The organism is Bradyrhizobium sp. CCGB01, assembly GCF_024199795.1.
In the GTDB taxonomy this organism is placed as follows: Bacteria; Pseudomonadota; Alphaproteobacteria; order Rhizobiales; family Xanthobacteraceae; genus Bradyrhizobium.
In genome coordinates this window covers 1,764,693-1,880,035 of sequence record NZ_JANADK010000001.1, presented here as the reverse complement: position 1 = coordinate 1,880,035, position 115,343 = coordinate 1,764,693, and the positions used below count along the sequence as shown (strand labels likewise).

The 115,343-nt window shown below is 59.3% G+C and carries 88 protein-coding genes, 24 pseudogenes and 2 riboswitches (2 of these 114 cut by a window edge); of the genes and pseudogenes, 37 read left to right on the top strand and 75 right to left on the bottom strand.

Annotated features, from left to right (window positions below):
- Both NLM25_RS08490 and NLM25_RS08485 read right to left on the bottom strand, forming a co-directional pair.
- On the bottom strand, positions 1-1,593 hold the 5' portion of the coding sequence (locus tag NLM25_RS08490; RefSeq protein WP_254116441.1) for a multidrug efflux RND transporter permease subunit. Its footprint begins 1,515 nt before the window's first position; only the first 1,593 of its 3,108 coding nucleotides appear in the window; it begins with the start codon at positions 1,591-1,593; the stop codon falls past the left edge of the window.
- 4 nt (positions 1,594-1,597) lie between these two features.
- Complete coding sequence (locus NLM25_RS08485) at positions 1,598-2,794, bottom strand: efflux RND transporter periplasmic adaptor subunit (RefSeq protein WP_254116440.1); 1,197 nt, start codon at positions 2,792-2,794, stop codon at positions 1,598-1,600.
- A gap of 1,360 nt (positions 2,795-4,154) precedes the next feature.
- On the opposite strand from NLM25_RS08485, the gene NLM25_RS08480 reads away from it, so the two are divergent.
- Complete coding sequence (locus tag NLM25_RS08480) at positions 4,155-4,907, top strand: IS5 family transposase (RefSeq protein ID WP_254136635.1); 753 nt, start codon at positions 4,155-4,157, stop codon at positions 4,905-4,907.
- Positions 4,908-6,240: 1,333 nt separating this feature from the next.
- Here the strand turns inward: NLM25_RS08480 and NLM25_RS08475 are convergent.
- Both NLM25_RS08475 and NLM25_RS08470 read right to left on the bottom strand, forming a co-directional pair.
- Positions 6,241-7,482 (bottom strand): annotated as a pseudogene (locus tag NLM25_RS08475) (IS256 family transposase).
- Between the two features lie 258 nt (positions 7,483-7,740).
- A complete protein-coding gene (locus tag NLM25_RS08470) occupies positions 7,741-8,199 on the bottom strand; it encodes a GNAT family N-acetyltransferase (RefSeq protein WP_254116438.1) in 459 nt (152 codons plus the stop codon).
- Between the two features lie 2,574 nt (positions 8,200-10,773).
- Here NLM25_RS08470 and NLM25_RS08465 point away from each other — a divergent pair.
- The 4 genes from NLM25_RS08465 (at position 10,774) to NLM25_RS08450 (ending at position 13,621) form a co-directional block, all read left to right on the top strand.
- Positions 10,774-11,436 (top strand): ParA family protein, encoded by a 663-nt coding sequence (locus tag NLM25_RS08465; RefSeq protein ID WP_254116437.1) that lies wholly within the window; start codon positions 10,774-10,776, stop codon positions 11,434-11,436.
- A gap of 28 nt (positions 11,437-11,464) precedes the next feature.
- Positions 11,465-12,355: a hypothetical protein gene (locus NLM25_RS08460; protein WP_254136634.1), complete on the top strand. Its 891-nt coding sequence runs from the start codon at positions 11,465-11,467 to the stop codon at positions 12,353-12,355.
- Positions 12,356-12,491: 136 nt separating this feature from the next.
- On the top strand, positions 12,492-12,755 hold the full coding sequence (locus tag NLM25_RS08455; RefSeq protein WP_254136633.1) for a hypothetical protein: 264 nt from the start codon (positions 12,492-12,494) through the stop codon (positions 12,753-12,755).
- Between the two features lie 713 nt (positions 12,756-13,468).
- A complete protein-coding gene (locus NLM25_RS08450) occupies positions 13,469-13,621 on the top strand; it encodes a hypothetical protein (RefSeq protein WP_254116434.1) in 153 nt (50 codons plus the stop codon).
- A 141-nt stretch (positions 13,622-13,762) separates the two neighbouring features.
- Here NLM25_RS08450 and NLM25_RS44045 read toward each other — a convergent pair whose 3' ends face one another.
- Positions 13,763-14,065, bottom strand: coding sequence for a pantoate--beta-alanine ligase (locus NLM25_RS44045; RefSeq protein ID WP_305887431.1), 303 nt, complete (start codon positions 14,063-14,065; stop codon positions 13,763-13,765).
- A 1,397-nt stretch (positions 14,066-15,462) separates the two neighbouring features.
- Here NLM25_RS44045 and NLM25_RS08445 point away from each other — a divergent pair.
- Both NLM25_RS08445 and NLM25_RS08440 read left to right on the top strand, forming a co-directional pair.
- Entirely contained in the window at positions 15,463-15,747 is a 285-nt protein-coding gene (locus NLM25_RS08445; protein ID WP_254116432.1) for a DUF3892 domain-containing protein, read from the top strand.
- A gap of 215 nt (positions 15,748-15,962) precedes the next feature.
- Positions 15,963-16,391: a hypothetical protein gene (locus NLM25_RS08440; RefSeq protein ID WP_254136632.1), complete on the top strand. Its 429-nt coding sequence runs from the start codon at positions 15,963-15,965 to the stop codon at positions 16,389-16,391.
- A gap of 366 nt (positions 16,392-16,757) precedes the next feature.
- Here NLM25_RS08440 and NLM25_RS44360 read toward each other — a convergent pair whose 3' ends face one another.
- The 4 genes and pseudogenes from NLM25_RS44360 to NLM25_RS08425 all read right to left on the bottom strand — a co-directional run.
- Positions 16,758-17,264, bottom strand: coding sequence for an MBL fold metallo-hydrolase (locus NLM25_RS44360; RefSeq protein WP_375167819.1), 507 nt, complete (start codon positions 17,262-17,264; stop codon positions 16,758-16,760).
- A gap of 24 nt (positions 17,265-17,288) precedes the next feature.
- Positions 17,289-17,489: pseudogene (locus tag NLM25_RS08435) on the bottom strand ((2Fe-2S)-binding protein); the annotation flags it as partial.
- On the bottom strand, positions 17,450-17,929 hold the full coding sequence (locus NLM25_RS08430) for a xanthine dehydrogenase family protein subunit M (protein ID WP_254124177.1): 480 nt from the start codon (positions 17,927-17,929) through the stop codon (positions 17,450-17,452). The gene NLM25_RS08430 and the pseudogene NLM25_RS08435, both read right to left, overlap by 40 nt.
- 55 nt (positions 17,930-17,984) lie before the next feature.
- Positions 17,985-18,655 (bottom strand): annotated as a pseudogene (locus NLM25_RS08425) (IS3 family transposase); the annotation flags it as partial.
- A gap of 80 nt (positions 18,656-18,735) precedes the next feature.
- Here NLM25_RS08425 and NLM25_RS08420 point away from each other — a divergent pair.
- Positions 18,736-18,993: pseudogene (locus NLM25_RS08420) on the top strand (integrase core domain-containing protein); the annotation flags it as partial.
- Between the two features lie 509 nt (positions 18,994-19,502).
- Here NLM25_RS08420 and NLM25_RS08415 read toward each other — a convergent pair.
- Both NLM25_RS08415 and NLM25_RS08410 read right to left on the bottom strand, forming a co-directional pair.
- Positions 19,503-19,755 (bottom strand): annotated as a pseudogene (locus NLM25_RS08415) (hypothetical protein); the annotation flags it as partial.
- A gap of 38 nt (positions 19,756-19,793) precedes the next feature.
- Positions 19,794-20,455: pseudogene (locus tag NLM25_RS08410) on the bottom strand (IS3 family transposase); the annotation flags it as partial.
- A 145-nt stretch (positions 20,456-20,600) separates the two neighbouring features.
- On the opposite strand from NLM25_RS08410, the gene NLM25_RS08405 reads away from it, so the two are divergent.
- A complete protein-coding gene (locus NLM25_RS08405) occupies positions 20,601-21,341 on the top strand; it encodes a glycosyl hydrolase (protein WP_254116429.1) in 741 nt (246 codons plus the stop codon).
- A 334-nt stretch (positions 21,342-21,675) separates the two neighbouring features.
- On the opposite strand, the gene NLM25_RS08400 is transcribed toward NLM25_RS08405, so the two are convergent.
- From NLM25_RS08400 to NLM25_RS08390, 3 genes are read right to left on the bottom strand one after another with little or no spacing between them, the layout of a single operon-like run.
- Positions 21,676-22,761 carry a cache domain-containing protein gene (locus NLM25_RS08400; RefSeq protein ID WP_254116428.1) on the bottom strand — a complete coding sequence of 362 codons (1,086 nt, stop codon included), beginning with the start codon at positions 22,759-22,761 and terminating at the stop codon, positions 21,676-21,678.
- 9 nt (positions 22,762-22,770) lie between these two features.
- Positions 22,771-24,735 carry a glycosyltransferase gene (locus NLM25_RS08395; RefSeq protein ID WP_254136631.1) on the bottom strand — a complete coding sequence of 655 codons (1,965 nt, stop codon included), beginning with the start codon at positions 24,733-24,735 and terminating at the stop codon, positions 22,771-22,773.
- Between the two features lie 5 nt (positions 24,736-24,740).
- Positions 24,741-25,946, bottom strand: coding sequence for an HlyD family secretion protein (locus tag NLM25_RS08390; RefSeq protein WP_254116426.1), 1,206 nt, complete (start codon positions 25,944-25,946; stop codon positions 24,741-24,743).
- Positions 25,947-26,612: 666 nt separating this feature from the next.
- On the opposite strand from NLM25_RS08390, the gene NLM25_RS08385 reads away from it, so the two are divergent.
- The 5 genes and pseudogenes from NLM25_RS08385 (at position 26,613) to NLM25_RS08370 (ending at position 31,910) form a co-directional block, all read left to right on the top strand.
- A complete protein-coding gene (locus tag NLM25_RS08385; RefSeq protein ID WP_254116425.1) occupies positions 26,613-26,765 on the top strand; it encodes a hypothetical protein in 153 nt (50 codons plus the stop codon).
- Positions 26,766-28,950: 2,185 nt separating this feature from the next.
- Positions 28,951-29,178 carry an acetoacetate decarboxylase family protein gene (locus tag NLM25_RS08380; RefSeq protein ID WP_309143647.1) on the top strand — a complete coding sequence of 76 codons (228 nt, stop codon included), beginning with the start codon at positions 28,951-28,953 and terminating at the stop codon, positions 29,176-29,178.
- 495 nt (positions 29,179-29,673) lie between these two features.
- A pseudogene (locus tag NLM25_RS08375) lies at positions 29,674-30,188 on the top strand (transposase); the annotation flags it as partial.
- A 572-nt stretch (positions 30,189-30,760) separates the two neighbouring features.
- Positions 30,761-31,453, top strand: coding sequence for an FAD-dependent oxidoreductase (locus NLM25_RS44355; protein WP_375167818.1), 693 nt, complete (start codon positions 30,761-30,763; stop codon positions 31,451-31,453).
- Complete coding sequence (locus NLM25_RS08370; protein ID WP_254136629.1) at positions 31,353-31,910, top strand: FAD-dependent oxidoreductase; 558 nt, start codon at positions 31,353-31,355, stop codon at positions 31,908-31,910. The genes NLM25_RS44355 and NLM25_RS08370 overlap by 101 nt, the downstream gene beginning before the upstream one ends.
- Before the next feature lie 311 nt (positions 31,911-32,221).
- Here NLM25_RS08370 and NLM25_RS08365 read toward each other — a convergent pair whose 3' ends face one another.
- Positions 32,222-32,809, bottom strand: a complete 588-nt coding sequence (locus NLM25_RS08365; protein WP_254116424.1) for an N-acetyltransferase — start codon at positions 32,807-32,809, stop codon at positions 32,222-32,224.
- A gap of 1,191 nt (positions 32,810-34,000) precedes the next feature.
- On the opposite strand from NLM25_RS08365, the pseudogene NLM25_RS08355 reads away from it, so the two are divergent.
- Positions 34,001-35,023: pseudogene (locus NLM25_RS08355) on the top strand (IS110 family transposase).
- Positions 35,024-35,264: 241 nt separating this feature from the next.
- Here NLM25_RS08355 and NLM25_RS08350 read toward each other — a convergent pair.
- Both NLM25_RS08350 and NLM25_RS08345 read right to left on the bottom strand, forming a co-directional pair.
- Positions 35,265-35,611: pseudogene (locus tag NLM25_RS08350) on the bottom strand (transposase); the annotation flags it as partial.
- A gap of 3 nt (positions 35,612-35,614) precedes the next feature.
- Positions 35,615-36,478: pseudogene (locus NLM25_RS08345) on the bottom strand (transposase); the annotation flags it as partial.
- Between the two features lie 37 nt (positions 36,479-36,515).
- Here NLM25_RS08345 and NLM25_RS08340 point away from each other — a divergent pair.
- From NLM25_RS08340 to NLM25_RS08330, 3 genes and pseudogenes are all read left to right on the top strand, one after another.
- A pseudogene (locus NLM25_RS08340) lies at positions 36,516-36,752 on the top strand (transposase domain-containing protein); the annotation flags it as partial.
- A 139-nt stretch (positions 36,753-36,891) separates the two neighbouring features.
- The gene (locus NLM25_RS44350) at positions 36,892-37,185 is read left to right on the top strand and encodes a transposase (protein ID WP_375166824.1); all 294 of its coding nucleotides are present in this window, start codon (positions 36,892-36,894) and stop codon (positions 37,183-37,185) included.
- A 661-nt stretch (positions 37,186-37,846) separates the two neighbouring features.
- Positions 37,847-37,990 carry a hypothetical protein gene (locus NLM25_RS08330; RefSeq protein ID WP_254124744.1) on the top strand — a complete coding sequence of 48 codons (144 nt, stop codon included), beginning with the start codon at positions 37,847-37,849 and terminating at the stop codon, positions 37,988-37,990.
- Between the two features lie 90 nt (positions 37,991-38,080).
- Here the strand turns inward: NLM25_RS08330 and NLM25_RS08325 are convergent.
- The 17 genes and pseudogenes from NLM25_RS08325 to NLM25_RS08245 all read right to left on the bottom strand — a co-directional run.
- A pseudogene (locus tag NLM25_RS08325) lies at positions 38,081-38,476 on the bottom strand (type 2 isopentenyl-diphosphate Delta-isomerase); the annotation flags it as partial.
- Positions 38,477-38,528: 52 nt separating this feature from the next.
- The gene (locus tag NLM25_RS08320; protein WP_254116423.1) at positions 38,529-39,431 is read right to left on the bottom strand and encodes a hypothetical protein; all 903 of its coding nucleotides are present in this window, start codon (positions 39,429-39,431) and stop codon (positions 38,529-38,531) included.
- Entirely contained in the window at positions 39,428-40,978 is a 1,551-nt protein-coding gene (locus tag NLM25_RS08315) for a hypothetical protein (protein ID WP_254136628.1), read from the bottom strand. The genes NLM25_RS08320 and NLM25_RS08315 overlap by 4 nt, the downstream gene beginning before the upstream one ends.
- Positions 40,975-41,124 carry a hypothetical protein gene (locus NLM25_RS08310; RefSeq protein ID WP_254116421.1) on the bottom strand — a complete coding sequence of 50 codons (150 nt, stop codon included), beginning with the start codon at positions 41,122-41,124 and terminating at the stop codon, positions 40,975-40,977. Before NLM25_RS08310 ends, NLM25_RS08315 begins: the two co-directional genes overlap by 4 nt.
- A gap of 131 nt (positions 41,125-41,255) precedes the next feature.
- The gene (locus tag NLM25_RS08305; RefSeq protein ID WP_254124176.1) at positions 41,256-42,254 is read right to left on the bottom strand and encodes a polyprenyl synthetase family protein; all 999 of its coding nucleotides are present in this window, start codon (positions 42,252-42,254) and stop codon (positions 41,256-41,258) included.
- 128 nt (positions 42,255-42,382) lie between these two features.
- Complete coding sequence (locus NLM25_RS08300; RefSeq protein WP_254136627.1) at positions 42,383-43,726, bottom strand: cytochrome P450; 1,344 nt, start codon at positions 43,724-43,726, stop codon at positions 42,383-42,385.
- A complete protein-coding gene (locus NLM25_RS08295) occupies positions 43,726-44,181 on the bottom strand; it encodes an SDR family oxidoreductase (protein ID WP_254116419.1) in 456 nt (151 codons plus the stop codon). The genes NLM25_RS08300 and NLM25_RS08295 overlap by 1 nt, the downstream gene beginning before the upstream one ends.
- Positions 44,168-44,476 carry a ferredoxin gene (locus NLM25_RS08290; RefSeq protein ID WP_254136626.1) on the bottom strand — a complete coding sequence of 103 codons (309 nt, stop codon included), beginning with the start codon at positions 44,474-44,476 and terminating at the stop codon, positions 44,168-44,170. Before NLM25_RS08290 ends, NLM25_RS08295 begins: the two co-directional genes overlap by 14 nt.
- Before the next feature lies 1 nt (position 44,477).
- Positions 44,478-45,767 carry a cytochrome P450 gene (locus tag NLM25_RS08285; protein ID WP_254116417.1) on the bottom strand — a complete coding sequence of 430 codons (1,290 nt, stop codon included), beginning with the start codon at positions 45,765-45,767 and terminating at the stop codon, positions 44,478-44,480.
- Positions 45,768-45,859: 92 nt separating this feature from the next.
- On the bottom strand, positions 45,860-47,062 hold the full coding sequence (locus NLM25_RS08280; RefSeq protein WP_254136625.1) for a cytochrome P450: 1,203 nt from the start codon (positions 47,060-47,062) through the stop codon (positions 45,860-45,862).
- Positions 47,063-47,071: 9 nt separating this feature from the next.
- Positions 47,072-47,224, bottom strand: coding sequence for a cytochrome P450 (locus tag NLM25_RS08275; protein ID WP_254116415.1), 153 nt, complete (start codon positions 47,222-47,224; stop codon positions 47,072-47,074).
- Between the two features lie 919 nt (positions 47,225-48,143).
- Positions 48,144-48,942: pseudogene (locus tag NLM25_RS08270) on the bottom strand (transposase); the annotation flags it as partial.
- Between the two features lie 68 nt (positions 48,943-49,010).
- Positions 49,011-50,057: an ATP-grasp domain-containing protein gene (locus NLM25_RS08265; RefSeq protein ID WP_254116414.1), complete on the bottom strand. Its 1,047-nt coding sequence runs from the start codon at positions 50,055-50,057 to the stop codon at positions 49,011-49,013.
- 28 nt (positions 50,058-50,085) lie between these two features.
- Positions 50,086-50,898, bottom strand: a complete 813-nt coding sequence (locus NLM25_RS08260) for a 7TM domain-containing protein (RefSeq protein ID WP_254116413.1) — start codon at positions 50,896-50,898, stop codon at positions 50,086-50,088.
- Positions 50,895-52,496, bottom strand: a complete 1,602-nt coding sequence (locus tag NLM25_RS08255) for a gamma-glutamyltransferase (protein ID WP_254136624.1) — start codon at positions 52,494-52,496, stop codon at positions 50,895-50,897. The genes NLM25_RS08260 and NLM25_RS08255 overlap by 4 nt, the downstream gene beginning before the upstream one ends.
- Positions 52,497-52,511: 15 nt before the next feature.
- Complete coding sequence (locus NLM25_RS08250) at positions 52,512-53,564, bottom strand: KamA family radical SAM protein (RefSeq protein WP_254136623.1); 1,053 nt, start codon at positions 53,562-53,564, stop codon at positions 52,512-52,514.
- A gap of 509 nt (positions 53,565-54,073) precedes the next feature.
- Positions 54,074-54,349, bottom strand: a pseudogene (locus NLM25_RS08245) (IS256 family transposase); the annotation flags it as partial.
- Positions 54,350-55,100: 751 nt separating this feature from the next.
- Here NLM25_RS08245 and NLM25_RS08240 point away from each other — a divergent pair.
- Positions 55,101-55,696: pseudogene (locus tag NLM25_RS08240) on the top strand (transposase); the annotation flags it as partial.
- Between the two features lie 808 nt (positions 55,697-56,504).
- Here the strand turns inward: NLM25_RS08240 and NLM25_RS08235 are convergent.
- The 3 genes from NLM25_RS08235 to NLM25_RS44345 all read right to left on the bottom strand — a co-directional run bounded on the left by NLM25_RS08235 (position 56,505) and on the right by NLM25_RS44345 (position 61,895).
- Complete coding sequence (locus NLM25_RS08235) at positions 56,505-57,968, bottom strand: bifunctional diguanylate cyclase/phosphodiesterase (protein ID WP_254136622.1); 1,464 nt, start codon at positions 57,966-57,968, stop codon at positions 56,505-56,507.
- Positions 57,969-58,821: 853 nt separating this feature from the next.
- Complete coding sequence (locus NLM25_RS44040) at positions 58,822-60,225, bottom strand: GGDEF domain-containing protein (protein WP_305887580.1); 1,404 nt, start codon at positions 60,223-60,225, stop codon at positions 58,822-58,824.
- 1,418 nt (positions 60,226-61,643) lie between these two features.
- On the bottom strand, positions 61,644-61,895 hold the full coding sequence (locus NLM25_RS44345; RefSeq protein WP_375166823.1) for a CopG family ribbon-helix-helix protein: 252 nt from the start codon (positions 61,893-61,895) through the stop codon (positions 61,644-61,646).
- A gap of 635 nt (positions 61,896-62,530) precedes the next feature.
- Here NLM25_RS44345 and NLM25_RS08225 point away from each other — a divergent pair.
- Positions 62,531-62,707: a hypothetical protein gene (locus NLM25_RS08225; protein WP_254136621.1), complete on the top strand. Its 177-nt coding sequence runs from the start codon at positions 62,531-62,533 to the stop codon at positions 62,705-62,707.
- A 739-nt stretch (positions 62,708-63,446) separates the two neighbouring features.
- A pseudogene (locus tag NLM25_RS08220) lies at positions 63,447-63,563 on the top strand (IS66 family insertion sequence element accessory protein TnpB); the annotation flags it as partial.
- A 100-nt stretch (positions 63,564-63,663) separates the two neighbouring features.
- Here NLM25_RS08220 and NLM25_RS08215 read toward each other — a convergent pair.
- On the bottom strand, positions 63,664-64,008 hold the full coding sequence (locus tag NLM25_RS08215) for a hypothetical protein (RefSeq protein WP_254124745.1): 345 nt from the start codon (positions 64,006-64,008) through the stop codon (positions 63,664-63,666).
- Here NLM25_RS08215 and NLM25_RS08210 point away from each other — a divergent pair.
- The 4 genes and pseudogenes from NLM25_RS08210 to NLM25_RS08195 form a co-directional block, all read left to right on the top strand.
- Entirely contained in the window at positions 63,934-64,101 is a 168-nt protein-coding gene (locus tag NLM25_RS08210) for a hypothetical protein (protein ID WP_254124180.1), read from the top strand. The genes NLM25_RS08215 and NLM25_RS08210 overlap by 75 nt on opposite strands.
- Positions 64,043-64,201 carry an IS66 family insertion sequence element accessory protein TnpB gene (tnpB, locus tag NLM25_RS08205; RefSeq protein WP_208068039.1) on the top strand — a complete coding sequence of 53 codons (159 nt, stop codon included), beginning with the start codon at positions 64,043-64,045 and terminating at the stop codon, positions 64,199-64,201. Before NLM25_RS08210 ends, tnpB begins: the two co-directional genes overlap by 59 nt.
- 121 nt (positions 64,202-64,322) lie before the next feature.
- Positions 64,323-64,899, top strand: a pseudogene (locus tag NLM25_RS08200) (IS66 family transposase zinc-finger binding domain-containing protein); the annotation flags it as partial.
- Positions 64,900-64,982: 83 nt separating this feature from the next.
- Positions 64,983-65,171: pseudogene (locus NLM25_RS08195) on the top strand (transposase); the annotation flags it as partial.
- A gap of 1,317 nt (positions 65,172-66,488) precedes the next feature.
- Here NLM25_RS08195 and NLM25_RS44340 read toward each other — a convergent pair.
- From NLM25_RS44340 to NLM25_RS08185, 3 genes are all read right to left on the bottom strand, one after another.
- A complete protein-coding gene (locus tag NLM25_RS44340; protein WP_375167880.1) occupies positions 66,489-66,659 on the bottom strand; it encodes a hypothetical protein in 171 nt (56 codons plus the stop codon).
- Between the two features lie 155 nt (positions 66,660-66,814).
- A complete protein-coding gene (locus tag NLM25_RS08190; protein WP_254136620.1) occupies positions 66,815-67,351 on the bottom strand; it encodes a hypothetical protein in 537 nt (178 codons plus the stop codon).
- A 273-nt stretch (positions 67,352-67,624) separates the two neighbouring features.
- Positions 67,625-67,846 (bottom strand): hypothetical protein, encoded by a 222-nt coding sequence (locus NLM25_RS08185; protein WP_254116407.1) that lies wholly within the window; start codon positions 67,844-67,846, stop codon positions 67,625-67,627.
- Between the two features lie 1,274 nt (positions 67,847-69,120).
- On the opposite strand from NLM25_RS08185, the pseudogene NLM25_RS08180 reads away from it, so the two are divergent.
- From NLM25_RS08180 to NLM25_RS08165, 4 genes and pseudogenes are all read left to right on the top strand, one after another.
- Positions 69,121-69,568: pseudogene (locus tag NLM25_RS08180) on the top strand (integrase core domain-containing protein); the annotation flags it as partial.
- Between the two features lie 172 nt (positions 69,569-69,740).
- Positions 69,741-69,923 carry a hypothetical protein gene (locus NLM25_RS08175; protein ID WP_254136619.1) on the top strand — a complete coding sequence of 61 codons (183 nt, stop codon included), beginning with the start codon at positions 69,741-69,743 and terminating at the stop codon, positions 69,921-69,923.
- A gap of 423 nt (positions 69,924-70,346) precedes the next feature.
- Positions 70,347-70,563: riboswitch (cobalamin riboswitch) on the top strand.
- A 117-nt stretch (positions 70,564-70,680) separates the two neighbouring features.
- Positions 70,681-73,584, top strand: coding sequence for a ribonucleoside-diphosphate reductase subunit alpha (locus NLM25_RS08170; RefSeq protein WP_254116405.1), 2,904 nt, complete (start codon positions 70,681-70,683; stop codon positions 73,582-73,584).
- A gap of 10 nt (positions 73,585-73,594) precedes the next feature.
- The gene (locus NLM25_RS08165) at positions 73,595-74,749 is read left to right on the top strand and encodes a ribonucleotide-diphosphate reductase subunit beta (protein WP_254116404.1); all 1,155 of its coding nucleotides are present in this window, start codon (positions 73,595-73,597) and stop codon (positions 74,747-74,749) included.
- A gap of 25 nt (positions 74,750-74,774) precedes the next feature.
- Here the strand turns inward: NLM25_RS08165 and NLM25_RS08160 are convergent, their stop codons facing one another.
- The 6 genes and pseudogenes from NLM25_RS08160 to NLM25_RS08145 form a co-directional block, all read right to left on the bottom strand.
- Positions 74,775-75,029, bottom strand: a complete 255-nt coding sequence (locus NLM25_RS08160; protein ID WP_254136618.1) for a hypothetical protein — start codon at positions 75,027-75,029, stop codon at positions 74,775-74,777.
- Positions 75,030-75,172: 143 nt separating this feature from the next.
- A pseudogene (locus tag NLM25_RS44335) lies at positions 75,173-75,698 on the bottom strand (lyase family protein).
- Positions 75,699-75,807: 109 nt separating this feature from the next.
- A pseudogene (locus NLM25_RS44330) lies at positions 75,808-75,996 on the bottom strand (aspartate ammonia-lyase); the annotation flags it as partial.
- Entirely contained in the window at positions 75,953-76,162 is a 210-nt protein-coding gene (locus tag NLM25_RS08155) for a hypothetical protein (protein ID WP_254136617.1), read from the bottom strand. The pseudogene NLM25_RS44330 and the gene NLM25_RS08155, both read right to left, overlap by 44 nt.
- 598 nt (positions 76,163-76,760) lie before the next feature.
- Positions 76,761-77,491, bottom strand: a pseudogene (locus NLM25_RS44325) (carbohydrate porin).
- Between the two features lie 1,693 nt (positions 77,492-79,184).
- On the bottom strand, positions 79,185-80,114 hold the full coding sequence (locus NLM25_RS08145) for a TauD/TfdA dioxygenase family protein (RefSeq protein WP_375167817.1): 930 nt from the start codon (positions 80,112-80,114) through the stop codon (positions 79,185-79,187).
- A 710-nt stretch (positions 80,115-80,824) separates the two neighbouring features.
- A riboswitch (cobalamin riboswitch) is annotated at positions 80,825-81,050 on the top strand.
- A gap of 99 nt (positions 81,051-81,149) precedes the next feature.
- On the opposite strand from NLM25_RS08145, the gene metE reads away from it, so the two are divergent.
- Complete coding sequence (gene metE / locus NLM25_RS08140; protein ID WP_254136615.1) at positions 81,150-83,477, top strand: 5-methyltetrahydropteroyltriglutamate--homocysteine S-methyltransferase; 2,328 nt, start codon at positions 81,150-81,152, stop codon at positions 83,475-83,477.
- A 568-nt stretch (positions 83,478-84,045) separates the two neighbouring features.
- A complete protein-coding gene (locus NLM25_RS08135) occupies positions 84,046-84,552 on the top strand; it encodes an avidin/streptavidin family protein (RefSeq protein ID WP_254136614.1) in 507 nt (168 codons plus the stop codon).
- A 552-nt stretch (positions 84,553-85,104) separates the two neighbouring features.
- Here the strand turns inward: NLM25_RS08135 and NLM25_RS08130 are convergent.
- From NLM25_RS08130 to NLM25_RS08115, 5 genes and pseudogenes are all read right to left on the bottom strand, one after another.
- Positions 85,105-85,881 (bottom strand): MFS transporter, encoded by a 777-nt coding sequence (locus tag NLM25_RS08130; protein ID WP_309143586.1) that lies wholly within the window; start codon positions 85,879-85,881, stop codon positions 85,105-85,107.
- A 155-nt stretch (positions 85,882-86,036) separates the two neighbouring features.
- Positions 86,037-86,436: pseudogene (locus tag NLM25_RS44320) on the bottom strand (3-keto-5-aminohexanoate cleavage protein).
- A 36-nt stretch (positions 86,437-86,472) separates the two neighbouring features.
- Positions 86,473-86,679 carry a hypothetical protein gene (locus NLM25_RS44315; RefSeq protein WP_375167816.1) on the bottom strand — a complete coding sequence of 69 codons (207 nt, stop codon included), beginning with the start codon at positions 86,677-86,679 and terminating at the stop codon, positions 86,473-86,475.
- A 7-nt stretch (positions 86,680-86,686) separates the two neighbouring features.
- Positions 86,687-86,845, bottom strand: a complete 159-nt coding sequence (locus NLM25_RS44310) for a 3-keto-5-aminohexanoate cleavage protein (RefSeq protein ID WP_375166820.1) — start codon at positions 86,843-86,845, stop codon at positions 86,687-86,689.
- 601 nt (positions 86,846-87,446) lie between these two features.
- The gene (locus NLM25_RS08115; protein WP_254116397.1) at positions 87,447-87,752 is read right to left on the bottom strand and encodes a hypothetical protein; all 306 of its coding nucleotides are present in this window, start codon (positions 87,750-87,752) and stop codon (positions 87,447-87,449) included.
- 1,213 nt (positions 87,753-88,965) lie between these two features.
- On the opposite strand from NLM25_RS08115, the gene NLM25_RS08110 reads away from it, so the two are divergent.
- Together NLM25_RS08110 and NLM25_RS08105 are read left to right on the top strand one after the other, a co-directional pair.
- A complete protein-coding gene (locus tag NLM25_RS08110) occupies positions 88,966-89,103 on the top strand; it encodes a hypothetical protein (RefSeq protein WP_254116396.1) in 138 nt (45 codons plus the stop codon).
- Between the two features lie 601 nt (positions 89,104-89,704).
- The gene (locus tag NLM25_RS08105) at positions 89,705-90,202 is read left to right on the top strand and encodes a hypothetical protein (protein ID WP_254136612.1); all 498 of its coding nucleotides are present in this window, start codon (positions 89,705-89,707) and stop codon (positions 90,200-90,202) included.
- 1,501 nt (positions 90,203-91,703) lie between these two features.
- Here NLM25_RS08105 and NLM25_RS44305 read toward each other — a convergent pair.
- A complete protein-coding gene (locus NLM25_RS44305) occupies positions 91,704-91,913 on the bottom strand; it encodes a CoA transferase (protein ID WP_309144919.1) in 210 nt (69 codons plus the stop codon).
- A 10-nt stretch (positions 91,914-91,923) separates the two neighbouring features.
- Between NLM25_RS44305 and NLM25_RS08090 the strand changes: the two genes are divergently transcribed.
- Entirely contained in the window at positions 91,924-92,088 is a 165-nt protein-coding gene (locus NLM25_RS08090) for a hypothetical protein (protein WP_375167815.1), read from the top strand.
- Positions 92,089-92,220: 132 nt separating this feature from the next.
- On the opposite strand, the gene NLM25_RS08085 is transcribed toward NLM25_RS08090, so the two are convergent.
- Positions 92,221-93,546 carry a DUF3422 family protein gene (locus tag NLM25_RS08085; protein ID WP_254136611.1) on the bottom strand — a complete coding sequence of 442 codons (1,326 nt, stop codon included), beginning with the start codon at positions 93,544-93,546 and terminating at the stop codon, positions 92,221-92,223.
- Between the two features lie 1,008 nt (positions 93,547-94,554).
- On the bottom strand, positions 94,555-95,124 hold the full coding sequence (locus NLM25_RS08080; protein WP_254136610.1) for a hypothetical protein: 570 nt from the start codon (positions 95,122-95,124) through the stop codon (positions 94,555-94,557).
- A 322-nt stretch (positions 95,125-95,446) separates the two neighbouring features.
- Here NLM25_RS08080 and NLM25_RS08075 point away from each other — a divergent pair, with 322 nt between their 5' ends.
- Positions 95,447-95,842 (top strand): hypothetical protein, encoded by a 396-nt coding sequence (locus tag NLM25_RS08075; RefSeq protein WP_254136609.1) that lies wholly within the window; start codon positions 95,447-95,449, stop codon positions 95,840-95,842.
- A 1,560-nt stretch (positions 95,843-97,402) separates the two neighbouring features.
- On the opposite strand, the gene NLM25_RS08070 is transcribed toward NLM25_RS08075, so the two are convergent.
- From NLM25_RS08070 to NLM25_RS07970, 20 genes and pseudogenes are all read right to left on the bottom strand, one after another.
- Complete coding sequence (locus NLM25_RS08070) at positions 97,403-97,699, bottom strand: ferredoxin family protein (protein ID WP_254116389.1); 297 nt, start codon at positions 97,697-97,699, stop codon at positions 97,403-97,405.
- A gap of 38 nt (positions 97,700-97,737) precedes the next feature.
- Entirely contained in the window at positions 97,738-99,045 is a 1,308-nt protein-coding gene (locus NLM25_RS08065; RefSeq protein WP_254116388.1) for an FAD-dependent oxidoreductase, read from the bottom strand.
- The gene (locus NLM25_RS08060) at positions 99,042-100,169 is read right to left on the bottom strand and encodes an electron transfer flavoprotein subunit alpha/FixB family protein (protein WP_254136608.1); all 1,128 of its coding nucleotides are present in this window, start codon (positions 100,167-100,169) and stop codon (positions 99,042-99,044) included. The genes NLM25_RS08065 and NLM25_RS08060 overlap by 4 nt, the downstream gene beginning before the upstream one ends.
- A 558-nt stretch (positions 100,170-100,727) precedes the next feature.
- The gene (gene nifW / locus NLM25_RS08055) at positions 100,728-101,057 is read right to left on the bottom strand and encodes a nitrogenase stabilizing/protective protein NifW (protein ID WP_254136607.1); all 330 of its coding nucleotides are present in this window, start codon (positions 101,055-101,057) and stop codon (positions 100,728-100,730) included.
- Positions 101,058-101,199: 142 nt separating this feature from the next.
- A complete protein-coding gene (nifV, locus tag NLM25_RS08050; RefSeq protein WP_254116385.1) occupies positions 101,200-102,378 on the bottom strand; it encodes a homocitrate synthase in 1,179 nt (392 codons plus the stop codon).
- Between the two features lie 77 nt (positions 102,379-102,455).
- Complete coding sequence (locus NLM25_RS44100; RefSeq protein WP_309143585.1) at positions 102,456-102,932, bottom strand: transcriptional repressor; 477 nt, start codon at positions 102,930-102,932, stop codon at positions 102,456-102,458.
- A gap of 282 nt (positions 102,933-103,214) precedes the next feature.
- Positions 103,215-103,940, bottom strand: coding sequence for a nitrogen fixation protein NifQ (locus tag NLM25_RS08040; RefSeq protein ID WP_254136606.1), 726 nt, complete (start codon positions 103,938-103,940; stop codon positions 103,215-103,217).
- Between the two features lie 62 nt (positions 103,941-104,002).
- Positions 104,003-104,893, bottom strand: a complete 891-nt coding sequence (gene nifH, locus NLM25_RS08035; RefSeq protein ID WP_254116363.1) for a nitrogenase iron protein — start codon at positions 104,891-104,893, stop codon at positions 104,003-104,005.
- Between the two features lie 314 nt (positions 104,894-105,207).
- Positions 105,208-105,546 carry a ferredoxin gene (locus tag NLM25_RS08030; RefSeq protein WP_375166818.1) on the bottom strand — a complete coding sequence of 113 codons (339 nt, stop codon included), beginning with the start codon at positions 105,544-105,546 and terminating at the stop codon, positions 105,208-105,210.
- Positions 105,547-105,762: 216 nt separating this feature from the next.
- Positions 105,763-106,026, bottom strand: a complete 264-nt coding sequence (locus tag NLM25_RS08025) for a BolA/IbaG family iron-sulfur metabolism protein (protein ID WP_254116381.1) — start codon at positions 106,024-106,026, stop codon at positions 105,763-105,765.
- Positions 106,027-106,697: 671 nt separating this feature from the next.
- Positions 106,698-107,012, bottom strand: a pseudogene (locus NLM25_RS08015) (hypothetical protein); the annotation flags it as partial.
- A 270-nt stretch (positions 107,013-107,282) separates the two neighbouring features.
- On the bottom strand, positions 107,283-107,600 hold the full coding sequence (locus tag NLM25_RS08010) for a nitrogen fixation protein NifZ (RefSeq protein WP_254116380.1): 318 nt from the start codon (positions 107,598-107,600) through the stop codon (positions 107,283-107,285).
- Positions 107,601-108,166: 566 nt separating this feature from the next.
- Entirely contained in the window at positions 108,167-108,694 is a 528-nt protein-coding gene (locus NLM25_RS08005; RefSeq protein ID WP_254136605.1) for a hypothetical protein, read from the bottom strand.
- Positions 108,695-109,018: 324 nt separating this feature from the next.
- Positions 109,019-109,243, bottom strand: a complete 225-nt coding sequence (locus NLM25_RS08000) for a 4Fe-4S binding protein (RefSeq protein WP_254116378.1) — start codon at positions 109,241-109,243, stop codon at positions 109,019-109,021.
- Positions 109,244-109,257: 14 nt separating this feature from the next.
- Positions 109,258-110,814 (bottom strand): nitrogenase cofactor biosynthesis protein NifB, encoded by a 1,557-nt coding sequence (gene nifB / locus NLM25_RS07995; protein ID WP_254136604.1) that lies wholly within the window; start codon positions 110,812-110,814, stop codon positions 109,258-109,260.
- Between the two features lie 224 nt (positions 110,815-111,038).
- The gene (locus tag NLM25_RS07990; protein ID WP_375167814.1) at positions 111,039-111,905 is read right to left on the bottom strand and encodes an SIR2 family protein; all 867 of its coding nucleotides are present in this window, start codon (positions 111,903-111,905) and stop codon (positions 111,039-111,041) included.
- A complete protein-coding gene (gene nifT, locus NLM25_RS07985) occupies positions 111,902-112,126 on the bottom strand; it encodes a putative nitrogen fixation protein NifT (protein ID WP_254136603.1) in 225 nt (74 codons plus the stop codon). Before nifT ends, NLM25_RS07990 begins: the two co-directional genes overlap by 4 nt.
- Positions 112,127-112,175: 49 nt before the next feature.
- Positions 112,176-113,321 (bottom strand): cysteine desulfurase NifS, encoded by a 1,146-nt coding sequence (nifS, locus tag NLM25_RS07980; protein WP_254116375.1) that lies wholly within the window; start codon positions 113,319-113,321, stop codon positions 112,176-112,178.
- A gap of 1 nt (position 113,322) precedes the next feature.
- Positions 113,323-113,631, bottom strand: a complete 309-nt coding sequence (locus NLM25_RS07975; RefSeq protein WP_254116374.1) for a NifU family protein — start codon at positions 113,629-113,631, stop codon at positions 113,323-113,325.
- A 41-nt stretch (positions 113,632-113,672) separates the two neighbouring features.
- Entirely contained in the window at positions 113,673-113,993 is a 321-nt protein-coding gene (locus NLM25_RS07970) for an iron-sulfur cluster assembly accessory protein (RefSeq protein ID WP_254116373.1), read from the bottom strand.
- A 317-nt stretch (positions 113,994-114,310) separates the two neighbouring features.
- Between NLM25_RS07970 and NLM25_RS07965 the strand changes: the two genes are divergently transcribed.
- Both NLM25_RS07965 and NLM25_RS07960 read left to right on the top strand, forming a co-directional pair.
- Entirely contained in the window at positions 114,311-114,901 is a 591-nt protein-coding gene (locus tag NLM25_RS07965) for a hypothetical protein (protein WP_254116372.1), read from the top strand.
- Positions 114,902-115,175: 274 nt separating this feature from the next.
- A protein-coding gene (locus tag NLM25_RS07960; RefSeq protein ID WP_254116371.1) for a hypothetical protein crosses the window boundary here: on the top strand, positions 115,176-115,343 show its 5' portion. It continues 147 nt past the right edge of the window; the window shows 168 of its 315 coding nt (coding positions 1-168); its start codon is at positions 115,176-115,178; the stop codon falls past the right edge of the window.

Below are 115,343 nucleotides of genomic sequence, written 5' to 3'. Positions count from 1 at the left end.
ACCGCTTGCAGCGCCGGTGTAGCGGTCGGTCAATGCTTCGAAGTTGCGGTTGAACCAGCGCCCAATTCCTCCCTTCTCATGATAACCATGCTTGATCGGTTTGAGGAAGCTCGCGCAAAGTGCCGGCGTTAGCGACAGCGCCAGAAATGCCGAGAACAGGATCGAAACGACCATGGTCAGGCTGAACTGGCGATAGATGATGCCCGTCGAGCCAGGGAAGAACGCCATCGGAACGAAGACGGAGGAAAGAACGAGCGTGATCCCGAGGATGGCCCCCGTGATTTGGTTCATAGCCTTTTTGGTGGCGGCCTTCGGTGACAGGCCCTCCTCGGCCATAATACGCTCGACGTTCTCGATGACGACGATGGTGTCATCGACAAGGATTCCGATCGCGAGCACCATCGCGAACATGGTCAGGACGTTGATGGAGAACCCCGCCGCCAGCATGACCGCGCCGGTGCCGAGCAACGCGATCGGCACGACGAGCGTCGGGATCAGCGTATAGCGGAAGTTCTGCAGGAAGACGAACATTACCACGAACACGAGCGCCACCGCTTCGAGCAACGTCTCCAGCACTTTCTCGATCGAGGCGGCGACGAAGGGACTGGTGTCGTAGGGCACTGAGTATTTCACACCGGGCGGGAAGAACCGCGACAATTCCTCCATTTTCGCGTGGACGGCACGCGACGTCGCAACCGCATTGCCGCTACCGGAAAGCTGGATGCCGACGGCTGCGCTCGGCTGGCCGTTCAGGCGGCTGGAAAAGTTGTAGTTCTCGGCGCCGAGTTCGAGACGCGCAACATCCTTGAGCCGGACCGTGCTGCCGTCCGGATTTGCCCGCAGAACGATATTGCCGAATTCTTCGACGTTGGCGAGCTGCCCCTTGATGAGAACGGTCGCCGTCAGGTCGGTCGTGACTGGATTCGGTGATGCGCCGATCTGCCCGGCCGCAACCTGGGCATTTTGTGCCAGGACCGCATTGTTGATGTCGGCGGCAGTCAGCCTGACGCCGACCATCTTGTCTGGATCGATCCAGACGCGCATCGCGCGTTGAGCGGCGAACAGCTGCGCGCGCCCTACTCCGCCAAGACGGCGCAGTTCGCCAAGGACGTTGCGACTGAAGTAGTCGCCGAGCCCGACTTCATCAACCTTGCCGTCGGTGGACGTCAGCGACACGATCATGAGGAACCCGGCTGAAGCCTCTTCCACTGTCACGCCCTGCGCGGTCACCGCCGCCGGCAGTCGGGATTGAATTCGCCGGAGCCTATTCTGCACGTCGACCGAAGCCTGCTCGACGCTTGTGCCGGCCTCAAAAGATACGTTGATGCTGATCGAGCCTGACGCGTCCGAAGTCGATTCGAAATACATCAATCTGGCGGCGCCATTCAGTTCCTCCTCGATCAGGCGCGTGACCCCCTGATAGAGTTCCTGCGGCGAGGCCCCCGGATACGAAGTCGAAATCGTCAGTTGCGGCGGCGCGACCTTGGGGTACTGCGCGACCGGCAGCAGCGGAATCGCAATGACGCCGGCAATGGAGATGAACAGGGCAAAAACCCAGGCCAGGACCGGCCGCCTGATGAAGAAGTGCGGCATCAACTTACCTTGTTCGGTTGTTCGGTTGCTCGGCAGAGATTCCTGCTTCCCGGTCGGCAGGCTTCCTTGACTCCGGCACAACCTTGCCGCCCGAGTGGACCTTCTGCAGGCCTTCGACGACGACCCGCTCTCCCTCCTTTAGGCCGGCCTCGACGACCCATTCCGAGTCGAGCGCCCGTCCAAGTTCGATGTCACGCGCCTCTGCAATCCCGCCTTCCGATACGAGATAGACCTGCGCCCTGCCGTCGCGTGCCCGGGTTACGGCACGCTGAGGGATGGTGATCGCGCCCTCGCGAACTGCCTGCGCGGTTCGCACCCGAACAAACATGCCGGGCAGCAGGTCGTGCTTCGGGTTGGAGAACTGGGCGCGCAGAGTGACCTGCCCGGTGGTGGGATCGACGCTGGCGCTCGCGAACAGCAACCGCCCCGCTTCCGGATAGAGGCTGCCGTCGTCGAAAACGAGCTCGACCCGAGCCTCTCCCGGCGCCGGGCTGGCGAGCTTGCCTTCCTCAACCGCGCGCTTCAGTGCGAGCAACTCCTGCGCCGATTGCGTGAAGTCGATATAGACCGAATCCACCTGCTGGATCAGCGCCAGATTCTGCGTTCCGTCGGCGGTGACAAGCGCGCCCTCAGTGACGAGAGCGCCGCCGATGAGGCCACTGATTGGCGCGCGAACCTCGGTGTGGTCGAGATTGATCTTCGTCTCGGCGAGCGCAGCTTCGGCCAATGCAACGTCGGCATCGGCCTGGGCAAGTGTCGCGGTTGCCGCATCCAGGTTCACACCGCTGGTGGCGTCGCGCTCGTGAAGAATCTTCTGGCGCTCGAACTGCTGACTCGCATTTTGCTGAACGGCCCTGGCTCGGCGCAGCGAGGCTTCGGCGCTCGCCACGCGCACCCGGAAGAGCTTCGGATCGATGCGGTAAAGGAGGTCGCCTTCCTTGACCGGAGTACCCTGCGTGAACACACGCGCCTGAAGGATTCCGGAAACACGCGCGCGAACCTCGGAGATACGCGTCGCAGCGACGCGTCCCGGAAGCTCGTTCACGACCGGAACGGGATGCGCATTGACTTCGATCACGCTGACCGTTGGCGGAGGCAGTTCCGCGCCTCGCTGCGCGGCAACGCCATCAAGCGTTAGCGAGAGGAATGCGGCCGCTGCCAGATATGCCCTCGCGCGCGGCAGACGTCTGGTGCTGTGCATTTTATTTCCTTGAGTGCCAGCCGATCGCGGACTGCATCAACTTCGTTGGGATGGGACGGTTAGACCGTCCCACACGTGCTGGGATCTCGGGTCGATCGGCTACGTCCTACTCATGGTAATCAATGCTAGTTCATCCTTCTTTGAGATCGACAGACCGGACGGCTGCCGTCGCCGCCTCGATTGCTTCCTGATCTTCTGGTTCCGTATGATCAAACAAAATCTTGGGCATAGTCATGATACGCTGAGCCAGGAGCGATTGAGACTTCTAATCTTACCCATCGCGCTTTTCGAGAATGATGACGTTGCGGGTAGAATGCCTAGCAGTCCCCTGAAAATCGCAGTCGACTGAAAGCTGAACGCGCCACAAGTCGCCCTTTGCCGTTTGTTGCTCCACCGTCGGTAAGTAGTGCCCCCTAACAAGATCGCCAAAAATGCAACGACCGCGCCGCAGAAGATCGCTCAGTTGCCTCGCGTTGTCGTCATGAAGATAAAGTCAGCGAGGTCATGTAGAAAGCGATGGTTCACGGCCTTTTCGTTGTTTATCAACTCGTGAGCAACAAGGGAAAGTGCGAACGCCTGCAAGTCTCGTTCCGTTGGTTTCGTATATATGGAGCCACAGTTTCATTGTGCCATCGGGTGCTACCTCCTAGGTGACCGTATATTCGTCCTTGGCAGACCGGCGTTTGGCCCATGATAAAGACAACGGGCTCGCCAATGTCCGTCTCGGCCAACCGCCCATCCCCTGGGAACGAAGTGGGCTACCGTCGAGACCGCCGTCGCACCATCCTGCGCTCGCCAAGTTGATCTAAACTGGTCAATAAGGGCGTTGTCATTCGCCCGAACGTCAACGCCCTGACCGGCCGGCTACCCCGCAAACTCTGTAGGCCAAGACTGAAACCGAGGCAGAGACAGAGCCGAAACCAAAGCATGCGGTCATTTCTCTACCCGTGCAGCCGGTCCGGATTTTATCCCGGATGAGATCCGCAAGGCGCCTACCCGAATTGGTTAGTCGCGATGCCGGCCGCCTAGACAACTCTCGTTCCGGATTGGCCTGGATACTTAATTGAAGTGTCAAAAAAAGCGGTACGGCGCGCGGGTTCTGATCCCGACCGCCGAAATCGGGCGCTCTTTGGCAGAGCTGGCCGATATCGCGATCGAACACAAGCCGCGCCCGGTATGATCCGCGCTGAGGCTCGAATGCCATCACCGTCGGAGTCGTGCGTCATAAATGCACCTCATCCGCTCCGCCCAACCGACATGAATCCGTTAAGCGTAGATACTAGGGTCAAAACCCAATCAGCGGGTTGAGCAGGTTCGGTTTTCCTGATTCTCAGAGGGTGTGGATCTCGGGAGGCGACGTATGGCGTTGTTCTGGTTGTCGGATGCGGCGTGGGCGGCGATCGAGCCGCATCTGCCGAAGAACCAGCCCGGCGCGCGGCGCGTCGATGACCGACGCGTGATCTCCGGCATCCTGCACGTGCTCAAGGTCGGTTGCCGCTGGTGCAATTGCCCGGCCCGACTACGGACCTTCGACAACGATTTACAATCGGTTCAACCGCTGGTCGCGCCGAGGCTTCTGGCTCAAGCTGCTCGACGCGCTGGTGGAGGCAGGGGCGGTCACGAAGAGCACCGCCATCGACAGCACCTACATCAAGGCGCAACGCGCGGCGTTCGGAGCAAAGGGGGGCGTGCGGCCCAGGCGATCGGTCGCTCGCGCGGCGGCTGGACGACCAAGGTCCACGCGCTCACTGACGTCATTGGCCGTCCCTATGCCCTGATGCTGACACCCGGCAATGTCAGCGACATGAAGGCCGCTGCCGCGCTTCTCGAACGGGCCGGGCCGATGCGATACCTGCTGGGTGACAAAGGCTATGACGCCGACCGGTTACGCCGCCTCGCCCGCCAAGCGGGCGCCACGCCCGTCAGACCCGGCCGCCGCAACCGCCGGCGCACCATCCGATATGACAAGCAGCGCTACCGGGGCCGCCACTTGATCGAGAACGCCTTCTGCCGCCTCAAGGACTTCCGGCGCGTCCATACCCGCTATGACAAGCTCGCCGCCAATTTCCTGTCCGCCGTGGCGCTCGCAACCGCCGTCGCCTTCTGGCTCTGATCGAGTCTCAGCCCTTAATTAGATACGGACCCTAGGACGCACTCCGGGTCGGTTAAGCAAGAAAAAACTCGGCAGAGCCATTCCGTCGACGGGCTGGAGCTGCAAAAACCTGAGGGATCGTCGAGCTGTGCATTGGTGTCGGCCCGTCCTGCGGCCTCAGCGACGAAAGCCGGCCCCGTCGCTGCAAGCGCGATGGCGGTCGCAGTCACAAACAAGCATTTTTTCATTCGAGCGTCACTTCCTTAGCTTAACCCCAGCCGTCCTTCTGCTTAACAGAGCGAATGCAAAACGCAAATCTAACGCTACGTCAGGTTACATCTTGTCCCTGTCCGCCGTGGCGCTCGCAACCGCCGTCGCCTTCTAGCTCTGATCGAGTCTCAGCCCTAGATGCCGTAATGGGCCCTGCTCCGAGCAAGGGCTGATATTGCTAGCCCCAAGGTGTAGCCAATGTTGATGTACTAACCGGCCACGCCTGTATTCGTGTCAACAGACAGGAAGATTCCAATGCGGCCCGTACTTCGGCCTGCAAGAATCCGTGGGAGATATCCTCGCTTCAACATCAGCTTTTGTTTTACAAGCAAGATTACCTGCTTTACGGCGACTCACATCACGCGAACATATGCTCCGATCGGCCTAGAGAGTATCGGGTAAAGAACCACTCTCCTAGCGGCCGCCGACTAATTCTGGTCGGTGACTTACAGGCCTTCTCTGCGATACAACTTGAAGGCCACCCCGTAGGTTGCCCTCCGGGGAGCACGCTGTCAGCCTTGCGATGCAGGCGGCAGCATGGCCGCCGCCACTTTAGCCTCCTGTGGTGGGACATCGTTGTCAGTATGCCGGCGCCGAGCCACAACGCTGCAAACTTCACTGGCAGCGCGAATGCCTCGTTCGGGATAGCGAATGACGGCATGTGGCACTGACCTGGCTCGTCGTCGGTACGCGCTTCAACTTGAGCCGAGATGTGGATCACACCGATGACGCCGCTGCAAAGAATTTGCAAGTGGTTAAAAAAAACGCAGAAATACAAGGCGAATCACTGCTGGCATGCCGGCTCTCTTGGATTTTGACGATTCTGACTCAATTGAGCTCGACAGCGAAGAACAATAGAGCTCTTTTGCGGCGGTGGCTGAGCGAGGTGGATTGCTACCCCATGCGATCGTTGGCCGCGCTCTGACGTTCCGCGCCTGTTTTGAGTATATCGCGGAGAGCCGATGCTAGTTGGAAGCATTCCGAAGAACTCCTTCGAGATGCTCTTAACCCCGGTTCTGATGCCGCGGAGGAGATGTCCCGGTCCGTGTTGAATTGCGTCGGGCCGGCGTTGCCGGAATGAATGTTACGCGGCCCTCTTGACGTGGGCGATGGGGTTGATCGTCATGCGATTGTGGCGAGCCTGAAGGGCGGCACACAGAACTGACAATTGCTTATGCGCCTTCAATCGTTGGAAGCCCTTGTTGGCCTCGATCATGCCGGCCGCGGCCCATCGCAAGGCCATACCGGCGTCCCGCCGGCATTTGACGTTGCGCGTGACGCGGCGAATGGTGCCCATCATGTTCTCGGCGATGTTGGTACAGGCGAGCGATCGACGAAGCTCCTTCGGCAACTTCAGTCAGGATTTCGTCGAGGCCTTCGAGGACGCTGGCCGCTACGCCGGGCCATTGCTGGTCGAGTCGACGCGCGAGATTGCGGATCAATTTTTCAGCCTTGTCGGCTTCATCGAGCTCCCAGGCCTGACGCAGCACCCGACGGGTGGCGCATGATGCTCTTTCGACAGGCGTTCCACGATGCTGCGCGCTCTGTGGATCTGCAGCGCTGGATCACAGCGGCCGAACGGAGGGTGCGGCGGACGCCTTCGACAAACGCCTTCGCGCCGTCGGCGATGAACAGTCTTGGCACCGTCGGTGGGCAAGCCGGCGCGATACCGATTGTCCAGCAGAGCCTGGACCATTGCGGCATTCTCGGTCGCCCCTTCCGCCAGCGCCAGCGGATGCTTGTTGCCTTCGCCGTCAACCCCAATCGCGGCGACCAGCACGAGATCGTCGCCGAGATGCAGACCGTCGATTTGGACCACCAGAAGGTCGAGCGCGGACAGGTCGGTAGCCATGAAGTCCGTCAGCCGCGCCGCCGACAGCGCTACGAACCTCCGCGAGGCCGCCGACTTCGAATCCCCGATCCGGGCGGTGCCGGCACGTCACCCTCGGACAGCCGGACAGCGCGGCCGAACCGGCGCGTCGACACATTGATCAGCAGATTCATCGCCTAGCGACCGAGCCAATCCTCCTCCGCCGTTTCTCAGCTCGGGATCGTCACCTCGCGGCCGTCCACCCCCGAACCCGCGGGCGCTGGACCTCGATCTTGCCGCCGCGGAAACCGATCCGTCCCAACGATGCGCCCGCCGCGCCGCATCGCGACCGTGGCGCGGCCCTCCGGCCGCCGTCTCATCCGCCTCCATCATCGTGCCGAGCGCCTCGATCCCCGCCGCAAGGCAGAACCGATCGAAGCTCGCCCGCACTTCTGCAAACGCTTCGTCCACAGCCCCGGTCGCCGGCCAAACAGCCGGTGTGATATCTCTCGTCACGGCTTGCTCTACTTGTGGAATCAGCACCCTGCGCCTACCGGCTAAAGGTGGGCAACCCCGACCTCTTCAGAAACTGAACAGAACCCGGGACATCCCCGTGCGAGACGCTTCGCGGACTTCGTCGAGGAGCGCCGCAAAGCGCGGCGGTTGCCGTGTCGAACATGAGGTGCCTCCATAAATCCTATTGTCGCTCGGTTTTTGCCGCCGTCGGGATTCATGTTAAGCTGAGCGCGCGATGAGATAGGCGGCACCAACCGGTCAGCCAAGTTTCAAGCCTAAGCGCGGCCCGATTTCGGTGAACCCGTTGCGCTTGTAGAACTTAAGAGATCGTTGCCACGCTGGTTGCCTGGGCGCGCCCACCTCGAGCCTATTCCAGCCGCGCATCTTGCCATGTGCGATCGCAGCGCCAAGCAGCCGCTCGGCGACGCCGTTCGAGCGATACGCCGGCAAAACGTACAATTCGGTGATCGTCCCAGCTATACCGAGCGTGTAGACGGCGGCGAATTCGATAATCATCATGAGCCCGAGCGGCCCGGCACTCTTTTCTGCAAGAAACCCAAGATAATTACTGCTGTCCGCCAAAAGTGCTCGCGCGCTGTTGATCCTGCGACTTGCATCGGACGGTTCGCCCCTTAGTTCGACCAAAAGTGAATCGACAAAGCGGCCGACGGTTTCTGCATCTGCAGCGGTCACTCTCCTGGTAACGATCTCGTCCATCTTGGGACCCTACCTTTCAGTCGGCAAGTGCGCTCTGCGATGGCGAGCTGTTCGAGCGACATCAGCGACGACCTGATTACGGGCCTGCTCAACCGGCCGGCTACAAGACGGGTAACGGCAACCGCTGGACCCTTGCGCGGGCTGTGGTGCGAGCACCGGTTGATTCCACCATAGCCTCACGCGCGGCACCGGGCATTCGCTTGGACCTACGCTATCGGCATGGAGCCCAAATAACAATGGCTACACCAAGGGCCAAGCTTGCCGCTGCGAAAGCAAGGAAGCCATGCTGGAGCGAGCGCGCGTGCGTGCCACGCGCTTTATGCAAGAGCACTCGGTGAGAAAGTAGCCACTACGTCTCAACTGACGCGGTAAATTTCTGCGCATTCTTCGCGGCCACGGCCATGGCACGAGAGAGCTTGCGCGACTATCTGCCGTTAGCTGCAAATAAACGCCCACAACGCCGGCGACTGCGACAGTGATCTCGCCATCGAGCTGCTCAACTATGATCTCGGCACTCGTTGATTTCGACCTCTGCCATACGCCCGAGATCGTCAAGGTTCTTCACCATCTATGAGCCAACCAAGATTCTACTGACCACCCACCTTGTAACCGAGTTTGTGTCGCCACCCGGTAGGGCGAAAAACATAGGGGGCGCAGTGAGCTATCCTCGCCACGGAAGCAGCGCGTCGAGCGCGACTCGGCGTCGATAGGTCGCGTAGCCGACGCTGTCCCTACCGCGCTCGCGCTGCCGGTGAAGTTAGCAACAACGTGACTCGGCGCTTTGGGGCGTCGCAAGCACGCAAGCGCTGTCCCTATCACGCGCCGCTAACTTCAGTGGCCGGCCTGGCCACCTTGAATGGCAAAGCTGACCACCGGCTCCCGGCGGTGACGGCAGGGCCCCGGGAGCCGCGAAGTTGTATCACGGAAAAGCACTGCAGCGTACCTACCTAGATTGGTGGCCGCCTAATCCAACCGGCTGGTCCTCAACCTTTTGCCAGATTCAGGAGACGTGAATGACCAAACGCGCACGCATTCGCTACGTCAACAAGACGGACAGAAAGAACCCTCACGAAAGATTCTCACATGATGGCGGAGCAAACCCCGACGGAACGCAGTGGAAGCGATCCCTCGATCAGGCTATCCGAGAAGAGCAACGAGTGGGAGTTCTATGTCGAAGAAAACGGCCGCGGAGTTTATGTCGTGGACCACGCACGAGCGGTACAAGTTCATCAAGACGGCGGCGGACGATATTCATCCAAACATTCCTCTATTGCCTGAGTGTCCGCGATATTCAGCAACATCTACTCTTAGCGCGAATGCGGTTTGCTCAAAAGCCGGACGAAACGATATATACAGTTCGTTGCTTTCTCGCCACGCGTCGCGCGGCCCTCGACTTGACGGCGGACTTCTGGTTCTGCAGACGACGAAGAAAGGAGTGCTCTGTATTTCAAATCGGACACGCATGTCCAATTTTCTCCGTATCCGTTGGTTATCATCATGTATCGATCGGCCGTCTTAATTCCCCAGCCGAACTAAGCCTCAACCAATGGCAAGAAAATTGCCATGACCAAGTGCCTTCTCTTCAACCAACTTGCGGCCAACCTTAATGATAGACTCGGCCGCGAGCTGCGTGCGACCCCGAATGCGCTCCGCTGCGGCGCGAGCCGATGCATCTCTTTCGGGCGGCCTTCTCGTCCGAGCGCAACACAACGAGGCTTGACGATTTGATCGTCTCGTGAGGTAAATGAACGTTTTGAGGTCCAAATGATCCGCGAGATTGCTACTGTCATCCCGGCTGTCAGGCTACTGATCGCAAACTACCTGGTACGACGAGGAAACTCCTTGCATGCGACCGGCGGCGCTAAGTTTCCACCATGCCTCCGCCAAACAGACGCAGCCTGGCAAAGCCACTGGACCTCACACTCGTCAAAAATGAGATGGTGAAAGGGCAACGGATTATCGTGAACGCAGCAGCGGGTCCCAGAATGGTCGGCCGACATGGTTTTGTTCTCGGATCTGGCGGAACGCGCTACCGCCTTCGTGTTCTGCTTGACGGATCAAAGCATGAGATAACGCTACACGCGCGTTTTGTGGATGTGCTGAACGAGAACGAGCCCTCCGCTGGCCGCTACAGTCTCGCGTCCGACGCGCCCCTCACCGCCCGCCGCCCAACCGCTGGCCGGCTCCCCCTCTCCAGCCGCGCCTGCGCGGGTTGACAAATGATCTCGCCCTCCATTGGAGTCGTCAGTTTCTCGTCAGGTGAATGCGGCATACGGGAAAACTGAAGCTCGTAAAAAGGACAACCTCTCATCCGGCGGTGGGGGTTACTGGACGAGGATTGCCACGTGATCATCTTCCCATCCATTCCCAATGGTTGGTAGTTGACTGAGGGCCAAAGCAATCGTTGGGCAACATATAGCGCGGTATATCGTTCGTGGCGGGGACTCGATTTGGTTGTGAGTTCCACGTTCGCTCTTGATGCGATTCACGCTGGGGAGTGGTAGGTCACCGATTGGTAGGCTCAGCTTTTTCAACGACTCATGCGATCTCGTTGTCATTCGGGAAGCGCAGGATATGTATGTCCTTGCTCTGATCACCCAAAAAGGCGGAAGCGGCAAGAGCACGCTGGCGGTTGGAATTGCAGTCGCAGCGATGGAGAACGGGGAGCGCGTCGCAATTGTTGAGGCGGATCCACAAGGCACGATTTCAAAATGGAAAGAGCGACGCGGCCACCTCTATCCGCGGGTCGTTCGGATCTCCGATCCCGCCGAAATTGAAGTGGCTCTCGACAGCCTTGAAGCTGAGGGAACCTGGCTTACTGTCATCGATACCGCCGCCACGAACAATGCACTGGCCGTGCTCGCCATCGCGAGGGCCAATCTTTGCCTGATCCCTGTGCGTCCGAGCCTGGCCGACATCGAAGCTGCGATACCGACGCTGATTGCTATTCGTAGGCTCAACCGCCGATTCGCTTTCGTCCTTAATCAGGCGCCGCCGCGGGGTTGCCGCTTGAGTGAAGCTGCAACATCGCTCAATTCGCTCGGGGTGCTTGCGCTTCCCTATGTCGGACAGCGCAATGACCACCAGGACGCGCTTGGGTCAGGATTAGGCGTGACCGAGTTTGCACAAGAGGGAAGAGCCTCGGAGGAAGTTCGTGAGTTGTGGCGCTGGGTCTTGAAGAAGCTTGTCGAGGGGTCGTTAGATCATGAGCCACACACAGAAAAGGCGCCGTGCTAGTCACGCGCGTTGCGCGCGACGCTCGCTAGTGGAGCTTACCGCGGCGGCGAGCCGAGCCGTTGACGATGGCCTGTTTGTGTTGTCCAGCGGGATTGCTGCTTCCAATCCGCGATCGGAGCGCACAGGAGAGAAGACGTGTGATGAAACAACGCTGGCGAGGCAAGCGACGGCTCCGAGTCCCGTTGCTGTGCTTGAATCTCGGAATGCGGCAGCGCTGAAGGACGAACTCCTAAATTCCGACACTACCACTGAGATGATGGTGAAGATTGCCGATCTCGTAGAGGAACGGGCGGGGGGCGAAGCGGCGTCGAAAGACATCGGCTCCGCTCTTGAAAGCAATTTTTTGACCGTTCTCAAAGAAACCGCGACGGAGCTCCGCGCGGATGCGGCCGAGTTGATCGTGCAGAAGGAACTTGCCGATAGCGCGGCGCAGCCGCAATACATGCGGCGGCTTACTGACGAGGCTCTCAGATTGCTGAATGATCTTCAGAACGGCAAGGTGGAGAATCAGGCGAACTTTATCCTGAGCGAATGCTTCAGAGAAGCCGCCATCGCGTTCTCTATAATCAATCAGCAGCTCAAGCGCGACGGTTATGCAGCGAGCATTGATCCATCAATCTTCATCTGGCTTGCCAATATCACGGAACCGGCGACGCGCGACACCGGGACCGTGCGGCTTGAGATCGTAGCCAACCTCCGAGGGTATCCTAGTACGTACGCGCGCCAGGTCGCTCATTTCATCTGGCACCTTGTCGAGGGGCAAGGCTGCCCGCTACAGGCCGCATATCGAGCGGCGCTCACGAAGTTCGCCATAAGCGCGAGTTTCGCCGAGTCGGCCTATGCCTTTTGGCAGCCGGTCTTCAAACGGGCGGGGCCGCACGTGAAGATGCTGACCCGCATTTCAGATTCAGAAATGTAAACCTAAGCAGCGCGAGGTTTTGGCGTCCGAAACTTTCGTCCGAGCCTTGAGCGAAGAAGACGCTTACGTTGGGGCCGCTCCTGCATGGCCCATGATTGCGCTGATAAGGGCCGGAGCGAAGCCGGCTGATTAGCCGGTGCAAACACCGACCAAGTACGAGCTGGTAGTCAATCTGAAAGCCGCCAAGGCGTTCGGCCGCGATCTGCCGGCAACCGAGGCGAGCACGACATCCGCGTCGTCGGCGGCCCGCCGAGATCGTTTCCGGTGGAGCGCCCAAATCGAGGCCTTCGTTTCACAACCCGCGGTTCGCCCGCATGACGTCGTCGATGCCATGACCGACCTGCCGCGGCGTCGGAAACGCCGGCGCGCTCGAAAAGTAGCGCTCATGGATGTCGAGTAGGCACGCTGCGTACATGTGCTTGTAATCGCGCGAAAAAGGCCAGAAAAGCGTCGTCATGCAAATGGGGGAACAAGGACAATGCACGCTGCTCCTTTGACCGACTTCATCCCGAAGGAACGGGCTTACGAGAAAGCACATTGGAGACGCTCGAATGCGCTCTTTCAGCTGAAAAGTCCAACCGAACATACACCTCACCGACAATGAAGATGTTGCTCTTCCTATAAAGCCATTTGCTACGCAACAGCGGGCTTGACGGAATCTAGCGTTGGACTGACATTTTTTGATAGTTTTCACCGCAGTCGATGTGCAAAACTGTCGAAGGGGTTGTCAGCAACGTCGCACGATGCTTCACAACGGCCCCATACGTTGAGCAGAGGAGGCGGCGCCACGATCGGAGTTCGCCGTAAACAGAAATGCAACGATTGTGGATGTCCGACCATTTTTCCTATTATGAGATTTCGCTTAAGCGCCGCGGGCGGAGCTGGTCAGGTCGCTTTTTAGGCACGAAGGCCCGCTGGTGATGTCGGGTTCTAAACGCAGTCGAGCAGCCGCCGGTTATGAAGCGAACAGGATTCTTTTTCTGCTGCTGACCGCACCGGTCTGCTCGCCACAACCAGCTTTGGCCCGAGCCCGTGAGCGGCCGTGCTTGAGGCGCTAGTTGCGATCGCAAGCATGCTCCAGCTCGTATTGATGAATCTATTTGGAGGATGGCGATGACGCAGACCAAGCAGGAGCAACGATCAAGCATCGGCAGTCTTGCATCCAAAACACCCGGTCGATCCAAAGCAAAAAAGCTGACCGCGACGATGAAGCGTCGCGCGCTTAAAGTGCTAAGATCGGAGCGACCAGCTCCATCATCTCAATGAGTCGCCCCTGCGACGGAAACGCGCGCGCGACCGCTGATCGGCGGTCTGCGCTTCACACCAAGATCGCGACTCGCTCGGAGCTCGGCATCAGCCGGCAAAGCCATCGGGATCGAGCACGATATTGTCGTCAGCCCGGTCAAGCTAGCGACATGACGCGATACGGCTTGTGACTGGCTCGAGCGTTTCGACATCTACGGTTTCCAGGTTTGCAGCCCATCGACCTTCTCGATGGATCGCCTGGCGAGTGATAACAGCCGGACGGGATCGTGCTCCCCTGCCCGAAGCTCGGCCTCTGCCTCGAACAGCCTTCGACTGACCGAAAGGGGCTCGATTGCGTTCAGTCGCGCTGACACGCCGGTTCCGGCTGGTCATTGCGAGCTGATCCGGATCGCGAACCGTTTGCGCGGCGACGATGTCGATCGGAAGGTTGAGATCGGTTGCCATTCGCCGCACCACCGCCTATTGCTGAAAATCCTTCTATTCAAAGAACGCGACATCCCGCAGCACCATGTTGAACAACTCGCAGACCACGGTTGAACGCCGCGGAAATGGCCACCTTGAAGAGCTCGCACAAGGGCTGTGCCGCGCACACCCATTCAAAAAAGATATCAACCGAGCTGGACAGAGATTTCTGTCACTTTTGGTGCTCGCCCAGTTCTTCTTCTTTCTGAGGCCATGGCGCAGGGGCTTCCTGCTCCGTCGTACTGGAAGAATCAACGGGGTTCGGCACTGTTGGTTTTCGCCTGCCAATGGCGGGGCAATACAAGGGACTTGCACGAACCATGCTCAAGGCTTTGCGTGCCAAGGCAATCCTTATCCTGCATCGGAAGCCGTTAGTCCAACCGGACTTGTACTTTGTTGTAACTTTTACCCAGTGCTTGCCCCGGTGCATTGAATTATGTTCAGAAGGATGGCTCTGGCTAGGGCCTGGCAACGTTTTAGAGCATCGACTCGCAGCACGGCGCCGTGGCCAACCTCCGCCGCTTGCGCTCAGCGTCGTTCACCGCCTTGAGCCGGTCCCTGATGTATTCGGAGACTTCGCCGATCTCAGCCCGCAAGTCGGGCTCCGAAATACCCCGCTCCCCAGCGGCCTCGACAAGATATCGGCTGAGTTCCGCCACATCCTGCGACGCGCCGGGAGTCCTGTACTGCTCGACGGCTTGAATGCTGTTCTCGGTTCAGAAGTCGATAAACTCGCGAGCCGCGCTCACGTATTCCCCCAACGCCCCCTAGAACCAGCGTTAACGCCAGTCGGCAAAAAGAACAGGGAAAGCCCGCCCCAGCGTACGCTGGAGCGGGCTTGATGGGCGGGCTATGACTGGCGGCCGAGAACTCCTGCCCAGCGCAGCTTATACGCCGAGCGGAATAGCCCGTTCGCTCGCTGGCCGACCTGCTAGGCGAGCTCAACCCAAGGTGGCGCGTTGGCCATGTGGGATTTCATAAATGCGCTTAGTGCCGCGCTTTGCTCGCTCAACTCCGGGCCGATTTCCAAGACAAAGCGGCTCGCGACAGAAGCAGCGTGACTCGGAGTCGGAGGATCGCGTAGCCCGACGCTGTCCGTACCGCGCTCGCGCTGTCAGTGAAGTTAGTGACGACATGACTCGGCGCTTTGTCCTTCCCTATAACGCGCTGTCCCTATCACGGTTCGCTAACTTTGGTTGCCGCCCTGCCGCCTGCCTAGCAAAGCTGACCAGCGCGGCGCGCGCGGATGGCAGTCCATGAGCGACTCCTCCAAGCTGTATAGTGAAAGGTCCCCCGCACCTACCAGGATTGGTGGCCGCCTAATCCAACCATTGATCTATGCTGGGCCTTCGGGACTTTCAGATTTAGGAGAGACTAGAATGGTTAAACGCGCACGCATTCGCTGCGTCAGCAAGACGGACAAAAAGAACCCTCACGAAAGAATCACACATGTTGGAGGAGCAAACCCCGACGGGACGCCGTGGAAGCGATCCATCGATCAGGCTATCAAAGATATCGAGAGCGACGAATGGGAGTTTTACGTCGAAGAAAACGGCCGCAGGGTCGAGGTGGTGTGGGCCACGCACGAGGGGCACAAGTACATCAAGACGATGGCGGACGACATTCAACCTGACAATCTTCTTTTACTCGCTGAGTGTTTGTGATTCTCAATAACATCTACCCTTGGCGCGAATGAGGTCTGCACAAGACGCCGCGAATGCGTCGGCCTTGGGGCGTTACCTTCTCTCCCTTGGCAGCGCGGTCTTCGATTTGCTCGTGGACTTCGGGCGGCGTTGACGGCGCAGCAAGAGCGTAGAGAGCGGTTGGGGCCAAATTTCCAATGGTTGGAAGTTTGGTGCCATAAACATTTGCAACATTGATGAAGTTGCCGGCCGCGCTCTTTGCCATCCCAAAATCTGCATCGATCCAAGGCAGGAAAATTGCCGTGTCCGAGCGGCTTCTTCTGCTCAATCAATTCACGGCCGACTTCAATGATAGCTCGGCAGCCAGCCGCATCGCCGCGTCTGCGGGATTGACAAATGATCTCGCCATCCATTGGAGTCGTCAGCCTGTCGTCAGGTCGATGCGGCATACGGGGACAACTGAAGCTCGTAAAAAAAGGTACGAAATCCGGGGATCTGAAAGCGGAGATCGCCGTTATTCGTCTTCTCCCCCGTCATCCTCAGGCCTTGGGTCCAATTCCACGATTTCCGCTTCATCGACAAAGGTGCTGGTGATGCCGGCGGTCGCAAGAACAGCCGTTGTGGCGGCAGTAAAAATTGGCATTGACCTCTCCGTTGGAAGTTAATCGCTAGCCGGCCGGTTCGCCGACTTCATCAGCTGCGCCCGCAGCCCGAGCGCAACGTCGCCGGTTCGCGGCCAGAGCCGATCAAGGCCGAGGCCTGCCATCGCAGCGGGCGCGCTGCAAATTTGCTGCGTGCAAGCGCCACGGCCAATCGGATGCGGATGTCCTGACTGTGAGGGTCGCACATCCCTGGCCTGAATAGTTCGACCGCCTCAGGCGCCACGTGCACGCTGTGGCTCCGCTTGTTTCTTTTCAATCGCTCTGGCATCAGCGAGGCTCGCCGAAATTCGCGCAGGGCCATGGCATGAAGTGTGCACCATTCGGGTACCTCGCAGTAAAGTCCTCTAGAAATGTGGTGCAGTACAAATCCTAACGAGCGCGCCCATCGTCCCGAGCGTGTGGCCCGGAAGCGGAACCAGCACCAAGGTGGCGTCTCCGAACAGATCTTTCTCGCCGTTTACGAGTTCTATGGGCTGTCCGTAATCCCAAGTCGACTTTGAGATATCCTGCGGTGTCGGCGCCAGGCGCCCTCGCCGCTTCAATCTCCTTGGCATGAGCGAAAATCGTCGCCTTGCGAAAGAACTGATTGCAGCCGCAATGGTCCGGATGAAAGTGTGAGTTGATGACGATGTCGACGTCGTCCGACCCGAGGCCCGTGCAAGCCAGGCTCGGCACCAGTGTCTGGTTCGCGCCCATCATCGGCCTCATGACCTTTGCGAGCTGACCCCAACGCCCCTGCGCATCGGTGACGACGGACGGATGACATCCAGTGTGGAACAACACGTTACCCTGCTTGTGCCGGATCAACGCGCTGCTAACTGGAAGATCGATCGTCTCGTTCCGCTCTGCGTCGGCGACAAAGATGCTCTTTTTCATCCAGACGTCCGGCGGCGAGAAAATTCAGCTTGATAGCTTTCTCTCCAAGCGCTTCGTAGCGGCGCCGCGGATCGCCGCCAGTATGTTCTGGTAGCCAGTGCAGCGGCAAAGATTTCCGGAAAGACCCTCCCGGATGTCCTCGTCGGTCGCGAGAGGATACTTTCCAAGCAAGTCCTAGCCGGTCATCAACATGCCGGGCGTGCAGTGGCCGCACTGGAGCCCGTGAGCTCCGGAGCCTGTTCGTCAAGCGTCAGGGCGACGCGCTCTCGCTCAGCTTCCTTCAAGCGCAGCGGAGTGTCCGCGACGCACATTACCGCGATACGCGCGTCTCGAGGCTTTGAGCCCGAGCGACGAACGGAAAGAGCGATGCTTGCTAGCGCGAAATCGCCGAAGCGCCGCGCGACCTCCTCGAAGGCCCAACCATCGTGATCGAGGATCGGGAATTTAACTTCCACGACGATTTCGTTTGGCTCCAAACAACTCGTCAGAGCATCGATGAAGAACTCTTCCGCGGCGACGGTCCGGGACCCATTTGGTCCTCGAATGGAGATCCTTGCATCGTAGAATGCCGATAGCATCGGCAGTTCGGCGGCCCGATCAGCATGGGACAAGCTGCCGCCGATCGCACCGCGATTGCGTATAGCCAGATGAGCCACGTGCCGCATCGCGGCCGCCATGACGGGAAGCCTTTAACAACGAGCGGTGAACGTTCAAGATCGCAATGTAGGTGATGTCCATCGCCGAGACCTGGTTGGGACGCGTGATCTCCATGCCGCGCAGTAGATAGGGATAGATCTTGTGGCCGGGCTCAGGTGGGGTGGTGTGCGGACAGCGGTAGAGCGCCTCTATCATCCCCATCCGCCGCATGAGCGTTTTGACATGCCGGCGGCCGATCTTGCACCCCTCGGCAGCCAGCAGGCCTCGCAGCATTCGCGAGCCGGCGAAGGGAAACTCCAGATGCAGCCGGTCGAGCCTTTGCATCAGCGCGTGGTCTTTGGGCGGCACTGGGCGCGGCAGATAGTAGACGCTGCCGCGGCTGATGTTCAGAGCTTCCGCCTGCTTGCTGATCGGCAGATCGTGTTCACGGTCGATCATCATTTTGCTCTCAGCAATCCCGCCTTGGGTGAGCGCTCCTTCTAAAAAATCGTTCTCCAGCGTCAACTCGCCGATCTTGGCGTGCAGCGACTTCACGTCGATCATGGGCTCGGCGAGCCGGCTCCCGCTGCCTGGACCGAACATATCGGCAGCGCCGCCTTCCATGATGTGATCTGATTGGAGTGGACGTCGAACTGCTCCGCCAGTTGCGCCAGCGTCCGGTCACCCTTGACAGCGGCAAGCGCCACCTTCGCCTTGAAGACGGGAGTGTGGTTCCGCCGTGCTCGTCTGCTCATCGTCTCTCCTGATTCGCCGGCCAATCTTGCCCGCCGTCAGGCAGAAACTCCACTTATCGTGCTGTTCAGATTTCCCGAGCAGCGACAATAATTCGAATTACGTCGCGGACGATCTGGCCAAGTGGCTCGATCAGAAGGGCATGCAGCACGTTCGTGGTGCTCTGTACCACCCCAGACCCAGGGAATGATTGAGCGCTGGCATCAGACCCTGAAGAACAGCATTCTGCTCGACAATTACTACCTGCCTGGCGATCTCGTGGCAAGTACGCGCCTTCGTCGAGCACTACAATCATGTCTGCTATTGTGAGAGCACCGACAACCTAATACCTGCAGATGTCTGCTGCTGCGATTTTTTCTCCGTTTGCTCGCCACCAGGAATTAACAGGAAGTTATTCGGCATTGGTAGTATACCCATGAAACGCATTTCCTATAATGCTCCGCCAACTTTGTGGACAGCATTGTCCTGGGTACTACGCCGAGCGGCGAGCCCGGAACAACGACAGCCGGAACAATACAGCCGGAACACCGACAGCTCGGGGCGACATTGTGTCGCCCAGACGCACTACCAGTATTGGTCGGTCCCTTATTTCAATAAGTCGGTATACTCACTACCTTCAACGGGGGCTGCCTGTGACCTACACTATTACCTGTCATCGAACGGAGTACGGCCGGAAGTATTTCTCCATACAAAGGTCCACCGCGAGAGAAGCCCTATCCAAAGCAGAGATTCTTGAGATGTCGGACGTACAAATCGACTACATTGATACTCCCGCGGACGGACGTGTTGACATGCGAACGCTCCGGACGTTGGCTGAGAGGGAGCGCGACTAGCAGGCTGATGAAGAACTCAGCCACGTTCGCAAACGAGGCTTGAATCGTCGCCATTGTAGATGTAGAAGTGGCCGACGAATCTGCCCGCGGTGCCGATCATAACCCATCCGCGACCGCAGACGGGGTCATTTTCGTCGTGCCCTTCCCATGAGAACTCGACGCAGGCCGATCTGTCGCGAATGCCGTAGCGCACGTCCAGGAAGCCCTTGAGGGCCGAAGGCGATTTCGCCATCGGACTTGCCCCGGAAGGTGAGATGCGCCTCTTCGACAGATTGAGGAAGTCGCTGTCCTCGCGCCTCGGGATCTAGGTGATGTCCATCGCCGAGACCTGGTTGGGACGCGTGATCTCCATGCCGCGCAGTAGATAGGGATAGATCTTGTGGCCGGGCTCAGGTGGGGTGGTGTGCGGACAGCGGTAGAGCGCCTCTATCCCCATCCGCCGCATGAGCGTTTTGACATGCCGGCGGCCGATCTTGCACCCCTCGGCAGCCAGCAGGCCTCGCAGCATTCGCGAGCCGGCGAAGGGAAACTCCAGATGCAGCCGGTCGAGCCTTTGCATCAGCGCGTGGTCTTTGGGCGGCACTGGGCGCGGCAGATAGTAGACGCTGCCGCGGCTGATGTTCAGAGCTTCCGCCTGCTTGCTGATCGGCAGATCGTGTTCACGGTCGATCATCATTTTGCTCTCAGCAATCCCGCCTTGGGTGAGCGCTCCTTCTAAAAAATCGTTCTCCAGCGTCAACTCGCCGATCTTGGCGTGCAGCGACTTCACGTCGATCATGGGCTCGGCGAGCCGGCTCCCGCTGCCTGGACCGAACATATCGGCAGCGCCGCCTTCCATGATGTGATCTGATTGGAGTGGACGTCGAACTGCTCCGCCAGTTGCGCCAGCGTCCGGTCACCCTTGACAGCGGCAAGCGCCACCTTCGCCTTGAAGACGGGAGTATGGTTCCGCCGTGCTCGTCTGCTCATCGTCTCTCCTGATTCGCCGGCCAATCTTGCCCGCCGTCAGGCAGAAACTCCACTTATCGTGCTGTTCAGATTTCCCGAGCCGACTCTGGCCCCACTTTTGCTTACTTTTGGTTCGCTGACGGGCAGGTCTCAGGTGGAGATTAGAATGTTTGAGTTGTCGAAGGTAAAAGTACTTGCGCTGCCTTTTGCGGTAATGATTGCGTTATTCCCAGCATCTGCGAAAGCGCCGATCTGGAGTTCGAGCGATCAATACGGCAATTTTTCCCTTAATGGCTATTCCTGGAACAACGACGTGTATGGTCAAGGTGCTGGGCCTCAAACGATCTCGGTCCATTCGGTCAATCAATGGAGCGTGTGGTCGAACCAACCTGATACCGGCGGCATCAAGAGCTATCCCCACGAGGCTTTCAATGTTGGGAAACCGCTGAGCGCGATCAACAACCTGAGTTCAAGCTTCAATCAGAGCGTCCCGAGTAGCGGCCGCTGGAACTTCGCCTACGATATCTGGGACAGCTCAAATGCCTACGAAATAATGCTTTGGACCAATTACACCGGGAATCCCGATGGAAGCGGCGATGTTAAGCCCATTTCTTACAAGTATAATTCGTCAGGGACTGCCGCGATCCCAGTCCACACAAGCGTCAATGTGGGCGGAGCGACTTGGAACGTGTTTGAAGGCTGGAACAAACATAAGGTTATCTCGTTCCTGCGCACTTCCAAGTCCAACAGCGAGACCGTGGATATCAAGAGTATCCTGCAATGGATAAAGTCGGCGGGATATTTTGGGGACATAACCGTCGGCAGCGTCCAATACGGCGTTGAGATCACCTCGTCCGCCGGCGGCCGAAGGTTTGACGTCAACCATTGGGCCGTGATCTCAAAGTGACTACTTGGGATCGTCGATGAGGTGATCGTCGGCCCGAACGGTAGGCCTTTTTGGGTCGTTTGCAGCAAGACGGCCCCTTAATTACCTCCGGCTCGGCGTTGGCATACGGAGTTCAGATCGTCCTCAAGCGTGGCGGCTCCATCTGGGCTGACAGTTGGGCTCGCACTGGTATTCATGGTCGGCTCCTTGAGAGTTGAACAATCGACCTCGACCACGGCGCCCACCGCCGTCAGGGATTCGACGCTTGCGCTTGTCCACGCTCTATCCGTTGAATAGTGCGCACGTTCAAGCCGCTCGGTGGGCCAATTGCGCTTCTCCACTCTCCCTCTGGCGCTTACGTCTGGAAACGGCCCAAAAGCTTCGACTGCAGGTGGGCGAGCGCGTCACTCAGCCTTGCCGCTTCTTCGAATCGGGTTTCCTGGTGCGGAGGGCGCGAGCCAGGATCGACCATGATGGCCTCGGCAGCTTCCGAGAGTCGGCGTAGCGGCGTCCTGAGCCATTGAGCGGCGCACAGGAGCAGCACCAGAGCGACGACGGCGCCCGCACCGAGAATGAACCAGAACGCATGGATCAATTCTCGGGTTGACGCCATCGCGTCGTCGGCGTTCTGTCGGACCAGAAGAGACCAGCCGAAGCTTGGAAGATCTGCAAAACCAACACTCGGAACGATCACGGTGAAATAGTCTTTTCCGTCGGGCCATCGCTCGCTCGGGAACGCGCTGGTGACGCGGCTGGCCGCGAACGCTGAGCCGACGCTTAGCCGCTTGTTGACGACATCGGTCGGGCCAAACAGGACAGTTCGGTCCCGCGATAGCAGCAGCACATCGATTCCAGGCGCCTGCAACGCGGCCATGCCCTCCTCCACCCATTTCCAGTTGAGGTGCGCTCCGATCACGCCGGCGACGGACCCATCATGCCGCAAGGGTGCGGCCAGATCGACGAAGCGATAGGGTTCAGCGGATACAGGCAAGAGGCTTGCCAGGAGTTGGGCCTCGTGCACATCGACTGCAGTTGGCGCATCAAGACCACGCCTGAACCATGGCCTCTGCGCAACACTTGCGCCCTCGAGCATCCCGTCCCTGGCCGCCAGTACCTTGCCCTCAAGATCGGCTATGCCGAGCCAGGCGTATCGGCCATCCAAACGGCTCAGGAATTTGATGTGCTCACGGGCATTTGCCAGATCGGTGGGGTCGATCAGGTCGGCCATACGTGCCACGTCCATCCAAACGCCATAGAGGCGTCGCGCCAGCAGGTTCGCGCTCAGTTCGCCGCGGGTCGCCAACTTCTCCACCTGCAATTCCTCGCCGCGCCGCTCCAACGACGCGGTGTACAGTGTCGCGGTCACCATGGCCGGCGCCAGCATCAACGTTGCGCCGCCAAAGAACACAAGCGTGCGCAAGCTCAGTCGTCTTTTCGCCATCACGCCTCCTCAACGAGTTAGAGCCCGAGCCAATTCGCGGATAATGCGAACGATGTCCCCGCGATCGGTTCCCGGAAGAGCTCGGGCGGTGTGGAGCTTTTCGATGATTTGGGGTCGCTGCTCAATGCTCGGCGAAAACTTTAACCGGTAGCCGTCACGAGTTGGCGCAAGAACACGCACATCGAGGTCGCCAATACCTGGGATCGTCAAATTGCCTGTCGCCCCGACGGAAAGGCCGAATGGTCCGCTGATGCGAGCGCCTTCCGGCCCGAGATTCACGAGCCAGCCACGGTGCCGATCGTCTCCGATCTTCAGCGTGATCGGTTCAAGCACCTGGCGCTGTGGTCGATTATATCGGGGGCGCTCAATGCACGCTGCGATCGCCACCACCAAGACGAGGACATTGTAGACTGTCCAGAACAGAACGATGGCGACGCCGTCGCCGGCTGTCGACGAGGTATTGAAGACGAAATCGGAATTCAGCGGCACGATCAAGCCGCCAACGGTCAATCCAAACAGGATCAGAAACGGTCGCATCAATGACCATTGGACAACTACCCTCGTTCTATCGCCGCCCTTGGCCGTCACCGAAAATCTATGCGGTCCTCTCGTCAAGAGGCCGAGCGCCGCGGCCCGACAGATTGGCCAAGCGGCAATCAGCTGGGCTGTTTCGTTGACGATGGGGATAAACAGCCCCTTAGAGAGCCAGTTCAAGGCCACCAGGACCATGACGTAGTACGGGACATAGTACCTGATGATATCGACGAGCGAGGCATTTACGATCGTAATACCGAGCCACCAGTACAGGAGTGGACAAATCAAACTTGCCAACCGGAAGGGAAAGGTGGTCAACCAATAGAGCAGGGAATCGATGAGACTCATCCGGTGCATCAAACCCAGTCGATTGGAGCCGAATGGATTGTAGGAATTGCGCGCAATCTGCATCAGGCCGAGGCACCAGCGGCCGCGCTGGACGATGTATTCCTTGAGGCCCTCAGGAGCCAACCCCTCGGTCAGCGGCTCGTTTAGATAGACGGTTTGCCATCCGTTTTCCGCGAGCTTGAGCGTGAGCAGGAAGTCCTCGGTCACGCTTTGCGTTGGAAGCAGGCCGATTTGTTGGATTGCTCGTACCCTCAGCACGGATGAGGTACCGCAGCAGATCGCGATTCCCCAGGCATCCCGCGCCGGCTCCACGTTATCAAAGAAGTGTCGTTGCTCATCCGGGTACCCGGCGGTAATGCCGAGGTTGTGCTGGATCGGGTCCGGGTTGAAGAAATGTTGAGGCGTTTGGACCAGGCCGACGCGCGAATCGTGAAACAGCGCCACTGTGCGGTCGATGAAATCGACATGTGGAACGAAATCCGCATCAAGGATGGCGACAAAATCCGGTCGATCCGGGTCCTGGGCACGCGCAGCGAGCGCGTGGTTGATGTTTCCCGCCTTGGCATGTGCGTTGTCGGACCGCACGATGTATCCGACAGAGTGCCGCTCGCAGGCCTGTCGCAGCCAGTCCCTGCGGCCATCGTCAAGCACAAAGACGCGAAGCTTCGGAAAGCGCACCGCCTTGGCGCCGATAATCGTTCGTTCGAGGATTTCGAGCGACTCATTGTAAGTCGCGATGAAGATGTCCACGCTTGGTGCCTCTCCAGGCAGCCACCATCCGGCGTGCTGGTCAGCCTCCGCGGTGCGTTCCTTAACGCGTGAAAGGATTACAAAGGCGACGGACGAGGACAGGACCGTCATACTCTCGAGCGCGGCGAAGAGCCAACTGACCAATGCGTCCGCAGTCCAGTCAAGTGGCACCAGTGTCTCGGTGAACCGCCATATCACGTAACGCCAAGAGAGAGTTGCCGCCAGGCCGAGCAGAAGGGCACGCCAGTACCATCGGCTCGGGTCAAGCAGCGGGAGGACGGTCAGGCGAAGTCCGATGATGATGGCGGCTCCCGCCAAGGAGGCCAGCAGAGGCGACAGCATAAGCATTAGAAGCCATAACGCGTGAGAAAACGGCGGAATTGGGCGATCGGGCCGCTCGAGAATACAACACGTCCGGTGCGACCGACGGCGCAGCCAAGATCCGGCTGCTGCGCGAGGCCCGGGACCGTTACCGTTACGTCAAAGCGCTGCAGATGCTGCGGACTCGGACCCACGGCAAGGTTTGCGTAGAGCGGTGACGCGGCGGATCCGCCGAGCCGGGTGATGGTTCCATCGAAAATTCGTTCGTCGCCGAACAGCCGAAACTGAACCGTCGCGCCGACAGAGAGGCTGTCATAAAGCGATTCGGATACGCCCGAGGTGACCACAAGGCTATTGCAGTCGACGAGCTTGACCAGGTCTTGCCCACGCCGTGCGTACGCGCCATCATCCACCAGGATATCCCAGACGAGGCCCGGGACCCGGGCATTAAGCGCCGCGGACGTCAGGCGATTGACGCGCAGACGCTCGGCGTCGATTTGCCGATCGAATTGAGCGATGCGCCCTCTAATCTGCTGCTCGTCGACATTCAGTTCCGCCAGGCGCTGATCGAGTTCCCGAATGCGCTGCATCGAGAAAGGGGCATCGTTATAGGACTCGCCGATGAAGACCCCGGTGCGGGCTGAGGTGAGTTCCGTCTCGAAATAGTTGACGCGCTGTTGCGCACTCTCCACGTCTTGCTGCGCGACATCGAACTTCGCGCGCGCCCGATCGAGGCTTGCAGCCGTCTGAACGCCGCGATTGTTCAGTTCATTGGCGCGCTTGAATTCCGCATCTGCCTCGCGCAGGCGCGCGACTGCCGCATCCTGGGTCGCCCTCGTCTCGGCGATCCGCGCCTCGATCTGCCGAATTCTGCCGCGCTGGTAGTCGGTTGACTGCGCGTCAAATCCGGCTCTCGCTTGCGATAGTGCGTCACGCTGACCAGCAATGCGCTTGAGTTCGCTCCGTTGATTGTCCCGGTCGCGCTCAAGATCAAGAAGCCGAGCGGTATCGAAGCGCTCGTCGGCCACTTCAGCCGCAAGTTCCCCGGCGTTAATGCGTCCCCCAATGCTCTTGACGGCTAGGGTGACCCGGCCTTCGATGGGCGCACGCACGACGTAAAGTCGAGCATTTACTGTGGCATCTGCCGAAGTTCCAGCGAAGTGCTCGCCGATGATGACGTACAATCCGCCGACGAGGAGAACCAAGCCGATGGCCACACGCGCGAGCTTCATGAGAAAATTCCCACCGCATTCCAAGCCTTTTATGGAGCAACTTAGAGGCGAATTTACGGAAGCGAGAGAGCAAGAAACCTCACCCTGAAGTTGCTCACTATTGAGTGGTCACGATTTGACAAGAGACAGTCCAGTATGCCCTCGAAGCAGTAGGTTTTTCACAACATCGTCCGGGCGCCGTTTCTCGCGAGCTACCCGGAGGGAGTAGAGCGTGGTGGTCCTTTGTTCATACTCGGCCGATTGTTTAGCGCGTTGTAAACTATGGCTGCGTTTTGAGCTGGTCCAATATTGTCGAGCCGTGGCTGGACGACTTCGGAGCAGAATTTCTCCGGGAACTGCCACTTCAATAACTCCGAAGAAGTCCTTGGAGCCGGCAGCAGGAGAGTGGCTTGATATTCCAGAAACCCAATTGAATTGCGCGGTGCAGGCTCCGCCGATTCTGCAACGCCATATGCTGCGGAAGCGAAGGGCGGCCAGCTCGGGCACTGAGCGTGCCGCCGTTCGCGTTTCTCATCCCTCGGCTGCAATCGTGGGCATTCGATATCTCCCAACCTGAGTAAAGATTCACAACGTGCGACGTGGTTCTCTGCTCAGTTCCGATCATCAACTCTTCGGAAGGTAGCACAACCTCCAACATCTCCACGCCTACCTTCTTTGGTAGCGCTTGTGAAATCGCTGGGCATCGATCTCGACCGGTTCACAGCGGCATTCGACCGTAACTTCTACGCATCCAGGAATGTGAGCCGTGGTGTCTTCGACAAGGAAAACTCGAGCGAAGACAAGCCCGTCACGGGCGATCCGTTCTGGATGGGGGGGTGACGAGCAGCTGCGCAATCTACTGAACGCCCGCCCGCTAAAAGCCTTCATCGCTCCATTCGCGGAAGCGGACAAGCGGCTCTTGTTGCCTTCCATGAGGCGCCTATCGATTGTCTCAAGCGGATCGCTTTGGATGCCAAGGAGAGCGCTCGCGCCAGGACCAGCTACCGAGAATACCTCATCATGCACGCCAGCCTGCGCGAGAGGGCTGCGCAGGTATTTCCAAAGACGTTTCAACGATCTCTTCGCGTCAAATTCCGACACGGTGTCGGCGCTGACTGCAATGAACACCGGTTTCCGGGCTTCGATGGCTCTAGAGCACCTTCGGTCCCGGCTGTACGACTCAAATGACGGAGCCACGGTGCGTCGCGGTCCGAAGACCATTCAACAAGCGATCCGCGCGATCACCCCGCACCGCTGCTTTCCCTTCATCTGCGCACCCGTCGAACAGTCGGCGGCGCCAATAGGAGCGGCCTTGTCGTCCAGAAGCGGCCCACGTCCCGCGGCTGGGATCAGCAGGCCGTAAGCTGCATTCAGGTGTTCGAGCCCATCACGTTCAGCCTACCCGCTCCGCTGACGGTCGGCGTGTCGTGTGCGTTTCAGCAGATGGTCCCAGCTGCTGCGAGTTGTTACGGTCTGTGGGGCGCTCGAAAACGCACTATCGGAAGACGAGCAAATCATGAGCCCGTTGAGGGAAGGATTCTGCGTATTACCGATTCATCCGTTTGCCTGCCGCCCTCCGGTAGCGCCGCCGCAACAATAGCCCGTTACTGGTTCGGCTCCGAACCAACACGCGTGATGAGCAACACGCGTAAGCGTCAGCACACTTTGATGGACGAGGTTCCTGTAGACCATTTGAGGCCTCCTTCGTGTGGAACTGCACCAGCACACCTAACCAGTTAGCCGCCTGCCAAACCTTGTAGGTTCCTGGAGCAACGAGGTCGGTCGGCAAGCGCTTCAATTGCGATGCTGGCATGCAACTTGCTGCGCTATGATGACATCACCGAATTCCGTTCACCCGCCCCGGTGATGTAGGGTGGGGCTCGCCTCAGGCGGCTCCGCTAAAAATGCATGTTGGTGTGTTGCGTGATGAAACCACATGTTCGAGCTGCTGCGGCAGCAACCGCATTTGCGCACGGCCTTCGTCGCGATGTTGTGAGCGTCTACGAGCATGAAACGCGCCGCTACAGCAGGACTAGCGTCTCTGTACGCGAGAATAACGCGAACGGATTCGACTACGATCACAACTGTCGCTTCAGCGGCTCGTTACCTAGCTTGCAGCACTGTGGAACGGGGGCGCGCTTGCAGCTCGCTCCGAAGCGCCTCGGAGTGTACATCGGCTTCGATCACGATACCGCATCCTACTTTACGGTGAAGATCAGCTGCAATCGTACCTGCATGTTCGATTGCCGGGAAGGAATCCACTTTACGTTCACTTTGTGGTCTTGATTAACGGAGAGCAGGAATGAAGACGGGCCAAGTCACCTACTGGATAGGATTCGCGAGCGCGATTACGGTTCATTCGATGTGACGACGGTAGCGCGGATCAGTGTGTTCACGGTAGTGCGTCAAGGGGTACTGATACGCTCTACGTCGGTGATACTGTTCTGTTTGAAGTCGCTCGCGATAGGCAACGCCATCGCTAACGCGCGGTCAGCGTCATCGTACAGACAAGCCCAGTTTCCGGCCCGCCCCAGTCGGGGTCACCAGAGTTAGTGCTTTCGTCGCATCGCTCGCCCCAAAGGACATAGACCTTTGGTTTCTGGGTAATCCATAGTTCGGTTTCTCGCAGCAAGACGGGCCCAACCTTGATGTGGGAGTCGGGTCTGTAGTTGCGAACCACTATGCGCGTGATCAGTAACCTGCCCGCGAATTTCACCAAGCGCCCTCAGGATGCTTAACCGGAGGGTAAATTATGACGGAAATCACAGGTATTCCGTTCGATGCGCCCCTTTATCACGGGGGTGAAGGGCATGACAGCGCGTTTCTTAATTGCCAAGCCGTTTAAGCCATCTTTACAATTGCAAGCGACGTGGGACGCCTATTACCAAAGCAGCTAATTCCTGCCGCAAATCCCCCAATCGGGGTAGTAGGTATCGCAAGCTACGGCTCAAGCATCGTCGGACCATATCTGGAGCAACATTCTGGAATCGAAGTTCGTGATCCTGGCGGGTAGACCGGCTTCTATATTCCTGACATCTATGTGACCGCGAACGATGCTGCCCTCGCATCGGGACGCGAGGGGCTCGGAGCTACCAAAAAGTTTGCACACTTCGCATTGACCCGGGAGGGCGGCTTAGTTCAAGGGACACTTGAACGTCCGGCAAGCAAGCGTCTGTTGACCATCACTGCTCAACCGGATTCGCGCCTGAGACCGGCTGCACGGCAGATGTGCTCCACACGCACCAACTTCTAGTCGATTCGGCATTTGCCTCCGATAACCCAGTCCGGGAAAGGAGCTGCGACACAGGGCGTAAGTGGTGCGCGCTAAGTCGCGGCCGCACGAAGAGCTACATATCAGTGCTGCCAAACCGCTTCGATCCGTCAAATTCATTACGATGCTTCATCGGCCTGGAACATCAACGAAGTCGGCTACCTCGCCCCAGCGGCCTCACCGCGCGTTTCAAACGGATGACCTGGATCTTCATTTGAGAATTGAAGCATTTTACTCCTCGATGAATGCCTCTGAGGCCATTTGCAACTTCCTGTGATCGTACAACCTGACGCTACGTGCGCTTCAAGCCGCTTGTGCTCATGCTCAGGGTGATCCTGGACCGGAACACTGGCGGGACGATTAGGTTCAACGGGCCCGATCGGACGCTGCAAAGATGATCTGAGGCCGGCAAACTGGACCATTTTTGGCTAGCGTTTTTCGCACCGAGTCCCAGACTGGGAGGAGCGAAGACCGACGCGGGCCTCGAAGTTTTCAGACGTCCAGAAGGCGTCATTCTCAAGCAGGGCGCCGACGGCATGCCGGTTGCGGAGATTTGCCGCAAGGCCGGGATCACCCAGGCGACCTATTTCAATTGGAAGACCAAGTATGACGGGCTGCTGCCGACCGAGATGCGGCCGCTGAAGCAGCCCGAGGACGAGAACATCAAGCTGAAGAAACCCGTGGCGAATTTGTCGCTCGACAAGGAGATGCTGCAGGACGTGATCCGCTGAAAGCTATGAAGCCTGGGCGGAAGCGCAAGCTGTTCGACGAAGTCCGCAACGAGTGGCAGGTCTCGATCCGCCGGACCTGTGCGGCGCTCGAGTTCGACGGATCGGCCTACCCTTTCAAATCGCGCCGCTCCGGCCAGGCTGCCCTCGAACATCGGATCAAGGAGATCTGACATGCACGCGTTCACTACGGCTATCGCACGTGTCCACGTCCTCCTCCGCCGCGAGGGATGGCGCCACGGCCAGAACAAGACGTCGCGTGTTTGTGCTCACACAAAATCTCGTCAGCTTTGATCTAACATCAACAAGCGTCGTGATGCCCAATAGAACTGTGTGCTTGCAGAAGCGACTTTCAGTTCGGCACGTCGCTTGCTTTGCTCAAACCAACCTCACATCGCGACGACAGGACGATGCCGAGAATGCTGTGCTGCGATAGTGCGCGCCTGCCGACTACTGCTTCCGGTCTCCGCACCGTTCTCTGCCGCAGCCCTACTCGCAGCGCTCGCGACCTTTCTGCAGTCATTCGCGGCGTGGTCTTCGCGGACGCGCTGTTGGCCCTCAATAGCACTGGATGGCAGCGGTACTCGCCTGCGAATGCCGGACGAGACCGCATTTCGCCGTTTGGCCCAGGCGGGTCGAGCGCCGCTCACTCTCGGACTATAGTAACTTCCGTGGTCAATAGCGCGGCGTTTCCTTTTTGTGGCTGCGGTACGGCGGGTGATTCTTATGCTTTGCTGCGGCTGTAGCTCGTCCTCAAGAGGGCGCAGCCCTCAAAAGTACGGTAGCGCGGCGGAGATCAATAGCCGCGCGTTGGACAGCGGAAGAGGGAGTTGAGGATGCGGGTTTGCGAAGTCGCCGTCGTCGGCCTGGGACTGATAGGAAGCTCTGCGTTCCATTCGCTGGTGCGACGTAGGGCCGACGTGCTCGGATTCGACCCTCTTGTCTTGGGCGAGGCTCGCGGCTCGTCCCATGGCTCGTGCCGAGTGTACCGTCGCTTCAATTTCGAGAGCGCGGCTTACACGGACCTTAGTGAGGCTGCCTTCAAGGGATGGCGGATGTTGGAGTCCGCCAGCGGACGGACAATTCTCATGCCGACTAGGGTACTCGAAGCAGGACCTCCCGGATCAAAGATGGTAGCCGACTCCCGCGCTGCCGCGCTGAAGGACGGCGTCCCCGGCCTCACAACGGGAGCGGAAGTAAACGCCGCATTTCCCGCGTTCCGACTTCCCGAACACTGGGATGTGGCTGTCCAGGAAAGCGGCGGGATTCTGTTGGCCGAAGCTGCGATCCGCGCATTTCGCGAAGGAGCCGAGCACCGCATCATTCAGTCTTCCGCTCAAATCCGGCCGGTGGCCGCCGGCATCCGTATTTCAACGCCTAAAGAGGTAATCTTGGCCGAGAGGGCCATCATCGCTGCTGGACCGTGGATTGCCGGGGCTGGTCCCGGGAATCGCACGACACTTAAAGATCACCCGGCAAACAGTTGGGTGGTTCAAGCCGGCCAAACCCGAACTGGTGCGTTACGGTGAGTTCCCGGCGTTCATTGTCGAAGGGAAGAAAGGAGCGGTATACGGCTTTCCCGATTTCGAGCGACGAGGTGTGAAAGCTGCACAGCACGACCATGGACCAGTCGTGGGGGCGGACGTTTGGCCCCCGCCGCCAACCGACGCAGAACTGGAGACTGTTGCATTGACACTCGCCGAATTGGTCCCCGGTGCGGCTGGCCCAATCGTCGAACGCGATACCTGCCTCTACACGAACACGCTCCGAGCAGACCTGCGACCGGACGAGGGCAACGAATTCATCATCGATCGACTTCCGGCCGATCCCCGCATCATCGTCGCCTCGCCTTGCTCCGGTCACGGTGCCAAGTTCGCCAGCGCGATCGGTACGATGCTCGCGGATTTGGCGCTCGATACGAAGCTGATAGCGCCGAAGGCATTCCAAATCGACCGGTTCAGCGGCGTCGAGCCGCCAAGCTCCTGAGATGTCAATTGATGACCAATTCTGGTATTTGTTCGCCGTCAGCGCCTGCGAGACAAATTGAGGTATTCAGCGGAGGGAGGATTTCTGGTTAATCGTAGCCTCCAGGAGCGAAGATGAAACAGAGATCCGGACCGGGCAAAGCGCCGGCAGAACAATTTCTGTAGGATATTCGACGGCGACCCGCCGGCATTATTCGGCGGAAAAGATCCGCATTGACACACACTGGAGCGAGGAACGCTCCGGAAACCTGATCATTAGGCCGCCCTCACCAACAAAATTGAGCAGGAGCGTGCCAAGAACCCCGAATCTGCTCAATAAGCCGCTCGCAACATTGGCATGAGCGGCGGCGAAGAACCGTGTTGTATCTCACCAACGACTTTGAAACCATGACGCTCGTAAAAGGGAATGCTCGCCGGATTCGAGCTTTCTAAATAAGCAGCGATGCCCTCCTCGTCACATCGTTGAAGAGCGTATTTCATCAGCAATGTGCCAAGCCCTCGTCCGATCCAGGTCGGATCGACCGCAATAAGAGGCAGATACCAATGTGGCCCGGTAGGATGATGTTCCGCCATTCCCTGCCGTAGCTGTGTCATATCCTCAGTGATCTCCGGATGTAGGGACCGCGCCATGATTGCGTCCAGCGCCTGCTCGTCTTGCTGCACGTCAGGAGGCAGCCACAGGGCCGCGGCGCGAATCCCTCCGGTGACGTATGCTGTGCCATGCTCGAACGCTCTTCCGCCACAGGCATTAATGAACTGAGGCATGGTCCTAAGATATTGCCGCGGGTCGGGCCAACTCCATCGCATCAACGGGTCGGCGGCAAACCCGAGCACAATCGTCCAAACAGTGTTTGCCCGAATATTTCCATTCGCAGATTTGATCCCCGATTCCGCTATCATGATTCGTTTTTGAGTCTCTGTTTGAGCGTTAGAATTGCAAAGGTAGAGCATAGGACAAATGCCTCTCAACGAAAGCAATAATGGAAGCGCCCTGAGGTTTCGTGAATGCTTTGGTATCTAGTCCGGGCTCTCCTTCTACCTCGAAGGCACCACGGTGGTTTGGATCTGGAGCTTCGCGTTTCTGTGCCTCCGGGCCTGGAAGCCTCATCCGAGCCGGCTCATCTTCAGCAGAGGTTCGACTTTCTTTTGACGTCGAACGCCGTTTGGCGGCCTGCAACCGCCCTCGAAAGAACGACGCAAACGTCGTTCTTGAGTTGCAGGTGAGAAAAGTCACGGCACGCATGATGCGAACATCGCGCGATGACGTGCACTTCTCAGCGTGAGCGTGCCGGATAGCAGGCGTGGCGCGTCGAGGTCCAGATTAGGCAATGATCTTATGAGGCACCACCTCGTCTGTTACTGAGCTACTCTCCTAGGCTCTCTTATTCAAAACACGTGCCAACACGAAACCCATCTGGTGATGGCGCCTTCACCGATCCACGAACCGTAGCAGGCGAAAATGTTTCCGTTCGTACGTTTCCGGTGCACCTCGGCGGTGGTCACGAGGTGATGGTGAAAAAGCCCGCCCTTGGCAATATCTAGCGTATACAGAACTTGACAAAAAGAAGGGGAAGGGTGGCGCGGGCGCAAACTATGGGCAGGCATCCCCATGCAAAAGTGCCGTTTCCCATTGCCCGCCTCCCCCTCATTGGCGGATTAGTTTAGTGACTATCAGGTGAATATGGAGCGCCGAGACTTGATCGAAACGAGTATCGGCTGTCCTCCGGTACGCTGCGACGGACACCCGAAGAGCAAGAGGCGGTAGTGTACTGTTCGAGACGCATCGTGGGCCCCTCCGCAAAACCATTTAATTTGTCTCACAGGCCCTGACGGCGACCAACCAGCGATAAAACGTGGCTCGCGGGATGCCGCGCTCGTCCAGCGTGCGCTTGGCCGGCAGGTGGATTGCTCGACGAGCCGGATGATCTCGGCCTTCTCGGACGCAGGGTATCTCATGCCTCGTCCTCCCCATCTCTTACCCGATAGGTGAATGCAAGGGCATTCCCCGAAAAGGCCCGTTCATGCTTTATGGAATGGCCGCCCTTGCACCGGCGTCGTAGGATCGCCGACGGTCCAGAACGAGGAACGGAAATGGATATTGCAGTGCTTGGTGTCGATCTTGGCAAGAATGTCTGCAGCATCGTCGGGCTCGACGCGTCTGGCGCGGTCGTGATGCGGCGTAAGCTTAGGCGCGAGACGCTGATAGCTCTTGTGGCGAAGCATCCTCCGTGCGTCGTCGGGATGGAGGCGTGCTGCGGGGCTCATCATCTGGGCAGGTTGTTCGCCGCCCATGGTCATGAGGTTCGGCTGACGTCGCCCGAATATGTCCGCCCGTACGTCAAGGCGCAGAAGAACGATGATCGCGATCTGAGGGGATCGCGGAGGCTGCGACGCGGCCGACGATGCACTTTGTGGGACTGAAGAGCCAAGACCAACTCGACATGCAGACGCTTCACCGATCCAGGGACCGACTGATCGGTGAGCGGACGGCGCTATCAACCAGCTGCGCGCGATCCGGCTTGAAAGCGGCCTGGTCGCGCCGCAGGGCAAACGGAAGCATGAACAATTCCTGGGCGTGCTGATGGACGAACAGGGCGGCGCGGGATTGAGCCCGCGGATGATCGCGTTGGTCGCCGACGCGCGCACCCAATGGGTCAGGCTTGACCGTCGGATCGCAGCTTTTGATGCGGAATTTGTCCGCTGGGCGAACGAGAACGAAGACACACGCCGGCCGACCACAATCCCCGGCATCGGCACGATCGTGGCAACGGCGCTCGTCGCCGCGATTGGACGGGCGGAGTCCTTTGATCGGAGCCGCGATCTCTCGGCCTGGCTTGGCGTGGTTCCACGTCAGTTCACCACCGGAGGCAAACCGAAGCTGCTCGGAATCAGCAAGCGCGGCAATACACATCTCCGCAAGCAGCTGATCAATGGAGCGCGCGCGGCGTTGCCCCATGTGGCAGAGCGTGACACGCCGCTGGACGGTGGGCGAAAGTGCTCATGGAACGCGCTCATCACAATGTCGCCGTTGTCGCAAACAAGCTTGCCAGGATCGCCTGGGCTGTGCTGCGAAGCGGAGAGCGATTTGCGGTCACCAGGACCACGGCGGCGTAGAAGGCTTGGGACCCGGCCGGGCGCCTGGCTGCCACGGATGTTTGCGAGAGGGTGACGACGAGATGCTCTAACAGTCGAACGGCGCTTCGGAAGCCTGGTCAAAAAGACCGCGGCTCGACGCCGGACGCTTTATGAGGACCGGGGCGCGCGTATCTCCATCATGGCCGGAGGCTGCGCTTCGGGGCCGGATACGTTGAAGTAGACTGGTTAGCTGTCAATCTCAGATCCCCTTGCAGACGGGGCGGGCCATACGTCCTTTGAGCAGCCGGTTCTCCAGGGTGAGGTCGGCCACGACTTCCTTCAACGGGGCCGTCTCACGACGCAGACCTCACCGGAGGTTGCTGCACGCGCGGTATCGCCCGCCAGGCGGCGCTTGCCAGCTTCGAGGAGCTCTTTGGACCAGCCATAATACATCGAGGCAGGGATGCCTTCTCGGCGACAGAGCTCGGAGATATTCTCCTCGCCCGCAGTCCTTCCAGCACGATGCGGATCTTCTCTTCCGCCGAATATTGCCGGCGGGTCTGCGCGGCGAATGTCCTTTAGTACTTGTCCTGCCGGCACTTTGCCCGGTCCGGCTTTCTGCTTCATCTTCGCTGCGATCCGGGCAAGGATATCCGTAAGCCACGCCTGCGGGTCGATGCCATTCATTTTCGCCGTGACGATGAGGCTGTACATAGCTGCGGCGCGCCGCCCTCCGCGGTCAGATCCGCAGAATAGCCAGGACTTCCGTCCAAGAGCGATGCCTCGCAAGCCCCGTTCGGCGGCATTGCTGGAGAGACACACGCGTTCATCTTCTAGGAACAGCGTGAAACTCGCCCATCGCTTCAGCGATGTAGTTGAACGCCTTGGCCAGGTCGTGACCGCAAGACAGTTTGGCGAGCTGTTCGCGCACGTAGACCTGAAGGTCCTAGACCAGAGGCCAGCTCAGCGTCTGCCGCACCTGAAGACGCTCCTGGGGTCTCCTTCCATTGATAGAGCGCTCGATCTCGAACAGCGCATCAGTCCGCCTTACGACCTCGATCGCGATCGGCGAGAGCGGGATCTCCTTCTTGCCGGCGGCTCGGGCCAGCCCATCCCCGAGCGACCGCATGGAACGGTGCCGGCGCCTGGCTGATCTTCTCACAGTCGCGGCAGGAGAACTTTTCCCGGACCGTCTCGATCACCTTCTACTGGCGCCGCACCACTTCCAGCGTACGTGTCACGCCCTCGCCGAGCTTGTGAAGACGATTGCTGCCACAGCACTCGCAAGCCGTCGGCGGATTGATCACCACTCCTTCGCGCGGCAAGATGCTTCAGCTTGGCGATCTGCAGCTTCTGCTGCGCGGTCAGCGCCTCGTCTTATGCTTTCGCGCGGGCGACCGCAAGCTCGGCGGCAATTTCCAAACCTTTCGCGCGCTCAGCTGCCAGCGCCTCTTTCAGGGCGGCAACGTCATCCGGAAAGCGTCGCAGTCGCATTCATGCAACGCAGTGAATCACAGATTGGACGCATTGGGACTCCAGCATCGTCGAACGCGCCATCAGGCCACAAACAAGTACGAGAAAGAACAGTCTCTTCGCGGGCCGTGACGGCAGCGGGCGAACCTAGGCGACCATCGCGACGCTGCTGCAGACAGCGAAGATGAACAACGTCGATCCGTTCGCCTGGCTTACCCTCACGCTGCAGCGTATCGCGAACGGCTGGCCAAGCAGCCAAATCGACGCGCTTAAGCCGTGGAACTACGCCGCGTGAATGGCCTCAGCTTGCCGCTTACCCACGTGCCGTCGACCCGGATCCGCGAGGTGAGCCACATGCTCAAGGCCATTCATGCCCAGCGCCGCGGCCGACGAGAAAGCCAGGACCGTCATCGCGGATCTGCGGGCAAAGCGGTATGGCCAAAGCTGCTGATCTCGTCGAGCAGGCGGTTCACGAGACGCTCACTTACTACGTCGTTCCGGACATTCATTGGTGGAAGATTCGAACGAACAATTCGCTCGAGCGCATCATGAAGGAGATCCGGCGACGAACCCGTATCGTCGGCGCCTTCCCCGATGGTCGATTCTGTCGTAACTTGGCGGCGGCCCGGCTGCGGCACATTGCCGGAACGGCGTGGCCGACCAAATGCTACATGAACATGCGACCGCTCTATCAACCACAACTCTCTGAAGCCGGAGCCGTCGCCTGATCAAAGTGCGAAAAATTCGGGACAGTTGCCGGAAGTCGACTGGATGGCTGGCGAGGAACACCTTCACACCCGAGGGGATCATACCGAACGCACCGCCCGGATCACCCGCTGCAAGTGCGCCTCGTCGAAGTCCACGCCGGCACGCACGACGACCTCGCCAGTGGCAATCTCGATCACTGCGCCTGCCAAGCCCCCACCACACCCTCGCAACGCGAGTGCCGCAAGCGATAATGCCGCTCGGCCCGAGCATCACGGCGCCAGGCAAACAGATGCGACGGGTGAATGCCGATCGGCGGGCGATCGCCGAGACGCTCGTGCCAGGCTCCAGCGCCTCTGTCACGACTTGCGCTTTGAACTCGCCCGACGAGCGTCGGCGAAGCTGCCGCGGCCCTCCCTCAAGACGGCCGGCGACCGCTTTGATCATATGGAAGGTTTGAGTTCCAGAACTAGGCGCAGACATAGAAGCTCACATCGGCTCACAAGCTCAGCAGCCGATACCCGATCGATCCCCACTCCGTCAGCGGAGTCTCTTTGCCGCTTACGCTACGATGAATCAGAAATCCTCCCCCCGAAAAACCCTTCAACTTGTCTCACAGGCCCTGACGGCGAATAGAAACACCTAAGCCTGCAGGCTGCGCGGGCACCTGAGTTGATCGCGCGCATGATCGAGGCGCTCGTGGAGGCAGTCGGCTCCAGTCATGGGCTGATCGCCGGACACGTGACGCACGTCCCGATCGACCGCTATCACCATTACAAGACCGGCTCCCATTTGTCTTTGTGGCGGCGGGCACGTGCGGTGCCCTGACAGGTGGTGCTGACCCGCCCGATGGGCGAAGTTGGGGAACTGCTCGGGCATGCTTACCAAGGTCGCCGACGACATCGCAGACACGGTCGGCCGCGCCGAGGCGGCGCCGATATTGGCCAACAAGAGAATGTCTGAGGCCAGGCGGCGCAGCGGCGCGTCCGCCCCTGGGAGTTGCGGGATTGCGCTACGAACCGACGCACATGGCGATGCCCAAGGCGAGCGCTGCCTCACTCAGACGCCGGTTGATGGCCTCGGCGCGTGGCATGCCGCCGGTCAATGGAGCTGATCAGCAGCGGCGCCCGCATAGTCTTGCCCAGCAGCGAGGCGTCAGGTCCAACTCGGGCAATGCGCAGTGTTCGAACCGGATGTACTCAGCCGGCGGCGAACGTGGCCGGCGCCGTTCGCCGATCTAGCACGAGGTCCAGATTGCGCGGCTCAGGCGGTGTCGCTGATGCTCGCTCCATCCGTCCCATCGGGCGACGGCATTGCGTCGGATCGGACCGACGGCAGCGCGCGTACGCCGCCGGCTCCCGCGCGTTCAGGCCGGCGCACGGTAGCCTCCCCCGGCAGCGTCGCTGCGGTAGCGGCTGGTCGAGGTCTGATAGTACTGCGCGCGGATGGCCGCCATAGCCTCGATCAGCGGTCCCCACGGCGCGGGAAAGCGTTCTTCCGCCATCACCCGGTGCAGGATCCGCGTATGGCCGGCCAGCTCGTCGTTGAGGAACTCCACCACAGGCATAGCGGGATAGCGCTGCAGCAGCAGGATCGCCGCGTTGTCGGCCTCGCCGGCCGACCTGTCCTTGTCGCGTCCATGCAGATCGTTCTGCAGGCGCCCTACCGCGGAGATGAGCCGTAGGACCTGACGAAACGCCGGACGCGCGCGCAAGGTCGCCATGTCCAGTCCCCACAGCAACGACAGGCAACAGAACACGTTCGCGTAGGCGATCGAATCGATGCCGTTGTGCAGGTACTCGGCGTAGGACCAGCGTTCCGGGCCTGCCGCTTGCGCGTGTCCGGCGCGCAGCGCCGCGCAGTAGCACCGGGTATCGTCGAGAAGCTGAGCATAGTCGCGACGATCGTAGGCGAGCGCGGCCAGCGAAGCGCGCGCCACAGCGCAGCCCTCGAATCCGGGGAGCGCGCACGGCACGCCCTGCCCCAGCGCCTGCTCCACCGCGGCGAGCTGCTCCGGCGCGATCAGGCCAAGGTCGTTGCAATCGTCGAGCCAGAACAGCAGCGCCAGTTCGCGATAGAACGCTACGATCAGCGTTTCGTCCTGCGGATCGCGGCCGGTGCGGGCGCTGGTGTCGCGCAGGCTCGGGTGGATGCGCTGCAGGATGTACTGGCCGCCCTTGACCGCTTCGACGGCATGCTCGTCAGCGAACCCGGTCAGGGAGCGCCCCCACTCCAGCACCTGCTGCAGCGCGCGTTCGGTCTGGATCATTGCGCCGCTCCTGCTCCCTCGGCCAAGACGCGCCGCCCCCAACGAAGCGCCAGCCACAACCCCGCGAGTTCGGCCACACGCACGACCCGGGTGGGACAATACAGTTCCTTGCCGATCCACAGCGGCGTCTGCGGTATTGCATGCGTCGCATAGCGGGCAAGCATCCACTCCAGCGCGCGCGCCACCGCCTGCGCGATGCGCCGGCGCGCGGTCTGCTCTTCGCTCCCGTCCATCACGTGCAACGCGAACAGCGCATAGGCGGTTTCCTCGAATGTGGACGCGCGACCGGCGCCCCAGCCGCCGTCGTCGCGCTGCGCCTGCAGCAGCGTCGCAAGCGCGCGCTCGTCGCGCCACTGGGGCTTGCCTTGCGCCAGCGCAGCGACCGCATGCGCGGTGGGATACAGCCACGAAACGTGCCATTTCTCGTTGTCCCATAGACCGTGCGGGTTGCGATTGGCCTCGACGTAGGCGCTGGCGCCAGCGGCGGGCTTTCCCAACAGTCGCAACGCATGCAGGGCATGGATGTTGGTCGACACCGAGGCATTGCGTTCGCCGGGGAAGGTGACGAACAGCTCGCCGATTTCGAAATGGCGCAGCGCGTCGACCGTCGGGACGCGGCCTGCGAGGCGCAGGACGCACAACGCAACGGCGGTGTCGTCCGCATCGGCCGCGAAGTGCAAGGCGGGGCCGAGACCGCGCACGCCCAGGCGGGCGTCGAGCTGCGCGACGATCACGCGCACCGTCTCGGCGAGCGCGGCATGCGCGAACAGCCCGGCCAGATGCAGGGTGTACAGCGACCAGCATGGTTCGAACACATTGATCGGCCAGACGTTGGGTACGACACCATCGATGCCGCTGCGCGTCGCCCGCGATGCCGCCTGCAGATACGCCTCGGCGCGCCCGACCTGCGGCGTGCTCCCCTGTGTCACGGCGTGCGCACGCCACGCGGCGGTGGCCGCCGGACTGATGCCGATGCTGCCGTCCTCATCCGGGCATGCAGTGGTCGGCGATGTCCCCCAGGCTTCCCAGGAGTGCAGCAACGGATGGCCCCTCGGCAACATCGCCACCGCCCCTAGCTTGACCAGGCGCGCTTGCCGCAACGGCAGCAGCGCCGGGTAGCTTGGAAACGCGACGTCGCCCGGCAAGGATGCGGCTTCGCCGCAAAACTGCGGCAGGATCAGCTCCGCGCCGATCGGGGCATCTTCCGGCACCGCATGCGCGTAGGGATCGGGCTGGCGCTGAAGGAACCGGGTTGCAGCCTGGACTGCGTCGGTAGCGCCGGGGAGAGGACCGGCACGCTGCAATGCCAGCAACGCCGCCCACGTGGGCGCATGGCGGAACAGCGGGAAGTCCGCGCTTCCCCATCCGCCATCGGCCTGTTGCTGCGCGATGAGCCACGCGTATACGTCCTGCCGATTGTTGACGTTGGCGTGGAACTGCAGAGCTCGCGCCGTGTCGTAGACGGACGGACCGACGCTGCCGCCATCGCTCATCTCACTCAGCAGGTGGCGCAATTCGGATAGGATCCGTTCGGACAGCGCGTTCACGCGAGATGTTCCTTCTGCAGACACTTGACGAGAACCAGGATCGGGCAAACGCCGCGCACGTCGCCGCCCGCCGGATGGGCAGCGCCGGACGGCCGCCCTGCTCCGGCGCGGCGACGCGCCTCGATGCTGGCGCCGGTCTGCCGCATAGGCCGCTTGTGCGCATCCGTGCTGGGCAACCGCTGCGATTGCAGCCGCGGACTCGAACACAGTGCAGCATGCACCGCTGCCGTCCGCCGATAGCAGCGGCACAGGGGCGACTCCATGCGGACGGGCTCGCTCAGGCGCATGGCGCGTGCTTGAACAGATACGTGTTGGCCCGCTGCAGGATCTGCGCCAACCGTTCCGCACGCGGCCCCAGCGGGGCGATGGCCTCCCCGGCGTCGCGCAACAGATCGAGCGCGAACTGGCGCGCTGCCTGCAGCCCCATGATCGACGCGCAGGTCGGCTTCTGCGCCGCCGCGTCCTTGCCGGGGGTCTTGCCCAGCGTCGCGGTATCCGCGGTCGCATCGAGAATGTCGTCGATCACCTGCAATGCCAGGCCGAAACAGGCGCTGTAGCGATCGAGAGCACAGTACAGCGCAGCGTTTGCGGCATCTTCCGCGATGGCGCATAGCGCGCCCATGCGAACGGACGCGCACACTAGCGCGCCGCTCTTCATCCGGTGCATGGCCAAAATCCTGTCCAAGTCGACGTGCTTTCCAACCAGCGACAGATCCATGGCCTGTCCCCCTGCAGCGCCCTTGGCGGACACCGCCTGTGCCAGTTCGCGCACGAGCGCGATACGCTTGTCGCCCGGCGCATCCAGGTTCGCCAGGGTCAGGAAGGCGTGCGCCTGCAGCGCATCGCCGACCAAGATCGCAGTCGCTTCGCCGAACTTGACGTGCACGGTCGGAAACCCGCGGCGAAGCACGTCGTCGTCCATCGCGGGCAGGTCGTCGTGAACCAGGGTACAGGCGTGCATCATCTCGATGGCGGCGCCAACGTCGTCGAGCATGTGCGCCGGAGTGTCGGCCAGTGCACCGGCAGCCAGACAAAGCAAGGCGCGGGTGCGCTTCCCGCCATGCAAGGTGGCGTAGCGCATCGCCGCCAACAGCTCGGTCTCACCGTCGTCTTCGGCGCAGAGAAGACGAGCCAGCGCCTGTTCGACCCACTTTGCGCCCTCCTGCATCCAGATCTCCGGCAGCAGCCTGCCAGATGTGCCGCGCGCCTGCGCGCCCAATCCGCCGAGCGCGGAAATGTCAGTCCGGTCGTCGTATAGTGAGGAACCGGTCTGCATCTTCTTCATATCCTAGTGCCTGACAGGAAACGGCCACGGCGAGTGGCAAGTTGCCGAAATGTTGCAGGCGTCGCATCGGGTACAGCAAGGCCTGCCTCGCGACACGGGACATGTGATGCGATGCCAGCTCATGAGAAGCCGATGCGAACTTTCATGGACGGATGTGCGATCGGGTAATAGCGCCGGCCTTTTTCAACGCCGTTCAGCAACCGCGGCCGTACCCCGGCCTTGTGCATGGTCAGCGCCAAGGCGATGCAGAACTGCACCAGTTCCAGCCATACCAGGTGGTAGCCGATGCAGACGTGCGGACCGGCACCGAACTGCAGCATGTCCACCGGTCGGATCGGCTCCGTGCGTTGCATCCACCGTGCCAGGCGAAACTGATCGGGAGCCTCGTGCAGCAGCGCGGAGGTGGAGAAATGCAGCAGCGGGATGCACATATCGGTGCCCGCGGGAATGCGCCGTTGGCCAACTTGCAATTCCTGTAGCGCGCGACGCGGCAGGAGCGTGGTCGCCGGATGCACGCGCAAGGTCTCGCGGAACAGCGCCTCGGCGACCGGAAACTGCGCCAGGTCCGCGTGCCGGGTCGGCACCGCGCCCAAACGTTGCGCCTCCTCGACCAGGGCGTCCCATAGCTCAGGCTGCCGCGCCAGCTCGATCACCATCCAGGCCATCGTCGAGGCGGCGGTGTCGTGGCCGCCAAGCAGCAGCAAGCGGATATTGGCGACCAGTACGTCATCGGAGAGCGCATCGTCGCTGCGATCGAAGGCGCTCACCATGTCGTTGATCAAGCCGGTGCGCGCGGCATGCGCCCGTGCGTCGCGGACGAACTGGCGCAACTGCGCGTCGATCCAGTCGCGGGCGACGCGGCCACGCCGCAAGGGCAGTCCGGGCAGGTCGACCGGGGGCGCCACGATCAACTGCAGTAGTTGCTGGTAGTTGCGATGCCACTCAGGCAGGTCCTGCGCGGGGATTCCCACCAGGCCGAAGATGAGCTTGAGCATCAGGTCGCCGGTTTCGCGCAGGATGGTTACCTTGCCGCGGTCACGCCACGCCTGCACCCGCGCCCAGATGACGGGCGCGAACAGCTCGCCGATGCCGGCCTGGGTCAACCCCTTAGGCAGTAACGCCGCCTTGATTGGATCGCGCGCCTGCCGATGAGCGCCGCTGTCCTGGACAACCAACGTTCCGCCGAACAATTCGGGCGCGATCTCTTCGATCAGCGCCGAGGACACTTCCTTCTGCCGGAGCAGTGCGAACGCATCCGGATCCACGCAGGTCATCAGGTGTCCGGCAGGGCCGAAATCCAGCCAGAAGTGGCTGCCCAGCGTCCGTTCGGCGCGCCTTAGCAGGCGCGGCAGGTCGCAGACAATCGCGGGAAGATGCCCGACCAGGGGGAAAGCGCCGGGCACCACCGGGATGTCGTAGCGCAGCCGGTGTCGGCGGTCCAGCGGGTTGAGCAGCATGTGCATCAGCAGTGCGGCGCCGCAGCCGCTTCGGCGCGGCCGAGGCGAGGCAGAAGCTGGTGCCGGCGCAGATGCCATTGCATGCACCCGTCCAGCTTGGTGAGGAAACGCCAGGTCATGATGAGATCCGGCTCAACCGCCTTGCAGCGGATCTGCGCGTGACCGTACTGGCTGGCGAGCGAGGCCGCCAGCAAGTTCATCGCCGCCTTCGACGCGGCCGTAGGACGTCTGCCCGATGTCACCCCCTGAGCCCCTGGCACGACGACATGTTGACGATCGCGCCACCGCCGCGGGCGATCATCCGTGGGATGGCGGTGGCGGCAGCAGAGCAGGGTGCCGCGCAGATTGGTCGCCATGGTCTGATCCCAGACCTTGCCGCCCTCGCGCGCGATAAGGAGGACGCATGCCTTACCAGTGCCGGCGCCGGTCACCACGGCCACCTTTCTTTCAAACCATCTCATCGTGTCCTCCTGGACTGCGATGGTCTTTCGCGGCATGCTGGTCGGCCTGCGCCGGAGAAGGCGCAGGGTCGGCGCTGGCGCGCTTGTCATCCCGAGCGTCGCTTTCGATGAGCCGAATGGCGGCGACTGGGCACTGGCTGGCCGCGAGTCGCACGGCGGCGTGCAGCGCCTGCGGCACTGTCGCCACGCACACTTCGGCAATGCCGTCCGGTTCGCGCTGGCGAAAGGTGGTCGGCAGAGTCAGCGCGCACTGGCCGAAGGTTCCGCACAAATGCTGGTCGACCACGACGCGCATCTCAGCCCCCCTGCGCATGCAGCCGCACCGGCAGCGCGCGAAACGTCCTAAGGAACCCCGAGGGCTCCCGAGTCGGCTGCTCGGCCAATGCCAGCCTGGGGAAGCGTGCCTGGATCCGCGTCAGGCTCTCGGCCAACTCCACCCGGGCCAGTTGCGCACCGAGGCAGAAGTGGATGCCGTGGCCGAAGGTCAGCATGATCTTCCCGTCAGCCGACATGCCAGGACTGGTGCCGTAGAACCGCGCGGGATCGAAGTGGTCGGGATCGCCGAAGGCGTCGGGGTCGCGATTCCCGGCCGCGATCAGCAAGCGCACGTCCGCGTTCTTCGGGATCACCACGCCGCCCAGTTCGATGTCGTGCTGGGCGATACGCGGAGTGGCGCTGAACAGGGCGACCGCGTCGCGGCGTAGGACTTCTTCTACGAATGCCTTCACACCGACGGCGTCTCTCTGCAGCCAGTGCCGCTGTTCGGGATACGCCAGCATGGCCAGGACCGCATGGTCGATCGTCGCAGCAGTGGTGGTGAAGCCACCCAGCAGCATGCCCCAGAGCATGCCGATCAACTCCGCATCCGACAGCGTCTCGGCATGGTCGTCGTGCGCGCCGACCAGCATCGACACGATGTCGTGGCGGGGTCCGGTGCGCTTGCGCTGTATGAGGCCGCCGAAGTAGGCCTGCACCTTGGCGCTGGCCGCGTCCGCCGCTGCGAGCTGGGGATTGCTCGCGTGCGGGTTCAGGCCTTCCAGAATGGTGCGGATGCCGGCGGCGAGCCCGAACATGTCGTCCTGGGGCATGCCGAACAGTTCGGCGAAGACCAGCATGGACAAGGCTAGGGCGAATTCCCGATGCAGGTCCACTACCTCCCCGCGCTCCAGCGCGGGCGCCATGCCGTCCAGGCGCGCTGCGACGATGCGCGCGATGCTCGGCCGCAGGTTCTCAATCTGGCCCATGGTGAAATGGCGCGAGACCAGCCGGCGCAGACGTGTATGCGTCGGTGGGTCCTTCATCGCTATCGTAGAGGCCAGCAGATTGAGCGACAGGCTGGTCGCCGCACGTGGGATATAGCGCGCCAGTTCGCCCGGCGCGGGTCCCCGAAACGCATCGCCCGTTGCCTCGAGCGCCCAGCAGATGTCGGCGTGGCGGCTCAAAAGAAAAAGGCCCGACGCCGCGCGATGCACCGGATCGTGGTCGCGCAACCACCGCATGAACGGATAGGGGTCGTGAATGCACGCTGGCGACGCCAGTTCGTCGAAGGCATCGCGGCAAGCTGCCGTTGTTTCTTTCGCGTCCATCTTGGTTACCTGTTGGTTGGATGATCTGACCGGCGCGAACCAGGCGCGTCCGGTAAATTGCGGAGAAGATCCCGATCCCCGGCGTCGACGCATCACCAGAGCACCGGCATCTCCTCGAAGCCGCCAGTGATGATCTCCTTGCGCAACTTCAGTTCTTCGGGCGCCACGGCGAGGCGCAGCCCGGGAAAGCGCTGGAAGATCGAACCGAACACCGCCTTGAGCTCCAGCCTGGCCAGCGCCCCGCCGACGCAGGAGTGCGGCCCGTGGGAGAATGCCAGGTGCGGCTTGCCATCGCGTCCGATGTCGAAAATTTCCGGGTCGTCGAAATGGCGCGGATCGAACGACGTCGCCGGTAGGCCGACCAGCACCTTGCTCTCCGCGGGAATATGCACGCCCGCGATGGTCACGTCGGTCCTCGGATAGCGCATGATGCCGTCCCAGCCGGCGCCAGGCGGGTACATGCGCAGGATTTCGTCCACCGCCTTGTCCACCAGGGATGGATCGCGGACCAAGCGTTCGCGCTGTTGCGGATGACGAAACATGGCCAGCAGGCCGAATTCGATCTGCGCGATGGTGCTCTCGTGCCCCGCCACCAGCATGCCCGCCGCCAGGCCGATCGCCTCCTCCTCGGTCGCCTTGCCCTGATCGACCGCCGCGAGCAGATCCGTCAGCAGGTTGTCGCCCGGATCCTGGCGCTTGTCCCGCATCTTGCCGCGAATGTAGACGCGCAGCTCTTCCCAGGCCAGCCGCGACGCGCTGCGCGGGCCGCTTTCATGCTGATGCGTCATCACCTCGTCGGACAGGCCAGCGAAAAAGGCGTGATCCTGGTAGGCCACGCCCATCAGCGCGCTGATGACCATGGCCGGAAGCGGAAAGCAGAGGTGGCGCCGCAGGTCGGCGGGCTGGGGCTGGGCCGCCAGCGTGTCGAACAACTGCGCGGCGATCGCCTCTACCTCCTGCGCAAGCAGCTTCATCCTGGCGTTGCTGAAGGCCGGCGCCACGATCGCGCGTAACCGGGAATGCTCGCCCCCCTCGTGCGAGACCAGCCATCCCGGCGAACCGAGAATCACCGAATCCGGGGTGAATGCCACCGGCGGCATTCCCGCGGGCCGGAAAGCCGCGTCGGACAGCACCGCCTTGGCCTCGTCGTAGCCTGTCACCCACCAGCCTTCGTGCCCGGACGGGAAGCGCACGCGGTGGATCGGACCGTCGGCGCGTAGCGCCAACATCTCAGGCGAGGGCTCGATGTGATCGACGCGCCACATCGGCAGCGTCGGCAAGGGTTGTTCGGACATGGTGGCACTTCACTCTCTAAGCGGAAGGTGACCGGCAGGCGCTGCGGCGAGGATGACGTAAGACGGCATGTAGACGACGTCCTCCGCGGCGATGGTAGGCGCGAGATCCTCCAGCCGCACGAACAGCGCGGGGAAGGCGCATCGCAATTTTAGGCGCGCCAACGCAGCGCTCAGGCACGCCCTAGATCGACTGACCGTAGGGATTGGTGAAGGAGGTTCGACCGTACCCGCCGCCGACGTGTCCGCCAACATAGCCTCCGGACTAGCCCACACCGCCGGTGGCAGTTTCACTCCTGGCTCACGGTCTGCCGCTTTGGTTGCACCGCTCGCGACGAGCACAATTGTTGTGGCTGCCAAAAGAAGAACTCTAGATCGGATCCAACACTTCCCTGCATTTTCTCTGTTCACAACCGAGCGGCAAGTCATTGCCACAGCAAACCGTCGGAACCGACCAGACGCGAACAGCGACGCGTGGCGTGTCCGTCCCGAAGACCGTCACACCGCGATTGGTGATGATGCCGTGAACAGAGCAAATCGCGTGCCGAAGTGAATTCGCAGGCTCAGCAGGCACTTCGTAGCGGCGCGTAGTGTCAGGTTTCTGGCATTGAGTCTCAATGCCGACAACCGGCGCAGCAAGTGCCCGACAAAGCCTGCTCTCGCGCTGAATGTGCGGGGCAGCCCTGGCGCTATATTTCAAGGATGCGGATTGGCTGCAGCAGGTCTGCCGGAAACACTCCGATGTCGGCGGTAGCTATCCGGAAAACGAAGCATACCTCTCGGACATTTCGCTGGGTTGCATGTCGCATGCGGCCGAGAACTTTCCCGACCGCTTCGGCATCAAGGTAGACGATAGATTCCTGAAGCTGAGTTCGGATCCGCTTGGTCGGTAGCACGACGAGCGCGAACCCGGTCACGTGCGGGGGCAACGGTAAGAACTGGGAAAACGGGCGTGGCGGCTGGGGCGCCGCGGACTCGCTAGGCACGTAGCCAATGCCGCATGAGATGTGAGCTTGACGAGCGCTAGGTTACTGGCTGCTGGCTTGTCATATTTGGTTGCGACACGCCGACATTGCTTGATCTTGTGGCGCGCCTTATGGATCTGGCAGCGCTGGCTCGCAGCGGTCGAACCAAAGGTGCGGCGGTTCGCCTTCGACAACGCTTTGGCGCCGTCGGCGATGAACAGTCTTGGCACCGTCGGGTCGAGCCCGCGCGAGACCAGGTTGTCCAGCAGGGCCTGAACCGTTGCGGCATTCTCGGTCGCCCCTTCCACCTGCGCCAGCGGATGCTTGTTGCCTTCGCCGTCAACCCCGATCGCGGCGACCAGCACGAGATCGTCGCCGAGATGCAGCCCATCGATTTGGACCACCAGAAAGTCGAGCGCGGACAGGTCGGCAGCCATGAAGTCGGCCAGCCGCGCCGCCGACAGCGCTACGAACCTCCGCGAGGCCGCCGACTTCGAAACTCCCGATCCGAGCGGTGCCGGCACGTCGGCAGCCGGACAGCGCGGCCGAACCGGCGCGTCGACACATTGATCAGCATCAGGTTCATCGCCCAGCGACCGAGCCAATCCTCCTCCGCCGTTTCCCAGCTCGGGATCGTGACCTCGCGGCCGTCCACCCCGCCCGCGGACGCTCGACCTCGATCTTGCCGCCATGGAAGCCGATCCGTCCCCGCGTTCGGCCCCAACGGTGCGCCCGCCGCGCCGCGTCGCGACCGTGGCGCGGCCCGCAGACCGCCGTGACGTCCGCCTCCATCATCATGCCGAGCGCCTCGATCCCTGCCGCAAGGCAGAACCGATCGAAGCTCGCCCGCACTTCTGCAAACGCTTCGTCCACAGCCCCGGTCGCCGGCCAACCAGCTGGTGTGATATCTCTCGTCATGGCCTTGCTCTCCTTTGTGGAATCAGCACCCCGAGCCTACCGGCTGAAGGTGGGCAACGCCGACCTCTTCAGAAATTCAACAGAACCCGGGACATCCCCTGCTGCGCAGGAACGGGCTCCGCTTTGTCGGACAATGCATAACGTGCCAGCGCGACATCGACGATGCGATTGGCCAGCGCCGGAAAGCCCAGGCCCGCCGCGCGGGCGGCGAGCACATACGAAGCGCCCTGCCCGAGCGCCGCCATGGAATTGATTTCCAGCACGAACGGCTGTCCGGCGCGGTCCACGCGGATATCAACGCGCGCATAATCGCGGCAGAAGCACGCGCGGAACGTCGCGACTGAAATGTCACGTAGCCGCTTTGCGAGGTCCTCGTCCACGAGGGCCGGACATATTTTCTCGGGTTCGGCCACAGCGCGATGCGACTTGTCCTCCCAGGTGATCAGGCGAACGGGCCGGTCGACGAAATCATGCTCTACCAACGGCAGGGTCTCGATCACCTCGTTGCCGAGCAATGCGACGCAGATTTCGCGGCCGTCAATGTACTCTTCGACCAGCGCGTCCTGATCGTATTGCGCAACGATCGCGTCCACGGAAGGCTTCAACAGAGCCGGCTCGTGCACGAGCTGCAGACCAAAGCTCGTCGATTCGTGACGCGGCTTCACCACCACCGGAAACTGCAGCTCGCGGATCGCCTCGGTGCCGTACCGCATGACTTGGAAATTCGGCGTCGGGACGCCGGCAGCACGGATGAGCTCCTTGGTGATCACCTTGTCCAGGGCGAGCGCGTGGCCGAGCGGGCTCGACCCGGTGTACGGAACGCCTGCCATCTCAAGCATGGCCGGAACATGCGTGTAGCGGCACTCTCCCTGAATTCCGTAGGCCATGTTGAATACGATGCCTGACGGCCGCCCCTGGCGATCCGGCGGCATGAACCGCTCCAGCGTGGCGAGCAGGGTTTTGTCACCCTCGCAAAGGAGGGTTTCATGCCCTCCGTCGCGCAGGGCCGCCATCACGTTTTCGACGGCGTTGCGCCCGTATTCCTCGGGACATATCTGTCCGAACCGGTTGATCACTCCCAAACGATCGCTGTTCCAAACGACAGCTGCGCGCATGTCAGACTCCAATTGATATTCCAAGTCATCACTTGCTCCGACCGCGTGTCGGCATCCGCTTCTCAACTAAGGGGCCCGTCTTTTCTCGAGCGAACGGGTTCATGCCTTCGAACAAGCGAACGTCAAGATACCTGTTGATCAGCAGAATGCTGCCGGCGAGCGCCAGCACCATTTCGGGGAATCGGAGAAAGAAGTTGAACGTGCCCGGCAGCTTGATCAAGCTCACGATCAGGACGGCTGCGATCACCGCCATCAGCATCCGCCAGAGGGCCTCTGCCAAACCGTCCTGGTCGAGCACCTTAGCGAAGCTCTCGCAGGTCAGGCACAGCGCGATGACAGGAAACAGGGAAATCTCACGCAGCCATGCGATATTCCACCAACTTCCGATTATCAACGGGACGAACAGACACGCCGCGGCAAGACTCAACAGCACGCCGAGGCGCGAGTAGTTGTGATTGGTCGTGAGCAGCCGGCGAAGCCCGACCATGACCACAAGCACCGCTAGAACGAACGCGAGGCTGATCGGAATACCCAGGATATCGAACCCCATCGCCAGGAGGATGGGACGAAAAAAACTGAGGACCCTCACTCCGAGCGTTAGCCGGAAAACCGCGACGATCACGGCGCCCAGCGCTACCAGCATCACATTTTCGGCCGCGGCGTGAAAATGTACAGGCACGTCGGCAAGCGAGAAAAAGCCTGTCGTCACGGCGGCGGACGGGAAGACCGGAATCTTCGCGAGCGCGATCCCGACCGGAAGCGCGAACAAGAAGACCAAGAGCCAATCGGTCCTAGCTCTCGCGCGCGTCGACTCGGGCGGGGTGGTCGATTTTTCGATCACTGGAACGTTCCCGCCGTTCCGTCACGCCGGGGGTCGGCCGCCCCCGTGACGCCGCCGTCCGGCGAGAACTGCAGCGCGTGCACGGCCGCCATGGCGTAGCTATAGCGTGACCGGATGACGGGTTCGCGTCCGCTCGCCAGGAGGCTACTCAGCAAGGCGTCGTCCGCGGCCGGCCGCTCGATCCAGACCTTGCCGCCCACGAGCCCGTGCACGCGCGGCGCATTGACGGCCGAAACGATGTCACGGCCGTGATCGATGACTTCGCTCGTGACCTGGAGAATGGCCGAGATGATGCGGCGGCTGCCGGCCGCGCCCAATGGAAGCAATGGCGTTGCGGCGGGGCCGCCCAACACCAGCGTCGGCGCAATGTTCGAGCGGGGCCGGCACCGCGGCGCGAGCGCATGAGCATGCGGTGTGCGCGGACAGGTGCAGAGATAATTGTTGTAGACAAAGCCGAGCGTGCGGTGGGCGACCTTCGCGCCGAATACCGATTGGATCGACTGAGTCAGGCTGACGATCATGCCGTGCCGGTCGCACACCACCAGATGGGTTGCATCACCGGGCTCTTCGGCGCAATCGGCCGTGAAGGCGAGCTTTCGCGAGCCAGCAATCGCGGCCGCAACCCGCCTTGCATGATCCTGACTCAGCGGGTCGCGCAAAGTTAGCGCGGGCTGCTGCGAGCTCATGTGCTCGCGTTCGCGGAACGCGGCCGACACGGCAAGGGCGAGCACCTTGCGCCATCCGCTTTCCGATCTCGCAAAGCCGTGCTCCGCGAGCTCTTTCAACAGGTTGAATGCCATGAGGAGCTGCGGGCCGCCGTTCGGCGCCGGAGCACTGACAATCCGGCAGCCGGCGTACTCGACCGATAGCGGATCTGTCTCGACCGGCGGAGCGCAGGCTGAGAGATCGGCCGCAGTGATGAGCCCGCCGTACGTCGCCATGTCCGCCGTGATCCGACGGGCAATGGAGCCCTGGTCGAAATCCTCGATGCCGCGACGCACGAGCTCGCGAAGCGTGACCGCCAATGCGGGCTGGCGGAACGTTGAGCCGAGGGGCGGCGGTCGGCCGTCCGGCAGGAACAACTCCGCCGCCGCGCCGGCGCGCGGATATTGGACCAACCATCGGCACTGCCGATGCTGCAGCTGCGTGATGGTATAGCCGTCTTCCGCGATCCCGATCGCCGGCGCCAACACTTGGGCGCGACTAAGCACGCCATATTGGCGCTGCGCCCAGTCGAGAGTGGCGGGAGCCGACGGAACCGTGCAGGCGCGATGACCGCGGCTCTGCTGGACCGCCGTGATCGTCTCGAGCGATGCCGCCGCGGGTGCGCGCGACGGTCCGTCGATGATCCGTATTGATCCGTCGGTACGGCGCACGAGCATCGACGTCTGTCCACCCAGCCCGGACGCGCTCGGTTCGCAGGCGGACAACGCCCACGCGGCGGCTGCCGCTGCGTCCATGGCGTTGCCGCCGGCACGCAATGTGGCAAGCCTGGCAGCGGTGGCGAGCGGAAAGGCCGTCACCACCGCTGCCAGGCTTGCCGGCTTGCGTCCCTCCGCGGGCGCAACGCCGCGGGGCTTTCGATCTGCGGCCGGCATCGCGAACGCTCCGGGTCAGGCTTCCGGCAAATCGTCGAGCCAGTAGGCGTCCTCAACATACGGGCGGGAGAAGATTTTGCCAATCTTGTCCGGATATTTGTTCTGGTGGTAGCGCATGTACACGCGGCCATCGTCGCCGAGGTCGAGAATTTCGATCTTCCCGGTATAATGCGACATGATGTACTTGAACGTTTTCTGGATCCCGCTCAGCCGCTGATTGGCCCCTTTGGCGATCTCGATGCCGCGGGCGAGCGGCACCTGAAAGTGCGACGCACCTTTCACTGGTCGCCCCTGGAACAGATAGTACGGCTGCACGCCGATCTCATGGCACTTGGCGAAGGTGTCGGCAATGATAGCGGGGTCGTCATTCACGTTCGCGAGCAGCACCGTCTGATTGAGGAACTGGACGCCATGCGCGCGCAGCCCGCGGATGCAATGCTCTGCTTCGGACGAGATTTCGCCTATGTGATCGAAGTGGGCGACGATGATCGGCGTCTTGCCCGCCTCGCGCATGTGCCGGAACAGAGCAGCGAGGGTCGGATCCTCCAGCCGCTTGGGAGAGAAGGCCACCATCTTGGTTCCCAAGCGGATGGAGGTCAGATGCGGAATCGGCAGCAGGTGGTCGACGATCATTTCGAGCTTGGTGGTGCTTAGGATGAACGGATCACCGCCCGAGAGCAGCACATTGTTCATCTCCGGATGCGCGCCGATGTAGCGAGCCACTTCAGCGAAATCCGGCGCGATCTCGTCGGAATCCTTGCCGACAATGCGCTTGCGGAAACAGTAACGGCAATATGATGCACAGCGATCGGTGACGAGCAGCAGTCCTGTCTGCGGGTATTTGTGTTGCAAGCCGGGCACGACGGTGTTGTCGTGCTCGCCGCTCGTGTCAAGGCTTCCGGGACTTTCGAACTCCTTGAGCGAAGGCACGACTATATGTTTCAGCTGCTCGTAGTATCGGTTCTTTCGAATGTGCTCGCGATAGAACTTCGTGACGTGGTATTGCGTGATGTCATTCGCATGCAACTCTTCTTCTTGAACGAAGCGCGCACATTCGATGAAGTTCATGAGCGTAGCATCGGAGGGAACCTTCTTTCCTGACGGCACTCGTGCCTCGGATACAAGACCCTCCCGCACTGACTCAAGCATCAAGATACTCCCATCCTCATATTAGACGGAGTCTAAGCGTTAGCCCCCGGCGCAGTGGATACTGCGATCGCGTCGAGTGTCACTCGACGTTGTAGTAATGTCGGAGAACCGCGTTTATTCCTCGACATCCGACAATTCGTGACAAGCAATTGGCATGCCAATGGTGCGGTCTTGCAGAAATGGTTTAGTTTACGCGTTTCACCGCCATCTTCGTACCGCATTGGAGGGAGATCTTGTATTTCCATCATTGTGTCGTGTCACGATTGGGTCATGAGATTGGGGGGATGCCCCCATTGATGGGTCATTTCACCCGCGACTTGCGGCTGCGAAGCTGCATGAGGTTGAGCGCGAGAGCGAGGCACTGAAGCGGGTCTTGGACGTGCAGCGACGCACGAGCTATCGCCAAATTTTGGTGACCGCCGAGGCGGTCAGCCGGCGGCGGTTGCGGGCTGACGGTCGATCTGTTGTACGATGACCTCGACCCCATCGTTGAATGTCACACCGAGAACGTGTTTTGGCTGGTTGTGCCCCATCGAGACGGCGCCAGCTTTTCTGGGCTCCTTCGACCAGTTTAAAGACCATCGCGAGGGCTGTCCTGCTCGACAGGCAGCCCTTTGCGCGATCGTGCGGTGGGGCACGGTAGCGAAGGTGTTTTCGATGGGGTTGGTAACCGGTATCAGAGTTTCTCGGTGCCGATGTTCCGCTGCGATATTCAAGATCGTAGCGTACGATGCGAGCATCGGGACGGAGACACCAGGAGAACGAAGGTGCGGGCAGACCGATGCATACGATGAGCCGCGAGCTCGAGTTGGTAGCTGGCCGCAGGCGGTCCTGCCACCATCTGATCAGGGGTTGGCAGAGGATTGCAAACAGGCCTGGCGCGTCAGCTGAGCGAAGCTGGCGAAAAAGTCTTGATGTCGGTTTCAGACTCTTGAGCGTTTCCGCTCCGCCTCGTGATTTCTGGATCGCTCACTGAGCGGGATACCGGGGGTGCTAACCGGCGCGAGACCTCAGTTCGCTCACTTCAGTCGGACAGTCTATGACTGACGGACTGAACTGGGTCTCTCCCGGCCTGAAGCATCCTCACGAACGTTCCTGCTCTCGTGTTGCTCGAGCCAGCCTTGATCTTGTCGTACTGCAGCCCGACCCAATATTCGGCCGGCGTCGCCTTGCCCTCGTCGATCATAGGGCGGTTGATCTTTCGATATAGATCGGCCGATCCTGGATCGACTCAAATGCCCGGACAGTTCTGCCGCAAGTTCGAGCCTGAGGATGAACGTGGCGAGATCAAAACATGACCGGGCCGATTGTGATGCGTGCTCTTCCAGAGGCTTAGTGTAGCAGGGCGTGATGCGCTGATGTGTACGATCGCGGCAGAGGTTTATGACAACCCTATCCTATTCTACGACGAGCACGCAATCGACCGGGGATGTCCCGGGTTCTGTTGAAGAGGTCGTTGACGGCGAAGGTAACAAGCATCCGCTGGCGCTGGTGGAAGGGGCGACCGAGAATGCCGCAACGGTTCAGGCCCTGCTGGACAACCTGGTCTCGCGCGGGCTCGACCCGACGGTGCCAAGACTGTTCATCGCCGACGGCGCCAAAGCGTTGTCGAAGGCGATCCGCCGCACCTTTGGTTCGGCCGCTGCGAGCCAGCGCTGCCAGATCCACAAGGCGCGCAACATCATGGAACGCCTGCCGAAAGAGCATCATGCGGCCACCCGTCGGGTGCTGCGCTAGGCCTGGGAGCTCGATGACGCCGACAAGACTGAAAAATTGATCCGCAATCTCGCGCGTCGACTCGACCAGCAATGGCCCGGCGTAGCGGCCAGCATCCTCAAAGGCCTCGATGAAATCCTGACTGTCGTCCGGTTGAAGTTGCCGAAGGAGCTTCGTCGATCGCTCGCCTCTACCAACATCGCCGAGAACACGATGGGCACCATTCGCCGCGTCACGCGCAACGTCAAACTCCGGCGGGACGCCGGTACGGCCTTGCGATGGTCGCGGCCGGCATGATCGAGGCCAACAAGGGCTTCCGACGATTGAAGGCGCATTCGCCACAATCGCATGACGATCAACCCCGTTGCCTAGGTCCACGAGAGCCGCGTAACATCCATTCCGGCAACGTCGGCCCGACATACTTCAACACCAATCGGGACATCCCCACGGCTATCACGAGCTCGGCAAAAGACTGCTGACGGGCTCTACAACAAGCGTTAAGGCGGCGGCACACGCCGACGTCGGAAAATGACCGCACCTAGTGCCAGCGTCTCCTCGACTATCCGGGCCTTGGCATCATTGGAACCAACGACGTCGTCCGTCTCCCTGATCACTTCGAGCCGGCGCGCCGCCGCATCCGACTTCAGTGTATGGTCAAGCATAGACACGAGCCGATTACTTCAAAGAAATCGTGAACCTCGCCTATCTCTCGCGTCACGAGAAGGTGGGTTCAAAATGACGCTTACGATGGATCTGATCAGGTGGCTCGAGAAGAAAGGCATGCGGCGTGTACGCGGCGCGCCGTGTCATCCCCGACCCAGGGAAAGATCGCGCGTTGGCACCAGGTCCTCAAGAACCGCATTCTGCTGGATAACTACTACTACCTAGCCCGGCGACATCGAACGAGGTCGCCCCGTTCCTCTGCCCGGCCCTCGATGGCCCGGAATTCATCTGGACGACAGCTCATCCCCATCGCAGATTTGGAGCGTGATGGCTGATCTTCGAACCATCGTCCTGCTCCATCTTCTTGTTTCAACGTGACCTTCTCGAAAAACCGATATTCACTTCTCTGGATCATGCTCGAGAAGCCGACATAGATGGCGTCTTGTTGCCAATCCGCTCCGAACAACCGAGCACGCCGTCTCACGCATGCAGGCTTCTTGTTCCATCTTCAGCGACCGTCGTGCGGCCGGATTCGCGATTAAGCAGGGCATTGATACCGGCGGCTGGGACGGCATCACTGAACATGTAGCCTTGTCCTTCTGTGCAACCATTGGCCACCAGAAAGTCTAGTTGGCCTGCGTCTTCGACGCCCTCGGCGGTAGTCGTCAAGCCAAATCCCTTGGCAAGGCCAAGGATAGCACGAACGATCACCCGGCTGTCGGCACTGTCGTTGAGATGCGAAACGAAGCTGCGGTCTATTTTGATCTTATCGAGACGAAACGAAAGCAGCTGGCTCAGCGTAGCATAACCCGTTCCAAAATCATCTAGCGCGATGCGGACGCCCGCTTGGCGGAGCACATCAATCACGGTCTTCGCAACCCCGGTCTTTTCCACAAACGCGCTCTCGGTAATTTCAATCTCCAGGCGGCGGGGACTAAACCCGGTTTGCCCAAGGATCGATAGAATGCGCTGTCCAAGCGAGAGATCACGCAACTGAATGGGGGAAATGTTGAAGGCAAGCGTAAACGCCTCCGGCCACGCATTGGCGTCGAAACAAGCGCGACGGAAAAGCTGATCTCCAAGCGCGTTGATGAGACCCGTTTCCTCCGCAATCGGAATAAACACGTCGGGCGGAATACGCCCCAATGTCCTGTTCTCCCAACGCGCCAGTGCCTCGAACCCGATAATGCAATTACCTTTGAGTGAAACTAGCGGCTGGTAGTACGGCTCGATAATATCGGCCGTGATAGCGCTGCGAAGCTCTCGCTCGATCTGAGTGCGCCGCTCGACATGCATGTCCATCTCTGGCTCGAAAAAGCGGACACGCGACCTGCTATCGCCTTGTGCGCGATAAAGTGCACGTTCTGCGCGCCTGACCAATTCGTGGAGATTGACGCCGTCAATCGGAGCGATGGCGATGCCAATTCCAACCCCAAGCTCGGCTGCCCCCGTTTCGATCGCGAAGGTTTCAGTGGCGGACGCCACAATACGGTGCGCCAGATTGGCGGGAACCTCAAGGGAGCTAATAGCTGGTAGGACAATCCCGAATTCGTCGTTTCCAATCCTCGCCAGGACGCCATCCTTGCGCAAGATGTCGGCGACCCTGTTGGCAAATTCGCATAGCGCCTTGTCCTCCGCTGCGTGGCCATGCGTGTCCTTGATCCTCTTGAAGCCATCAAGGCCAAGCAGCAGAACGGCCACCTGGTGCTTGTCGCGGGCGAGGCCAAGGCACGCATCCAGTTTTTCATCAAACAGGCCACGGTTTGGCAGGCCGGTCAATGGATCGTGTCGCACTAGGTCGCGCGCTTCTCGTTCCGCAATGGCTCGCGCTTTGGTTTCGCGGGCGAGATCTCGATAGCGGCGGACACTAAAAATTGTCAGCGCAGCGCACAGGAAGAACGCGACGAATATGATGAATACGATGTCGTTGAGTGCCGTATCCATATAGCCCGCCCCAGCTGAACAAAAGAGGTCCAACCTCATAGACATGCACCAAAATCGAGGCGAGAACGACGCCCCCAAAGAGTGCAACGAAATCCCTTGTGGCAGAACTACGCCAATCGAACCAATCGGCGTGCAATACGCGTGATCGTGGAGTCGACAAACTCATCACAGTCGAACCTTCGCTGAGGCTGGTTGTTCAAGAGTGAGTTTCTTATAGATAGCACAGATGTTAATTGAATACCAGATGTTGTGCGCCGGATTAACGCTTCGCAGGCCGCGACGGTAAACGCGCCTTGCCCTCGGATCGCGATAGTCGTCCCCGGCATGAGTGGTTTCGATACCCGGCAAGTTCGCTTACGACGTTGATCGATAAAGCGGCTCACAGACCGTGTACAGCAAGACGCGATCTACGTTTTGTTCGCAGCCACGATGGCCCGAGGGCAGCACCAGTGTCGCGACCTAGGAACCTTCTCGATGTCGCGATGGTCGACGAAAAAGCTGCCGGTGTCGTGGACGAGAAGCTTAGAAGTCGGCCACCGCCAGCTCGCTGAAACCAAGCTCGGGCGCGACACCGCGACCAGTCCGCTAGGGTCTTGTCACAGTGGCCCTCCGATCCGGACCTTGACGGCGTCGACTTATCGGCCTCCGTCGCTTCGGACCGCCCACAGGGGCGGCCTGCGTTCGCGACAAGGATCGGTAGAGTCGGAACACCATCTTGCCTACGCCGTCGACCTCGATCTTCGACATGAATATCTCATGCGTTCCGCCAACGCAGAAGTCTGAACGCGCGACAGACGAAAGCTATTGAACAACGCCGTACCAATCAACGACATGGCGCTTCCTGGGAAGCGGCCTACGCGACAATCACACGATTGCGACCTTCATATTTTGCGCGATAGAGCCGCTGATCGGCGACATTAAGGAATCCGTCAAGCGTGTCTCCATCGCGCCCGAACTCCGATACCCCAACACTGATGGTGACACCAACAGACTGTTGGGCTCCGACATCGAACGCGGCGCGTGCGATAGCCGATCGAAGGCGCTCGGCTACCGCGCAAGCCGCGTCGAGCGTCGCTCCCGGCAGCAACACCATAAATTCTTCACCGCCCACGCGCGCGATAGAGTCGTAAGGGCGGATCGCTTCCAGACACTTTCGCACGAATGCGCGGAGGACTTCATCGCCGACACTGTGACCGCGTGAGTCATTGATGTACTTGAAATGATCGAGGTCGATTGACAGCAGAGATAATGGAGCACCGCTTCGTTTGGCCCGCGCGATCTCATGACCGATATGCTCGATGAAGTGGCGCCGATTTCCGGCACCGGTTAGTGGGTCAGTGGCGGCAAGGCGTTCCAACCTTTGATTGCTCAGTTGCAGTTGCTGGAGCGCCCTTTGGGTCTCGGCCATCGATTCGGTCAGGCGAGCCGTCATTTCTTCCTGGCTATAGATAGTCGAGAATGATTGCGTCGTTCGGAAAGCCTGGACAACACCATAGCTGAGCAGAAAGAACCCGCTAGCAAAGATCGCGTGAGCGAGCCACCACATATGGTTCCAGGGCGCCGCCAGAATGAATGCGAGCGACGATAGCGCAAACCACGCGACCGAAATGCCGAAAATAAGCATGAGCGGCGAGTGAATCCGTCGCATGAGCATGGCTGTGACGTTCAACGTGCTGAACACCAGTGCGCCGCCCTCCATGGACAAGCGTACCGCGGGATGTCCCGCATAGGGGGAGTAGGCGATCAGGGCGACGGCTATGTCCATCGTCAGGAATAGGCCGATCCATATCAGCCACGTGCGCGTATCCGAACGCTTCTCGACCTCGTCTGACGGCTGGTTGTAGCTGAGCAGCCCAACAAAGAGCAGAATCGACATCGCAAGACGCGATGCCGGCCCATAGAGCAGAAACAGCCAAATATTGCGATGTGCCATCCCGGTGAAGGCGCCGTGCGGAGAATAGATCAGCACGAAGCCGAGAAAACCCAGCGTCAACCAACGCAACAGAGGTTCGCCTGAAGACTGGTAGCAACGCCACGTCACATAGGTGACGAATAGCCCTTCGAGGGTGGCGACAGCAATCGCGAATTCGTGGAACAGGTGATTTTCGAATTTTAGCGCGGGATCCTGCTGGAAATACAGGTAGGTGATGAACTGGGCGGGCATCAGGGCGAAGGCGATGAGGAGAAGGCTCACATACGCCTGTGTAACCAGCCGGAGTGCGTTGGTCGGTTCGTGTACCGCAAGATTGGTGCTCATATGATTTACCGTCACCCATGATGACCTGCTCTCGAGCGTCTCCGAGGATACGCTGACCTAGAGCACCTTCGGTCCCGGCTGTACTACTCAGATGAAGGAGCCGCGGTGCGTCGCGGTCGGAAGGCCATTCAAAAAGCGGTCCGCGCGATCACCGCCGTACCGGTGCTTTCCCTTCGTCTGCTGCACCCGTCAAACAGTCGGCGGCGCCGATAGGATCGGCCTTGTCGTCCAGAAGCGGCCCAGGTCACGCGGCTGGGATCAGCAGGCCGTAAGCTACATTCATGTGTTCGAGCCCATCAGTTCGGCCTACCCGCTCTGCTGAGCGGTTAGTGTTTCGTGTGCGTTTCAGCAGATGGTCCCGGCTGTTGCCACGAGTTGCTAGGTCTGTGGGGCGCTCGAAAACGCACCATTGGAAGACGAGCAAATCATGAGCCCGTTGAGGGAAGGATTCTGCGTATTACCGACTCATCCGTTTGCCTGCCGCCCGCCGGTAGCGCCGCCGCGACAATAGCCCGTTACTGGTTCGACTCCGAACCAACACGCGTGATGAGCAACACGCGTAAGCGTCAGCACACTTTGACTGACGAGTTTCTTGTAGACCATCTGAGGCCTCCTTCGTTTGGAACTGCACAACAGAAGCCTTTAGCATACCTAATCCTGCTGAGTTAGCCGCCTGCCAAACCTTGTAGGTTCCTCGCGCAACGAGGTCGGCCGGCAAGCGCTTCAATTGCGATGTGCATGTTGGTGTGTTGCGTAATGAAACCAGTTTAGCTGCCGCGGCAGCAACCGCATTTGCGCACGGCCTTCGGCGCGAAGTTGTGAGCGTCTATGAGTAGGAAACGCGGGGTTACAGCAGGACCGGCGTCTTTGTACGCGGAAATAACGCGAACGGATTCCAGTACGATTACAACTGTCGCTTCAGCGGCTCGTTACCTAGCTTGCAGCACTATGGAACGGGGGCGCGCTTGCAGCTCGCTCCGAAGCGCCTCGGAGTACGTCGGCTTCGATCACGATACCGCAGCCTACTTTGCAGAGAAGATCAGCTGCGGTCGTACCTGCATGTTTGATTGCCGGGAAGGAACCCACTTTACGTTCACTTTGTGGTCTTGATTAACGCCCTGTTCCACTAACTTACGACTCGCCCTCAGTCATCGATCCCGTGCACAATTTGGCCGTTGGCCAGATCATGCTTAGCACGTACGAGGAGTACGATTCCAGGCTGCTGGTTGTCGATCTTCTTTCACACGCGTGAACGGGCCGTTGCTAACGCTTTGACCATAAGCAGCCGATGGTGGTGGATTGAGAGGATGGGAGTTGGTATCTCCCCTTTCGGCTCGGAAGGCAGCTTGCAATTCGAGCGACTGCGTCCCGCCTGAGCTGCGCTTTGCTTGTGCCTCCCTTCTCAACCAATGTCTGGTTCAGCCCATAGTGTCGGAAATGTAAGGCGACGGCCGACTTGACCGACGCTGTGGCCAAGGTCGTCTAATTATGCTGGTTTCGCAGACGTCTTGACCAGTCGAACGTCTGAACGCATCCACTCTGAAGTACCGGCGTAACGCTTCGCGTATAAGCTCGGATCGAGTGCGAGACTCTACCTTCCGCGCCCGCTCGAGTTCGGCGAGCATCTCGGGTGGCAAAGAAACCGAGAAGATTGACGTGGTGCGCGACATGCGTCGAAATCTAGCGGCCGCGCCTCTTTGATGCACGACCGGAGTTCATGCTAAATCGGCAAAATATGGCTCAGCTGCGAGCTATTTTCGTTTCTCACACTAAGTATGAACAAGTAAGGGAGTCGTCGACGACGTTCGATTTCACGGGGCACAATTGCCAAGCTGGCAAAAGGGATGACGCAGTACTCGAAGACCGAAGAGGGGCAGCATACATTTGACTGCATCAGGGCTGTGCTGAATCGAGACGAGGAGGCGATGGAGAGGCTCGCTGCTCTTCGTCGATATGACAAAGGTCGGCCGAAGAGCTGGTAGAGCGAGAGGAGTCGGCGGGTCATTTCAGCTGCGTCGGGCCGGGTGATTTCTTCACCGTACGCTTCTTTGTAGATCGCTTTGTACTCTTCGAGACCCTCGGGGGAGGCTTCATGACCTGTCGGAAGCATGTCCCGATCATACCGATGCTGTTTGCGAGTCTTAGACCCGGGATTATGCGACTATCGCAAACGGCGATCTCGAAGGCGCGATACTCATCCATACTGTAGATGGATCCCATCAAAGCATGGAGTTTACAGCTCGTGGGATCGCCATATAGGACACATTGAGGGCGGCTGAGACCAATCTAAGGGAGCGCCTCTCGAATGAAAAAATTGGCTTTTTTAACTGCGAGCGCCGTGGCGCTTACAGCGGCAGTGCCGACTTTCGTCGCTGGGGTTGCCGCACAATCGGTCGACGCCAAGGCGCGGGTAGCCGACACGGTATACCCTCAATGCGAGGAGTACCCATTGGATGGCATCTGCGATCTCTTTTTTGTTTGACCGACCCGGCTTGTGCGCAGCAGCCAGGAACTGAAGACTGATCAGCGAGAGGCTCTGGTTCATCAGGGCTCGCTGTCAGAGCATGTGAGACACAATTGACGGGTTTTGCCCATGAAGGATTTCTGGTCATCGTAGCCACCCGGAGCATCGATGGAACAGAAATCCGGGCCGGGCAAAGCGCCGGCAGAACAAATGCAAAGGACATTCGGCGCCAGACGCGCCGGAATGTCCTCGCCCCCTCTTTGAGCAGGCGAGCAAGTCTATCGAAGACGGATTCTTCTTTCTTGACCATTTCTGAAGTGTAGCAAGACCTTGTGCCGATAAGAAAATAGCACCGTAACGAGTGCTATTTAAGGTTCGCTGAGCGATATCCATGTCGCGAAATTACCTATCAGCACGGAATGAGGCATTGTCACTTCCGTGCCGCCACCGCTCCTTATCACCACACCCGAGGAATCACGAAGTGGGAGGACTGGGGTCGCGGCCCCGAGACCGCTGATATCGATCTCGATATCAAGTTCGATTGGCTTGCCTTCCAGTGAGGGCCACTTCTTCCCGGCTTCAATTGCCCGGTACAACCGATGTCTTGAGCAAATTGCCGCGGGGCTTAGTGATTGTATGACGGCACCGCCCGCTCATTTCCGCCGCTTCAAATTTCTAAATCGCTCTCAGAATTTCAGCGTATCCCTCCGGTGAAGGCCGCCTTGCCGAATGAGGCGTTTTGTTGAGAACTGTCCTTATGGACAGTGATAGGCGCAGTGCCCAAGTCGAACGGCTTGAGGTGGTGGACACGGGCCGGCGGCGGCGCTGGTCCGAGGATGAGAAGCTCAAGATCGTTCTGGAGAGCTTACAGGCGCCGCGCCAAGTCGCGGCAACAGCGCGGCGGTATGGCGTGTCGCGTTCATTGCTGCTGCGTGGCGACGGTCGTTTCGGCCGGAGCCGAAGGATGCCGCCGATCAACCGGGCTTCGTACCGGCGATGGTGGTCGCGGAATCAGGGCCGACGCCTTGTCCAGCCACGCCGGCCAGCAGCGGCGGGTCGATCGAGATCGAGTTTGCTGCCGGGGCTCGGATGCGGATCACGGGCGCGGTCGACGCGGCGACGCTGAAGGCCGCCGTGGCGGCGCTGGCAGATGGACGCCTGCGGTGATTCCCGTTGCGTCGGGCGTGCGGGTGTGGATTGCGACCGGCCACACCGATATGCGTCGCGGCATGAACTCGCTGGGCTTGCTGGTGCAGGAAGCCTTCAAGCGAGACCCGCACGGCGGCGATCTCTACGTGTTCCGTGGCAAAAGCGGGCAAGCTGATCAATATCCTTTGGCACGATGGACTGGGCATGTCGCTTTATGCCAAGCGGCTGGAGCGCGGCCGCTTCCTGTGGCCGTCGTCGGCTGATGGCGTGGTGACAATCACCCCCGCCCAGCTTGGCTACCTGCTGGAGGGCATCGACTGGCGGATGCCGCAACATACCTGGCGACCGCAGGCGGCTGGCTGATCGCTGGGATTTTAATCGGTGGCACGATCAGCGGTTCGGACAGAGACCGCGTCTTGTGATTCTCTGGTCGGCGATGGGCGCCGATGATTCTCTTCCCGACGATGTGACCACGCTGCAGGCGATGCTGCGCGCCGAGCGAGCGGCCCGGTTGGCCGCGGAAGCCGAAGCCCAGGCGGGGACCTTGCTGATCGAGAAGCTCAAGCTCACGATCAAGAAGCTCCGGCACGAGCAGTTCGGACAGTCCTCTGAGCGGGGCGCATTGCTGGACCAGCTCGAGCTACAGCTCGCCGACCTGGAGGATAACGCGGCGCAAGCTGCGACCACAGCGCAGATGGCAGCCGAGAAGATTGCGGTGCCATCGTTCGAGCGCCGCAAGCCAGCCCGCCGGCCACTGCCGGAGCATCTGCCACGGTAGCGCATCGTCTATCCGACACCTGCGATCTGCCCATTGCGGCGACAGCCGATTGCGCAAGATTGGCGAGGACGTGACCGAGACGCTGGAGCTCGTTCCGCGCCAGTGGAAGGTGATCCAGCACGTGCGCGAGAAGCTCGTCTGCCGGGCCTGCGAAGCGATCACCCAGCCGCCGGCCCCCTCGCATCCGATTGCGCGCGGGCGTGCAGGGCCAAAGCTGCTGGCCCATATCCTGTTCGCCAAGTACGGCCTGCATCTGCCGCTCAATCGTCAGAGCGACGACTACCAGATGCGCTGCCGAGGCAGCCGACCTTGCCCGCGGGTTTAATCCAGTTTGAAGTTCGTTTAGCCCACGACAAGGACCAGAGCATAGAGCAGATCATCGGGAACTTGAAGGAGCATGAGATCGCCGATCCGTGCCGCAAGCATGGCGTCAGCGACGACAGCATCTACAAATGGAAGGCCGGGTTCGGGGGGCTGGAAGCCTCGGAGGCCAAGCGGCTGAAGACGCTGGAGGATGAGAACACGCGGCTGAAACGGTTGCTAGACGACGCCATTGCCGGTTGAATTCTGTTGGGATGGAAATGCTAGCCCCGGCACCAAGTCCCTTAGAAGGCGCGGTCGCCCGTGGCTGCCGCTGACCTCGCGCTTCGAAAGATCGCAACGAGGCAATCGGCTTCCCAAAGCTCAACGTCATGCTCGCCACACATTTGCTCAGCGCGATGTTTCGCGGTCTGCTCGTCATTGCAGTCAAGCTTCGCCGCGAAAACAACTCGCCTGCTGGTGTCCACCACGACGACTTTGTACCGCGTGGCAGTCCCCCAACGGGACGCCATGGTAAAAAAACGCCTCTGAGCCAGCACCCTATATGAGTTCAGAACGAGCGGAACCATTGTTCTTGACATTCAGCATCGAAAGATTCCCTGAGATCAATCGCCGCAACTGGCCGACAGAAACTCCCCAGCAAACACTCCGTCCGCCTGCACCCATGCGCCATCGCAGTAGCTATTCGTGCCGAGGTGGAATCGTCCCCTAAAGATTAGTTTAGTTCCCGGCATGATCCTGGAGGACCACAAGGGATCCGATCATGCCATTGCACCGTGCGAATGCCTTGGAAAGGACCGGGAGGGTGGCGGATGACTGCCGCGATGAGGTCCCGGCGTGGCCAGTACCTCTCGATCAATGGGATTTCTCGATTTTCAATCGAGATGAGATCCTGGCGCTATTATTGACGCCCAGCAGTGATCCAACCATTTGGCTCGTCGCAGTCGCATTGGCTGACGGCTTTGGATCGGGATGGGCTGGGGCTTGGTACGGTCCTGTAACTAATCTCGGCTCTCAATCAAAGTGCTCAGAGAGTCGGAGTAGAGGACCAATTTTTGCGTCTTTGTTAGCCCCCGCTCAAGTTTCGGCAAAAGCGGTGTGAGCAAGCGCGCCCAAGAGGCGCGGCTTCTGATAGAACGGGATGGCCCCGCGTTTGGAACGCGTGGCTTTGTCACTGCACATGTAAGGAAGCGTGAGCAGCGCGCTTTGGCCGGAAGACTAGAGCCGTGAATCCATAAAGCCGCACGGACAGCTCGCTAGAGTCCCCTATATCCCGATAGCGACCATATTTCGCGTCGCAGTGATCTGATGCGGTGGCCAGAAGGCGTCCTCGCCGATAGGGCGATTCTAGCGCAAAGGGGACCTTCTATCTGGCTGCGCGAGGGTCTGAGTAACGGCCCGTTTTGTCCGAAATCCGCTCAACAGGGAACGCTGCAGCGGGTCACAGTGTCTTGAGGTATTCAAGCAACGCTTTTTTGTCTTGGTCGCTCAAACTCGTCCCGTACTCGTGGCCACATCGGCTGTTTCCAGTATTGATATCACTGCAATCCGTTACGGATCGTGTTCGCTCAGCGGCGGCTCCTGGGTAGTCGCAAGACCAACGTTTTCGATGTCGTATTTCCGTCCAACGCTAAACTGTGATGTGCGGTGCCCTGATGTCTTGAGCAATTCCGCCAAGGTGGGGACCGAGCCGTTATGAAGATAGGGTGCGGCTGCCCAAATACCCTGCAGAACACGAGCCTCGTAAGCGCCCCATGGAGGGAGACGATTGCGAGACGCTCGTTCTGCTCCCTGCCGCTTGGTCTGTTCGATCGCTGCCGACGTGCTGGCAGTATCGAATGCCGTTAGCAGATCCTGCAGCGTTGGCGGTAATCGTACTAGCCCCAGAGACTCCGGTGTGTCGGACGACCCCGGATCTGGCGCTGCGGCGACCCGCGCGTTGGTGGAAGCGGGTCAACACGTGTTCTGCGATTTGAACCAATAACCGAGGTAGCAAGAATGTTAAGAACTTGGTCATTGTCCTTCAGTGGGGCGGTCGCCAGGGGAATGTACGCTCCTTTCAGCACGCCGGTATTCGCTTTCCAAGCGAGGACGTCGTATTCCCGTGTATCGGTTCCAACGTTCTGGACCGCAGTTCTCCACGTCTTGATGAATGGAAAGCGCTGCTCGCCCTCTTGAATTCCATGGCATGCGCTACATCCACCTTCCGCGGGATCTCTTTCGAAAATCAGCTTGCCCTTGGTCGCCGGGGCAGCGTCGATCTTCCAAGGCCATTTCGGAGGGCCAATTCGCTTTACCAAGTTTTCGAGCTTGCTCAGGCCGTCGAAGTTGGCGGAATTATTGTTGAGGAAGTTGATGACCGCACCCTGACGTTTCGGTTCGAACGTGGCGAAAACCCCCAGAACCTCGCCCACGTTCCGAGCCAGCCCCAAGATGTCACTTCCGTTTTTTTGCGAATCCCGGCCACTGTGTCTTGTCTTGCCGCGGCGCATTCCAAAGGAATGGATATCTCACTGGAGCATCGGCGGTTTTCATGTTTTCCGGAATCATGAAGTCGGGTGGCGGGCCGATGTCGAGTCCCGATACGCGGTTGAAGATCATCCCGACCGCATCTAGACGGCCAACTCCCCAGCCGTTCTTGGGTAGTGCGCGGACCATGAGGGTATGAAACCGCAAGTACCAGGCGTCTATCGACGAAGATCTGCGACGTCGGCCGGATCCGGCGTTTCGGACCGCAGAACAACTGCAGCAAACGGAGCGAACGAGCTATCGCTGGCAATCACATCGCCGACTGCCTTGTCCAGATCGCTAAGCAGTGCGTAGAAGTCCACAAACGCCGGACCGCCATCGACGCGATACACCTGACCGTCAACTTCAATCTGGCGCGTGTGACATGCGGAGCAGGTCATTCCGACGACCTGGAAGTCTTGAGGGCCAGAAGCATGAAAGCCGACGGGAAGGTTGGCCGCGTTTCCAGGATTCGGTAGATAACCGTATCGTGATAGACCATGCGATGAACGGTTGTCCGTTCCTTTGCTTCAGAGCCTGCATCCAAGACAGTGTGATCAAGCGCGAGCCCTGATCGCGCGAATAGAAGTCCGCTCTCGCTGTCGTGCTCCAATCCGCACCTTGCTCAACATAGTTCGGATTGGCGTCGGTTCCCTGGGCGCTCAATCTCGACGTGAGGACAAACGTTAAGCCGATCAGAAAGAGAGTACGGATCATCGTCTGACCTTCCGTTTGATCGCTAAACCGCTGAAGAAATGTTCACGACACGAACTTCCTCGCGGTCAGGGCAAATTGGGATCGCCCCTCTCGCCCGCCTATTAATGCGGCCTGAGTATCGCCTGATGATTAATCATTAGGGGCGCGGTCCGATCTAAGTTCAACCTACCAGCTCCGGGGAGTGGCACCGGCTCGCGGATGTATCGGCAAGCCCCACTCACCGCAGAACCCCGTGCCGTAGCGAGCTCGACGGACTCCGCCGATGGGTCGTCACATCTTCAGATCAGGTATGTCGTTCCGCCATCTATTCTTCGTAGAGCGGGCGGCGAACGCTCTCTCCTGGGAAATGGATGTCAGCGTCACATGGTGAGGTGCTTGACAGCTGGTGCGAGTCGGAAGATCGAGAGTCGTTACCGTTGGACCTACTTCGGGTGCGCATTCTTTCTAAGGTGACGCGCCGCAGTTGGCGGGACCTTTTCGGCAATTTCGTAATCGTGTTCGATGGCCGTCTCTATTTGTGCTTCCCATCTACGGCGGGGTTCGATTTGTGCAAACGTCGGCTAGTAGAGGTGGGGGACGCCGTAGGCAAAGCCGGAAGTTCAGGAAATTCGATGCTTCCCCATTTGCATTTTCAAGCCATGGATGACCAAAATCCGGAGATAGCACAGCCGGTACTCTGCGGGTTCTCGCAGATGGAAGTTCTGAGTGGGGATCGGCGGGAAACATTAGGATCAGGCATACCGCCGCGGTGGCAGCGCGTCCGGTCGGTGTAAACCGTCTGGCCTACCGCTGAACCTTCATCTAAAGCGGGATGGGGTTAGGTTGGATCGATTTGGGATTCCCAAATCAGTGTGCTTCTGATTCACCATGCTGGCATGACCTGCTTCCGCCAAGATGCCAGTCTGAACTGGCAATTTTCCAATTCAGATCCACTGAAGGTCAAATTAATGAGACCTAGGCGATGGACTTTGTTCATGACCAGCTCGCCAACGGTGGCAAGATTCGTGTGCCTTACCATCGTCGATATCTTCAGTCGTTTCTCTGCAGCTGTCGATCCGCGCTTCAGCTATTGAGGCGAGGATGTCGTGCTGACTTTGGAACGCGCGTGCAAAACCGTCGGCTGCCCCAAGACCACTCGCGTCGACCAGGGGTCGGAGTTCGTCTCCCGCGATATCGACATCTGGGCTTATCAGGAAGAATGTCGTTCTCGACTTCTCCAGGCCTAACAAGCCAATGGACAACAGCTTCATCGAATCCTTCAACGGCAAGTTCAGAAACGAATGCCTGAACACGCACTGGTTCCTCAGCCTTGACGATGCCCGGCAGAAAATGGAGAATGGCGTAGAAACCACAACGAAGTCCGCCCACACAGCGCGATTGGCAACAAGGCCCGATATAGCTGTTGAATGGCTCCCGCCGCCGGCATGAACCGAATCCGGAAAATTCCAGCTCCGGCTGGCCTAGTTTTGGAGAGCGTTTCAAAACCCTCGGGACTCTAACTGCCGCTGGATGACAATTCAGTGGCAGGTCACCGCGAGCATAATGCTAACAATAACCACAACAAAGAGGAGTGGTGCCATGAACCTCGGCGGCTCGCTCGTTGTTTTGGTGGCGTCGGATGCAGGTCTTCTTTGCACTGTCAGTCTTTTGGACGGGAATTTCGTCCGTGGAGTGAATTCGCGCGGCCTCAATGCCGATCTGGTTCGCGCGAGTCATTCCTCGATGTCTTGCTCCGGCGCTTTCGCCGACGGACCCTTCTGAACGGAAGCGAGTTGCGAGCGGCAGTGATGTCGTTAGGCTATCAAGCTGAACTGGAAGGACATGCTCAGGGTCATCCGGCATGGCGCTGATGAATGTCATTCCGGTCGTCGCGACAAATTTTCGACGCGGCCTCTGCCGTCCGGCCAGCCTACGGGCTTAGGTTTGTACACGCCGGCATTGGCGACGAAGTTCGGAACGTCAACGGAGTCACGAAGAATGTGATCGAACTCGCCATGGTCGGATATCGTGGCCAAAGCAAGATCAGTTTCCAACGCGAGTGCGCAGGCCTCACCGTTCTACCCAAATCTATGAGCACACGTTTGCCTGCGAATCGGGAGCTTTCAGAGCCCGTGAGATTCCAGCATTCCGCAGGCAAATCGGTATCGGCACGTTATCAGCCATTGACAGGAGGCCCGAACCATCGCTACATATAGTAATCATGGTTCCACCGGATCGCAAGATTTAGTGGCTAAGAGGGAAGCCGGTGACTGCGCTTTGGCGTGGAATTCCGGCGCTGCCCCCGCAACTGTCAGCAGCGAGCTGTTTCCGAAAATCGTCACTGGCGCTATCTGCACCGGGAAGACGGGAAGCGAGCAACGACCTGCGAGCCAGGAGACCTGCCGTGATGATCTGAACGTCCACGGGCGGGGTGTCCCGGCGGTCGCTTGCATGCGCCGTCGGCATCATTCCGCCGGCGATCTGCAGCGTCCTTCCTCAACGCCCCGTTCAAACACAACGCGCATCACGGGGCCTATTGATGTCACTGAACCTGCACGACGCGGAAGGCGCTTCCGCACCCATCATCCAGTTGCGTCCACAGTCACTTGCGGCTGCTTTCAGCGAGCCGGCCATGCAGATCATCCGCCGCAATGGAAAGGTCTCGCCATTCGATTCCGCCAAGATAGCTGTTGCCATGACCAAGGCCTTCCTTGCGGTCGAAGGCACCAGCGCGGTCGCCTCGCGCCGTGTCCATGAGAGCGTCGAGCAGCTGACGGCCGAGATCGTCGCAGCGCTGATGCGGCGCGCAGGCGAAGGACGCACCTTCCATATCGAGGATGTGCAGGACCAGGTCGAGCTCGCCCTGATGCGCAGCGAGCACCACAAGGTCGCGCGCGCCTATGTGCTGTACCGCGAAGAGCGATCGCGCCAGCGCGCAGAAGAGGCGGCTGCGCAGCCAGCGCCCGTTGCCGTTCCGGAGCTACACGTCACGCTTGCTGACGGCTCGCGCATCGGCCTCGATACCAGGCGTCTCGCGCTGATCATCGGCGAAGCCTGCGCGGGGCTCGACGGCGTCTCCGCCGCCCCGGTGCTGGCCGAGACCACCCGCAATCTCTACGACGGCATCAGCCAGGACGAGCTAGCGCTGGCCTCGATCATGGCCGCGCGCACGCTGGTCGAGCAGGAGCCGAACTATGCTTATGTCAGCGCGCGTCTGCTGCTCGACAAGCTCCGCGGCGAAGTGCTCTCGCATGTCCACGGCATTCCCTCGTCCGCCTCGCAGGCCGACATGGCGACCCGCTATGCCGAATACTTCCCGGCCTATGTGAAAGCCGGCATTGCTGCCGAACTGCTCGATCCCGAGCTCTCCCGTTTCGACCTCGGCCGGATCGCCACGGCGCTGAAGCCGGAGCGCGACCTGAACTTCCAGTTCCTCGGTCTCCAGACCCTTTACGACCGCTACTTCCTGCATGAGCGCGGCAAGCGCATCGAGTTGCCGCAGGCGTTCTTCATGCGCGTCGCTATGAGTCTTGCGGTCCGCGAGATCGACCGCGAAGCCAGGGCGATCGAGTTCTACGATCTGCTGTCGTCGTTCGACTTCATGGCTTCGACGCCGACGCTGTTCAATTCGGGCACGCTGCGCCCGCAATTATCATCCTGCTTCCTCACCACCGTCTCCGATGACCTCGACGGCATCTTCAAATCCATCAAGGACAACGCGCTGCTGGCAAGATACTCCGGCGGGCTCGGCAACGACTGGACGCCGGTCCGCGGTCTCGGCGCCCACATCAAGGGCACCAATGGCGAGAGCCAGGGCATCATCCCGTTCCTGAAGGTCGCCAACGACACCGCGATCGCCGTCAACCAGGGCGGCAAGCGCAAGGGCGCGGTCTGCGCCTATCTCGAGACCTGGCACGTCGACATCGAGGAGTTCCTCGATCTGCGCAAGAACACCGGCGACGATCGCCGCCGCACCCACGACATGAACACCGCCAATTGGGTGCCTGATCTGTTCATGCAGCGCGTCGATGCCGACGGTGAGTGGACATTGTTCTCGCCGGACGAGACGCCCGACCTGCACGATCTCTATGGCACTGCGTTCAAGACCGCGTATGAGGGCTATGAAGCCAAGGCGAAGGCCGGCGGCCTACGCGTGTTCAAGACGGTGCGCGCGACCGACCTCTGGCGCCGCATGCTGACCATGCTGTTCGAGACCGGCCATCCCTGGATCACCTTCAAGGACCCCTGCAATCTGCGTTCGCCGCAGCGGCACATGGGCGTGATCCATTCCTCGAATCTCTGCACCGAGATCACGCTCAACACCTCGGCCGACGAGGTCGCAGTCTGCAATCTCGGCTCCGTCAACATGCTCGCCCATGTCGGCCTTGACGGTATCGACCAGGCCAAGTTGAAGCGGACGGTCACGACCGCCGTGCGGATGCTCGACAACGTCATCGACATCAGTTTTTACACGATCCCGGAGGCGCGTCGTTCGAACATGCGCCACCGGCCGGTCGGCCTCGGCCTGATGGGTTTTCAGGAGGCGCTTCAAGTCCAGCGTATCCCGATCGCGTCCGAGGCGGCGGTGACCTTTGCCGACGTCAGCATGGAAGCGATCTCGTTCTACGCGATCGAGGCGTCCTCCGATCTCGCCGCCGAGCGCGGCCGCTATGCGAGCTTCGAGGGTTCGCTATGGTCGAAGGCGATTTTGCCGCTCGACTCCATGCAGTTCGTCGCCGAGTCCCGCGGTGGGTTCGGTGCGGACCGCTCCTCGACGCGGGATTGGGATCGCCTGCGCAAGAAGGTCACCGCCAGCGGCATGCGCAACTCGAACGTGATGGCGATCGCGCCGACCGCGACGATCTCCAACATCTGCGGCGTTTCGCAGTCGATCGAACCGAACTACCAGAACCTGTTCGTCAAATCGAACATGTCCGGCGACTTCACCGTCGTGAACGAGTTCCTCGTTCGTGATCTCAAGGCGAGGGGATTATGGGACGAGGTGATGGTCTCCGACCTCAAATATTTCGACGGCAGCGTCGGCCAGATCGACCGCGTCCCTGACGATCTGAAAGCGCTCTACGCCACCGCCTTCGAGATCGACAGCGCCTGGTTGATCGAGGCCGCCGCGCGCCGGCAGAAGTGGATCGACCAGTCGCAGTCGCTCAATCTCTACATCGCCAATCCCTCCGGCAAGAAGCTCGATGCGCTCTATCGGCTGGCTTGGCGGCACGGCTTGAAGACCACCTATTACCTGCGCTCGCGCAGCGCCACGCATGTCGAGAAGTCGACGCTCAAGGGAACCGACGGCAAGCTCAACGCGGTGTCTGCATCTGAAGCTCTCTCGCACGCCCCGATCATGATCCCGGCGGCGGCAGCTCCCGATCTCGAAGGCATCAAGGCCTGCCGGATCGACGATCCCGAATGCGAAGCGTGCCAGTGAGGAGATGACGATGCTCGATTGGTCCGACACCGAAACCACGGCGGCGACTCCGGCTGCCTCAAGCCTCGCCACCGCGCTCCGTCCGCAGACCCAGCTCAGGCTCGAGCCGGTCGACCCCACCGGCTTGGGTGCGATAGATCGCGGCGGCGGCCGGGTCTCGGTCGACGAGAAGCGGATGATCAACTGCCGCGCCGACGTCAACCAGCTGCTGCCGCTGAAATACAAATGGGCCTGGGAGAAATATCTCTCCGGCTGCAACAATCACTGGATGCCGACCGAAGTCTCGATGCAGGCCGACATCGCCCTGTGGAAGTCGCGGGACGGGCTGACGGAAGACGAGCGGCGCGCGATCAAGCGCAATCTCGGCTTCTTCGCGGCCTCCGAATCCCTCGTCGCCAACAACATCGTGCTGGCGATCTATCGGCACCTCACCAACCCGGAATGCCGCCAGTACTTGCTGCGGCAGGCCTTCGAGGAGGCGGTGCATACCCATACCTTCCAATACATCGTCGAAAGCCTCGGCCTCGATGAGGGCGAGCTGTTCAACATGTACCGCGAGGTACCTTCGATCACCGACAAGGCGGCCTGGGCGCTCAAGCACACGCAGCATCTCGATGATGCTTCGTTTCAGACGCGCACGCCGGACAATGACCGCGCCTTTCTGCGCGATCTCGTCGCCTTCTACGTCGTGTTCGAGGGGATGTGGTTCTACACCGGCTTTGCGCAGATCCTCTCGCTCGGCCGCCGCAACAAGATGGTCGGCATCGCCGAGCAGTATCAGTACATCCTCCGTGACGAGAGCATCCATCTCAACTTTGGGATCGACGTGATCAACCAGATCAAGATCGAGAATCCGCACCTGTGGACGCCAGCGTTCCAGGACGAGGTACGCGGCATGATCCGCGAGGCGGCGGAGCTGGAGGCCGCCTATGGACGCGACACGATGCCGAGGGGCTTCCTCGGGCTCAATGCGGCACTGTGCGAACAGTACATGCACTTCATCGCTAACCGTCGCTGTGCGCAGATCGGACTTTCGCCTGTATTCGCCGAGGTCGAGAACCCGTTCCCGTGGATGTCGGAGACGATGGATTTGAAGAAGGAGAAGAACTTCTTCGAGACCCGCGTCATCGAATACCAGAACGGAGGTGCCTTGACTTGGGAATGACAAGAGCAGCGCCCCGAAAGCATCGCTACGCTTTGCGAGGTCGTTCGGCGCTCGCCGCTGCGAGAGTGGAACGTTGCGGAAGATCTTCCTCGATCAGATCCCTCCCGTCAGACCTCACGATTTGTTCTTTTGACAGATCTGGCGTCACGGAATCAATGCCGAGGGCGATCGCTGCTTTTTCATCGGCATAGCTGGGGCGCAGAAGGCAATGATTGGCTGGGGCGCCGGCAACCGGAATGCGGAAAGCACGATGGACTTCCGCAGCCGTGTTGTCGGCCACCTGAAATGTCCTTCCATCCCTACCGCGTAGCAAAACACGCGACGCTTTCGGTTTGGACGCCTCTTAAAGACCTACAGCGTAACGCATTTGTCAAGGAAACGCAGGACCGGTACTCCCCGCTGCCGTAGTAAACTGTAAAGCCGTCACGTAGTATCGGCGATCCCGAGCAACAAAGCCCTGCGCCACCAGAAGGCGCTGGAGGTGGCTGACACGCTTTGGACATTGCGCAGCTTATTGATGCGGCGCTTACCGTTGCTTCTGCGCTGCTTACTGAGACCCCGCCAGTTCGAGGTCGTTAGCGATCTTCCAGGGAATTTGCAATTCCGGATTTCAGCCGACAACCTGGCGCACGCGTCCAAGTTCTGCATTCCGTCGAATGGATCAGCCGCTGGTTTGATCTCGTGGCCGGCCAGCGCTGATAAATGGCGGAGAACGGCCGATTTGTAGCCCGGCCTCGAATTCAAGCCGGTACCAACTGCGGTTTCGCCGAGTGGAACGATCGGGAGTTGCCGCCGCAACTCCTTCACATACTTGGCATGGCGTTCTACGACAGCCTCATATGCCCTGACCGAATAGCATTGGAGCGGCATCCTGCAAACATGTCCGGCCAAGCCGAAGGGTTTGCGAATGCTCCTTTTTCTTGTCCGAGAACGCGGCGGCCAGTTGCATCACGGCGAGCGAAGTCCCTCCGACATCCGAAAGACCGCAAGCTCATGGCCGTGTCATTGGCCGATTGACCGAGATTGACGTCATCATTCGGATGGACGAAGGCGTACTCGCCAACCGGCTTTCCGGTCAGCCGCGCGGCTAGATTTGCGATCACCTCATTGAGATTCATATTGGACGATGTGCCACCCGCCCCTTCGAGCACGTCGACAATCAGGTGGGCATCCTGCTTTCCAACGCGAATCTCTTGGACAGCCTCAATGAGGGCTTCCCGAAAGCGCGCCGATCTCTTTGTTGGCAAGCGCTGCCGCTTCTTTTATCATCGCCAGTGCTGGGACAAACTCAGGCAGCGTCGCGATGGTGCGGCCGGTCAGCGGAAAGTTCTCCAAAGCTCGAAGAGTATTGATGCCATAGAGCGCGTCCGCAGGCAGCTTCCTCTCACCAAGAACGTCTTCTTCGGTTCGCATTGGGCCCATGACACCACCTTTTCCGTATTTTTATGGCTAGCCATCGATTCCCGACGAAGCATCGCCGCATCCGAAGATTGTAGCGGGAAGCTATATCTAGCAACTTCAGCCCCAGTTTGAGCACGACCGCAAGCTGCGAGGTCAACTCGTAGAGCTGCCCTGATGAGCACCGCTTTGACACCCGCAGTTTAGCGGTGCGGGCCGTTTCCTGGTGAAGGGGGCCGTGAGCTTTGCCGACACATTGATCAGACGAGACAAAATAGTTTCCGGAAAATGGCGCATGCCGTCTAATCCACACCACGACTGATGCTAAACTGCATGGGACCAAAAGATCGCATTTGCGGAGCAACCGCCACGATCGATACTGAACTTTACGATCCTTTCCCGACAAAGCGGCCCTCTTTGCGGTGGCTTCACGCGGTGCTGGCCGCGATGGTCTCCTGACCAGCTAGTATGCTAGACGCCGAGAGCGTTCCAAGACCCGCATTCGCCAAACCCTCTTCTCAGAAAAATATCGACGTGGACACCAACAAGTTCAAAGCATGTCCCGTTTTGACCGTGTAGGTGATGCTTGTCGGGTTATTGATGTATGTCAGTCCTAAGCTTGAGTATATCCCGGCGCCAGATGCGCCGTGTATGTGCCCGAAATCGCTGTGCTGTCGCGATGCACAAGGTGGCCCTTGGCCACGGCGGCATTTACTGCAGCATCGCTCCACGCGGTATTGGTGGCAACAATAGCAATCTGATCACGTGGGCGGCCGTCAAACAGCCCCTTGGCGTACAGACGGAGCTCGTAATACTGACTCACTCTGTTTAGCTCGGGCGGCGCGTACATCGCAGAAAATCCTGCATAGACGCCACGAACTGCCGAGCCTTGGGCATCAGACTGCCAGAGTTGCCTGTCCGCTGCCACGTAGTAGATGCTGTTCGCGCTAGCTCTCGGCTGCGACGGATACTGCAATCGAGTAAAAGAACGCCCGCGTTGGTCGTAGTCCAGTCTAACCCGTCCGGATTTTCGGTAATGTGCGCAAATTGACCGTCTGGACTGAGAGAACGCTGTATTGACATCCGCATATAGAATCGATCATCGAAATTGTACTTCAGATTGAGACCGGGCGTCGGCGCGGCATTGTTGCTCATGCCTGCCTGGTACAGGATATTCGATGAAGCTCCAAAAACATTAACTGCTGCATTCCCTCCAACCACGGTACCTGCGAACTCATTTATGTTTCTGAGGTAGCCCATTTTGAGTTCGAGTTTCCCGTCCAAGAACGTCTGATAGTAGGCGATCGTATTGATCCCAACTCTATCTGGCCCCCCGGCTTCCATGTCCAATATTGCTGCTGGGCTCCCAAAATAATCTGACCATCTGGAATCCCAAAGCGACTGAGATCGTACGTCCCGATCATGAAGTTAAGCGTGTTAAATGTCGGGTTCTGACCAGCATATAGCTGCTCGTGGATCGTGCTCCTTGCTGCACTTGGCAATTGATTGACTACGAATGTGTTTACCGTCCCGCCAACATAGCCGATCCCGACATCCGCCAGCGCAGATCTAACGCCACCCTGATCCTGATCTATCGTATCGGCCGGACCTGGAATATTGAGCCACATACCTCTTTCGCGGAGGTGCTCGAACTTTGCGAACGGGTCATTCCTTTGAGTTTTCCTCCAAGCAATTGCATCCGCTCTGTCAGATTTTGGTGCAAGTGAATTCATAGTCTCTACGGGCGCCGAGCCATCGGTGGGATACGCTACTGCTTGGGACCAGACGCCTCGGGATCTGACAACCGGACGATTCTTATTTTGAGTTCTTTCTTGAGTAACTTCACTTGAAGTGCCGCTTTTGGGGCCAGGCACGTTGGTAGCTTTTGCCGGCGCCGCGCCTCCGACGGGGCTCGCCGCGAGAGATAGTGCCACAACAAACCATCTCTGCGTGTTGACTGCACGAACCCTCGTGTCCAGCGCGCTAGCCGCAAGGCAAAGCAATCGACGGGGCCGGAGCCTCAACACCTTTGAAGCCTGAGCAGCGCTCGACGATCGCGCAAGATGATTCATTAGCAGCTTCAATGAGGCGGGAGAGAAAGCAGCTGGAGCAGATCTCATTGCTGAGATGACGAGATAGCAGATCCATCAGGCCCGTAACGCGACCAGATCTCGCTTGCATCCCGACTCCCTTAGCGTGAAAGGCGCCGATTTCGTTGCCCCACGAGTGCCATGCGTCCCCCATCTCCATCAATCACCAAGGTTGGTAGGTGACCCAGCGCAGTGCGTTGCGTTCCGATTCGTGTCGTCAAACACCAACGGGCGCATAATCAAAGAGCGGCCGCTTCTGCGCGGCATCTTGCGCCTACAACTTGTTCAAGGACTACGTCGGGGGGTGAGCTTACAGACACAGAGGCGCGCAAAGCGTGCTCTCGACATCGCCGCTCATGAAGACTTGGAGCGGTACGTCTGCTGGAAGAAGTGAGCTTCCCCGCTCATAACTTGCTTCTCAAAGCCACGGACGCGTTCCGGTGGAAACACTTTCGATACCGCAAATCGGCCTTGCTGAGTATAGTAGTTCGTGCAGATGGATGAAGGCATCGTGTGGCGATCTGCTGAATATTGCGATCCAATGGGCGGTGTTAGAACTTGTCCGAGATGAACAAAATACATACTGACTGCTATTCAGCAGGTCCGGCAGAGGCTCGACAAGAGTCGAGGCCAGCGCACGCGAGCAAGCAAGCCGATCGAGAGCCCGATGTAAGGAAGTCATTAGGCCCAATAAACTTGCACGATACCTCTTTTTCGAAGGAATCGCGCTCTGTGCAGCCGCAACGCAACCCAAGTTCCGCCGCTTGCAGTTCGTTTCTTACAATCCCACAGCTGGTCAAGCCAATGGGGCCTTTCAGGAATCGATGCGTCTTCTAATCTGAGAGCTAGCACCACGGCGGTCAATGACCGTTGGCATGATGCAGCGATAGGCGGACTAAGCAGAGACTGCCCTGCCTGTTTTGCGGGCAATCCATCCTGTAGACCCGCTAAGCGACCTTTGCCACAGGCTTCTTGGTCGCTGTTATGCGGGTTACGCTGCTCTGACCATCGATGCTGATGGGTATCTCGCCTGCGACTGTGGCGCGACGAACGACGCGATGCTGGTCGCCGTAATCATTCACCGCGTAATGTTGCGTGGCGCGATTGTCCCAGACCACTACATCACCTTCCTTCCAGCTCCAGCGCACAGTGTTTTCGGGCACAGTGATATGGGACTGAAACAGATCAAACAGCTTCTGACCGTCGTATTTTGGGATGCCAACAAAACGTTGTACTAGGGCGCCGAGCACCAGCGTGCGTTCGCCGGTCTCAGGGTGGACGCGCACGACAGGATGCTCCGTCTGATAGACCGTTTTCGTGAAGACTTCGTCCAAGTGCTTCTTATCGAGCTCGCTGGCGCGGGGCATTATTGCGTAGTCGAATGCATTGCTGTGGAAGGCCCAGAGCTTGTCCGCAAGCCGTTGCAGCGGCGGTGCCAGGTCGAGGTAAGCCGTGACGGCATTTGACCAGACTGTATCGCCACCGAAAGATGGCATCACAATGCCGCGCAGCACCGCTATCTTGGGGTAGGCATCGACGAACGTTCCATCCGTGTGCCACAGGTCGGCTCGGCTACCGGCGCGAGCCGAATCAAGCTCGATGATCGACGCTGTTCCATTAATGGCACCGCGCATCGGATGAGCCGCCAGACTTCCGAAACGAAGAGCAAAGCGCTCCTGTTCGGCGTCGTCGAGATGTCCTTGGTCGCGAAAGAAGACAACCTTGTGCTCGAGCAACAGCTCATTGATGGCGGCGATCGTTTGGTCGGGCAGATCGCCCGAGAGCTTGACCTTTCGAATTTCTGCGCCGATGCGCGCTGCGCGTTTGATGACGTCGGCGCGAGGAATGACACTATCCGAGACGATCATTGCATTCACAGCGGCACTCTCCAAATTGAGAGATCTGCGGTTCGATCGCCAGACCAAGCTACTCAGCTGGGATAGAACCTGTCGAACGCCACGTTGCGGACAGCATAGCGCCAATCCGTCAAAACCGAGTGACCCCGAGGAGCCGATTTATGCGCGCTTCGGGGTCTCGAAGAGGTGAGGTCTGGCCTGCGTGACGGTTTCTTATCTATTGATTGACCGAATCTGTCAGTTGGATCAATTGCTAACATTGGTAGTTGACTGAGGCATAGGCTTTACTACTCGCTGGCCAATTGATGCAGAAATTGCAGCTCCGTTCAGCGCCGAACGCGCAAAAAAACACCAGTCGGGTGGATAGAGGAATGAGAGAGGGCCCGTGAGATCGATCCTGATGGGAAGCTCAGCGCTAAAGAGCCGCAGTGCTAATCTCATGCGATCGGAAGTCCCAAGAGTAGAGTTGTTCGATCGGTGTTACCGTCCTCACAGCGTCGGAGGTCCAACACCATCGGCGACGCGATCATATGGCCTTCCCCCAGCGCTCCGGGGCGAACAAGGCTTAGGAAACACGTTACGGCGCAAGGTTAGCGTTTTTCGGCCAAGCTCGTCGGGCTGATGCAAGCGCAGAGGTTTACACCATTGATTGCCACGGACTTAAGAACCTCATACCTGCCAGCATGCCGCGGAAAAGGTGATCATGAGGTTGACGTAATCCTTAGGTTACAGATAATCGAAGGCGTCGAGGTTCTTCAGGTCTCGCCTGATCTGGAGCTAAGAGGGAAGCCGGTGCGCTCTGGATCCTTTCGGGATCGAAGTAATGCCGGCGCTGCCCCCGCAACTGTAAGCGGCGAGCCTGCATTCACACGTGTCACTGAAGCAGACGCTTCGGGAAGACCGGATGTAGGCGATGACCTGCGAGCCAGGAGACCTGCCCCGACAACATAATCGTCCACGGGCGGGGTGTCCGGTGGTACGCTAAAGCAGCAGGCGCTTCGCAGCCCTCCTGCCTGCGTCCGCCATGGCTGCCCCCCAAACAATGGGGTTAAAGCTATGTCTATTCTCTCACTTCCTGTCGCAACACTCGGCATGCCACGTATCGGGCCACGCCGCGAACTCAAGCAGGCACTCGAAGGCTTCTGGGCCGGTAAGATCAGCAACCAGCAGCTTCTTGAAACTGCAGCCGGTCTTCGTGTCGCAAATTGGGCGCGTCAGAACTCGCTTGGCGTCACCGTCATCCCGTCAAATGACTTTTCACTCTACGATCAGGTTCTCGACACGAGCGTCATGGTTGGTGCCATTCCGGAAGCGTATGGCTGGGACGGCGGTCCGGTTTCGCTGAAGACTTATTTCGCTATGGCGCGCGGCTCGCAAACCGAGGATCATGAAGCGAGTTGCAGCCACGCCGATGATGCCCGCCCCTCTGCCGCGCAGGAGATGACCAAGTGGTTCGATACGAACTATCACTACATGGTGCCCGAATTCCATCAAGGTCAGACCTTCAGGCTCTCCTCCCGAAAGCCGATCGAGGAATATGAGGAGGCGAAAGCCCTTGGCTATCAGACGCGTCCTGTTCTGGTAGGACCAGTCACCTTCCTGAAGCTTGGCAAGGGCGCCGATCTGACTTTTGATCCGATTTCGCTGCTCGATAGCCTCGTGCCGGTCTATGTTGAGGTACTCAAGGAACTAGCGAAACGCGGAGCCGAGTGGATTCAGCTTGATGAGCCGTGCCTTGTGATTGATCTTGACGAGACCACGCGGAATGCGCTCCAGCGCGCCTATAAGCGTCTCGCCGACGACGTACCTGGCATTAAGGTCATGGTTGCAACTTATTTCGGGGCGATCGGCGACAATCTGTCGACCGCTCTGGAGCTGCCTGTGGCCGGACTGCACGTCGATCTTGTTCGCGCTCCCCAACAATTGAATCAGATTGAATTCGGCGCCCGCGCGGACCTTATGATTTCGCTCGGCGTGATCGATGGTCGCAACGTGTGGCGTTCCAACCTGTCGGCGCTTGTGGACCGGCTCAAGCCCGTCGTTGCCAGGCTCGGCAAGGATCGCCTGCAGCTGGCGCCCTCCTGTTCGCTCATACACGTCCCCATCGACCTTGAGCTCGAGACCGAGCTCGATTTGGACGTGAAGAGCTGGCTTGCATTCTCGGTTCAGAAGATCGGGGAACTCGCGGCCTTGGCGAAAACGCTTGCGGGCGATGAGAATGTCGCCGCGCTTGCCGAATCAGACCTTGCGGCAACGGCTCGCCGAGTATCCTCAAAAATCCATGACACGGCCGTCGCGCAGCGGACGGCCGCGATTGGCGATGATATGCGCCGCCGCAATAGCGCGTTTGCGAGCCGGACCGAAATTCAGCGCAAGCGATTCGGCCTGCCCCTTTTCCCCACGACGACGATCGGATCATTCCCGCAGACGACCGAAGTTCGCAAGGCCCGCGCGGCCCATGCCAGTGGGAAGTTGACAGACGTACAGTATGAACACTTTCTGAAGAAGGAAACGGCTCACGCCGTCCACTGGCAGCAAGACATCGGGCTCGACGTGCTCGTCCACGGCGAGTTCGAGCGCAACGATATGGTCCAATATTTTGCTGAGCAGCTCTCCGGATTCGTGTTCACCAAGCACGGTTGGGTACAGTCTTACGGCTCTCGTTATGTTCGCCCTCCGATCCTGTTCGGTGACGTCTCCCGGCCGAAGCCGATGACCGTTCGGTGGTGGAGCTACGCGCAATCGTTGACCAAAAGGCCTATGAAGGCAATCCTTACGGGGCCCGTGACGGTCCTGAATTGGTCGTTCGTCCGTGACGACATTCCGCGCAGCGAGGCCTGCCGACAGATCGCGCTCGCGATCCGTGACGAAGTCGCCGACCTCGAAAAGGCCGGTGCAACCATGATCCAAATCGATGAGGCTGCGCTTCGCGAAGGTTTGCCGCTCCGCCGATCCGAGTGGAAGCCTTATCTGGACTGGGCAGTGGACAGCTTCCGCATATGCTCGTCCGGCGTCGTCGATGCAACGCAGATCCATACCCACATGTGCTATTCGGAGTTCAACGCCATCATCGACGCAATTGCCGCGATGGACGCGGATGTCATCTCGATCGAAACGTCCCGTTCTAAGATGGAGCTGCTTGATGCATTCACGGCGTTTAAATACCCGAACGACATCGGCCCCGGCGTCTATGACATCCACTCGCCTCGCGTTCCGGAAGCCAATGAGATGGGAGATCTGATCGCGCTGGCTCGCCGACGGCTGTCGGACTCACAGCTCTGGATCAATCCGGATTGCGGCTTGAAGACTCGCAAATGGGACGAAGTGCGTCCGGCACTGGCCAACATGGTCGCAGCCGCCCGCGAACTGCGCAAGGCCTGCTGATTCCAGCGTGACCTTACCATAGAGCCGCGTTCGTTCGACGGAGCTTGTCGGATCCACCCGCAACTGCCCCCGCAGCAGCTTCGCCGGCGGGAGCGACGAAGACGGGTTTATCGGAGGCTCCGCGGCCATGCCGATAACCCTGTGTTCGACAGCTAGTACGAACAATAACACATCAGATTGCATATTCGTGAAAAGTCACCGGCGACGTTTTCCATCACACGCCTCAAGCATCGGGCTGCACCTGGACTAGTCCCACTTACGCGGTGGCCACACCTCGCAGTACCTAGAGGGACTCCGTGGGATCGTTACTGACGCGGCCGACCGGTGTGCTACCCCCATTGCCGTACAAGGCGCAGACCTGCGGACAGCTAAAGCAACCAGATCGGCCGGTCACGGGTCAGCCGCCCGCGTCTGACTAACCGCACCACTTTGCCTTTGCCTAACGGAATTGCAAACGTCGATCACATCTCAACCTGCTAGCGCTACCACGTCAAATCGCTCGTTTGAATTACCTACGTCGAGTTTTATAACCAAGTCGATTCGTTACTGAAGCGGTATGGAGTCGGAAATGTCTCAAGCAAAGTGGAAATTGACGAACTGGATCGGTGCGGCCTGCCTAGGTGTACTTCCAACGGCGCCTGCAGCGGCGCAACCGATCTGGACCTGGATCAACCAATACGGCTCAACCCTAGTGGTTGAGAATTACAATGCGAACACAGGTGCGATTGCCGGCACTTACACGAACAATGCGGGCAATAGCTGCGACGAAGGTGCGCCTCAGTTGATGACAGGCTGGCTCGCACAGACTAACACTGGCACGGCGATCAGCTTTTCGGTGAATTTTGCAGGTTGCGGCTCGACAACCGTGTGGACGGGACAGCTGAACGCTACCTCGGGATTTCAGGGACTCTGGCTACTTTCACTCGCCGAAGCGGTGGCGTGGAATGGCATCAGCGCTGGCGCGGACACTTTCGCTTTCGCAAGCGGCGACAAATCAAAGCTTCCGTCCGCTGCCGGAGAGGCGGCCAAGGGAGGCGCAGGCGAGAAGCTCTCGAATACAAAGAATCGCAAATGACATGACCTGCCACGGGCGCGGGAAGGAACGTATCACGGACAGTTCATCCGCACTGATTGGTTAGCGATTTCGAGATGGGGCCTTGCCGCGCCCGACGGCCTGATCTATTCGGGCGCGGTTTTATTCGTTTGAGGACGCGCAGGCTCAGCGTATCGTCGATTCAATGTGCGAAATGGATCGCCTGTTGCAGTTAAACCGCCGCCAAGTCGCGAGACGTTCCGTTGGATTCTGAACTTCGGTGTTTACCTAGAGCTCGCCGATCGCGGAAAGTTCGCAAGCTGATCAAGCAGATATCGGTGGTAAGAGGTTAGTGGCCGGAAACCAGCCGAAAGCGCGGCGCGCAGGCGCAAGAATCTACTCCGTTTGGTGGAACGTAATGGCCATTTTTGCGTGCCGGTTTTGGGCTGGTAATTTTTTTAATGAGCAACTCGATCCTGGCGATGTACGCGTTTGGAAGTGCTCCGATCCTGATCTCACTCGCAATGCGAATTCACAGGAGACGCCGCCTTGCGACACACCTTACCGGGAACGTCCTCAACTTAAGTGTTCTGCTCAAACAGGAACGTGATCATCGTACGGGAGCACCAGCCTAAGACTGATTGCGATGCCCGCTGCAACAACTAGCGTGATTGCCATTGCGATCATGGCAATGTCAAAGAATCCGGTCCTATCCTTAAGGAAGCCGAGCATGTACGGGCCGACGAAGGCGCAAAAAGCACCAATAGAGTTGATGAACGCGATACCTTCGCCGGCAGCGGCGCCAGCAAGGAAACTCTGTGGGATCGTGTAGAGGACTGACCGCGCGGAGATGGTGCCGATCAGAGAGAGCGTCATGCATATGAGCGTCGATATAAGCGACGCGAGCACTACCGAAAACACGAGGCCGGTCGCGCCTAGCATCAATGCGGCGATCAGATCGTAGATCTTATGCCCTTTGCGATAAACAAAGCGCGCCCAGAGCAACATGCCAAATGTCACAAAAAGATAGGGCACGGCCGAGAGCCACCCGATCTGCATGTTGTTCAAGTTCTGGTCCTTTAGAAGCAGAGGGAGCCAGATGCCAATCCCATAGGAGCCGATCGTGAAAGCGAAGGTGATCGCCGTCAACTTTGACACGCGAGCGTCCTTTATTGCGGCCCAGAGATCCCTCTCGACCTTCTCGTGCTTCTCGCTTGCAAGTTCGTTCAGCAACGCATTGCGCTCTGTAGGCGTGAGCCAAGAGGCCTTCTCCGGCGTATCGGCAAGCAGAACGAGGCATAGGACCCCGAGCAGGCAAGCCGGAGGGCCTTCGATCAGGAACATCCACTGCCAGCCAGCCAGTCTCCACACTCCGTCCGTTTCCAGGAGCGAAGCGAGAGTGGATTGCCGACTAACGCGGACAGCGGCGTTGCAGCCATAAACCAGGCGACGACGCCCGTTTCTTGATCGCGCCGGAAACCAGGTGGAGATGTACCAGATGACGCCGGGATGACGCTGCTTCGGATTTAGGGTGGCGGTGCTATTTGGATAATTTGCGAGGCGCGAGGCCCAAGCATCGCGCGAGCTTCCACTACGGTTGCGGGCTCGTACCCAAGTTCTCGGATAACCCTTACTGTCTTCTCTTCGAGCCGCACGTTAGTGGCAAGCACGCCCTGTTCGAGGTACAGATTGTCCTCCAACCCGACGCGGACGTGAACCTCCGGCAAGCACCGCGTGAGTTGTTGCCGGCAGCTGAGCTCGACCGATTCCGCTAACGCAAAACATGGCTCCTTTTGGAAGATTTCCGATCATCGTATCGAGAATCTGCGGGGTGTAAGGCAAGCCGCCCTGAATTCCGCGCTCGGCACCAGGAACGAAATTGATCCAATAGGGAGGTTTTTCGAACCCCTTATTGATGAGGCGTATCGGATCTTGGAGAAAATGGGAAAGTAAGAAACATTCTCATTCAGGTTTGATGCCCATCTTTTGGAATCGTTTTGCCATGATGTCGCAGCGGGTGGGCGAGGTGTTCACGACAATCTCGCGATTACCAACGCAGGCTAGAACGCTGTGCGCGTCAAATGTCGCTATGTCGGCGCCGGCCTCGATACCTTTTAGACGCTCCTCGAATATGGCCTCATCGAGACCTGATTCTATCGATCGCACCATATCTCCATCAATGCCCTCGCCCGTACTGTTGTTGATGATGCCGCACTTGGGCGTTGATGTCTTGGTAGATTTCCAGATTACAGGTCGCACTGTCGTCCCGCCTGCGCGCATGCGGCGCCACGATAGATGCACCCGCATCATAGCACCGGTACACATCCTCGGCCATCTAGCTAGGCTGGGTCGGCAGGTGCGGATTGTGCGATTTTTTTTCACCACACCTCCAGTTGGAGCAATTGTGACAATGACTTTGCTCTCAAACTGCTTACTGCGTCTCCTGTCATCGAGGGCTTAAGTCATCTATGGGCGGATCTGGCGAACTTGCCTTGGGAACGCTTTGACAATGACGCCGATTTGGAGGTGACCTCTGCAACAGGCTCACGTCTCCAAGGCGTGGCGTTCACTCTCCGGAGCAGTTGGCTCGCCGAAACACGGCCGCGACCTCCACACCATGCTCGTGTGAGGGAAGAGCAGCTCAATAGCCCGCTGAGCTGAGCTATTCGGACAGTTGCAGGAAAACGGAGCCGCCGGCAGCTTGTGCTAGTGAGATCGCGGAGTTTCCGGGTGGGGTGTGGAACCTTGAATGCGAAACCCGGCAGTTCGACTGCGGGGCCGCCGCGAACTGTGTCAGCGCACGTTCTGCGTTTGCTGCCACGTCGCTTGCGCCGATCTGTGCTTTCCTGGCGGCAAACAGCCCCCAGCTCGCGCCGACAGCTGGCGACCAACCGCGACGTTCGTACATCGGCTTGGTTCCAGCCATTTCATTGCCTCTATGCGTTAGCGGCACACGCGATGCCAGTGAAATTGCCCCGGGACCAGAGGAGATTGCGCTTGTTCTTTCCATCGAGATCGGCGGAATACATCGACCCGGCCAGGTCGATGATGAACATCTGGTCACCGGGAACGTCGAGTGCGATGCCAATGCCCTCCATTAGGTGAGTGATAAGAATTTCCGGTTCCGTTTTGGTGTCGACGCGCGCGCGATTGACTGTATTGCCCCGCGGAAGATCGCCGCGGTCCGTCAAATAGAGGACGCGGTTCGCGAGATCGAACTCAAGGTGGATTGGTTCAGGCAAGCCTTCAAACAGCGCCTCGACGTCAGAGCGGTTTGCTGGGCTCTCACCGTCCGGGATGTCGATGTCGGCGCGGAAGATTCGGCCCAGGCTGGCATTGTCCGAACCCTTTTGAATCCGTTAAATCTCGCGGCGCTCAGCGTCGATGGTGATGCCAATGCACCACCTGGTCGGGTCGCAGCGGCACGCGTCAGCGCGAACCGCCTCGAAGGTTGTTGTTGCCGATTGTCAGCTTCCTGACTGAATCGCAATGATTACCAATCCGAGTCTCATCTGTACTCGCGATGGGTGGTGGCGCGTTCGATATCACTTGCTTGATACACTGAAGTATCCGTGCATGCCCGTGCTCCGCGGCGGACAATCCGGGCGGCCCAGCCGATAAGCAGTGGAGCAAGACCAAGACCAATTGCCAAACCACTCAGCTCATGGATTGTCGACCGACTCATCTAGCTGGGCTTCGATTTGCTTTGCGGCGAACGGTCGGATGCCTCCTTACTGCCGAAGATCAATGTTTCGCGGTCGCGTGGCTCCAGCGGTCGTTCACACGAAAACCAGCCGATGTCGACGTCCCTACCCTCTCGGGCGATGCCCGCTCGAGTGCACGCCGAAGCGCTTCTCGATTCTTGTCGAAAAAGAGTCACTTCCCGAACGCCTATGAACGAGTGATCGCACCCAATGCCGACGACCAACTCGCAAAGAAGGCACAATTCGGGGCCCGCGCCGACCGTACCACCCCAACGAGCTTCGCAACGATTGTCGATTATCAGCTCAGTCGCAAGGACGTCTCAGCACTAGCGCGGAGCCGCGCCCATCAATGCCGGTGTAGAAGCCTCTCCAACTTTCTATATTTTTGGCTCCGCTCTTAATCGAAATTATTTGACGGTTTACCGATCACGACAGCCATGTAGTCCGTCTTTTCCTTTTAACAAGCTTGGTACTTGTGCAACGCAAGCCCTTTCCTGAGCACTCGATGGAGGTCGACTGCGGGCTGTTTTTTCGTGTAGTGATCACAACCGGTTGATTGGCACGCCAATTTCTCGAACATGACAAAGAGCGCCACCATCTCGATGGTCGAGAAGATATCGATGTCAAATCCGAATTAATTCTCGTGGTACTCCTTTCCATTCTTTTGCACCGCTGAGCGGGGCAGTGACTCAGGACATTGGAGGCCAACGTTGGCGCGCGATTCGACCAGGATTTGGCCAAAAAGATAAGCATGACCGAATGGTTCGGCGCGCTTTCCGAAGCCGTTAAAGAACTTGATCAAAAACTCAGCATGCTCGCGAAGGCACTCGGACAGACACCTTCGCTGGAGTCCTTCCTGCGGCGGCCAAAAGCATGGTGGACGCGGTGAACAAGATCGAGGGCCGCTACCGCCAAGACGCCGATCTGGAAGCTAGACGCGCGCTAAACGACCTGAAGACGGTTGCCCCCGCGCGACACAGCTAACTTATTCGCGAGTACGAGAGGGACGGCAGTGGGGAAAATGCCGCTCCGGCGAACGGCTGATCAGCCAGACCGCGGCAACGATGAACGTCCTGCCCTGGTCCGCGGTTCAATCACTCCTTGATCTGTCGGAAGTGCAGTCCTCGGGCCCGCGGCCTCGATACCTGAGAATAGCGTTATTAGGGGCAGGCATTTGATCGCTTGACGAATGCGCCTGTCTGCCACACCGCATCATTGGCAGTCTCGCAATTCTTCATGAGGTCGATCAGCCTAGGCACCGTATTCTGTCTTGTACAGCATCCACGCAAAACTCGAAGCGCCGGCAGATCTTCACGTCTGTCCGTCCAGAGCCACGGATGTCCACACCTCTACACGAAAGTCGACACGTTCCAGCAGTGCTCGTGCAAAGCACATATGCATCTGAAGTGCTCCCACAACCTCATTAGTGGCGCGGATATTGCTGGGATAGATTGGAGACCAACGCTGGCAATCATAACAAGGAGATCGTGATGACGAAGCAAAGCAATTTCAACGATGAGTTTGGCATCTCAACAAGCGCATTTCACGACTTTGCCAAGCGATCCATCGGAACGCAGACGGAATTCTCGAAAAAACTTCTTGATATCTATTGTCATTGGCAGGAGCGAGTTCAAACTGAATCCACGCAGGCGATGGAAGTGTTTGGAAAAATTAGCTCCACGAGTTCCTCAACCGATCAGATTGGCCTTCTTCAGGTCTGGATGAAAGACGCCACGCAGCGGGCTGCGCAGGATGTGATCTATTCGCGTGAAGCCACAAAAGGTCTCCTTCCATTGTTCGGCAGCGCGGAGTTGTTCAGGCCTGCAGTCCTCTTCCCTCCCTTGGGGACGCTCAACTTACCAGCCGGGGCTGGCATTAACTTTCACTATGGTTCCTGGCAGCTACCGACCCTACGGATTGAAGGGGGGGCTGGAACGATGAATAGTTGGCTACCCCACCAGGAGGCCCACATGACAGCTTTTTCTTAGAGTAGCGTGCCGCTGGTACATGACGCTTACGAGTATTGCTCGCACCGACGCCCACCGCCTCTGACGCAAGCGACGCCGTCTTCAGTTCGGCCCGGCTACAACTGTCCGACAAACTGTGCGGAGCGCGCATTACATTGGGTGAGCCGAGCCACTTGCCCTGTTAGGACGCGCCCTGCGCTGATAGCTTCTGACCAACCCTATGCCGGGAATGACCGGATCAGACTTTTTTGTCTCCGGGCCGTTCTTGTCGCTTGCGGCACATGCAAGCAGGAGAGAGCAAATGGCTTAAACTACACTTCGACCATATTTGGTGGAGTCTGGCCTCATGATGAGGGCTAACGCGAGCATTCACGCAGGGCGAGCACGTTGTTTTCCATAAACTGTCGGCGTAGGTCTGCAGGAATCTGTTACCCGTGGCATTGACACGAACGCCGACCCCAGGCGCTTGCATTTCACTCTGCTCGTAGAAGCGATGCTGCTTTGTCCCGATCAGACGAATGGCGTTGGCTGAGGTGTCTCTCACCGGCCGAATTCATTTGGATTCGGACCGTCAACGCGAGCGATGTGCTCGTGCGGGGCTGCTGCGGCGCTGTTTGTTCATGCAATCGATACGATCGATCCATCGGTACTTCCATTTGATAGTGGGCAACGGACTCCATCGGTCGGATTGCGAAGCGCGCCCAAGCGCACTCTGCCGCACGTTGTGCGGAACGTTGCTCAGCCCGAAAATCGAACTTTCCTACTCGGCAGGTGCACGCAACTCCTGTGTGCCATCCATTTGGCCTAAGAGAGATGACTTTCCTTCATCCGCGGCGCTCGTGCGGGCTCTACCAGATACGAGACACGAAGCGGGAAACACCCGCTGCCAGCCACCACTGCATCTGAGTCTCAAACAGCCAATATCGATGAAGTGATCGAGTCGGAAGGCATCAGAACGGCTCGCTGGAGCTGCATCGGCGACACCTCTTCGTAGGAGGTCCCGCGTGCGTCCTTGCGCCTTCCGCATTGGCATCGCACCAGCCCGTTGACATGTGCCTTGAACTAGATCCTATCTGCAATACGCGCAGGGCGCAATCTTCACTGAGAGCGAGGCATGATTCAAAGATGCTGACAGACCAGGACAGTCCTGCTTCACCCCCATTCGCGCGACAAGATGAAGCGGCGGCGATGAACCCCACAGTCGCCGAGGATACCCGTCTGGAAGTCCGGTGCGTGCAACGGTGGGCCCTCGGCCGGACCAACCAGCTTGATGAGGCCAGCGAGCGCGCGGATGGTCGTATCGGTTCGGCAAATCCTGCATAAGAACCCTCGCTGCCGAACCAGCTCGCTTGGAGGTAAATCAAGCTGGATCGCCGCTGCCGGATCTCAGCGATCAATGGGCGGCGGACAATTTGCCGGATCAATGTCCCTGCCATCAACCAGGATATCGAAATGGTCGATCATTGCTGTCAGCCGCGCGATCGCATTCGCGTCAGCAGGATCGATGATCGTGCATGACTTATTAAAGTTTCAGGAACGCGAACCAAGCGCTCTGACCTACCGGAGTGAACGGCGCACAGTAACGAAGTGGAGCGCCCGCCGGCGGCTCGATCTTCTGAACATCCGCGCCGAAATCGGCAAACAACGCGCGCACTCGCTGGTTGCCGCCGAGTTGCCAATCTCCACGACCCGCAGATCCGACAACACTCCCATCACGGCTGCATTTCCCCATTGGCGATTTTGTGATCATCCATGTCGGCTATGCCCTGACCAAGATCGACCCGGCGGAAGCACGCCGGACGCTCAAGCTCTTGTGTCGCATATCGATATGTCTCAAGAAGACCGCGACCGGCGCTTGCGGTCGAGTTTCGCTGGTTCGCGAGTGTGAGCCGCCGCGGCGAGCTTGACGGTTTCGTCCGTACACAGGGCGGGCGCATTGACAGAACGCAGGAGCGCCATCCCATTAAACTGACTATATACTTGTGCGGACCTCGCCCGTGCGGCGGGAACATCGCGATCGACATGTCTCTACCACGACACTACTCGCCAGCACTCGCTGACGCGTCGTCTGGCTTAAGGTGCCGTTTCCGCACATTGTAACTGACCAGCCAGATCAAGCCGACGGCGACCGGCACGAAGGCGGCGGTCACGGACGCGGGCTCTACATGCAGTCCGACATCCTGAGCGCCTTTGGCTAGGTAGGCAAACAGGCTCACCACATAATATCCGATTGCTCCAACCGACAATCCCTCGACCGTCGACTGCAGACGAAGTTGCTGTCTCGCGCGCTCGTTGATCGACCGCAACAGGTCGCGATTCTGCTTTTCGATTTCAACGTCGACACGCGTTCGCAACAAATCGGCGGCGCGTGCCAGCTTGTCCGATAAATTTGCCTGACGCTCCTCCATCGTTGCGCAGGTTCGTATCGCAGGCGCCATACGGCGTGCCAGGAAGGAAGACCAAGTTGGAACACCTGAGACGCACTCACCTTCAACGATTGACAATCGCGATTGCACGAGTTCGTTGTATGCTCTGCTGGCACCAAAGCGGAACAGGCTGCCGGCCACGTCTCTTTCGAAGGACACGGCCAACGCCGTCAGTTCCTGAAGCAGATGATTGTTGAGTTTCAGCCCTTTCGCGCCCTGCATTTCCTCAAGCACCTCGACCAGACGGCGATCGATTCGATCGACCGATGGCGCAAGCTCTAGCGCGGTCGACAGACCAAGCAGCGCCAGCGAGCGGTAGGTCTCAATTTCTAAGAGACGTTGCACCAGCGCGCCGAGATCATGCGGCGTCAGCCCGAGATCGCTGACCAGAATTCTCGTGAAACCTTTGTCGTCAGCGCGAAAGTCCGAGGCCACGACCCCTGCTCCGCCCTTGACGTTGACCATCGCCAGACTACTGTTGTCAAAGATCTGCTCGGCGCGCTCTGTTGGGCAACCATCCCGTTCTACCTCCAACTTGATCGCGGCGAGCAATTCTCCAGTTTGCGATAGTGCGCGGATGAGTGATTGAGCGGCCTCGCTGACGTCCCCGAATTGACGAGCGGCTGGACTGTTCGCGGTGCTCCAGATCCATGTGAAGGTCGCAAATTCTGAGTGTTGCTCCCAGCGCAGCACCACCGGCCCAAATCCGACCTGATGATGTTTCGCCGTCGGGTCCGGCGGAGACACTTTGTGCCCCCGACAGAAATCGGTAAACCGGCGGCGATCGCGTGCGGCATCATCACCCTTTGCGAGAAACACGAAGCTGACCATGCCGAGAGACGAAACAAGACCTGTGAAAGGGCGCGCATGGACTTCGCCGAGCACAGAGGCGCGCTCAGGGTGCAGCTTGAATGATGCCAAATCCAATTGCTCGTCCATGAATTCTCCCGATTCCGCATCACGCAAGGCGCCATGATCTGTGCCGGCAAACGGGTGTACCCGGGAGCAAGCGATCACCGTCTTCCATTATGCGGTGCAGGATTTGCGCCAGTGACATACAAACGATCGCGCATGTGGTCTTTCGGACCCCATGCCACTCTGGCGACAACTTGGTGAGTTCCCGACATCGGCCCGTGCACGCTCAGACAGCCAGACGCGCGATGTCGAACAAACGGATCTGCGAGGTTCCGCAAGTCACTAGATGCACCAGCAACGTGCGTTCGAACCAGGTTTGGTCCAAGCTACGCCATGGCTGTGGTACCCCGGATGACTTGTCGACCCAATGGCGGATCCGGCGAGGTCCGTCGGCCAATCATCGGATTGCAAATTCCCCTCTTTAGCTTTGAAATCAGGTCGTTCGATACGCGGGCTCGAGCATCGCCGCACAACAATCGAGACAAGCGCCGCGGGCCGTGGCGTTCAAATTGGTGAATTGGGCCTGATCGGCCAGGGGGAGGCCCGTCCTAAGCCAGCGAAGGTTCGCGTGGTCCCGCTGCAATCGACGTTTCGGTTGATCGCTTTGGATCTACGATATTCTAACGATCGGCCGAAGGGCCAAATGTCATGGCCTCTTTGATGTTAAAAAGCGGAACGCTGAATATGCTGCGCCGAGCCCCGCCTTCACTTGTTCCCATATGATTTCCGGCTAAGCGAATGTGAATTCAAGCAACATTCTGAGCCGCTAGTTAGCGACCTCGTCGAACGAGGTCGGCAAGCGCAGCTAAGCCACCAATAGACACTATGCCCACCAGCCAGACGCGCATAAACTACCCAGCAGCCAACACCAGATTCATAGAATTTCCCGCACATCGCTGAACCGTAATTCGAGCCGCACTCGTCGTATGGCGGCCCGACGAGTTTGGCTAATGCAGAGAACAGGATCGCCATCATATTGCTTCATAAAGCAGAATATGCGTTGACTGGCGACGGCTTCAGTCGACGCCTACATTAATCTGTAAACTCCAACTTGAACCGACCAATACCAGTGGGAGTCGCCGTGAAATTGACGGCCTTCTCTGTAAGACCCTCCAAGGCACCGGATGCGAATTTAAATGATGTCTTGCCGTACGCTTCGACCCCAACGACTTTGTCGTCTTCTAGGACGATGTAGCCGATGCCCTCCAACAGCTGCTCAGCCGCAAAGCCGTCGGGCAAGCGATGAAGACCGAACGATGACAAATAGGTCCCCTTCTCACTATCACACTTCGCGACAGATATTGCGGCAACTATACCATTCTTGAACAGCCCATCCACACCACGGCACGTATATTGGAAGCTGATGATGTCGTGCTCATTGCGATCACCCACCGGCTCTCGAGCTGTCGCCACCGTGCTGCAGTCGTAGCGCCCGATTGCATCCGCTCGCGCAACTCCGCTCATTCCAATCAAACCGAATGTGGAACATAGTAAGGCAACAAGGAAAGGCTGTGTCATTCCGGCTATCTCTTGTGGAACGATTTCGCCGCTACGTACAGCCTGACGTAACGTCCGATTCAAGCCCTCTTCGAAGAGAGACATCCTCCTCACCTTCGCGAGTTGAGCACTGGTGGCTCCCGCCATGAGAATATCGCGGCAACATCGAAGTCCCATGCCGGATGGTTCAAAGCCCAATTGGCGTTCGGAAAGAGCGTAAGACAGGCACAATCCACAATTACGACGCGTCCTCTCCAGCCTCTTTTCAGCTACAGCCGGTGGTCGCAAGAGTTACGCTACTTACGATTGGACACGGAATGCGAGCAGCCACACCCGCGGCGCGGCACACTGCTTGCTTCCTGCGGCACCAGATCGCCAGGGGATGCTGAGGTGAGCTCGATGGGTCTCGGGCTAGGCGCCGGCTGCCGTGGCCTTCGCTTCGACGGTCAAGCAGCAAGGAGGCAATTTGAACCCGCATATTCGAACGGCCGCGGCTGCGATCGCGTTGGCTCACAGCCTCGAACGTCTTGTCATCGGGGTGTACAAATACGAAACTCACGCCTACCATAGAATAAGTGTATCCGTGCGGGACGACAGAGTTTGCGGATATGACTACATCAGCCATTGTTACGTCAGTGGCAAGTTACCGCACCTATACCACCAGGGTGAGCAATCGTATTTCACGCTCATGCCGAGCGGCTCGATGGTGTACAGCGGCTTTGATCATGACACGTCATCCTCCTTCTCGATCAACGTCATGCATCGTAAAGCCCATATGCTCGACCACAACGCGGATTCCTACTTCGCTTATAGTGTTCGATGATAGATGCTCCTCTGATCTTGCGCGGAAGCCGGACCACAGATCACAGAATAGGGTATGATCTCGGTGTCGTAAGATCTCTTGTTGTGATGTGGAGCGGATACCTCACATGACTGGCCCGAAATCCGGGCGACCTCAGCCCCAGGGTCACCCTTGTTGTGACTGGGGCGGACCGTCCCGAGCGCACTACCTGGGACTTCTGAAAACCACAAGAATGCTATCACTCATTAACGCATCGAAGGCACGAAGCTCTTCGGACAAGCGCCGCTCAAGATATTGGCGCTCAAGGTCAGTCGGCTGAACTTCAAGTAACGGCGATAGCGGTGGATGCGATTTCGATGACTGCGCATCGCAGCGAGATTCTCGTTGATCGTCCTGGCCACACTTCTATCTCGATGTGCTTCGTTTGCCGAATGAGGTGGTGAGAAGACGCTGAGGACATCTCGTACCGCCTGTGTTGCTGGCGATCACTGCTCTCGCGCGCGGCGCAGTTAAGGACGGCCCCGGCGCGCGCGTCTACCGCCGCGCCCTGCCGAACGATCGTGACGCCCGCATGAATTGATACCAAGCGGTCCACTCGCGCTTCACTGCCTGCGTCCCCAAGCATGAAGGATGCGAGGCGGCACGACGGTCGTGTCAAGCCGATCGAGAAACGCTTCGAGTTCGGCCCTGATGCCACGGATTTCCTGCATGCTCGTAAGCTCTAGTTCAATCAGGGCGTTGTCGCGAAAGTCAGCAATGGAACTCGCTGGACTTCACCATTGCGGCCGTATGGCTGGACCATTGAGGAGCGAACATCAGAGAAACCCGCGCTTCAAGGAGGCGAAGAAGCCTGCGGCCGATCAAGGGATCGCCGACATCCGCACCGCCTCGTCGAAGAGTTCACCTTTGGGCCGCAATGCAGCCGACGCCGGATCGCATAACTCGTCATGCAATCGATATCCTGCACCAAGATCATGCCCCAGGACGGAGCGCCTCGTACGCTTGTTTGAGTGCCTCGCCAGGATCGATGAGATAGCAAAGCACGAACCGCACGCTCACCAGCGACGCCCCCGCGTACCGGCCAATGCCGTATGATATTTGTGCAGCAGAATTCGACATTGGGTATACCACCACGCCTCGTCTCCGCCAGCGCGAGAACTACTTTATCTTCGTTCGATGTCGAAACCAATGACTTGAACGACTCGGCCGACCCTTTTTCCAAACTCGAACGATGCATCGCCACCGCCGCAACCGGCATCGACAGCTGTGCAGCCCTCAAGCGGTTCAGATCGATCAAGCAGCAAACTCGTCGGCTCAGCCAGCACACGGGCGACCACTGCAAGACGCGGCCACTCTTCTCCACCCCTCAGGACGTAGGAAGCAGCGGTTCTGTCTTCATCGGAACCCTCTGCGATGGTTGAGATAGATCTGCTCTAATCATGCGCCAATCTATAGGAGAGTTCTGCCATTTGCCCGATAGCCGATCATTCTCGCATAGCCCCATGCCGCGCCTCCGATAAGTGGCTCGAAGCTTGGCAATTGTTGATCGTCGAATCTTCGCCAAAGGACTCCTATTTCGAGCTAGCCGAACTTGAACAGCACGCCGTAGCCGCCTCGGGGATAGCTCCATTCGATGTCGCCGCTCTCTTCGCAAATTATCCGGCAAGTGCCGCATTCCATACAGCCATCGACTGTAGCCTCCACTTGGCCCCCTTCATTGAGCTCATAGCAGCGCGCTGGACAGGCTTTGAGCATTGACAAAAGCTGCGGTGATGGCTTTGCGTGCGGCCGCACCTTGATATGGGGACGGCCGGTATCGACGAGATAGCGGTTATAGAATAGCTTGTCCTCGACACGCATGGATGGTTCGATCGACATAGTTCGTTCTCCGTGGTTGGTACTTCCTGTTTCTCTGTTCACCGCCATGCGCGCATGAGGCCAAAGGCGTCGCCGAACAGACCGCTACGCGAGCGCACCCTGGTGAACGATTTCAGTGTGAGCTTCTCTTTTTCGATCTTGGGTGTACCGTCGACACGCAGAAAGTTCTGCATAGCCTTGGAGACGAGCTGCGGATAGGTCAGGAAGAAGTTTTGGGACCGGGTGTGCATCAGCGCCGGCATATCTTTGTACTTCCTTAGGTCCTTGATCACGAAGGATTCATCGAGCTTCTTCTTGTATAACACCAGGTTTTGCGGGGTCATCGGTTGACTTCGCGACTTGATCTGAAGGATCGCTTCCGCCGCAATCCGGCCCGAGGTCATCGCGAGGTTTGACCCTTCGCGATGGATTGTGTTGTTAAGCTGTGCCGCGTCGCCGACCACGACCCAGCCATTGCCGTAAAGCTGCGGGATCGCCTTAAACCCACCCTCGGGGATCAGATGGGCGGAATATTCCTTCACCTCGGAGCCTTCTATCAGCGGTGTGACCGAAGGATGCCGCTTAAACCGATCGAGCAAGCCGTAAGGCGTCTCGCCGGTGCGCTGGAAGTCGGCGACCAAGCAGCCGATACCAAGCGAGATGCATTCCTTGTTGGCATAAATAAAGCCCATCCCGGTCATGCCGCGAGAAATCGTGCCGACGGCTTCGATCACTACGCCCTCATCACCCTTGAGGTTGAAGCGCGCTTCGATGGTTTCGCGGGGCAGGAAGTGCATTTCCTTGACTGCGAGCGCAACCTTCTCGGGCCTTGGCCGCTCGCGCAGGCCAGCGCGCGTACCGAGCATGCCGTTGACGCCCTCCGCCAGGACAACGACATCAGCACGGATCTCCCCGTCGCGGCGATCGGTGCGAACGCCGATGACCTTACCGTTGGCGTCTCGGGCGAGCTCCGTGACGGTGGTTTCACATAACACTGTGGCGCCGGCTTCGCGAACTTTTTGCGAGAACCATTTGTCGAATTGAGCGCGGATGATGGTGTAGCGGTTCGGTTTGTCCTCGTTGAAGTCGTCCGAGCGGTAGTGCAAGCCGGTGTGCGAACGGTCGTCCAGCATCCAGAAGCGCTGCTCGACCAAGTGTCGCTCAAGCGGAGCGTCGTCACGGAAATCTGGAACTAGCTTCTCCAGCATGTCCGCATAGAGGATCGCGCCCTGCACGTTCTTTGAGCCCGAGTACTCGCCGCGTTCGAGCTGCAGCACATTCATGCCACGCTGGGCCATGGAGAGTGCCGCGGCATTACCGGCCATGCCTGCGCCGACAACGATGGCATCGAACTTCTCCTCGATCATGATCGTACTCCTTCAAGCTGCTTCCGGTCACTGGAATGCGGCGACAGCCGCGCGCGGAAGGCGGCGGTGAGGGACGGCAACAGCTCGATGGCATCGGTAACGATGCCTATATGAGCGAAGTCGAAAATCGGCGCGTTCTTATCCGTGTTGATAGCGACGATCAGATCGGCCCCCTCGACGCCGACACGGTGCTGGATCGCACCCGAAATGGCAGCGGCGATATAGAGTTTTGGCCGTATCGTCTTGCCGGTCTGACCGATCTGGCGATCAGAGGTGACCCAGCCCTTCTGTACCAGCGGTCGCGAACTGCCGTATTCGGCCCCAAGCACGGTCGCAAGTCGATGTACCAGCTGGAAATTCTCCGGTGATCCAAGCCCAAGGCCACCCGCAACGACCGCGTCGGCATAAGCGAGGTTGGATTTTTCTGAATTGCGGTCGGGCAGAAAGGAAAGCACTTTTGTGACGATGTCGTGTTCGACGAGACCGAGCGGGTGAGTGATGATGCGGCCGACCGGGCGCGCGACGCGCTTCGGCATCGGCATCACACGTGGGCGGACGGTTGCCATTTGCGGGCGGTAGTTGAGCGTGTAGATCGTGCAGAGCAAAGAGCCGCCGAAGGTCGGTCGCGTAGCAGCGAGCGATCCGTCCGCGTCGACATCAAGCTCTGTGCAATCCGCAGTAAGGCCCGTAAGCAACGTAGTGGCGACCGAGCCTGCGAGATCGCGGCCGAGCGTGGTGGCGCCCAATAGCAGGATCTCCGGCTTATGGGTATCGACGACGTCGGTCAGGGCCTTGGTGTAGGACTCGTTGCGATAGTCGGCCAAAAGATCGTGGGCAACCATGTACACGAGATCGGCGTCATAGCAGAAGGACTGAGCAGCCGCCTGCTGCGTCGCCTCGCCTACCGGGCCGATGACGACAGCCGCGAGATCGACCTTGAGCTTATCGGCGAGCTTGCGGCCGGCACCCATGAGTTCCCAAGACACCGGGTGCACAACTCCGCGTTCCTGCTCGACGAAGACCCAGACGTGTTTGTAGGCCTTGAAGTGCTCGGGCAACTCCTTCTTGGTCGCAGCGCGGCCAGAGGCAGCGGCCGGCGCACGACTTTTTGATGTAGAGCTCATGATATTGGTTTCCTTGCTTTACCAGCCACGCACCAGCTTCGCGAGATCGACTTGCAGGTGCGTTCGGCGCTTGGGGGCCGCCTCTCTCAGCATCGCGTCCGGTTCGTCCCCGGAGTCTCGGTTTGAGCTGCCGTTGCTACGCGGCCCGACGCGAAGAAGCGTTGACACAAACGGCGAGCCGTGGAGGCCGCATTACAGAGTGCAAACAGGTCTTAGTTGGTCTTCCCCCTCTCACGCATGATGGTTTTGCTCACAAAGGGCACCCGACTCTGCGCGGGGAGCGGGACTTGCTTGATGCATACGACGATGCGCATTCGCTTCTCCAAGGTTTTGCAGCGAACAGAGACAGCAAATGTCGTACCAACTGTGCACACGACCTAAAAAAGAACCGTATCAGTACAGATGTTTACGACCACAGCGGCTTGACCCTTGTCTGGAGGAGGCACCAGAGCCGACAAGCGTGCGGCGGCACGCGTCGGAGATCGTACAGAGGCATTAGGTCCATCGCCCTTGTGAGACGATCAGGAAGAGGACGCGTCCGTTCAAGTTGAAGTATGGTCACTTGAACGTGTCCAGCTGCACGAACTTTGGCGTTATCTTCGCGTGTGGTGCGGTGGCCTCCTTGAGGACCTTGAAAACCCGTTGATTGATTGGAGAGGAAGAGACGAAATCCGCGTATGCCCGTTCCAGTACGGCCCTACACCGTTCGGCGACCAATGCATCGCTTGCTGCCGTCAAGTCTTCAACCGCTAGGTACTGCCCCATGCGCTGCAAGATGTGGAGCCGGGCTACATTGACGACATTTGGATCGTACTTGACGCCGAGTAGGTCGAAGAACTCCTCGGCCGCAGCCGCCTTGCTCAATCTCAACAGGACTCCATCAACCATTCGTCGTCTCCGTCCGCCTTTCTAGCGTGGTGCAATACTGCGTGTGGCCCGCTTCCTGATCATCGGGATGCCTACACGCTGACGCGGCGGCTTAACGACCTGGTCGATGACAGAGAGGGCGGCTATTCGGAACATGGTGGCCTCACATTCCGTTCAGCAGGGAGTGCTCATGGACCTCGCGCCAAATCGCCATGACAGTCTCGCGCGCGACCCCGCCCTTGTGCTCGATGGCATGCTTGCGGACGCGCGCAAGGATGACCTTTCTTTCGTCGGCGCTGACGGAAAGCTGCAGTTCAGCCAGCAGCGCGGTGATAGCGGCGAGCCCTGAATGTTTGCCGATAACAAAGCGATTAGAGCGGCCGAGCAACCGTGGATCGAGCGCCTGATAGCTGCGCTGGTCCTTCAAGAGGCCATCGACATGGATGCCGGATTCGTGGGTAAAGACATGCTCGCCGACGATCGCCTTGTTGAGCGGAACGATTCGGACGGCGGCGGCCGCGACGACGGCCGCGACATTGTTGAGCTGCGAGAGCACGACGCCCGTATCGCGTCCATAGAGCTGTTTGAGCGCGACGGCGACCTCTTCCAGCGGCGCGTTGCCTGCACGCTCGCCAAGACCGATCACGGTGACGGAGGCATGCGTTGCGCCGGCCTTGATTGCGGCGAGCGTGTTAGCGGTCGCTAGGCCCAAATCGTCGTGGCCGTGGAATTCGATTTCGAGATCGGCGGCGGCACGTAGCGCCGCCACCAACGCAAAGGCTGCATCGGGATCGAGCACGCTGAGGGTATCGGCAACGCGAAAGCGCCGAGCGCCGGCATCTTTTGCGGCGATGATCAGCTCGGCTAGGAAGTTGACGTCGGCCCGCGAGGCGTCTTCGCCTCCGACTGCGACCTCGAGCCCCCTGTCGCGAGCGTAGCCGACGATCCGCCTTACCTGCTCGAGCGCGGCGACCCGGCCGCCGGCGAGCTTGGCAGCTATCTGCACGTCGGAGGATGGGATCGAGACGTTGACCATCGAGACACCAGATTCGATTGCAGCATCGACATCAGCGGGTTTCATTCGGCACCAGCCAATGATTGTCGCCGCCAGGTCAGCGTCGACAACAGCGCGGATCGCGCTGACCTCTTCATGGCCCATAGCCGGCGTACCGGCCTCGATCTCGGTAATTCCGGCATTTGCTAACGCACGTGCGATCGATACTTTTTCCGCTGTTGTAAAGGCCACGCCGGGTGCCTGCTCGCCGTCGCGTAACGTGGTGTCGTTCAGGACTATCTGTCCTGTCTGCGACTTGCAGGTGAGAGCCGTTCCACCGAAGGCCATGTGCGCATTCCCGTCTTTTCCGCCAAATCGTGAGCAACAGCTGTGCCAGAGCGATTGAGTGATGCAGACTCTTGGAATCACAGCGTTTCTGGGCAGCGGCTGAACCAGTCGTAAATGCGACAATGTCGGAGACCCAACGCCACATATGTCCATCGGCCTACGGCCACTGCGGACGATGATGTCGAGCTGGGCAATCTCGAAGCCGGCAAGGCCTCCGGCATCTGCGCGAGCAAGGGCCATTCGGGGATGTTGATCAAATTGTCTTCGCCGATAAGATAGAAATGCGGGTGTTTGCTGGTATCGATGTCAAAGAATGACTTTAAGCTGTCAGGCATGATGCGGCGCAATAAGCCAGCTTGCGTGAACTGGTTCGGCGTGTTGTATACGGTCGCAATCGAGAGTTTGATGTTGGCTTCGATCGCCTCATGGAAGAGCATCTCGGCAGTGACGTGGCGGTCGTCCCGGCGAACAGCAACTGAGCAGAGCCGCTTTCGATCAGCACCAGAACCGTCGAAGAAGCATTGGCGTATTTCAATGAAGTGCTTGGCAGTCACTGAAGGCGTAAGGCGGTTTCACCTTCGGTGCATTCTGGGGGGCGCTTGGATATTCTCCGCCTGTGTCCGCACGAGTTCAAGTTGGGATACCCAATTCAGTGATCGGCATATCGAAGAACAAAGCAGCACACGCCGGCGTGTCGGCCGCAGGGCCGCCTCTCGCAACTTCCGCATGCACGCTTTCGCGGACTTTCCGACAGACCATCGCGCGAGAGTTCGAGCGCCTCAGCTTCGGGGGCCCCGCGAGGGAGTTGGCGGGGAACGCGTCCATGGTCGATTCACTCACGCTTGCGGACTGCCGGAAGCTTCCACATGACTTTTGAATTCGCGCAAATGATCGCTAGAGCGCTCCGCCATCCGGCTCTCGCCGCTCTCCTCACCGAAGCAGTGATTGAAGTCGATGCATTCCGCACACACTGGCGTGGTGCACATCGCCCACCCCTCGTCCTCGCACAATCTTCGATAAAAGAAACGCTTCCAGCGCATATTTTTGGCGTTTTGCGCAGCCAGCGGCGCGAAATGTCTTGCCAACAGACGCGACAACTCAGCCCGCTCACGCAATCCGAGATCTTCCCACAAATGGTTCGGCTCCATCGCACGCCGCGCGATCATGGCTGCCAGCCAGCGACTGATTTCGCCCTTGGTCGATCGCTGTGCCAGCAGGAGGTCACGCACCATTATCTCCTCGTCGCTGGCCGAACCGGCCTTTTGCATCGAGACGGTGACCCGCACCGGCGCGAATGGGAAACATTTTGCCAGGAGTTCATTGAGCTGCTCCACCGTCAGGCCCGCGCGGTCGGGAAGCGACCCTCCATCCATTACCGCCGCACAAAGAACAGAGGCGAGCACGTGCCGGTCAAAATTGTCGTCATCCCTTACGTCGGCGTCGACTGGATCGCAGCCAGATAGAAGATGGTAGAGTTCAATTCCGGCATGCCGTCTGTCAGGGGAGGTCCCGTCCGACGGAGTTGATATCGCAGTGATTAGATCTGTTTGCGCTGCATACATTGACAACTCCATCGGTCGGACCGTGTCAGTTTTGGCCCTCTTTCTGACGATCGACACAATAGTTACGCTGAAAGCGCAGCAAGCTCTGAAGCGGTTTTGCCGACCTGGCTTTCGTCGATCTGCTTCATGATGCCGTGCTCCATCAGCATGTCCTCAAGCTCGTCCATGCTGATCGGGGTCGGGATGATGCCATTGCCGCCATTGTTATGGATTTTGGTCGCGAGATTGCGATAGTGGTCAGCCTGCTTGCAGTCCGGTGCATATTCCAGCACCGTCATGCGGCGTAGCTCGGCGTGTTGGACGACGTTGTCACGGGGCACGAAGTGGATCAGCTGGGTGCCGAGCTTCTTGGCGAGTGCTTCTGCCAGCTCCAGCTCCTTGTCGGTCTGCCGCTCGTTACAGATCAAGCCGCCGAGCCGCACGCCGCCGGAATTGGCATACTTCAGAATGCCCTTGGAGATGTTGTTGGCAGCGTACATCGCCATCATCTCGCCGGACATGACGATGTAGATCTCTTGCGCCTTGTTCTCGCGTATCGGCATCGCAAAGCCGCCGCAGACGACGTCGCCGAGCACATCGTACGACACGTAGTCGATATCCTCATAGGCGCCGTTCTCTTCCAAGAAATTGATCGAGGTGATGACGCCCCGGCCGGCGCACCCCACTCCCGGCTCCGGACCACCGGATTCGACGCAGCGAATGTCTTTGTAACCGACCTTCAAGACGTCCTCGATCTCGAGGTCCTCGACGCTGCCGGCGCTTGCCGCGAGACTCAAGATCGTGTCCTGCGCCTTGGCGTGCAGGATCAAGCGGGTCGAGTCCGCCTTCGGATCGCAGCCGACGATCAGGATCTTGTGACCCATCTCGGCAAGGGCTGCGAGCGTGTTCTGCGATGTCGTCGATTTGCCGATACCGCCCTTGCCGTAAAACGCGATTTGTCTCAGTGAAGACATGCTGTTCTCCATCAACCGATTGCCAATGATTTCGCGCTCGGCTTGCGCAGGATTGTTTCTCTCTCAGAAACGTGGGCACACGGGCATCGGGAAGGAGAACATCGCTCGCCATAGGCGCCGGCGTGGCCTCAGCCCTAACTCGTAGCTGCAGCAATCGAATAGCAACTAGCGTGCCACCCGCCGCGCGTTGAGCGCCCGCTCATGCTCGGAAAATAGTCGACAGGCACGACCGAGGGCACGCCATCGCCGTCCTTCTTACGGTGGCCGAAGCCCACCCAAGGCACCATCTCCCGCAAAGGGAAAGCAAGGAGCCGCTAGCTTCGTGTGAGCACGATGACGAGGCGATCGACGCGGCGGCCATTCTTCAGATGAGACTCAACAATCTCGTCAATGTCCTCCGGTGTACTCGGACGATACCAGACACCGTCAGGATAGACGACCATCAGAGGACCGGAGCCGCAGAAGCCGAGACAGCCGGCTGCGGTGAAGCCGATATCGACCAGCCCTCTCGCCTCGATCGCTTTGCCGAGCCGTTCCCACAACGGTCCACCGCCCGCCGCCCCGCAGCTGCCGTGCGGATGGTCGGGTGGGCGCTGAGTGTGGCACGCAAAAACGTGATGCCGGTAGATCTGTGGGAGTTCGAACTCGTTCATGCTTCCGCTCATACTTCTGTTATTGCAATGCGCCTGTTTTCAAGAGTGGTGAACTCATCCGACCTGGAACTCTGGGGAGCGATGTCGCAGTCGCCGAGAGATCCAACTCTGGCATTGAGCCACAGGATGATCGGCTAGGTCAAAGATGACTTGATGCCACGTCCGCAACTGACGTTTCGGGTAGATTGCTCACCGTGTCACTTCCTTGCAAGTGGCTCAATGCGACACCGCCGTTTGGAGGACGAGCGCGTCGAACGTATCGATCAGTTTTCCCCCTAACGCGGCATAGATCATCCGATGCTGTTGGATGCGGCTCTTACCTGCAAAAGCCCGCGAGACGATTCGTGCCCCACAGTGGTGTCCGGCGCCCGCCAGCTCGGTCACGATCACATCAGCCTCTGGAAGCGCCTCGCGGATCAAGTCTTCGATTGCCGGCCCGGCGATAACCATGTCCCTTACTCCCTGCTCTTGCTGTTTCATGCAAGCTCCACACCAACTTTAGAGAGGACCATTTGAGACACTTCCGCCGAGGCGGATGCCAATCTTGCGTCCGTTCGCCGACAACCCCGCGAGCGAACTGTCGCGAAGATAACAATAGTGTTTCGATCGACTACGTCATGCGGAGATGAGGCTGCTCGGCTTTCCGTCGGGCTCAAGAAATGCGGCGACGACGTATACGCCGAGCATCGACCTTGAGGCGTACTTCATGCCAACCGTCTCGTGCTAGTCAGCGAGCGGCCGGTTGCGCTTTCGCTCCAGAAATGGCCCATTGGCCCGGCGAAGACCCGCGAGAGTCACTGTGAGATCGCTGAACTGCCCTGTTTCGGCTGTGGCCAGCCGAACGCTCGTCCGGCTGATACGAGTGACGGTCAGGGCTCTCTCCTCCGCTTGGCCAGCACAACGCCGGTCGCCCGCGCCGGATCGTCCGTGATCCGCGTACAATGATCTGCGCTATCAAGCAAATGTAGGTCGAATTGCCAGGTGCTGCGAAACGGTGTTTCGGTGAGGTCGGAGGAGTCGCAGGATCCAGGCGAGGTGCGGGTATTTCTGTCGCAACGCCTTATAGGCTTGAGACGCATCATCACACGACGCGAGCACCTGTTCGATGGCCGCAATTTCGCCTGCTTCCAAAGCAATCCGGCGGTCCTTATTTGCCAGAACACGCGTTCCGGATCGGTGTTCAAGAGATCGGTAACCGCTGCCAAGTGCCGGTGCGTCGGGTGCAGTTTCCAGATGCCCTGCTTGTGATCCTTTCGGAACACGTGCCAGCTGGCGCTTGTGCCGTCGTGCTGCAGCATGGCCACGTCCATGACGCCACCCTCGACGCCGATATTGCGCGAGCAGCACGGACTTTCGATCAAGTAGCCGCCGGAAACTACGCTGATATTCACTGAGACGTAACGGTAACGTTCTCTCGACTTTAGCGCGCGCTCGGTTCGCTTGCGGTCGATGTCGTTGGGGTGCATGGGTCCCCGGGATTAGTTCCCAAGATAGGTTTCATCGGTCTACTTTCTAAATCATGCAGATTTCTCTTTCGAGGCATCCGACGACCAACCGCTCACCGACCTCACGAGATAGATCGGCAGGTTTGCTCCCGTATGCCGGCCAACTCAGATGACGCGCCGAAACTGACCAGGATTCCTTCCGCTGGAGCATCAGAGAAGGACCCTTCATTGATCAAGTCGAGCATCGCTTAACGCGCTGGGCCCGGTGATATTTTAGCAGCTTGACTTTGATCACCGTGATTTGGCTCCCGGCAACAGCAGGTCTTCGCTGTCGGATGGGATGACCGGATCAAGTTCCTTGCGCTTCATGCCAACACGGTTGCCGCTTTCGATGAACTCGACGCCGTAAATGTAAAACTGTTGCAAGAAAGTGCCGATCGATACGACGTAGCCGACCTCGCCCTTCTTCGCCAGGATGTCGCCGATCTCTTTGCCGGCATAGGTACCGTCATTGCGGATGGTGCGGTTGGCACGCACCTTCTCGCCAAAGTCGAAGAACGGCGGTGCCGTCAGCTCGACTATGTCACTGTCGGGAACAATGTTGCTCACGCCGGACTCCTTTGTTATGGCTGCAGAGCCGCCGCGAGCTCGCACGCCAGGCGATAGTGATCATCGGCAAGGCCTACAAGTTGGGAGGGCGCGATCCGGCTTGCGTCCTCGTGCCGGATGCGCCAATCCGAGTCACGGCGCAAAGGAGCCAGGAGCGACGCCGACAAGCGTCGGGCGACCTGTAACCCCACCGACGCGTTCACGGTTATCGACCATACTGAGCAACCATTCCTGCGGGACGCGTCGCGCCACGACGCGCCGACTTCAGCTTCCCCGTCGGGGTCAGTCTGTAGAGCAGCAATGGCGTCCTCCGCCGTGCAACTACAGGGCGACCGTAGTCATATTCATCCGCGGCCAGCGACAGCAGTTCATAGCCTTCAAGTGGTGTTTGCGACCCACATCCTAACATCGTGATGAGGATCGTTGCCAAGTTGCAGAGCATGGCGCTTGGACAGACGACGGACGGCGCTCCAATGCACGGTTTCTTGTCGCTGAGCAACGGTGGCAACAGAAAGGAGGCGCAATCGACTTGGTCGCCCTTCCAATTTCGGAGGTCGTTAATGTCGTCACTCATCCTCCCCCATGCGTTCGAGTACGCGCAGAAGAACCTTGGCGCCAATCTTGTCGGTGGGATCGAGCTCCAGGAGTTTTTGGACGGCTAGTCGACCTTCCTCGGTTTGACCAAGGCAAACCTGCAGGTAAGCGTATCCTTTCAGCGAAAACAGGAAGAAGCGAGGCAGGATTTTTTCATAGTGGCTGAACTGCGCATGATCAGCTCGTACAAGGCGCCAGTCGGAGGGGAGACTGTTGGCCTCGGCCGCCTTGCTTATACAGCGCTTGGCAAGCTGAAGCGCCTCGGTGAGGCGCGCTTTATAGAAATAAAAACGAAAGAGGCCGATCAGCACCGCCGCGTGCGCGGGTGCGAGCGCTTCAGCCTTGCGCAAGTGGCTTTCGGCAATATCATCAAGGTGATAGGAGAGGCTCGCTTGCCATAGGTGATGCTCCGCCTCGCTGGGCAGCCCATCTCCAAGCAAGGTGCTGGTGAGGAGCGCTTCGTTGATCTCGGATTGCGGACTGAACAGAGCAGCTGGCATCGCTGGTCACTTGCAATCAATGGTGTCCGCAAGAGACTGACTTGCGATTCTGCAATATGCTAGTCTGCTTCGGCTTATCGACAAAATCGGTCGTCACACCGCCGTTCGGTAGCGAGCTCTCCCGGTGAGTAAACGGCCTGACGTAATCGCGCTCGGAAAGAGCATCAGGGAACCGCGATCTTTCGAGCAGGCTGCTCCCACAGCCGAGCCCGGGACATCCGATCGGGCTAATCGCAAGGCAGAGGTCGCAGCCGGCGCGTGCGCCAGCTTGAAGCTTCATGCGGATCGCTAATAAATTCCCAAAGTTCATGTCCTGTCGTCCCCTCAAGCGGGCGCCTGGTAGCGTGGTAGCGAGGTGTCGACGACACAGGTGTTGTCGACTGGGCAGACTGCCACGCATTGGGGCTCGTCAAAATAGCCGATGCATTCGCAGCATTTCTTGGGATCGATCACGAAGGCTCCGTTCTTCTCCGCGATCGCGACACTCGGGCATTGTGGCTCGCAGGCCGAGCAGCTCGTGCACTGAGAGGCGATAATTTTGAACGGCATCGTTTGATCCAATCTCATGCCGCGGAATTCAACGTGCCCCGATGGATCGCCGCATCCCCACGCTCGATATGTTTGATCGCGCCACTGTCGACCCTGTCTAGATAGGCCTTGAACCAGGCGATCGCCGACTTATCGATAGGCTCATGAGCGTATTGATCGACCGGCTCGACGCCGGCCTTGATCAACTCGTCCCTCGGACAGCCGCCGACTTTGGCAATGAACACCGCGTGGCAATCGCTGATAGCATGGATAATAGTCGCGAGGCTTCCTTCGTCCGCATAGCCACCCTGGCAGTACAGATCGACGCGGCGATGGCCGATGAACTTGACGCCACCGGAGGAGAGCTCATAGACTTGGAATTCCCTGACGTGACCAAAGTGCTCGTTGATGAGGCTCGAGCTCTTTGTCGCGACCGCCACCAGCACCTTAATGCCGCCGAAGTTATCTGCGCGTTCCGCAAGCTCCGCGCACTCAGCGGCTGCCTTGGCGGCGCGCTCTTCCTCTACTTTAGCTTGATAAGCCTTGCGGCTTTCAACATCGTACTTGACATCCATCCGCTCGATCCTCTCCATGCTGAATTCGGCACGACGGTCCTCCCCGAGCAGACCGACCGCGTCGGCGCGGCACTGGCGGCAGTGCCTCATCATGTGCAGATCTCCCTCGCAGTTATCCTGCAGCGCCTTCAATTCCCGCGCCGTCGGGCCACGCTGCCCGTTCAGGCCGAACACGGTTCCGTGCTCGGGCGAGGATATCAGTGGCATGATATTGTGCAGGAAGGCGCCGCGCCGCGTTACGCTCTTATTGACCTCGATGAGGTGTCGGTCGTTGATCCCAGGGATCATGACGGAGTTGATCTTACAGAGAATGCCGCGCCCAGTGAGCATCTCCAGGCCCTGGAGCTGACGATCAGTAAGAAACTTTGCAGCTTCGATGCCGGTGTAGCGTTTGTGTTTGTAGAAGATCCAGGGATAGATCTTTGCGCCGATTTCGGGGTTGATCATATTGATCGTAATCGTGACATGGTCAACGTTGAATTTGGCGATGTTTTCGATGTGATCGGGTAGCGCAAGACCGTTGGTTGACAAGCACAGCTTCAGATCGGGCGCAACCTTATGGACGAGTTCGAACGTCTTGAAGGTCTTTTCCGGGTTGGCGAGTGGATCGCCAGGACCGGCGATGCCAAGCACGGTCATCCGCGGGATGGTAGAGGCGACCGCCATCACTTTCCTGGCGGCCTGCTCGGGCGTGAGCCTCTCGCTGACCACGCCCGGGCGCGATTCATTGGCGCAATCATATTTGCGGTTGCAGTAGTTGCACTGGATGTTGCAGGCCGGCGCGACCGCGACATGCATGCGCGCATAGTGATGATGCGCTTCCTCGCTATAGCAGGGATGGTTCTTCACCTTCTCCCACGTCTCAGCTGGCAGATCACTGGGGCCTGCCGGCGAGCCGCATCTAGCTCTCCCGCTGCGGCCCGTCGCACCGCAGCCCTTGTGCTCGGCAATCGACAGCCTGATCTCGCCGTTCTCAACTGCGTCGCTTGATGATTTCCGATGCGTTAGAGCCCCCATTTGCCCAGTTCTCCCTTCAGGCCTGAGAAGTTTCCGGTATCCGCATCTTAGCAACCGGCGTGCCATGGCTCCGGCTCACGACTTTCATCGTCTTGTCCAATGAGTTAGCAAAGCATCCAATGTTCCTCCGTGTTGGAAAGCTGACATGCGCAATGATAGAAATAGCACGCAGCAGAGGATGCCCTGACGAACTGGCGGTTAAATGACAACGCGAGAGGCGTCTGTTAATCCGCCAGAACGATCTCAAGGACACGTGTAAGCGGAACTGCGAGTGGCGTCAGGCCTTGGTCAACCAGGAAGCGGAGCTCATTCTTGGAGAGCGTGTCGGGCCCGACCACGGCATAGTGGACGTCGGACGAGCGCTTTGAGACCTGTCGCGCATAGGTGCGCAGGAGCTGGTCGTTGAAGCGGCAGCCCAGAAACAGGAGTCTGCGGCCGGTGCGGCGAGCCTTCACCTCGTCGGGAATCGGCGTCTGTATGTCGATTTCAGTCAGCACCTCAACATAGTCGGCATCGGAGACCAGGAAATTCTTCGCCGGGGTGACGCTGCCGTGCGGCTTGTAGAGAACCGTTGTCCAACTTCTTGCCAGAGAGCAATCGACTTCGGCGCCTGCGGCATCGTAGAAGCGGTACCAGCGTTCGTCACTGAGACCGGCGCGCGGAATTCCTTGGATCTCGCCCCAATTGCTACGTCCGGCAAGCGCTTGGCGCATCGCACCATCATACCAGCTATCGACGATCAGCGGCAGCGGCAGCGTCGCAAGATGCCGCTGTAATTCCGTCGGCGCGAACGCTGCGCTAAAGGCATCCGTCATCATCGCTGTCACGATGCTGCGATGCTTCGTGGTTTCGATGTGTTGTGCGCAGGCCCAGGCATTTCCTCTCGCGCGCTTTGGCAACGTTACCTTGGTGCCGAAGAATGCCGCCAAGTCGTCCGGATGTGTCGGCACGGGCGCGTTCGACAATTCCACCAAGCCTGGCCCGAGATAAGGAACAACATTGCCACTACGAAGCTCCTGCGCAACTTGGCGGAGCATGGCTTCGGCCGCCGGCCCATCGACGAACTCGATCTGCGGAGCCGGCACGGTCACGTCTCTTCTCTGTCGCCGTCACGCCTCCTGGCGTTGATCGTAATCGGCAAAGTGGTGTCGCTCGCCATCCGCGGCAGGTCGAGCACCCAGCCATTGGCGATTCTGATCCAGCCGCCCCACAGTGCCTCATGCTCGGATTCAACGATCGATTCTTCGAGATCCTTTTTGGGGACGTAAATCGAGAGGCCAGCTTCAGGTGAACGACGTATGATAATTTTCATCGGAAAGACCTCATTGCATCGAGAGATGGATCCGGCACGCTGTGGCCTTTCAGGTGACGCCCCTATCCAGTTTAGTGATGATGTTTCGCAGCATAACAAGGACATGATCGATCTCCTCGCAGGTGGTCTCGCGAGACAACGAGAAGCGGATCGCGCCGCGCAGCAAATTCGAGGGTACGTTCATCGCTCGAAGCACATGCGACGGCTCCATGGAACCTGACGCGCAGGCTGATCCGATGGAGGCGGCAACGCCGGCGCGATTCAAATGATGGACAATAGCTTCCCCTTCGAGGTGCCCGAAGGCGATATTCGACGTGTTTGGCAGGCGACACTCGTCGTCGCCGAGCACCACGCAATTGCCAAACTCAAGAACGCCCTGCTCCAGCCGGTCGCGCAACGCGGCCATTTTCAGCCCGTCCCCACCGAGTTCCACGGCCGCAAGCTCTGCAGCCTTCCCCAACCCGATGATACCGGGTACGTTCTCGGTGCCGGAACGTCGGCGGCGCTCTTGCGGCCCGCCGAATATCAGCCGCCTGAACTTAGTGTCCTTGCGCACATAGAGCGCGCCAATCCCTTTTGGACCATGCAGCTTATGGCCGGAAAGCGACAGCATGTCGATATCGGTGGTCTTCACGTCGATAGGCATTCGCCCCACAGCCTGCACCGCATCAGTGTGAAAGAGCGCGCCAATGGACCGCGCCATTGTGGCGAGGACCTCCACGGGGAAAATCGTTCCGGTCTCATTATTGGCCCACATGATGGAGACGACTGCCGTGCGCGGGGACAGCGCACGGCGATAAGCATCGATATCGATTCGGCCAGAGCAGTCGACGGGAACGAGATGACATTTGTTGCCGCGACGGCCAAGTTCGTCTGCGAGCGATAGCACCGCCGGATGTTCGACAGTCGTGGTGACGAGTTCGTCGCGTCGCTCCTGCACGGCAAGTGCTGAGAGAATCGCCGTATTATCCGATTCGGTACCGCCCGAGGTAAATACGACCTCGTGATCAAAGGCTGCACCGATCAGCGCCTGCACGCTCCTGCGAGCCTGTCTTATGCTTTCAGCGACTTCGCTGCCTACAGCATGCGCCGACGAGGCGTTGCCGAATCGTTCGGAGAAAAACGGCAGCATCGCCGAGACAACGGACGGATCCGTTCGAGTCGTTGCGTTATTGTCAAGGTAGATCGCTTGCACCTTACGCCTTCGTTAGTGTTTGGCGTTGATGTGTCCCGCGACAGGGAGGGACCAGACGAACGAACTTGCCAAGCCGTTCAACGAGGCGTGCCTGGATGCCTTCCAGAGTAGCACTCGCAAGTTGGCAGAAAACGCAGGCGCCCGTGAGCGTGACCATGATCTTGTTGCCATCGATTCCGACAAACTCACAACATCCGCCGTCATGCTGCGGATTTGGCCGGACTTCATCGAGCACAGCGCGTACGATCTGCTCGAATTCGGCAGGTCTTGCGACCTCCGGCCGGCCCATTTGTGCGGTCTCGACAAGCATTGTTCGAGGTCTTTCTGTGCTAACTTGGTCCGAACGTGGCACTAGCTAAAGGACTTGCCGCATGAGCAGCTCGACTTTGCGTTGGGATTGCTGAACGTGAAACCGGAGCCTTCCAGCGCCACCACAAAGTCGATCGTCGTTCCGGCAAGATGCTCCTGACTGTTGTTGTCGACAAACAGCTTGATGCCGCCTCGCTCAATCACGGTCTCATCGGGCTTTGGCTCGTCGGCAAGTCCCATCGTGTATTTGAATCCGGAACATCCGCCAGCTTCGACCATTATCCGCAAGCCCGTCATGGGCTTCGCCGCCGTAGAGATCGCGCTCTTCAACGCGTTCTCCGCACTCTTCGTCAGTTCGATCATTGTTATCCCTCACTACCGCGCCAGTTCGGGATGAGTTGGGCAAGTCCCATGCCAGCGATTACACCGCTGACAATGCTGGGTTTCTGCTAAATGTCGCGTGACTGCCTTGTAAGGCGTGTCGGGATTGCGACACAAGGCTTTAAATTTTTGGAAAGTCTGGCGCGACATCACCGCGCCGCCAACTACGCATGTCTGCCCACATCGAAGACGGCACTTCTCTGACCTTTTCCGCATATGTGAGGACGGCAAATAATTTGCATAGGGCACGCGAGACTACGTGCGACATTTGCCCCGCCACATCAAACGAGGAGGATTTCATGACGTCGATCGACAACACCGTTTTTTGCCGACTCAATAAGGAAGGTCGGTTGCTAAATGCGGTGCTGAAGGGTGACACAACGAAGCCTGGCCGCTTCGGCTTCCGCGGCGACATTGCGCTAAGGTTCCAAGCTCAGCTCGCAGACGAGAAGCGTCCGCCCGACTATTCGATCGAACAGGTATTGACGGTCGCAGACGAAGGGCAGACCACGATCCCGGTACTGGCTGGCTACTTGCATTCTTTTGAATATCTTGCCGATGTCGTAAAAGTACTGGACGGCGATTTAAGCCCGAAGGGCACCTATTTCATTTTCTGCAACAACATCGATCTGCTGGCGAAATATCGCATCAAGTTCGGCGACATCACATTCCACGTGCTGCCATGTGACGAGTCGACGGTGTGGAAGGAGATGATGGATCTCACGGGCGTCGATAAGAACGACATCAAGAAACTCGATACTGCCGGCAAGCTCGATCATCTGCTCGATGCCGCCAAGAGCGTCGATGCCTCTTATGCCGAACTCTCCTACGAGGAGGGGCTCGCCAAGATGCAGCCAGTAAGGAACCGCAACGAGAATCGTCCCGTCTAACTTCGCGCCCGATCGCATCGCTTCTTCCATCCTCCTAGGCCGTTGGCGGGGTGGTGAGGGACTTGTCCGCGGGGCAGACAATCTAAAGAAGACAATTGCGAAAGCATCAGCAGACCCATCCGCCATTGTGCTACGACCCCGAGCAACTTTCTACGTGGTCGATGTTCGCGGAACGGACACCTCTCTTCGAGGCGGATGATCGCGTGATTTGGCAAAGCGTCGCACTTGGAAGACCGGGCAATATGTGGGTTGCTACACAGGAGGCAGAATAGAAATGGCAACGCTTGTCAAGACCACCCAGGACGGCCGCAAGCTCGAGGTACTAGGGCTGGCAATCCTGCTCGGGGGCAAGCTCGAAGCTAATGAGCTCATGGAAGTCAAGGATCATCCTTACCGCCGAGCGATCCTGTCCGCAGTACCTAACGCGACCCACACGGCCGGC

Excerpts from the sequence above, each read along its gene's own strand:
- NLM25_RS44345 (WP_375166823.1), bottom strand. The coding sequence starts at position 61,895 with ATGTCGCGCACCACGTCAATCTTCTCGGTTTCTTTGCCACCCGAGATG.
- NLM25_RS08295 (WP_254116419.1), bottom strand. The coding sequence starts at position 44,181 with ATGAGATGGTTTGAAAGAAAGGTGGCCGTGGTGACCGGCGCCGGCACT.
- NLM25_RS44305 (WP_309144919.1), bottom strand. The coding sequence starts at position 91,913 with ATGGGGAAATGCAGCCGTGATGGGAGTGTTGTCGGATCTGCGGGTCGT.
- NLM25_RS44360 (WP_375167819.1), bottom strand. The coding sequence starts at position 17,264 with ATGAAAAAGAGCATCTTTGTCGCCGACGCAGAGCGGAACGAGACGATC.
- NLM25_RS08235 (WP_254136622.1), bottom strand. The coding sequence starts at position 57,968 with ATGGATACGGCACTCAACGACATCGTATTCATCATATTCGTCGCGTTC.
- NLM25_RS08085 (WP_254136611.1), bottom strand. The coding sequence starts at position 93,546 with ATGGACGAGCAATTGGATTTGGCATCATTCAAGCTGCACCCTGAGCGC.
- NLM25_RS08290 (WP_254136626.1), bottom strand. The coding sequence starts at position 44,476 with ATGCGCGTCGTGGTCGACCAGCATTTGTGCGGAACCTTCGGCCAGTGC.
- NLM25_RS08450 (WP_254116434.1), top strand. The coding sequence starts at position 13,469 with ATGACGCAGACCAAGCAGGAGCAACGATCAAGCATCGGCAGTCTTGCA.
- NLM25_RS08135 (WP_254136614.1), top strand. The coding sequence starts at position 84,046 with ATGTCTCAAGCAAAGTGGAAATTGACGAACTGGATCGGTGCGGCCTGC.
- tnpB (WP_208068039.1), top strand. The coding sequence starts at position 64,043 with ATGTCGCTTTATGCCAAGCGGCTGGAGCGCGGCCGCTTCCTGTGGCCG.
- NLM25_RS08395 (WP_254136631.1), bottom strand. The coding sequence starts at position 24,735 with ATGCTGTCGCCTCTGCTGGCCTCCTTGGCGGGAGCCGCCATCATCATC.
- metE (WP_254136615.1), top strand. The coding sequence starts at position 81,150 with ATGTCTATTCTCTCACTTCCTGTCGCAACACTCGGCATGCCACGTATC.
- NLM25_RS08440 (WP_254136632.1), top strand. The coding sequence starts at position 15,963 with ATGAAGTTGCCGGCCGCGCTCTTTGCCATCCCAAAATCTGCATCGATC.
- NLM25_RS08155 (WP_254136617.1), bottom strand. The coding sequence starts at position 76,162 with ATGCGAACCGAAGAAGACGTTCTTGGTGAGAGGAAGCTGCCTGCGGAC.
- NLM25_RS08470 (WP_254116438.1), bottom strand. The coding sequence starts at position 8,199 with ATGGACGAGATCGTTACCAGGAGAGTGACCGCTGCAGATGCAGAAACC.
- NLM25_RS44310 (WP_375166820.1), bottom strand. The coding sequence starts at position 86,845 with ATGGCCGAGGATGTGTACCGGTGCTATGATGCGGGTGCATCTATCGTG.
- NLM25_RS08165 (WP_254116404.1), top strand. The coding sequence starts at position 73,595 with ATGCTCGATTGGTCCGACACCGAAACCACGGCGGCGACTCCGGCTGCC.
- NLM25_RS08300 (WP_254136627.1), bottom strand. The coding sequence starts at position 43,726 with ATGCACATGCTGCTCAACCCGCTGGACCGCCGACACCGGCTGCGCTAC.
- NLM25_RS08110 (WP_254116396.1), top strand. The coding sequence starts at position 88,966 with ATGACCGAATGGTTCGGCGCGCTTTCCGAAGCCGTTAAAGAACTTGAT.
- NLM25_RS08250 (WP_254136623.1), bottom strand. The coding sequence starts at position 53,564 with ATGAACTTCATCGAATGTGCGCGCTTCGTTCAAGAAGAAGAGTTGCAT.
- nifH (WP_254116363.1), bottom strand. The coding sequence starts at position 104,893 with ATGTCTTCACTGAGACAAATCGCGTTTTACGGCAAGGGCGGTATCGGC.
- NLM25_RS08175 (WP_254136619.1), top strand. The coding sequence starts at position 69,741 with ATGAACCTCGGCGGCTCGCTCGTTGTTTTGGTGGCGTCGGATGCAGGT.
- NLM25_RS07975 (WP_254116374.1), bottom strand. The coding sequence starts at position 113,631 with ATGCTTGTCGAGACCGCACAAATGGGCCGGCCGGAGGTCGCAAGACCT.
- NLM25_RS08060 (WP_254136608.1), bottom strand. The coding sequence starts at position 100,169 with ATGAGCTCTACATCAAAAAGTCGTGCGCCGGCCGCTGCCTCTGGCCGC.
- NLM25_RS08040 (WP_254136606.1), bottom strand. The coding sequence starts at position 103,940 with ATGTATGCAGCGCAAACAGATCTAATCACTGCGATATCAACTCCGTCG.
- nifB (WP_254136604.1), bottom strand. The coding sequence starts at position 110,814 with ATGGGGGCTCTAACGCATCGGAAATCATCAAGCGACGCAGTTGAGAAC.
- NLM25_RS07970 (WP_254116373.1), bottom strand. The coding sequence starts at position 113,993 with ATGATCGAACTGACGAAGAGTGCGGAGAACGCGTTGAAGAGCGCGATC.
- NLM25_RS44040 (WP_305887580.1), bottom strand. The coding sequence starts at position 60,225 with ATGAGCACCAATCTTGCGGTACACGAACCGACCAACGCACTCCGGCTG.
- nifV (WP_254116385.1), bottom strand. The coding sequence starts at position 102,378 with ATGGCCTTCGGTGGAACGGCTCTCACCTGCAAGTCGCAGACAGGACAG.
- NLM25_RS07965 (WP_254116372.1), top strand. The coding sequence starts at position 114,311 with ATGACGTCGATCGACAACACCGTTTTTTGCCGACTCAATAAGGAAGGT.
- NLM25_RS08480 (WP_254136635.1), top strand. The coding sequence starts at position 4,155 with ATGGCGTTGTTCTGGTTGTCGGATGCGGCGTGGGCGGCGATCGAGCCG.
- NLM25_RS08330 (WP_254124744.1), top strand. The coding sequence starts at position 37,847 with ATGATCGAGGCGCTCGTGGAGGCAGTCGGCTCCAGTCATGGGCTGATC.
- NLM25_RS08310 (WP_254116421.1), bottom strand. The coding sequence starts at position 41,124 with ATGCGGCAGACCGGCGCCAGCATCGAGGCGCGTCGCCGCGCCGGAGCA.
- NLM25_RS08320 (WP_254116423.1), bottom strand. The coding sequence starts at position 39,431 with ATGATCCAGACCGAACGCGCGCTGCAGCAGGTGCTGGAGTGGGGGCGC.
- NLM25_RS08405 (WP_254116429.1), top strand. The coding sequence starts at position 20,601 with ATGTTTGAGTTGTCGAAGGTAAAAGTACTTGCGCTGCCTTTTGCGGTA.
- nifT (WP_254136603.1), bottom strand. The coding sequence starts at position 112,126 with ATGAAAATTATCATACGTCGTTCACCTGAAGCTGGCCTCTCGATTTAC.
- nifW (WP_254136607.1), bottom strand. The coding sequence starts at position 101,057 with ATGGTTGATGGAGTCCTGTTGAGATTGAGCAAGGCGGCTGCGGCCGAG.
- NLM25_RS08225 (WP_254136621.1), top strand. The coding sequence starts at position 62,531 with ATGAAAAAATTGGCTTTTTTAACTGCGAGCGCCGTGGCGCTTACAGCG.
- NLM25_RS08280 (WP_254136625.1), bottom strand. The coding sequence starts at position 47,062 with ATGTCCGAACAACCCTTGCCGACGCTGCCGATGTGGCGCGTCGATCAC.
- NLM25_RS44315 (WP_375167816.1), bottom strand. The coding sequence starts at position 86,679 with ATGGTGCGATCGATAGAATCAGGTCTCGATGAGGCCATATTCGAGGAG.
- NLM25_RS08465 (WP_254116437.1), top strand. The coding sequence starts at position 10,774 with ATGTATGTCCTTGCTCTGATCACCCAAAAAGGCGGAAGCGGCAAGAGC.
- NLM25_RS08030 (WP_375166818.1), bottom strand. The coding sequence starts at position 105,546 with ATGAACGAGTTCGAACTCCCACAGATCTACCGGCATCACGTTTTTGCG.
- NLM25_RS08430 (WP_254124177.1), bottom strand. The coding sequence starts at position 17,929 with ATGCGGCACGTGGCTCATCTGGCTATACGCAATCGCGGTGCGATCGGC.
- NLM25_RS08265 (WP_254116414.1), bottom strand. The coding sequence starts at position 50,057 with ATGCGCGCAGCTGTCGTTTGGAACAGCGATCGTTTGGGAGTGATCAAC.
- NLM25_RS08185 (WP_254116407.1), bottom strand. The coding sequence starts at position 67,846 with ATGACCTGCTCCGCATGTCACACGCGCCAGATTGAAGTTGACGGTCAG.
- NLM25_RS08000 (WP_254116378.1), bottom strand. The coding sequence starts at position 109,243 with ATGCCGTTCAAAATTATCGCCTCTCAGTGCACGAGCTGCTCGGCCTGC.
- NLM25_RS08255 (WP_254136624.1), bottom strand. The coding sequence starts at position 52,496 with ATGCCGGCCGCAGATCGAAAGCCCCGCGGCGTTGCGCCCGCGGAGGGA.
- NLM25_RS44355 (WP_375167818.1), top strand. The coding sequence starts at position 30,761 with ATGCGGGTTTGCGAAGTCGCCGTCGTCGGCCTGGGACTGATAGGAAGC.
- NLM25_RS08080 (WP_254136610.1), bottom strand. The coding sequence starts at position 95,124 with ATGTCTCTCTTCGAAGAGGGCTTGAATCGGACGTTACGTCAGGCTGTA.
- NLM25_RS08485 (WP_254116440.1), bottom strand. The coding sequence starts at position 2,794 with ATGCACAGCACCAGACGTCTGCCGCGCGCGAGGGCATATCTGGCAGCG.
- NLM25_RS08400 (WP_254116428.1), bottom strand. The coding sequence starts at position 22,761 with ATGGCGAAAAGACGACTGAGCTTGCGCACGCTTGTGTTCTTTGGCGGC.
- NLM25_RS08170 (WP_254116405.1), top strand. The coding sequence starts at position 70,681 with ATGTCACTGAACCTGCACGACGCGGAAGGCGCTTCCGCACCCATCATC.
- NLM25_RS08305 (WP_254124176.1), bottom strand. The coding sequence starts at position 42,254 with ATGCAGACCGGTTCCTCACTATACGACGACCGGACTGACATTTCCGCG.
- NLM25_RS08105 (WP_254136612.1), top strand. The coding sequence starts at position 89,705 with ATGACGAAGCAAAGCAATTTCAACGATGAGTTTGGCATCTCAACAAGC.
- NLM25_RS08285 (WP_254116417.1), bottom strand. The coding sequence starts at position 45,767 with ATGGACGCGAAAGAAACAACGGCAGCTTGCCGCGATGCCTTCGACGAA.
- NLM25_RS08065 (WP_254116388.1), bottom strand. The coding sequence starts at position 99,045 with ATGATCGAGGAGAAGTTCGATGCCATCGTTGTCGGCGCAGGCATGGCC.
- NLM25_RS08070 (WP_254116389.1), bottom strand. The coding sequence starts at position 97,699 with ATGTCGATCGAACCATCCATGCGTGTCGAGGACAAGCTATTCTATAAC.
- NLM25_RS08025 (WP_254116381.1), bottom strand. The coding sequence starts at position 106,026 with ATGAAACAGCAAGAGCAGGGAGTAAGGGACATGGTTATCGCCGGGCCG.
- NLM25_RS08445 (WP_254116432.1), top strand. The coding sequence starts at position 15,463 with ATGGTTAAACGCGCACGCATTCGCTGCGTCAGCAAGACGGACAAAAAG.
- NLM25_RS08005 (WP_254136605.1), bottom strand. The coding sequence starts at position 108,694 with ATGCCAGCTGCTCTGTTCAGTCCGCAATCCGAGATCAACGAAGCGCTC.
- NLM25_RS44350 (WP_375166824.1), top strand. The coding sequence starts at position 36,892 with ATGGCCAAAGCTGCTGATCTCGTCGAGCAGGCGGTTCACGAGACGCTC.
- NLM25_RS08390 (WP_254116426.1), bottom strand. The coding sequence starts at position 25,946 with ATGAAGCTCGCGCGTGTGGCCATCGGCTTGGTTCTCCTCGTCGGCGGA.
- NLM25_RS08365 (WP_254116424.1), bottom strand. The coding sequence starts at position 32,809 with ATGATAGCGGAATCGGGGATCAAATCTGCGAATGGAAATATTCGGGCA.
- NLM25_RS44045 (WP_305887431.1), bottom strand. The coding sequence starts at position 14,065 with ATGGCAACCGATCTCAACCTTCCGATCGACATCGTCGCCGCGCAAACG.